Origin of the sequence: Thalassotalea euphylliae (assembly GCF_003390395.1) — a bacterium.
Taxonomy (GTDB): domain Bacteria; phylum Pseudomonadota; class Gammaproteobacteria; order Enterobacterales; family Alteromonadaceae; genus Thalassotalea_F; species Thalassotalea_F euphylliae_C.
The window spans coordinates 3,517,959-3,633,301 of sequence record NZ_QUOV01000001.1; the positions used below are offsets into that span (position 1 = coordinate 3,517,959).

Annotated in this window: 84 protein-coding genes and 1 tRNA gene (2 of these 85 cut by a window edge); 24 read left to right on the plus strand and 61 right to left on the minus strand. The window is 44.0% G+C overall.

The features are described from left to right. The 10 genes from DXX92_RS15490 to DXX92_RS15535 form a co-directional block, all read right to left on the minus strand. Nucleotides 1–954: the 5' portion of a Mur ligase family protein gene (locus DXX92_RS15490; RefSeq protein ID WP_116001302.1), read on the minus strand. The gene continues 687 nt to the left of window position 1, outside the view; the window shows 954 of its 1,641 coding nt (coding positions 1–954); it begins with the start codon at nt 952–954; the stop codon falls past the left edge of the window. Beyond that, nucleotides 947–2,695 carry a penicillin-binding transpeptidase domain-containing protein gene (locus tag DXX92_RS15495; protein ID WP_116001304.1) on the minus strand — a complete coding sequence of 583 codons (1,749 nt, stop codon included), beginning with the start codon at nt 2,693–2,695 and terminating at the stop codon, nt 947–949. The genes DXX92_RS15490 and DXX92_RS15495 overlap by 8 nt, the downstream gene beginning before the upstream one ends. Next, entirely contained in the window at nt 2,692–3,006 is a 315-nt protein-coding gene (gene ftsL / locus DXX92_RS15500; protein WP_116001306.1) for a cell division protein FtsL, read from the minus strand. Before ftsL ends, DXX92_RS15495 begins: the two co-directional genes overlap by 4 nt. Before the next feature lie 32 nt (nt 3,007–3,038). After that, nucleotides 3,039–3,983, minus strand: a complete 945-nt coding sequence (gene rsmH / locus DXX92_RS15505) for a 16S rRNA (cytosine(1402)-N(4))-methyltransferase RsmH (RefSeq protein WP_116001308.1) — start codon at nt 3,981–3,983, stop codon at nt 3,039–3,041. Between the two features lie 5 nt (nt 3,984–3,988). Continuing rightward, on the minus strand, nt 3,989–4,447 hold the full coding sequence (mraZ, locus tag DXX92_RS15510; RefSeq protein WP_116001310.1) for a division/cell wall cluster transcriptional repressor MraZ: 459 nt from the start codon (nt 4,445–4,447) through the stop codon (nt 3,989–3,991). A 380-nt stretch (nt 4,448–4,827) separates the two neighbouring features. Further along, on the minus strand, nt 4,828–5,916 hold the full coding sequence (locus DXX92_RS15515; RefSeq protein ID WP_116001312.1) for an ABC transporter ATP-binding protein: 1,089 nt from the start codon (nt 5,914–5,916) through the stop codon (nt 4,828–4,830). A gap of 87 nt (nt 5,917–6,003) precedes the next feature. Further along, the gene (locus DXX92_RS15520) at nt 6,004–7,626 is read right to left on the minus strand and encodes an ABC transporter permease (RefSeq protein ID WP_245961496.1); all 1,623 of its coding nucleotides are present in this window, start codon (nt 7,624–7,626) and stop codon (nt 6,004–6,006) included. Further along, nucleotides 7,623–8,633 (minus strand): Fe(3+) ABC transporter substrate-binding protein, encoded by a 1,011-nt coding sequence (locus tag DXX92_RS15525; protein ID WP_220347665.1) that lies wholly within the window; start codon nt 8,631–8,633, stop codon nt 7,623–7,625. The genes DXX92_RS15520 and DXX92_RS15525 overlap by 4 nt, the downstream gene beginning before the upstream one ends. Before the next feature lie 105 nt (nt 8,634–8,738). Next, nucleotides 8,739–9,617 carry a sulfite exporter TauE/SafE family protein gene (locus tag DXX92_RS15530; RefSeq protein ID WP_116001314.1) on the minus strand — a complete coding sequence of 293 codons (879 nt, stop codon included), beginning with the start codon at nt 9,615–9,617 and terminating at the stop codon, nt 8,739–8,741. A 57-nt stretch (nt 9,618–9,674) separates the two neighbouring features. Beyond that, nucleotides 9,675–10,178 carry a YcxB family protein gene (locus DXX92_RS15535; protein WP_116001316.1) on the minus strand — a complete coding sequence of 168 codons (504 nt, stop codon included), beginning with the start codon at nt 10,176–10,178 and terminating at the stop codon, nt 9,675–9,677. A 135-nt stretch (nt 10,179–10,313) separates the two neighbouring features. On the opposite strand from DXX92_RS15535, the gene DXX92_RS15540 reads away from it, so the two are divergent. After that, nucleotides 10,314–11,150, plus strand: a complete 837-nt coding sequence (locus DXX92_RS15540; RefSeq protein ID WP_116002465.1) for an HDOD domain-containing protein — start codon at nt 10,314–10,316, stop codon at nt 11,148–11,150. Here the strand turns inward: DXX92_RS15540 and DXX92_RS15545 are convergent. The 11 genes from DXX92_RS15545 to DXX92_RS15595 all read right to left on the minus strand — a co-directional run bounded on the left by DXX92_RS15545 (nt 11,124) and on the right by DXX92_RS15595 (nt 23,153). Continuing rightward, nucleotides 11,124–12,317, minus strand: a complete 1,194-nt coding sequence (locus tag DXX92_RS15545) for a CaiB/BaiF CoA transferase family protein (protein ID WP_245961497.1) — start codon at nt 12,315–12,317, stop codon at nt 11,124–11,126. The two genes, DXX92_RS15540 and DXX92_RS15545, sit on opposite strands and share 27 nt — an antisense overlap. Nucleotides 12,318–12,711: 394 nt before the next feature. After that, a complete protein-coding gene (locus tag DXX92_RS15550) occupies nt 12,712–13,215 on the minus strand; it encodes a ClpXP protease specificity-enhancing factor (RefSeq protein ID WP_116001319.1) in 504 nt (167 codons plus the stop codon). 11 nt (nt 13,216–13,226) lie between these two features. Next, on the minus strand, nt 13,227–13,868 hold the full coding sequence (gene sspA / locus DXX92_RS15555) for a stringent starvation protein SspA (protein ID WP_116001321.1): 642 nt from the start codon (nt 13,866–13,868) through the stop codon (nt 13,227–13,229). A 206-nt stretch (nt 13,869–14,074) separates the two neighbouring features. Further along, nucleotides 14,075–14,776, minus strand: coding sequence for a cytochrome c1 (locus DXX92_RS15560; RefSeq protein ID WP_116001323.1), 702 nt, complete (start codon nt 14,774–14,776; stop codon nt 14,075–14,077). Continuing rightward, nucleotides 14,773–16,035, minus strand: coding sequence for a cytochrome b (locus DXX92_RS15565; protein WP_116001325.1), 1,263 nt, complete (start codon nt 16,033–16,035; stop codon nt 14,773–14,775). Before DXX92_RS15565 ends, DXX92_RS15560 begins: the two co-directional genes overlap by 4 nt. After that, nucleotides 16,035–16,625: a ubiquinol-cytochrome c reductase iron-sulfur subunit gene (gene petA, locus DXX92_RS15570; protein ID WP_116001327.1), complete on the minus strand. Its 591-nt coding sequence runs from the start codon at nt 16,623–16,625 to the stop codon at nt 16,035–16,037. Before petA ends, DXX92_RS15565 begins: the two co-directional genes overlap by 1 nt. An 810-nt stretch (nt 16,626–17,435) precedes the next feature. Continuing rightward, entirely contained in the window at nt 17,436–17,828 is a 393-nt protein-coding gene (rpsI, locus tag DXX92_RS15575; RefSeq protein WP_116001329.1) for a 30S ribosomal protein S9, read from the minus strand. A gap of 3 nt (nt 17,829–17,831) precedes the next feature. Continuing rightward, a complete protein-coding gene (gene rplM, locus DXX92_RS15580) occupies nt 17,832–18,260 on the minus strand; it encodes a 50S ribosomal protein L13 (RefSeq protein WP_116001331.1) in 429 nt (142 codons plus the stop codon). A gap of 200 nt (nt 18,261–18,460) precedes the next feature. Continuing rightward, nucleotides 18,461–19,456 carry an aldose epimerase family protein gene (locus tag DXX92_RS15585; RefSeq protein ID WP_116001333.1) on the minus strand — a complete coding sequence of 332 codons (996 nt, stop codon included), beginning with the start codon at nt 19,454–19,456 and terminating at the stop codon, nt 18,461–18,463. 872 nt (nt 19,457–20,328) lie between these two features. Next, a complete protein-coding gene (locus tag DXX92_RS15590) occupies nt 20,329–22,077 on the minus strand; it encodes a hypothetical protein (protein ID WP_116001335.1) in 1,749 nt (582 codons plus the stop codon). Nucleotides 22,078–22,277: 200 nt separating this feature from the next. After that, nucleotides 22,278–23,153 carry an ATP-grasp domain-containing protein gene (locus DXX92_RS15595; RefSeq protein ID WP_116001337.1) on the minus strand — a complete coding sequence of 292 codons (876 nt, stop codon included), beginning with the start codon at nt 23,151–23,153 and terminating at the stop codon, nt 22,278–22,280. A gap of 138 nt (nt 23,154–23,291) precedes the next feature. On the opposite strand from DXX92_RS15595, the gene DXX92_RS15600 reads away from it, so the two are divergent. Continuing rightward, nucleotides 23,292–24,143, plus strand: a complete 852-nt coding sequence (locus tag DXX92_RS15600; protein ID WP_116001339.1) for an HDOD domain-containing protein — start codon at nt 23,292–23,294, stop codon at nt 24,141–24,143. Here the strand turns inward: DXX92_RS15600 and DXX92_RS15605 are convergent. The 6 genes from DXX92_RS15605 to DXX92_RS15630 all read right to left on the minus strand — a co-directional run bounded on the left by DXX92_RS15605 (nt 24,127) and on the right by DXX92_RS15630 (nt 32,903). Next, nucleotides 24,127–25,440, minus strand: coding sequence for a hypothetical protein (locus tag DXX92_RS15605; protein WP_116001341.1), 1,314 nt, complete (start codon nt 25,438–25,440; stop codon nt 24,127–24,129). The two genes, DXX92_RS15600 and DXX92_RS15605, sit on opposite strands and share 17 nt — an antisense overlap. 194 nt (nt 25,441–25,634) lie before the next feature. Beyond that, nucleotides 25,635–26,777, minus strand: coding sequence for a PQQ-dependent sugar dehydrogenase (locus tag DXX92_RS15610; RefSeq protein ID WP_220347666.1), 1,143 nt, complete (start codon nt 26,775–26,777; stop codon nt 25,635–25,637). 38 nt (nt 26,778–26,815) lie between these two features. Beyond that, nucleotides 26,816–29,962 carry an efflux RND transporter permease subunit gene (locus tag DXX92_RS15615; protein WP_116001343.1) on the minus strand — a complete coding sequence of 1,049 codons (3,147 nt, stop codon included), beginning with the start codon at nt 29,960–29,962 and terminating at the stop codon, nt 26,816–26,818. Next, entirely contained in the window at nt 29,959–31,275 is a 1,317-nt protein-coding gene (locus tag DXX92_RS15620; protein ID WP_116001345.1) for an efflux RND transporter periplasmic adaptor subunit, read from the minus strand. The genes DXX92_RS15615 and DXX92_RS15620 overlap by 4 nt, the downstream gene beginning before the upstream one ends. Nucleotides 31,276–31,347: 72 nt before the next feature. Further along, entirely contained in the window at nt 31,348–31,725 is a 378-nt protein-coding gene (locus DXX92_RS15625; RefSeq protein ID WP_116001347.1) for a YacL family protein, read from the minus strand. A gap of 260 nt (nt 31,726–31,985) precedes the next feature. Continuing rightward, nucleotides 31,986–32,903 (minus strand): LysR family transcriptional regulator, encoded by a 918-nt coding sequence (locus DXX92_RS15630; RefSeq protein WP_116001349.1) that lies wholly within the window; start codon nt 32,901–32,903, stop codon nt 31,986–31,988. A gap of 88 nt (nt 32,904–32,991) precedes the next feature. Here DXX92_RS15630 and DXX92_RS15635 point away from each other — a divergent pair, with 88 nt between their 5' ends. Both DXX92_RS15635 and DXX92_RS15640 read left to right on the plus strand, forming a co-directional pair. Beyond that, nucleotides 32,992–33,999, plus strand: a complete 1,008-nt coding sequence (locus tag DXX92_RS15635) for an aldo/keto reductase (RefSeq protein ID WP_245961498.1) — start codon at nt 32,992–32,994, stop codon at nt 33,997–33,999. Nucleotides 34,000–34,181: 182 nt separating this feature from the next. Then, on the plus strand, nt 34,182–34,538 hold the full coding sequence (locus DXX92_RS15640) for a hypothetical protein (RefSeq protein ID WP_116001351.1): 357 nt from the start codon (nt 34,182–34,184) through the stop codon (nt 34,536–34,538). Here DXX92_RS15640 and DXX92_RS15645 read toward each other — a convergent pair. From DXX92_RS15645 to DXX92_RS15655, 3 genes are all read right to left on the minus strand, one after another. Further along, nucleotides 34,535–34,966 carry a GFA family protein gene (locus DXX92_RS15645; protein WP_116001353.1) on the minus strand — a complete coding sequence of 144 codons (432 nt, stop codon included), beginning with the start codon at nt 34,964–34,966 and terminating at the stop codon, nt 34,535–34,537. The two genes, DXX92_RS15640 and DXX92_RS15645, sit on opposite strands and share 4 nt — an antisense overlap. Nucleotides 34,967–35,054: 88 nt before the next feature. Beyond that, nucleotides 35,055–36,239: an acyl-CoA dehydrogenase gene (locus DXX92_RS15650; protein ID WP_116002468.1), complete on the minus strand. Its 1,185-nt coding sequence runs from the start codon at nt 36,237–36,239 to the stop codon at nt 35,055–35,057. Between the two features lie 171 nt (nt 36,240–36,410). Next, nucleotides 36,411–38,615 (minus strand): DUF6351 family protein, encoded by a 2,205-nt coding sequence (locus tag DXX92_RS15655; RefSeq protein ID WP_116001355.1) that lies wholly within the window; start codon nt 38,613–38,615, stop codon nt 36,411–36,413. 127 nt (nt 38,616–38,742) lie between these two features. Here DXX92_RS15655 and DXX92_RS15660 point away from each other — a divergent pair, with 127 nt between their 5' ends. Next, nucleotides 38,743–39,243, plus strand: coding sequence for a GyrI-like domain-containing protein (locus DXX92_RS15660; protein ID WP_116001357.1), 501 nt, complete (start codon nt 38,743–38,745; stop codon nt 39,241–39,243). Nucleotides 39,244–39,370: 127 nt separating this feature from the next. On the opposite strand, the gene DXX92_RS15665 is transcribed toward DXX92_RS15660, so the two are convergent. Further along, a complete protein-coding gene (locus tag DXX92_RS15665; protein ID WP_116001359.1) occupies nt 39,371–40,540 on the minus strand; it encodes an iron-containing alcohol dehydrogenase in 1,170 nt (389 codons plus the stop codon). Between the two features lie 443 nt (nt 40,541–40,983). Here DXX92_RS15665 and DXX92_RS15670 point away from each other — a divergent pair, with 443 nt between their 5' ends. The 3 genes from DXX92_RS15670 to DXX92_RS15680 all read left to right on the plus strand — a co-directional run bounded on the left by DXX92_RS15670 (nt 40,984) and on the right by DXX92_RS15680 (nt 44,654). Then, nucleotides 40,984–41,868 (plus strand): AraC family transcriptional regulator, encoded by an 885-nt coding sequence (locus tag DXX92_RS15670; RefSeq protein ID WP_116001361.1) that lies wholly within the window; start codon nt 40,984–40,986, stop codon nt 41,866–41,868. Between the two features lie 106 nt (nt 41,869–41,974). After that, nucleotides 41,975–42,475: a hypothetical protein gene (locus DXX92_RS15675; RefSeq protein ID WP_245961499.1), complete on the plus strand. Its 501-nt coding sequence runs from the start codon at nt 41,975–41,977 to the stop codon at nt 42,473–42,475. 394 nt (nt 42,476–42,869) lie between these two features. After that, complete coding sequence (locus DXX92_RS15680; RefSeq protein WP_220347667.1) at nt 42,870–44,654, plus strand: Na/Pi cotransporter family protein; 1,785 nt, start codon at nt 42,870–42,872, stop codon at nt 44,652–44,654. A 121-nt stretch (nt 44,655–44,775) separates the two neighbouring features. Here DXX92_RS15680 and secF read toward each other — a convergent pair whose 3' ends face one another. The 5 genes from secF to queA all read right to left on the minus strand — a co-directional run bounded on the left by secF (nt 44,776) and on the right by queA (nt 50,442). Then, nucleotides 44,776–45,723: a protein translocase subunit SecF gene (gene secF / locus DXX92_RS15685; protein ID WP_116001363.1), complete on the minus strand. Its 948-nt coding sequence runs from the start codon at nt 45,721–45,723 to the stop codon at nt 44,776–44,778. Between the two features lie 9 nt (nt 45,724–45,732). Next, complete coding sequence (gene secD, locus DXX92_RS15690; RefSeq protein ID WP_116001365.1) at nt 45,733–47,580, minus strand: protein translocase subunit SecD; 1,848 nt, start codon at nt 47,578–47,580, stop codon at nt 45,733–45,735. A gap of 143 nt (nt 47,581–47,723) precedes the next feature. Next, nucleotides 47,724–48,053, minus strand: a complete 330-nt coding sequence (gene yajC / locus DXX92_RS15695; RefSeq protein WP_116001367.1) for a preprotein translocase subunit YajC — start codon at nt 48,051–48,053, stop codon at nt 47,724–47,726. A gap of 93 nt (nt 48,054–48,146) precedes the next feature. Next, a complete protein-coding gene (gene tgt, locus DXX92_RS15700) occupies nt 48,147–49,280 on the minus strand; it encodes a tRNA guanosine(34) transglycosylase Tgt (RefSeq protein ID WP_116001368.1) in 1,134 nt (377 codons plus the stop codon). Nucleotides 49,281–49,395: 115 nt separating this feature from the next. Then, a complete protein-coding gene (gene queA / locus DXX92_RS15705; RefSeq protein WP_116001370.1) occupies nt 49,396–50,442 on the minus strand; it encodes a tRNA preQ1(34) S-adenosylmethionine ribosyltransferase-isomerase QueA in 1,047 nt (348 codons plus the stop codon). Between the two features lie 186 nt (nt 50,443–50,628). On the opposite strand from queA, the gene aceK reads away from it, so the two are divergent. The 5 genes from aceK to rimI all read left to right on the plus strand — a co-directional run bounded on the left by aceK (nt 50,629) and on the right by rimI (nt 54,573). Beyond that, the gene (gene aceK, locus DXX92_RS15710) at nt 50,629–52,371 is read left to right on the plus strand and encodes a bifunctional isocitrate dehydrogenase kinase/phosphatase (RefSeq protein WP_116001372.1); all 1,743 of its coding nucleotides are present in this window, start codon (nt 50,629–50,631) and stop codon (nt 52,369–52,371) included. 279 nt (nt 52,372–52,650) lie between these two features. Continuing rightward, the gene (locus tag DXX92_RS15715; protein WP_116001374.1) at nt 52,651–53,328 is read left to right on the plus strand and encodes a tetratricopeptide repeat protein; all 678 of its coding nucleotides are present in this window, start codon (nt 52,651–52,653) and stop codon (nt 53,326–53,328) included. A 241-nt stretch (nt 53,329–53,569) separates the two neighbouring features. Continuing rightward, nucleotides 53,570–53,646: transfer RNA gene (locus DXX92_RS15720), tRNA-Trp, on the plus strand. 101 nt (nt 53,647–53,747) lie between these two features. Next, complete coding sequence (locus DXX92_RS15725) at nt 53,748–54,089, plus strand: DNA polymerase III subunit psi (RefSeq protein ID WP_116001375.1); 342 nt, start codon at nt 53,748–53,750, stop codon at nt 54,087–54,089. Between the two features lies 1 nt (nt 54,090). Next, the gene (gene rimI / locus DXX92_RS15730) at nt 54,091–54,573 is read left to right on the plus strand and encodes a ribosomal protein S18-alanine N-acetyltransferase (RefSeq protein WP_245961500.1); all 483 of its coding nucleotides are present in this window, start codon (nt 54,091–54,093) and stop codon (nt 54,571–54,573) included. A 36-nt stretch (nt 54,574–54,609) separates the two neighbouring features. Here rimI and DXX92_RS15735 read toward each other — a convergent pair whose 3' ends face one another. The 3 genes from DXX92_RS15735 to DXX92_RS15745 are packed head-to-tail and all read right to left on the minus strand — an operon-like array spanning nt 54,610 to nt 57,070. Next, nucleotides 54,610–55,887 (minus strand): M56 family metallopeptidase, encoded by a 1,278-nt coding sequence (locus DXX92_RS15735; RefSeq protein ID WP_116001377.1) that lies wholly within the window; start codon nt 55,885–55,887, stop codon nt 54,610–54,612. After that, a complete protein-coding gene (locus DXX92_RS15740; RefSeq protein ID WP_116001379.1) occupies nt 55,880–56,254 on the minus strand; it encodes a BlaI/MecI/CopY family transcriptional regulator in 375 nt (124 codons plus the stop codon). The genes DXX92_RS15735 and DXX92_RS15740 overlap by 8 nt, the downstream gene beginning before the upstream one ends. A 54-nt stretch (nt 56,255–56,308) precedes the next feature. Further along, nucleotides 56,309–57,070 carry a hypothetical protein gene (locus DXX92_RS15745; protein ID WP_116001381.1) on the minus strand — a complete coding sequence of 254 codons (762 nt, stop codon included), beginning with the start codon at nt 57,068–57,070 and terminating at the stop codon, nt 56,309–56,311. A 257-nt stretch (nt 57,071–57,327) separates the two neighbouring features. On the opposite strand from DXX92_RS15745, the gene DXX92_RS15750 reads away from it, so the two are divergent. The 6 genes from DXX92_RS15750 to DXX92_RS15775 all read left to right on the plus strand — a co-directional run bounded on the left by DXX92_RS15750 (nt 57,328) and on the right by DXX92_RS15775 (nt 64,451). Beyond that, entirely contained in the window at nt 57,328–57,885 is a 558-nt protein-coding gene (locus tag DXX92_RS15750) for a YaeQ family protein (protein ID WP_116001383.1), read from the plus strand. A 6-nt stretch (nt 57,886–57,891) separates the two neighbouring features. Continuing rightward, entirely contained in the window at nt 57,892–58,680 is a 789-nt protein-coding gene (locus DXX92_RS15755) for an acyl-CoA thioesterase (RefSeq protein ID WP_116001385.1), read from the plus strand. A gap of 187 nt (nt 58,681–58,867) precedes the next feature. After that, nucleotides 58,868–60,448: a peptide chain release factor 3 gene (gene prfC / locus DXX92_RS15760; protein ID WP_116001387.1), complete on the plus strand. Its 1,581-nt coding sequence runs from the start codon at nt 58,868–58,870 to the stop codon at nt 60,446–60,448. Nucleotides 60,449–60,581: 133 nt separating this feature from the next. Then, nucleotides 60,582–62,327 carry an arginine--tRNA ligase gene (gene argS, locus DXX92_RS15765; RefSeq protein ID WP_116001388.1) on the plus strand — a complete coding sequence of 582 codons (1,746 nt, stop codon included), beginning with the start codon at nt 60,582–60,584 and terminating at the stop codon, nt 62,325–62,327. Between the two features lie 74 nt (nt 62,328–62,401). Further along, nucleotides 62,402–63,523: an HDOD domain-containing protein gene (locus DXX92_RS15770; RefSeq protein WP_116001390.1), complete on the plus strand. Its 1,122-nt coding sequence runs from the start codon at nt 62,402–62,404 to the stop codon at nt 63,521–63,523. A gap of 127 nt (nt 63,524–63,650) precedes the next feature. Beyond that, a complete protein-coding gene (locus DXX92_RS15775) occupies nt 63,651–64,451 on the plus strand; it encodes a TatD family hydrolase (protein ID WP_116001392.1) in 801 nt (266 codons plus the stop codon). Nucleotides 64,452–64,468: 17 nt separating this feature from the next. On the opposite strand, the gene DXX92_RS15780 is transcribed toward DXX92_RS15775, so the two are convergent. Continuing rightward, a complete protein-coding gene (locus DXX92_RS15780) occupies nt 64,469–65,077 on the minus strand; it encodes an AhpA/YtjB family protein (protein WP_181901766.1) in 609 nt (202 codons plus the stop codon). Nucleotides 65,078–65,158: 81 nt separating this feature from the next. Here DXX92_RS15780 and serB point away from each other — a divergent pair, with 81 nt between their 5' ends. Then, nucleotides 65,159–66,166, plus strand: a complete 1,008-nt coding sequence (gene serB / locus DXX92_RS15785; protein WP_245961501.1) for a phosphoserine phosphatase SerB — start codon at nt 65,159–65,161, stop codon at nt 66,164–66,166. A 96-nt stretch (nt 66,167–66,262) separates the two neighbouring features. Here serB and DXX92_RS15790 read toward each other — a convergent pair whose 3' ends face one another. After that, a complete protein-coding gene (locus DXX92_RS15790) occupies nt 66,263–68,707 on the minus strand; it encodes a PilZ domain-containing protein (protein ID WP_116001396.1) in 2,445 nt (814 codons plus the stop codon). Nucleotides 68,708–68,888: 181 nt separating this feature from the next. On the opposite strand from DXX92_RS15790, the gene radA reads away from it, so the two are divergent. The 3 genes from radA (at nt 68,889) to DXX92_RS15805 (ending at nt 75,058) form a co-directional block, all read left to right on the plus strand. Then, complete coding sequence (gene radA / locus DXX92_RS15795) at nt 68,889–70,250, plus strand: DNA repair protein RadA (RefSeq protein WP_116001398.1); 1,362 nt, start codon at nt 68,889–68,891, stop codon at nt 70,248–70,250. Nucleotides 70,251–70,362: 112 nt separating this feature from the next. Further along, nucleotides 70,363–72,591, plus strand: coding sequence for a DPP IV N-terminal domain-containing protein (locus DXX92_RS15800; RefSeq protein WP_428977365.1), 2,229 nt, complete (start codon nt 70,363–70,365; stop codon nt 72,589–72,591). A 460-nt stretch (nt 72,592–73,051) separates the two neighbouring features. Next, complete coding sequence (locus DXX92_RS15805) at nt 73,052–75,058, plus strand: methyl-accepting chemotaxis protein (RefSeq protein WP_116001402.1); 2,007 nt, start codon at nt 73,052–73,054, stop codon at nt 75,056–75,058. A 77-nt stretch (nt 75,059–75,135) separates the two neighbouring features. On the opposite strand, the gene DXX92_RS15810 is transcribed toward DXX92_RS15805, so the two are convergent. Next, on the minus strand, nt 75,136–75,387 hold the full coding sequence (locus tag DXX92_RS15810) for a hypothetical protein (protein WP_116001404.1): 252 nt from the start codon (nt 75,385–75,387) through the stop codon (nt 75,136–75,138). A 233-nt stretch (nt 75,388–75,620) separates the two neighbouring features. On the opposite strand from DXX92_RS15810, the gene DXX92_RS15815 reads away from it, so the two are divergent. Next, nucleotides 75,621–76,628 (plus strand): NADP-dependent oxidoreductase, encoded by a 1,008-nt coding sequence (locus DXX92_RS15815; RefSeq protein WP_116001406.1) that lies wholly within the window; start codon nt 75,621–75,623, stop codon nt 76,626–76,628. Between the two features lie 164 nt (nt 76,629–76,792). On the opposite strand, the gene DXX92_RS15820 is transcribed toward DXX92_RS15815, so the two are convergent. The 19 genes from DXX92_RS15820 to DXX92_RS15910 form a co-directional block, all read right to left on the minus strand. Continuing rightward, complete coding sequence (locus tag DXX92_RS15820; protein WP_116001408.1) at nt 76,793–78,040, minus strand: OmpA family protein; 1,248 nt, start codon at nt 78,038–78,040, stop codon at nt 76,793–76,795. A gap of 3 nt (nt 78,041–78,043) precedes the next feature. Next, nucleotides 78,044–86,362: an Ig-like domain-containing protein gene (locus tag DXX92_RS15825; RefSeq protein WP_116001410.1), complete on the minus strand. Its 8,319-nt coding sequence runs from the start codon at nt 86,360–86,362 to the stop codon at nt 78,044–78,046. A gap of 431 nt (nt 86,363–86,793) precedes the next feature. Next, a complete protein-coding gene (gene metH, locus DXX92_RS15830; protein WP_220347668.1) occupies nt 86,794–90,510 on the minus strand; it encodes a methionine synthase in 3,717 nt (1,238 codons plus the stop codon). 1 nt (nt 90,511) lies between these two features. Continuing rightward, a complete protein-coding gene (locus tag DXX92_RS15835; RefSeq protein ID WP_116001414.1) occupies nt 90,512–91,477 on the minus strand; it encodes a homoserine O-succinyltransferase in 966 nt (321 codons plus the stop codon). Nucleotides 91,478–91,663: 186 nt separating this feature from the next. Then, nucleotides 91,664–92,734: a trypsin-like peptidase domain-containing protein gene (locus DXX92_RS15840; RefSeq protein ID WP_245961502.1), complete on the minus strand. Its 1,071-nt coding sequence runs from the start codon at nt 92,732–92,734 to the stop codon at nt 91,664–91,666. Between the two features lie 125 nt (nt 92,735–92,859). Beyond that, entirely contained in the window at nt 92,860–93,879 is a 1,020-nt protein-coding gene (locus DXX92_RS15845; RefSeq protein WP_181901767.1) for an efflux RND transporter periplasmic adaptor subunit, read from the minus strand. Between the two features lie 153 nt (nt 93,880–94,032). Further along, entirely contained in the window at nt 94,033–97,170 is a 3,138-nt protein-coding gene (locus DXX92_RS15850; RefSeq protein ID WP_116001418.1) for an efflux RND transporter permease subunit, read from the minus strand. 221 nt (nt 97,171–97,391) lie between these two features. After that, the gene (gene tldD / locus DXX92_RS15855; RefSeq protein WP_116002474.1) at nt 97,392–98,831 is read right to left on the minus strand and encodes a metalloprotease TldD; all 1,440 of its coding nucleotides are present in this window, start codon (nt 98,829–98,831) and stop codon (nt 97,392–97,394) included. Then, nucleotides 98,824–99,714, minus strand: coding sequence for a carbon-nitrogen hydrolase family protein (locus DXX92_RS15860; RefSeq protein WP_116001420.1), 891 nt, complete (start codon nt 99,712–99,714; stop codon nt 98,824–98,826). The genes tldD and DXX92_RS15860 overlap by 8 nt, the downstream gene beginning before the upstream one ends. After that, nucleotides 99,707–103,762 (minus strand): YhdP family protein, encoded by a 4,056-nt coding sequence (locus DXX92_RS15865; RefSeq protein WP_116001422.1) that lies wholly within the window; start codon nt 103,760–103,762, stop codon nt 99,707–99,709. The genes DXX92_RS15860 and DXX92_RS15865 overlap by 8 nt, the downstream gene beginning before the upstream one ends. A gap of 153 nt (nt 103,763–103,915) precedes the next feature. Beyond that, on the minus strand, nt 103,916–105,382 hold the full coding sequence (rng, locus tag DXX92_RS15870; RefSeq protein ID WP_116001424.1) for a ribonuclease G: 1,467 nt from the start codon (nt 105,380–105,382) through the stop codon (nt 103,916–103,918). A gap of 157 nt (nt 105,383–105,539) precedes the next feature. After that, nucleotides 105,540–106,145: a Maf family protein gene (locus DXX92_RS15875; RefSeq protein ID WP_116001426.1), complete on the minus strand. Its 606-nt coding sequence runs from the start codon at nt 106,143–106,145 to the stop codon at nt 105,540–105,542. 9 nt (nt 106,146–106,154) lie between these two features. Then, a complete protein-coding gene (gene mreD / locus DXX92_RS15880) occupies nt 106,155–106,634 on the minus strand; it encodes a rod shape-determining protein MreD (RefSeq protein WP_116001428.1) in 480 nt (159 codons plus the stop codon). Continuing rightward, nucleotides 106,621–107,556, minus strand: coding sequence for a rod shape-determining protein MreC (mreC, locus tag DXX92_RS15885; RefSeq protein WP_116001430.1), 936 nt, complete (start codon nt 107,554–107,556; stop codon nt 106,621–106,623). The genes mreD and mreC overlap by 14 nt, the downstream gene beginning before the upstream one ends. 102 nt (nt 107,557–107,658) lie before the next feature. Further along, nucleotides 107,659–108,702 (minus strand): rod shape-determining protein, encoded by a 1,044-nt coding sequence (locus DXX92_RS15890; RefSeq protein WP_116001432.1) that lies wholly within the window; start codon nt 108,700–108,702, stop codon nt 107,659–107,661. Between the two features lie 483 nt (nt 108,703–109,185). Beyond that, nucleotides 109,186–113,547 (minus strand): LamG domain-containing protein, encoded by a 4,362-nt coding sequence (locus DXX92_RS15895; protein ID WP_116001434.1) that lies wholly within the window; start codon nt 113,545–113,547, stop codon nt 109,186–109,188. Further along, nucleotides 113,547–114,047 carry a pilus assembly PilX N-terminal domain-containing protein gene (locus DXX92_RS15900; RefSeq protein ID WP_116001435.1) on the minus strand — a complete coding sequence of 167 codons (501 nt, stop codon included), beginning with the start codon at nt 114,045–114,047 and terminating at the stop codon, nt 113,547–113,549. Before DXX92_RS15900 ends, DXX92_RS15895 begins: the two co-directional genes overlap by 1 nt. Continuing rightward, a complete protein-coding gene (locus DXX92_RS15905; protein WP_116001436.1) occupies nt 114,037–114,843 on the minus strand; it encodes a type II secretion system protein in 807 nt (268 codons plus the stop codon). Before DXX92_RS15905 ends, DXX92_RS15900 begins: the two co-directional genes overlap by 11 nt. Next, nucleotides 114,843–115,343, minus strand: partial view of a type II secretion system protein gene (locus DXX92_RS15910; RefSeq protein WP_116001437.1) — the 3' portion only. 168 nt of this gene lie beyond the right edge of the window; the window shows 501 of its 669 coding nt (coding positions 169–669); its start codon lies beyond the right edge, outside the window; its stop codon occupies nt 114,843–114,845. The genes DXX92_RS15905 and DXX92_RS15910 overlap by 1 nt, the downstream gene beginning before the upstream one ends.

Genomic DNA, 115,343 nt, shown 5'->3' on the forward strand with positions numbered 1-115,343 from the left:
AGTAACAGCATCACTTTTACCAAAGGCGATACTTGGCTGTTTTAACTGCGCAAGCCAAGCTTGACCGTACTCATCATCACCATTAACAACCGCAATTTGCGCACTGGTTTCGCTAGTAGTGCCAGCAAAGATACTGAACTTAGCTTTGGCATAGTCCGCCATGGTTTGGTGATAATCCAAATGGTCTCGGCTTAAATTGGTAAACACCGCGACACTCAGTTGTTCAGCAGCAATACGGCCCTGATCTAATGCGTGCGAAGAAACTTCCATCGCCACATGCGTGACCGACTGTTCGGCAAAGCTCGCTAAAATCTGATTCAGCTCGGTCGCACCTGGCGTTGTATTAGCAATTGGTGTCAATGCCGGTAAGATACCAGCGCCTGTAGTACCTATCACAGCGGCTTGAGCTGCTATGCTATGGCCATCACTCTGGCCATAGCTTTCAGTACTCTTATCAGTTTGTTGATAAGCATCTTGCTGGCAAAGGTTAAGTAAGCTGGCGATCATTTGGCTGGTACTGGTTTTCCCGTTAGTGCCAGTAATACCAATGAGGCTCAACTTATCTTGTGGGTATTGATAATAGCTCGCCGCCAATTCAAATAAACGTTGATTTAGCTGATAAAACTGCACAATTGTGACGTTTTCACGGCGTAGCTGATTGCCATGTTGCTGTGCCTGTTGGCATTCAGCTATCACTAAACTCGCTCCTGCCGCAATTGCTTGGTCGATATAATTGCGACCATCACTCGCAGTACCTATCACAGCACAGAACACATCACCCTGATTAACCTGACGGCTGTTATTGACAAGCTGAGCCGTCGCTAAAGGTGTAATGTTAATATCAAACTGAGCCAAGGCTTCTGCAATAGAGCATCCAGCAAGCGCTGTTGGCATAAGTGGGGTTTGAGTAGCAGAGTTCTTGGTGACAAGATTCCTAGTGGCAAGGTTAGGCATTGTCCCCCCCCTTGCGCTCAGCGCTTTTCACCACGCGTTGACTGTTCGATGATGAGTCAGGCGCTATATTCAACACCTGCAAGGTGCCTTTCATTACCCGTGAAAACACAGGCGCTGCAACATCTCCACCGTGATATAAATCGCCACCCGGCTCATTAATAACGACAACCACGACCACTTCAGGATTATCAATTGGTGCCATGCCTGCGAACAAGCCAACATAGTCATTACCATAACCGCCTGCAATCGCTTTAATACTGGTACCGGTTTTACCGCCAACGCGATAACCTTCTACTTTTGCTTTCTTAGCACCGTTTTCCACCACACCTTCAAGCATAGAACGCAAATCTGCGGTTAATCGATTTGAGAAAATGCGCTCGCCTCTGGCTGGCGTATCTTGTTTTAATATCGTCAGCGGAATTTTAGTGCCGCCGTTGGCGATAGTGGCGTACAAACGAGTTAGTTGTAATGGGCTAATTGCCAAGGCATAACCGAACGATAAAGTCGCTAACTCAAATTGTGACCAGCGACTGCGATCGTGCATCATGCCACTGGTTTCACCGATTAGCCCAGTGCCTGTTTGCTCACCAAAACCGACTTCGAAGAACTTGTCGAGTAGAAATTCCTTCGGCATCGAAAGCACCAATTTAGCGGTGCCCATATTGGATGAGTGGATCAAAATTTCTTCCATGGTGAGATCACCACGATTAATCGGGTCACTAACGCGGCGGCCACCAAGACGCATCCAGCCTGGATGGGTATCAACAATCGTACTTGCTTCTGCGACACCAAATTCCATTGCAGTTAGCAAGGACAGTGGCTTCATGGTTGAACCAGGCTCAAACATGTCGGTGATCGCACGATTACGCATTTTGTGCACTGGTGTGTTTGCACGGTTGTTCGGGTTAAACGATGGAGAGTTGACCATGGCAAGAATCTCACCAGTATGCACATCCGCAACAATCACAGAACCCGAGGTCGCCTTAAACGCAGAAACCGCGCCTTTAAGTTCGCGGTATGCTAGGGTTTGAATGCGTTGGTCAATACTGAGCACAACATCTTTGGGGGGCTGCGCCTCTTCCACTGAGAGAATTTCAATTTTCCGGCCTTTGGCATCTTTGCGGAATTTCTTCTCGCCGCCAACACCGGTTAGCATAGTGTTGTAAACCCGCTCTATACCTTCGATACCTTTGTCATCGACATTGGTAAAGCCGACCACGTGAGCACTAATTTCACCCGATGGATAAAAACGTTTGGATTCTTTGCGTAGGTGAATACCGGGGATTTTTAACTCTTTAATATAGTTTGCCATCACTGGCGACACTTGGCGCTCAACATAAACAAAGCGTTTGTTTGGGTTGCGCACGATACGACTGGTGAGTTTGTTAACGTCTTGATCTAACACATCTGCCAATGCTTGCCAGTGTTCACTCATGGCTAACGCATTGTTATCCATCACAACTTTCGGATCTGCCCAAACAGTTTCAACCGGCACACTTACCGCTAGTTCACGGCCATTGCGATCGAGTACAGAGCCACGTTGAACTTCACTGGCCGCGGTTCTTAACGAGCGCATATCCCCTTGCTTTTTCAACATGTCAGGTTCGAACACTTGAATATAAGCTGCGCGAGCCATTAGCGCTAAATAGATAGCTACCACCACCGCCAGCACAACGTAAAAGCGCCAAGCAACTGTGCTCGGTTTTTGATTAGCTTTATTGCGTTTTACCTTAGCTGTCATGGTATGGTTAACACTACTTCCGAATTTGCGTCTGGTCGTTGCATATCCAGCATTTTTGCTGCTTTGCGCTCAATCACGCTATGCTCTGCCAAACTATTCTGTTCTATTAATAAATTGCGCCACTCGATGTCTAATTCATCGCGCTCGGTCAACAACACTTCCAATTCACTGGTGGTTTGTCGATTAACGTGGGTGAAGTAAATCACCGAAAAAGCAGACAAAACTACTGCAACCAGCAATACATAGGTAAACAGGTGTTGTTGAATATCGTGATAAATATCAACAACTAATGCAGATTTCTTAGTCGCCATTAGCTATTTGCTTACCTTAGTTCAATAGCTGCTTAGCTGTCTGCTAGGCGCTCTGCAACTCGCAACACTGAGCTACGCGCTCTAACATTACGTTCAATTTCTGCCTTACTTGGTTTGGTTTTACGGCCTACCAAGCTAAGTTTTTTCCCTTTTTGTAGTTCTGCCTCACTCACTGGCAACCCTCTTGGCACTTGCTTTCCTTGCGAGTGCTTGCGCATAAACTGTTTTACTAACCGGTCTTCCAATGAATGGAAGCTGATCACCACTAGTCGGCCACCGGGCTTTAACACGTTAAGCGACGCTGCAAGTGCTTGTTCTATTTGGTCAAGCTCTGAATTGATGTACATGCGGATCGCTTGAAAGCTGCGCGTTGCTGGATGCTTTTTAATTTCGCGCTGTGGTGCAACCGTTTGAATAAGCTTGGCCAACTGACCAGTGCGGGTTAGCGGATTTTCTTCACGACTGTCGACAATGGCATTGGCAATTCGCCATGCATGCTTTTCTTCGCCAAAGGTTTTTAATACCCAACTTAAGTCTTCAACATCAACACGTGTTAACCACTCGGCTGCAGTTTCGCCACGCGTGGTATCCATACGCATATCAAGCGGGCCGTCATTCATAAAGCTAAAGCCACGCTCAGCTTCGTCTAACTGCGGTGAAGAAACACCTAAATCAAATAAGATGCCATCAACTTGACCTATCACCTCTCGGCGCTCAGCAATACTCTGTAATTCTGCAAAGCCAAAATGTTCTATCGAAAAACGATTGTCGTCGCCATACTGCTTTGCCGCCTCAATTGCGGTGGGATCGCGATCAATAGCAATAAGCTCACCGTTATCGGCTAATTGGGAAAGAATTTGTCCCGAGTGACCGCCTCGACCAAAAGTACAGTCGATGTATCGGCCATTTGGATCTATGGCGAGGGCTTCGATTGCTTCATCAAGCAATACAGATATATGTGAACTTTGCTCAGGCATTTTCGTTATAGTGTCAAATCAAGTAATCTTTCAGTTAATTCGATTTCGCCTGCTTGGATTTGGCTAATGCCTTGCTGCATTCGCTGTTGCCAAGCCGATTCACTCCAAATCTCAAATTTCTTTAGCTGGCCAACCAACATCACGTTCTTTTCTAATGCAGCGTGTTGGCATAACGGGCCATTGATCAAAAGGCGACCACTTTTATCCATTTCACAATCGGCGGCATTGCCAAGTAATACTTGTTGAAATAGTCGCTCGCTTCGATCCATTGAGGACAAAGCGCAGAGTTTTAATTCAATTTCTTCCCATTCAGGAAGCGGGTAAAGCAACAAACAAGCTTGTTGAACATCAACGGTGCACACCATCTTGCCCTGACAATCAGCAATAAGCTCCTCGCGATACCGAGTTGGTATCGTGATGCGTTTTTTGCTGTCGAGCGTAATTGCGCTGGTGCCTCTAAACACGTTTGCCTCTAGCTACCTATGCCCATAACTATTCGTTATCACATAAGTCTGTTTATTTTCAGAGAATCTTATCCTTGGACTGAGCCACGTTTTTGCAGCTTAATTCCCTAAGGATCCACGATTCCCCACTTTTTCCCACATTTATACAGTTTAGAGACTTGAGTAAACCTATGTCAAGCAAAGAATAGGTTATTTGATCTTGCTATAAGCCAGAAAAATTAAGCGATAGAGCGAAGTTGATGATTCTGTGGAGTTTTGTGGATCGCCATCCCAAATAATTGCGTGTTTAATGAAAATCTGAGGATAAATTGCACTACTGAGGATATAAACAGGAGATAATAACCTCAGTAGTGGCGCGTATATTATTAACGTTAAAACTGCTAACAACTAAAAACTAAGTAGGGGTGAGGTTTTATACTCACGTTTAACTTTTCTTGCAGGGCAAATGCCTGCTCTGAATAGATCCCTAACTGGCGAATCGCCAAAGGGGTTGATTGGTCAATGCTTTGTAAGTGATAGTGAAAGCCATGCTCAGCAACGCTAATATGAACAACTTCCATATTCGCTTCTTCAGCACGAGTGAAAGCGATTTGATTCGGTTTAACTAACAGCTGGTGAATATCGCCGCTTGTATTATCTTCTCTACGCTGTACTTGTGCATGTTCATATTCGTGCTCGCCCAATGCACTCGTCAGACACTTTCCATTGACTTGACATGGCAACCAGCTACCTAATTGGAGAAAATCGGCAACGTGATAATTTGCGGGCGCTTGGCAGATTTCAGCTGGGCTGCCAAATTGTAATATTTCCCCCTGTGCCATCACCGCCATTTTATCGGCAAAGGTAAACACTTCATCCTTGTTGTGGGTGACAAAGATCGCAGTGATCTTTAATTGTTTGAACAATTGGCGCAGCTCTAACATCAATGATTGGCGAAGGCGTGCATCAATATTAGAAAACGGCTCATCTAGCAGCAACAACTTAGGTTGCGGGGCAATCGCTCTGGCAATGGAAACCCGTTGCTGTTGTCCGCCCGATAGTTCGTGTGGGTAACGCTGGTTAAAACCGGTTAGTGCTAACAGTTCGAGCATCTGGTTAACACGCTCACGTAGCTCAGATTTGGGCAGTTTACTTATCCCAAAGGCAATATTTTGTTCGACCGTTAAATGTGGGAATAAAGCATAGTCTTGAAAAATCATGCCGACTTGGCGCTTTTCCGGCGCCAACATGTTTTTCGAGTTAATAGCGGCTTTACCCGCGATGGTGATGTCGCCACCTTGTTGAGCAATAAAACCTGCAATCGTGTTGAGCAAGGTCGTTTTACCACAACCACTTGGGCCAACTAAACCAAGGATCTCACCGGCATGCAATTCAAACGCAATATTTTGCAATATGGCCTGTCCAGCAAGGGTTACATCTAGCTGGCTCACCGTTAAAAGTTTAGCGTTTACGTGATTAAGTTGTGACATCAAATTCTAATTTCTTTCTAAAGTAACAATATTAGTCATACATTAAAGTAATCGAATGACTAACTAATAGGCTAACTATTAAACTGACTAATGCTTATTTTTGTTAAGCCAAATGATCGGTATCAAGCCAAACAATACAATAAAAATTGCACCTATTGCCCCTTGCTCCAAACGTTCATCTGAGATGAGCTGATAAATAAAGGTACTCAAGGTCTCAAAATTAAAAGGTCTGAGCAAAAGCACCGCTGGCAGCTCTTTCATCGCCTCAACAAAAACCAATAGCCAAGCAACAAATACCGAACTTTTTAAAATTGGTAAGTGCACTGTTCGGATAGTAGCCATTAAACCAACGCCTAAACTCGCTGGTGCCTTATCAATTGAATGTGGAATTTTGCCAATACCCGCACTTATTGTGCCGTTGGCAATAGCAGCAAAACGGACAACAAAAGCAAAAATGATGGCAAAGGTTGTGCCGGATAAAATCAACCCGGGCTTCGACCAATCTAGCCATTCAGCGGTATCATTTAGCCAATGATCTATCGGCCCAAATGTCGCCATTAGCGCCATCGCAAGCACAGTACCTGGCACAGCATAGCCAAATCCAGAAATTTGTAGTGGCAAATGATTTAACGATTTTGGGTAAAAACGATGAAACAGTGCCAACAGCAAAGACAAAGCAACGGCAGCGGTTGCCGCATAAGCTGAGATTTTCAACGTTTCCCAGCCAATTTCTGCAAGCTGGCCTAGTTGGTCTAGCTGAGCATAATCAATTGCCATGGCGATCAGCAAACCAAAAGGCAATGCAAAACCCAATATGACTAACAACCAACAAAAGACAAGCCCCATCACCTGCTGCCCAAACGATAAAGCCAATTTATCGCCTGAGAAGTTAGGGCGATTCGATTGATGCCTTTGCCCTGCACGACTTTTTTGCTCGGCAACCACAGTAAATAGCACAAAGAGTAGCAACACACTCGCCAGTGCATTGGCCGCGGCCATATCACCGTAGCCGAGCCAAGTATCATAAATAGCGGTAGTTAACGTATTAACCGCAAAATACTGCACCGTGGCAAAATCAGCGATGGTTTCCATCATCACTAAAGTGACCGCGACCATGATTGCAGGTCGAGCCAAAGGTAAGGCAATTTTTAACATTGCGTGACGTGCTGATAACCCTAACGTACGCCCTGCTCTGAGTAAGCTAGTATCTTGCTGTTCCAGCGCAGTACGAGTCAGCATATAAACGTACGGATACAATACCAGCGCTAAGACAACCGCAGCACCTTCAAGCGTGCGTAAATCGAAAAACCAATAATCTGTTGGCGATTGCCAGCCAAAACTTGCTCTTAACAGGCGCTGCACTGGGCCCGCGTAGTCAAATAAGTCAGTATAAAGATAGGCAACCAAATAGGCAGGCATCGCAAGTGGCAATAATAGGGCCCAACGCAGCCATTTGGCGCTTATTAATTGTGTTTGACTAATGAGGAAGGCACTTGGCACGCCAAATAGCAATACCAATAGCGATACATAAAACGTCAGTAATAAGGTATTGCTGATGTAGGTGGGTAATACGGTTTGCCAAAGATGAGAAAAAAGCTCACCAAAATTCCCTATGCTGGTAAACAGCATAACGAGCACTGGCGCTAATAGCGCCAGTGCAATTAGCCAACTAAGCGTTAGCCAAGAAGTGTTACGTTGACCAAATATCACAAATCAAATTTTGCTTGATCAAGTAATTTTAATGCTGCTTTACGATGGCTAGCGATCGTTTCTAGCGGTAAATCATCAGCTTTAAAGTCGCCCCATGAAGCAACTAACGCAGATTTTTTCACACCCGCACGTACCGGATACTCCATATTCGTTTCCGCATACATTTGCTGTGCTTTGTCCGACGCTAGGAATTCAAGTAAGGCTTTTGCAGCCTCTTTGTGTGGCGCGTATTTCGCAACGCCAACACCTGAAATATTTACATGAGCACCACGATTTTCCTGGTTAGGGAAGTTAATGTTTACCGCATCGGCCCATACTTTTTGCTTGTCGTCATTAAGCATTTTGCCAAAGTAGTAGCTGTTACCTAGCGACACATCACATAGACCTTGGTGAATGGCTTGCACTTGACCGCGATCATTACCTTGTGGTTTACGCGCTAGGTTTTTCTTTACACCTTCTAACCATGCTAACGTTTTCGCTTCACCGTGTTCAGCAATCATTGAAGAAACAAGCGCGACATTGTATGGGTGCTTACCGCTGCGCGTACAAATTTTACCGCGGTATTTTTCATCTGCTAAATCTTCGTAACTAATCGCCATATCACCTAAACGCTTAGCGGTATAAATGTTACGAACGCGAGTGGTTAAGCCAAACCAAGAATTGTCTTGTGCTTGATATTGGCTTGGAATTGCTGCTTCTAATACGTCAGAGTTAACCGCTTGCAATAAACCTTTTTCTTGCAACTCAATTAAACGACTAATATCGGTAGTAAGTAGTACGTCTGCAGGGCTGTGCTCGCCTTCACGGGCTAAACGCTCTGCCATACCTTTTTTCGCGAATACGACATTCACTTTAATGCCCGACTGCTTGGTAAACTCGTTAAACAAAGGCTCAACTAAGAATGGCTGACGGTATGAATACACGTTAACTTCGTCTGCCGATGCGCTAAATACAGGAGCGACAAGTGTTGCGGCGAACGCCGTTAAACCGATAATTTTTTTGATCATATTAAGCCTATGCAAGGTTATTAGTATGCTTAAGGATGTGATGGTGGCAAGAGTAATTAACTGGTTACTAGCTGTCAAGGGATTTGAGAACTATTCTCATTTATTCTACAAGGTCTCTGTTAGCCCTATGGCAATTAACCAAAATGCGAAAAATAATTTGAGCTTACGCGCCGACAAGTAAGTCACCAGAGATTTTGCTAAGATACCGCCGATCACAGCGCCAGGCCCAGCGAAAATAACCACTTGCCAATAGACACTGAAGCTTATTAAGGTGTGTTGCCAAATTGCAGACCAAACAGTAAATGCCGAAACAATAACTGCAGCAGCAACCGACATAGTGACATCAAAACGTCTAAGAATCAGATAAATCGCTAACACCTCACCTACCCCAACAGATAGCCAAGCGGTAATTGCGCCACCAAAGTAACCAATAGCGATAATGGCTAGGTAATCAAAATATTGTAGTTTGCTCGATTCGCGTTTTGGCTTGAGCAGATAAACGGTTGTCATAATAAATAAGCCAAGCACTAACGAGAACCAGCCAAAGCTTTGATGCAGGCTTGCTGGAGAGCTGACATTTGCGCCATAAATTGACCAAATACCCGCAATTGCCGCAATACTGGTCACCGCAATAATGCGTTTAAAGCCCTGCCACAATACCAAATCACGCTTTTCTTTATGGTAGTGGTGATACCAAGTGAGCGCGCCAGCAGTCATACCAAAGCACTGAATCGCAAAACTGGTGGCGATTGATTGAATCTCAGAGAACGACAAGTGGTTAAACATCGGAATAAATATTACCCCGCCACCTGCTCCTGTCGAGCTCGCAAAAATTGCTCCTAACACGCCCAGTAAGCTATAGCTGATGTACTCACTTAGTTGGCTGACAGGAAATCCAGATAAGCCAACGAGTACCGCCCAAAGTAATGAGAAAGGTAGTAAAAATTTCGCAGAGAAAAGTGGTGAACGCGTTTGAGTTGTCATTACTTCGCTACATCAATCAATTGTTATTGTCTGTTGGCTGCTACCCGTTCGTTGTTATTAGCTTGCAGCTTTACTGTTTTCTTCCCTAAATGTTTGCTCTTCTATAAAAGCGATGGCCTCGGCCGACAGCACACTTTTGGATAAGTATTGACGCTGTTGCTCAAGGTGAATGATAAGGCCATGTTCGGTATGCTCTATCTGTTTAATACTCTGCCAATGATAAATTTGTTCAATAAATGGCGAAGTTAACGCAATACCTTCGGCATTGACCTCTAGATTAACCTGGTTATTGCCACTTTTACCTAATAGTTGACGAGTAACCCACCATGCCCTGCCAAATCGAACACTCAGTGCTTCAATCACCGCTAAGGCAATTAAAAAGCTAGGCCAATAAGCACTGACATCAGGCACTGAAAACAATACCAAACCAATAACACAAAAAGCGATAGCCTTTTGATAAGCCTGCCATAACGACTTTTTAACTAGGGTTTGCTCATAGCACTCAGTAAGGTAAGTTTTATCCAGCGTAAAGGTGGTTGTGTAATGAAAAGGTTCAGCCATAAAATCTCAGTATTTATAAGGCATGCGAGTTAATATTGATTGAATATTAACGAATATTCACTACCAAGCCTATTGTCTTGTGACAAAAATGCACTAAGGTGTAAATAACAGACGTCGCAATTAATGGAACTATTTATGTCTAAATCGCCCGCGCAATTTGCTCAAGCAGCACAAGAGCTCTGTGTGTTGCCAGATATTTACCTCAAACTAACGGAAATGCTGGCTAATGATGAATGTAAGCTCGATGATATCGCTGATGTTATAAGCCTTGAGCCAGCAATTGCGGCAAGCTTACTAAAAATAGCTAACAGTGCGATGTTCAACTTCCCTAAGCAAATTGATTCTATCAACAAGGCGTTAATTTTATTAGGGCTTAGCCAAGTGAAAAAGTTGGTCGATGCGTACGGTGTTACCGCTGCGTTTTCGAGTATTAACCCTGAAATAACAGATATGGAGAGATTTTGGGAAATTAGTGTTGAATGTGCGCTTATTTGCCAATTCCTTGCCCAGCGAAAAAAAATCTCCAACGCTGATAACATATTCTTATCTGGGTTATTTCACAATTTGGGGCTACTGGCGATTGTGCATAACGCGCCAGATGCCGTGCAATTCTGCGAACGATATACCTCAAACGAAACACCCTGGCATCGCCAGCAAGAAACATTCGGTTTTACCTTTGCTGACTGCAGCGCAGCTTTGTTAGAACAATGGCAACTGCCGTTAACTATTGTTACACCAATTAAAGAGTTTAACCACGCGTTTCAAGAGGAGCTCGATGCTCCAAGTAATTTACTTTATGTCGCCTCTCGCTTGGCAGTCTATAACTCTCATCCTGGTTTGTACTCAAAAAAAACTATCGTGGGCCAACACATACTCGACAGCCTTGGTTTAACAGAAGAAGACATTGACGCGGCAATAGAGCATTGTAATGAGCAAGCGCTAGAGCTATTGGCGGCATTTCCGATTTATTAAACTTTCAAGCTCATCATTGTGTTCACCCAACAGTGGCGGCGCCTGTTGGTAATCATTGGGTGTGGCCGAAAACTTGACTGGGTTTGCAACCATAGGCACCTTACCTGCACCAGCATGTGGTAGCTCAAATTGCATCTGACGATGTTGCACTTGAGGGTTAGTAAAAACCCTATCTAGTGTGTTAATTGGGCTACAAGGCACTTGCACCTGATTAAAGTCAGCTAGCCATTCATCTAAACAGCGAGTTTGTAGCCGTTCACCAATTAAAGTAATCAACTCGATTCTATTGTTCACGCGCTGAGCATTTTCGGCAAACCGTGTGTCTGTCGTAAGTTCAGGGCAGCCGAGTACGTCACAACACTTTATAAACTGCTGGTCATTACCTACCGCAAGAAAAATATGACCATCTTTCACCGCAAATGCTTGATAAGGAACAATGTTAGGGTGTGCAGTCCCCATCGGTTTAGGCGCTTGTCCAGACACTAAGTAATTACTTCCTTGATTGGCAAGCATAGCTACCATAGTATCGAGCAAAGCAATATCGAGTTGTTGTCCCTCACCAGTTTGCTCGCGATGATACAGCGCCGCCAAAATAGCACTAACGGCATACATTCCCGTCATTAAATCGGCGACAGCGACACCGACTCTTTGTGGACCACCACCGGGTAATTCCTCTTGTTCACCCGTAATACTCATTAAGCCACCCATAGCTTGGATCATGGCATCGTAGCCCGCTTGCTGAGCATATGGGCCATCTTGACCAAAGCCAGTGATCGAGCAATAAATTATCTTGGGGTTAATACTTTTTATCGACGCGTAATCCAGTTGGTACTTAGCAAGGCCACCTACTTTGTAGTTTTCGACAATAATATCCGCTTGCATCGCCAGCTCTCGCACTTGTCGCTGACCAGTTTCAGTCGTGAAATCAATCGTAAAAGACTTTTTTCCGCGATTGGCAGTAAGGTAATAGGCTGAATCTTCCGGGTTTTGGGTATTGTCGCCTGAAATAAATGGAGGTCCCCAACTTCGTGTATCATCACCCGTGATAGGGCGCTCAATTTTCCACACCTCAACACCGTAGTCAGCGAGCACCTGAGTAGACCACGGGCCAGCAAGAATACGACTTAAATCAAGCACTTTAATACCTGCTAGTGGACCAGCCATCATTTGCTTCCTATAACTTAATAAGTTAAGCAAGATACAAAGCCTGTTCAAAATATGCAATGTAGATCAACAAGGGTTTTATACCAATTTGATTAATTATTTAGTCTCTCAGAATGACATAAGCAGTATTAGAACAAACGAAATTTATGATGATATAGTTGCTCTACATCAAGTGAATTTTGTGCAGTTATTATGCTGCTTATGCATTCCCAAGGGCGAGTTTTAAAGGCTCATATACTGCGTTATGCCGTTTGACAAGGGAGTAACCATTCTCTGCACGCCAAGCCTTGTCTATGAGCCTTTAAATTCTCGCTGAGTGAGCAAATAATTATTCAAGTTGGTATTATTTATAAAAAAAGCCGCAAAGCGGCTTTTTAGAAATGAAGATAAGTCGGCATTACTTAACAACTTTTAAGCTAGGTCGGCCTTTTGCTGGTTTATCTTCAGTTGTTTTGTCTGCAGTAGCTTTCGCGCCTGTCGCTTCCTTGCCTTCGCCTGTGCCAGCAACTGGTGTTGATTCAACACCAGCCAAGGCAGGTTTTGCAGGAGCTTCATCTTCTTCAACAACCTCTGGGTGTTCAATTGGCAATGAGGTACCCGCACCATTTTCTTTGGCGTAAATAGCACCAATAGCGCCGTATGGCACAACCAAGTGTTCTAGCTTACCACCAAAACGAGCTGAAAACTCAATGGCCGCTTCACCCATTACAATGCTGCCAACGGCAGAAGAAGAGATATTTAAAACGATTTGACCATCATTAACGAACGACATTGGCACCATAACACCATAAACACTCACATCAACTACAATGTAAGGTGTTAGGTCGTTATCAGATATCCAGTCGTAAAAAGCCCCAACGATATAAGGCTTATTCGAGGTCATTTCTATCGGAGTAGACATAAACGTGCGAGTTACGCTGGGTTACCGAAACGTAATTCACGCTCTGCTTCAGTCAACGAGGCTTGGAATGATTCACGCTCGAATAACTTCAACATATAGTTTTTCAATTCTTGTGAGCCTTGGCCGGCAAGTTCAATGCCTAATACAGGTAAACGCCATAATAGCGGTGCTAAGTAACAATCTACTAAGCTGAACTCTTCGCTCATAAAGTAAGGTGCTTCGTTAAGGATAGGCGCTACGCTCAATAAGCTTTCCTTAAGCTCTTGGCGTGCTTTCTCTGCAGCGGTTGCATCACCTTTCATGATGGTTTCTGCTAGGCTATACCAGTCTTGCTCAATGCGGTGCATCATTAGGCGGCTACGGCCACGAGATACAGGGTAAACAGGCATTAGCGGTGGATGCGGGAAACGCTCATCTAAATACTCAATAATGATCTTCGCTTCGTATAACGCTAATTCGCGATCAACTAAAGTTGGTACTGTACCGTAAGGGTTCAAATCAATTAGGTCTTCCGGCAAGTTAGCTAGGTCAACTAAGTGAATATCAACACCGACACCTTTCTCAGCCAATACAATACGTGTTTGGTGACTATACATGTCATCCGCGTGTGAGTATAAGGTCATAACCGAGCGTTTGTTTGCAGCAACAGCCATAGTATCTCCAAAGATATGCGTGATAAGTGCATGACTTACATACACTAAATAAAATAGACGTTACGGAACTCGTAACAAAGTGTTCTATGATACTAAAAATTGATGAAAAATTAAAACTGGTTAGACCAGATAACACACATACGTTTAGATCAAAAAAGGCAGCTTACGCTGCCTTTTTAAACTTGTGGTGCTAGTTCACTAAGAGATTAGTGAACGTCACGCCAGTATTCTTTCTTCAAGAAGTAAGAAAGCACAAATAGAATGAATAGGAAGCCAATAACCCACTTACCTAACGTCTTACGCTCTAGTTTGTTCGGCTCACCAACGTACTCAAGGAAGTTAGTTAAGTCACGAGCAAACTCGTCGTATTCAGCTTCGGTCATGGTGCCGCCAACTGGTGCAGATAACACACCGTGCTCGTCCATCGTGCGAATACCTTGCAGGTTTTGCAATACGTGTGGCATACCAACGTCTTTAAATACTTTGTTGTTCACGCCAAATGGACGAGACTCATCAACGTAGAAAGAACGTAAGTAAGTGTAGATCCAGTCTGGGCTACGGAAACGAGCTTCAAGTGTTAAATCTGGTGGCGCAGCACCAAACCATGCAGCAGCTTCTTTCGCTGGCATTGTATTAGTGATGTGATCACCCACTTTTTCACCAGTGAACATCCACTCAGCTTTACCTTCTTCGTCACTAATACCTAAATCAGCAAACGTGCGGTTGTAACGTTGGTACTGAAGCTGGTGACAACCAAGACAGTAGTTGATGTATGACTTAAAACCACGCTTTAGCGATTCTTTATCTGATAAGTCGTTATTCGCCGCATCCAATGGAATGCTTGGACCAGCTGCGAATGCGAATACCGGCAATACAGCCAATAAAGTAATAAAAAGCTTTCTCATTATTTGGTCACCCTTTCTGGTACTGGCTTAGTGTTTTCATTCTTCGAGTACAACCAAATGGCTAAGAAGAAACCGAAGTAACCAATAGTTGCAATTGAACCTACTAAGTTAGCAGTGTCTGATGCTGGTAATGTACCTAGAATACCTAGGATAACGAAACAGATAGCAAACTGCGTTAAGTTCAATAAGTGCCACTTGCTACGGTAACGAATTGACTTCACCGTACCGCGGTCACACCAAGGTAAGGCAAATAGTACACCGATTGCTGCGAACATTAATAAGGTACCCATTAACTTGTCTGGAACAACACGTAAAATCGTGTAGAACGGACCGAAGTACCATACTGGCGCGATGTGCTCAGGTGTTTTAAGGCCATTTGCAGGCGTGAAGTTAGGCGCCTCTAAGAAGTAACCGCCGCCTTCTGGGAAGAAGAACATTACCCAACAGAAGAAAATAAGGAAACCAGCAACACCCATAATATCTTTTACTGTGTAGTATGGGTGGAACGGAATCGCATCAACAATGTCGTACTTATCAGCGTACTGTTTGTGGAACTTGAACTTAGAAAGCTCTTCAGGCTTCATGCTACCTTTAGGCTTCTTAATGTTCGTACCGTCTGGGTTGTTAGAACCTACTTCATGTAGTGCTAAAATGTGCAAGAACACAAGTACGACAAGTACTAATGGTAATGCAATTACGTGTAGCGCGAAGAAACGGTTAAGCGTTGCACCAGAGATAACGTAGTCACCTTTGATCCAAGTTGCTAAGTCTTCACCCACAACAGGTATTGCACCGAATAAGGAGATAATTACCTGTGCCCCCCAGTAACTCATGTTACCCCAAGGCAATAAGTAACCCATGAATGCTTCAGCCATTAATACTAAGAAGATTAGCATACCGAAGATCCACAGTAGCTCGCGCGGTTTTTGGTATGAACCGTACATTAAGCCACGGAACATATGTAAGTAAACCACAACGAAGAATGCTGACGCACCTGTTGAGTGCATATAGCGTAGCAACCAACCGTAATCAACATCACGCATGATGTATTCAATAGAAGCAAACGCACCGTCACCTGATGGCTCGTAGTTCATGGTTAACCAGATACCCGTTAGGATTTGGTTAACCAGTACTAACATGGCTAGTGAGCCAAAGAAGTACCAAAAGTTAAAGTTTTTCGGTGCAGGGTACTGCACAACGTGTTTATTCATCGCTTCCATTACTGGAAGACGCTGTTCTATCCAAGCCAGAAAATTATTCATTATGCATCTCCTGGGGCAACACCAATTAGTAAGGTGTCTTCGTTAGGGAAAGAATGGTCTGGAACTGATAAATTAAGTGGTGCAGGAACACCTTGGAAAACTCGACCGGCCATATCGAACTTAGAACCGTGACATGGACAGAAGAAACCGTCTTTAACACCAGCTACGTGTTGTTCGAAATCACCTTTGTGATGAGTAGGTGCACAACCTAAGTGAGTACAAACACCGAGTGCAACCATGATCTCAGGCTTAATTGAGCGATGTGCGTTTTTCACATACTCTGGCTGTTGTGGTTCTTCTGAGTTCGGATCACGAAGTTGACCATCATGCTTTGGTAATGCCGAAATAATTTCGTCAGTACGACGAATTACATATACAGGTTTACCACGCCATTCAGCACGAACTAGTTGACCAGGCTCGATTTTACTCACATTGACTTCAACCGGAGCACCAGCAGCTTTCGCTCTGGCACTAGGGTTCCAAGAACCAATGAAAGGCACAGCCACACCAACAACACCTACACCACCAACAACCGAAGTTGCAGCAGTTAAAAAGCGTCGTCGGCCGTTATTCACGGGCGCATTGCTCATTCAAATTCTCCAATTAATTTACAAACTCAATCACATAGATGATAATGGTTCTTATTCAAGCACTATCAGCCAGTTACTTGAGCTAACTAGCGACAAAAAAATTTTTTCGATCATAAAGAAAACCCCCTATTTTTACAAGGTAATTAACCCTTGTTTACGTGAGTTTATTTAAAATAGTGACAAAATATTTCAAGGCGAAAAACAGATTGGCGAAAGCTTAAACAATTTAAATTTTGGACATAAAAAATCGTTATATAGCCGCTTTTGATATCGAGAACTTGAATGATTATGTTGCGAGAATTGAACTAGTTAACTTGAGTTAGCTGCTTTGAGTAATCCAACCTTCTTACGTTCGACTTTGCGCTACTGCTAGAATGTACCGATCAGCACCTTATCGTTCGAACGACAGGCATAAAAAATCCGACATATAGCCGGTTTTTGACATCGAAAACGTAAATATTAACGTTTTGAGCATTGAGGACGTTAACTTGAATTAGCTACTTTGAGTAAGCCAACCTTCTTAAGCTCGACTTTGCGCTGCTGCTATAATTTTCCATTCTGCACCTTGTCACACGAACGACAGACATAAAAAACCGGCATATAGCCGGTTTTTTGATTTTGAAAACGTAATATTAACGTTTTGAGCATTGAGGGCGTTAACTTGGATTAGCTGCTTTGTGTAAACCAACCTTCTTACGGTCTGCTTTAGGCCATTGCTAAAGTGTAAACGCACAGCCGCTATATTCAGAGAACAACAGACATAAAAAAAACCGGCATATAGCCGGTTTTTTGATTTTGAAAACGTAAATATTAACGTTTTGAGAATTGAGGACGTTTACGTGCTTTATGTAAACCAACCTTCTTACGCTCAACTTTACGCGCGTCACGAGTAACGAAACCTGCTTTACGTAGGTCACCACGTAATGCTTCGTCGTACTGCATAAGTGCACGAGTGATACCGTGACGGATAGCACCAGCTTGGCCTGTGCTACCACCACCAGTAACAGTGATGTTTAAGTCGAACTTCTCTAATAACTCAACTAACTCAAGAGGTTGACGAACAACCATACGAGCAGTTTCACGAGCGAAGTATTCAGAAATATCGCGTTTGTTAATGGTAATGGTACCGTTACCTGCTTTCATGAACACACGAGCAGTAGAGCTCTTGCGACGACCAGTACCGTAATATTGATTATCAGCCATGGGTTACAGCTCCAAAACTTGTGGTTGTTGTGCAGCATGCTTGTGCTCAGGACCAGCATACACTTTTAACTTACGGTACATTTGACGACCTAAAGGACCTTTAGGAAGCATACCTTTAACTGCGAATTCGATAGCACGCTCAGGCGCTTTATCGATAAGCTTTTCGAAGCTAATTTGCTTCAAACCACCAGGGAACTCAGTGTGCGAGTAGTAGATTTTACCTTTCGCTTTGTTACCTGTTACACGTACTTTCTCAGCGTTAACAACAACGATGTAATCGCCTGTGTCTGCGTGAGGAGTGTACTCTGGCTTATGCTTACCGCGTAAACGACGCGCAATTTCAGTAGCGATACGACCAAGAGTTTTGTTCTCAGCGTCCACTACAAACCAGTCGCGCTCAATGCTTTCTGGTTTTGCTACAAAAGTTTTCATTTATAAAAACCCAAATAAAAATGTTACTAAACTTGATAACGCCCTAGCGTTATCGGTTCAAAAGGCTACGCGTTTACCCCTTCGAGTATCGAGCCCGTTGCTTACTCTCGGGAAAGAATAAGCTTTGTAACGTAGGGAGCGCAGGATTATACAGAACTCTTTTTAAAAGATCACGTACAATTTTTAATCTTTTGATAGTGTTAGTCGGCTTTTTCACTTTCCACCGAGGCTGGATTGTCGCCCTCTGTCTGGTTTTTCACTAACTTGTAGCTAATACGCATTCTAAAGGGCTCTTCTGGCGTGGTGAGATAAAAAGGAAAATTGTCGATATTCGGGCTGTTTGGGAAAAATTGTGGCTCTAAGCAAATACCGCCAAAACTTTCAAACTTACCGCCTAAATATTTGCCTGTATACACTTGTAAACCAGGATAACCACTTGATACATGAAGCTGCAATTGCTTATCGGGGCTGATCAACACGCCTTGAGATTCATCAGCGGGTCTACTGACGACAAAATTATGATCCAGATTATCTTTAGGCTGTTGAGGATCAAGCACACGTGGCTGGCGAAAATCCATACTCGTACCATCAACTGGGCAAATTTCACCGGTAGGTACGTTAGCGTCATCGACTTCGGTAAAGTTATCGGCAAATATTTGCAAAATATGCCCTGACGCACTTTCACCAACACCAGCCAAATTAAAGTAAGGATGTGTTGTTGGACCGACCACGGTTGCTTGCTCAGTTATTACTTTCATATCAATATCTAGCGAGCTGTCGTTGTTCAGGTGATAGGTTACCCAAAATACCATTGCGCCAGGATAACCATTATGACCATTTGCCAATTCACATTTTAGTGTCAGCACCTGCGTTTCTTGCGCCACTAACTCCCAACACATGTGACTGATACTCTTGTCACCGCCGTGCAAATGGTTCGAGCCTTCATTGGCTTGTAAAGCAAACTCCTGATCATCAATAGAAAACGCTGCGCCACCAATGCGATTAGCATAAGGACCAACTATCGCACCATGATAAAACGGGTCATCTAAATAATCACTAAGCGTTGAATAACCAAGAATAATATTGCGGTCTTTACCGAATACGTCGGTATGCCATTGCAATAAACGAGCGCCGTAATTAGAAATACAAACTTCATCACCTGCGTCGTTACAAAGTACGAAGGAACGTAACTCCATACATCTACCCTTTCATTTTCGGTGACTATTGCCACACTTTGTTTTCTTCTATATTAGCTGGCTTTTGAAATTAGGTTCAACGAATTAATAAAGATCACGAAGGCAGAATATTTTGAAGGTTATGACAGCAAGTTATGTCATTTGCTTATGACGTAGTGTTTAGTCAAAACAACGTAGAGTAATTCTAGCAAAGAACTTAGCGCAGGCAATAAGCGAGAGCATAAGGAAATATGCAAGTAGAATTGCGCTCGCTCACCTTTTAACGAGTTATCAAAATTAGCTTTTGAACAGAGTGTCAAAAGAAATAACACAAATCAAATAAAAATAATTCTCATTTGAGTTTACTTTTGTTTTTTAGCTGTTATGATAGACCACGATTAGAAAATACCAAGAGCAATCTTGGAGCTGAAGCCCAACTGATACCGACAGGCAGTTGTATGATTTGTGAAGCAATTAGCCCAGCTTCATCGGCTATCCCCCTAGCCGTTACAAATTAATTGCCTTTAGGTATCTTTTTCAGCACGTTCAGCTTATCGGAATATACAGATAAGCAACAGTTTCTATGATGGTAAATATGGATTAACGAATATGAATTGGCGAATACCGGCCGATTAGTGCGTTAGAGGTTGTGCCATATTTACAAAGAAAAGTTTCCAAGCAAGCTCAGCGGCTGACAGTGTCATGTGTGCCCTCAGATAGCACTGTTGGTTGGCTGAGCACCCTAACTTAATCAGTTAGGAATGAAACCAGTTCACTCCCAGTGAAATGTGTAAGTGATACATTTATCACATGTTACTTTGACAGCTTCCTTGACGGGAAAGCCCACTACCTTAAGCCCACATTATGTGGGCTTCTTTTTATCTATTTTTTATTTACTGCTTGATAAACACCTGCACTTCATCAACTTTTGGAGTGCTATCTTCAGAAAGGTTCACTAAGTAAGAAAAGCCATTGTTCTCAAGAGTTAACTGATTTTGCGTACGCTGAGTGACAAATCGGTTAGGGATTTCGGTGCGCGGTTGACCTACATACAAACATTGCACACATGGTCTGCGCTGCGACTGATATTTATTACTTTCGAGTGTGTACTTGATCATATTGCCACGGACAAAGTCGACAATCAGCGAATTGCCATACACCCATACGTCTTTATTTCTCGCTTTAGGAATAGTAATGGTCGGCAGCCCTAGGGTATCGACAACATCATCTTTAGAAATCTTCCGTTTGCTCTCCAATAAGCCTTCGGTTAAATCAATAAAGGTTGTACTGCTTGCCAAAGCAACAACACCTTGCCAATCAAATTCCTGATACCCTCTAAAGTAAATCGAAATACCGCTCAGCTGTTTATTATTTGCTTTATCCGCCGAGGTGTTACCGTTGAAATATAATCTCGTTAATGTTTTGCGTCCCTGAACACGCAGGGTATTAAAGCGCAATATTGGGGCTTTTAAATACAGCGCCTTACTCACCTGCAATAATGTACTGCCAATTTCTAACTCTTTATCAATGGTGATATCAGCACCGTACAGGTTATCGTGCAAAGGAATTCGATTGCTTAAATGGAGCGGTAATAGCCAGTCCGAATGTTCGTAACCAACAAAGGTGTCGCGATCAAACAAAAATAAATGTTTGCGCCCGTACAAGAATGCACTTTGCTTGCCAGATACCTTAATAATGGCTGAAGGCTCACCTAAAAGCGCTGTAACTTGTCGTTTATTCCAGCCCAACTGAGCACCTAAAATATCACCATTAACATCTATATTTTCATTAAATTGCGATGTGCTTGTTACCGCGTTAATACTCGCTGCTTGTGCATTACCCTGCGATTTTGTGCTAGCAGTACTTGCGACTCGCTCGACGTTAGCAATGTCAGCTAAGCTTTGCTCAGTTGTCGAGCTTCTGCGCGGAATAGCGCGTCGTGGCGTCAATCTTTGAGATGTCAGCTGTTTGGGCGTTTTTTGTCGCTTTGCTTGAGTCGCTACAACAGTATCTGCCGCTTGTTCTGCCACTACTTTTGTGGCTGAATTGAGTGTTGGCGCAATTGTCGATTTGGAATCGGTGAATGTAGAATCGTTTAGTGTCGAATCAGTTAGCGCTAATGCAGCTGTAGTGATAGCACCAGACTTAAGCAAAGCAATGTTTGACTCGCCTTTGGCATTAAAATTAGTAATCTTTCCACCAGTTGCCTTGGCTAGAGTCTCTTTGTCCTGACACAATACGATAGCTTCTGCCGTCATTCTGTGACGTTTTGCTTTGATTGTTCGATTTTCCTGGGTTCGGATTCTAATTTGCGTTGTTTGATAATCCGTAATTGCGATGGCATCAGCACCCAATTTTTCAGCGCGCTGTTTCAGCTGTAAAATAGCTTCATCTACCGAATTCTTTGCCAACTTGGATGAAATTTTGGCATTGCGAGGGTAACTTTTCAGCTGCTGGTGCTCGGAAGCTGAAATCCCGCTAAAGCCAGAAACCTCACCAAGCACATGATAGGGGCAATTAGGGTAATAGTTTAAAACAACAACATTAGCTGGCGCGGAGTAAGTACTTGATTGGTTGGTATCAGAAGTGCTACCACAGCCTAATAGGGCTATAGGGAGTAAGAATACTAAAGCTCGTAACATCACAATAATCCGTTATTTTTGTTATTTTAGTGATTAGCATGCATGTAAAAGTGAGGTGATTAACCTCGAGTTAACCCAGCGTAAGTAGGTAACAAGCACGATTTAGTCTAAAAAAGTGCTTAACATGCAACCTACTACGCTAGCGAATTTAACAAATTATTTCAATAGCATTAGCTCGTAATAAGAGTTATTGATTGAGGTTATATTGACAACTTTTGCATCTTAGCGGCGAATGCTTGGGCAAATCGCGCTGCTGAGCCTTTATCCATATTAAAATACAATGAAGGTTCGATTAGCTCAGCTTCCATGAGCGCAAATGAATCACCACTGCGCACAAAGTCGACTCGCGCGTATAATGGCATATCACTAATTGCAGCAAGTGAGAGGTTTGCTTGACGCACTAATTCTGGCTCAGGTTCAATCGTTGCCAAACGGCCACCGTGCTCTTCTTGAACGCGAAAATCATCCTTTTTAGGTGTTTTTAAAATCGCGTGACTATAGTTGCCATCAAAATAAAACAGTGAAAACTCACCTTCCTCAATAACGCTTGCCATAAACGGCTGAACCATAAAATTACGACTAGCAAAGGCTTCTGTTAATGCCGCTAAACTGTCTTGATAACTGGCTTTTTTTAGCCAGAAGGTATTATCAGCATTGGCTGAGATTCGCGGCTTTATAACGATTTGTTTAACACCAAAATGTTCAAAAAATGCAGGAATTTCACTATTATCAAAGTGCTCTCGCCATAAGGTTGGCACGATATTGACGTGTTTTGCTTCAAGCTCTTTTAGATAGCGTTTGTCGATATTCCACTTCATCACCGCTAGGCTATTTTCAAGGTGGGCTGTGGATTGCTCTATCTTCTCAAGCACAGCGATAAATTTGTCGGCATCGTCTTGATAATCCCAAGGGGAACGCACAATCACTGCATGAAAATCATCCCAATCAACTTGTTCATCGCGCCAAGAAACCATTTGCATTTGCCAGCCAAGCTCAGCCAATGGCTCTTCAAGCAGGTGATCATAAGCTTCAAAATCGGCCAAACTGTCCATCGATAAAATTGCACAACGTTTCATTCTTGCTCTCGTTCTTTTTGCGTTTCGGGCTTTATATTGCATTAAAAACTATTGAATACAAACATTGGGCATGATTTTTTTTATCGGTCGTTTTACTATAGGCGGATATCTGTATTTTCAAATGATTTTCAACCCAAGATGCTACAAGTTGACGAGTCGGTTTTAAAAGACATTGGCCGTGGTTTTTCTGTTCCAGCTCAGCCGAGCTTATTGCTCGAGCTGCAAGAAAAAGTCAAACAAGGTGAACCGAACTTAGACGAAATTGCTGAGCTTATTGCTCAAGACATTTCTGTAAGTGCAAAAGTACTTAAAACCATTAATAGCCCGCTGTACGGTCTATCCCGAAAAATAGCTGACATTCCAAAGTCTGTTAAATATATCGGCCTTAACGGTATTGTTTCGTTAGTCACCAGTGACCTGATTCGAAAAAGTTTTAACCAACAGGGCTGCAGCATATCGCTTGAGAGCTTTTGGGATAACGCCAGCAATATCGCTAACACTGCGGTATTTATTGGCCAAAAGCTCCGTCGAAGAATTGCCAAAGAAAAACTATTCACACTTGGGCTGTTTCACGACTGCGGAATTCCAGTGATGGCAATCAAGTATAACAATTATCAGCAGGTGCTCGATTTCGCAGAAAAGAACCCTAGTGAAGTGATCACGAAAATTGAAGAAAAGGCGTATCAAGTGAGTCATGCAACGATAGGTTACTATGTCGCAACGTCATGGCGTCTGCCACCAGATATTTGTCAGTTAATATTGCGTCACCATGAGAGAGACTTTCTTGCGAAACTCGACGGTAGCGAAACGCAACTTGCGTTTGCGATTTTAAAAATGGCGGAAAATATTGTTCACCAGCATAAATATTTCAGGCCGTCATCAGACTGGCAATACCTGCAAGACACCATATTCACCGTACTAGACTGCGATGAATATGACTATCAAGATTTATTGGAAGACCTCGATGAAGTACTCACTTCAACTCGTTAATTCTTAACACTTGTTGGCTTACTCTGCGACGTAAATGTAAGTAAGCCAGCGTAACTAACACCAATAAAGCGCCAATAACACCGATAAGTACGCGGTAGTTTTGCAATGTCTGGTTTTGCGCCACTAATTGCTTATGCACACCTTCCGAATTTAACCGGATCACTTCATTATTGAGCTTAGCAACCCCTAACACTTTGGCCGCTTGCTGCTGCCGAGTAAGTTTATCGTTAGCTAAATTAAAATAACCTTGCTGTGCCTTATTTAAAGAGCGGTGATCTTGCTGGTATGTGTGCCAATGAATCAGCAACTCATAAAGCCCTAAACGGCTAATTGCTTGTTCACCATCATTAGCAATATATTGCGAAAAGTGTTGTTTTATTGTCTGCTCCATGCATTCGTACTGGGCTAATTGCCAGCACGACAAGCCCTTAAGAATTGCTAATTTCTCATCAAACGAGGGAGAGCTAAAATCAGTTTTCTCAAAATACTGGCTCTGCACTGTTAATACTTTGCGATAATCAGCTTGCAGGTAAGCTAAATAGCTTTTTGCATAATGAAACAAATAGTGTTCGAATTCACTTTGTGAACTCGCTAAGCGCTCTTCATACAATGCCAAACGTTGCTCTGCCAAGCTGAGTTCTTTTGCATCCAAGTATGCATCGATGAGATTAAACAACGTGAGCAAGTAATCATCCGCAGCCAATTGTTCACTTAATGCCAATGCCTTTTCTGCTTCTTCAGCAGAAAGCTGATTTTGTTCTAACATGTAATACACAAATGATAACTGGTTGTGAATCACCAATTGTAAGTTCAGGCTATCCATATCAGCAGCGATCTGATTAAGCTCATATAAGCGCTTCAACGCATGTTGAGTATTGTCGTCATAAACATTGCAGAACGAAAAGTAATTCAACTCAGCACGAATAGAAAGCAGCTCACTATTGCTGTTCATGCCATGTGCCATCGAAAGCTTTGCAGCCGCACAGCTATTGTCATCGGCAATATTATTTAGATTAACACTTTGTAAAATATAGGCGTAGGTCAGTTGTTTGCTAGACAAGTCTGCGGGCTTTGATAGCACTGGACTCAATGCCTCAATGGAGGCTTGATGCTGATCTTGGCAATGTAACAACACCGCATTGATTAAGCCATCAAGCGCTGAATTTTGTTGCGCTATCGGCTGTTTGTATTTAGCCAAGGTGTGCTTACAAATGTGGGGGTCTTCTACATCAAACGAAGCACCAATTGCAGTATTGCACAGCAAGAAAAACGCGGTAAGAACGCGAAAAATATTCATTTAATTAATAACTTAAAATTATTATTGTATGGAAATAGTTAATTCTAGTTCCCAAGCTTCTGAAATAAGGAACTTTTTGTTAAAAATATGCAAGGTGCTTTAACAACATAAAGCAAGTGCTAGCTCCCGTATTGGTAGCGAGCTAGCATTCCAAAACGCAATCTTTAATTATATTCAGCTGGGTTAAATGCCCATTAATTTTTAGGCTCAATACGTTTAATACCGCCGCCATCTGTACCCACATACAAATAGCCATCGTTACCTTGCATAAGGCTGCGCACTCGGCCAATACCTTCAAATATTTTTGATTGACCTTTAAAACTATTTTCCGTCACGTCTACCAGCACTAGGTAATGAAATTTCAGCGAGCCTACTAATATTTTACCTTGCCAATGCGGATATTTATCACTGGTAACAAACACCATTCCTGACGGTGCAATGGAAGGTGTCCAATGGTGCAAAGGCTGCTCCATGCCACGCTTTTCAGTGAGTTCGGTAAACTTACTGCCACTGTAATTAACTCCATAACTGATCACTGGCCAGCCATAGTTTTTACCTGCCGCCACTAAGTTAATTTCATCACCACCTTTGGGGCCGTGTTCGTGCAACCAAATTTCACCTGTTTTAGGGTGCTTCGCCATGCCCTGCGGATTGCGATGACCATATGAATAAGTCGCAGTTTTTGCATTTGCTTGCCCGACAAATGGGTTATCTGTTGGAATGCGGCCATCATCGTGAAGACGATACACTTTACCGCCATCAAGTGATAAATCTTGCGGCTTGCGATCACGTTCACCGCGATCACCTATCGAGAAGTAAACATAGCCTTTATCATCAAAGGCAATTCGACTACCAAAGTGGTGGCGTTTAGTCGTATTATCACTGCCTTTGTAAAGCATATTTTGATGCGTAATAGTAATGTTTTTGGCGTCATATTTAGCGCGCATTAAGGCTGTATTTGTACCTTCACCTTCCCCTTGAGGGCTCGCAAACGTAATGTAGAGCCAGCCATTCTTTTCGTAATCTGGGTGCAAGGCAATGTCGAGCAAACCACCTTGCCCTTGGGCGACAATCTCAGGTAGCCCGCCCACTTTGTCGGCAAGTAACTTGCCATCACGTATCACTCGTAATTCGCCTTTACGATCAGTCACTAGTAAGTCGCCACTTGGCAATTGTGCCATTCCCCAAGGAATCTCAACACCTTGAGCGTACATTTTGGTTTGGTAGTACTTTTGATCACTATTGTCAGCAATTTGCGGGCTTTCAAAGGCACCACAAACTGCCGATATCGTCATCGCACCAAGGAACAGCGATTGTTTAAAAAGCTTATTCATCATAACTATCTCTTTTTTATTTTATGGGTGCCCCAAAAGCCTTACGACAATGGGGCTTGGTTAGCATCACCCAAGTTGGTATTCTTTTTTGTAAATAGTCCTTGAATATCTTCCTTAATTAAATACAAGGCGGGAATTAGGAACAAGGTAATAACAGTCGCGAACATAATGCCAAAACCCAGTGAAATAGCCATTGGGATAATAAATTGCGCCTGCAAGCTACCTTCAAAGTAAAGCGGGAATATACCAAAGAAAGTGGTTAGCGAGGTCAACAATATTGCCCTAAAGCGCTCCGTACCAGCGTTAATAACAACGTCGATCATGCGTTGGCCAGTACCTTTAGCACGATTAATAAAGTCGACTAATATCAAGCTGTCGTTAACCACAACCCCTGTCAATGCAATAAACCCGTATATCGACATCATATTAATAGTTTTACCCAATAAAAAGTGCCCAACAATAGCACCGATAATACCAAACGGGATCACCGACATAATCACCAAGGGTTGCACATAAGACTTAGTCGGAATGGCTATTAATCCATAAATTAAGAACAGCGCGCCTAAGCCTGCAATGCCAAGTTGGCGCAAGAAATCTGCTTGTTCCTTACTTGCTCCTTCAACACCGTAGCTAACCGATGGGTAATCCGCCAAAATATCTGGAATGATTTCTTCATTCATTTCCGACAGCACTTTGCGCGATTCAATTTTCTCACTGTCGATATCCGCAGACACTGTAATTGAGCGCTTTTGATTCACCCGCGTAATGGTTGAAAACCCTTGCCCCAAGCTAATATCAGCCACTTGATAAAAGGGCACCTGCTCGCCACTGCTGGTACGAATCCACATATCTTCTAGATCCGTTACCGATAATCGATCTTCTTTTGGATAGCGCACCATCACTTTAAGTTCGTCACGGCCACGTTGAATACGCTGTGCTTCTTCACCATAGAATGCCTGACGCACTTGTTTCGCTAAGTCTGACAGCGTTAAACCTAGCACTTCCGCTTCAGGTTTAATGCTCAATTTAATTTCTTGCGAGCCACGACTAAACGAGTTGCGAATATCATAAACGCCATCATAAGCGCCAAGTTTATCCATAATTCGCTCTGCTGCCGCCTCTAGTTCAACATCATTGCGACCCGTTAACTGAAACTCTAGCGCGGCTCCACCGCCAACGTTAGTACCGGCAAAAAAGCGAATTTCTTTTGCACCAGGGATTTCGCCAATTCTTTCACGCCACAGTTTTTCAATATCATAAGCGTTTAGCTCACGTTGCTCAGGCTTGACTAGCTCCAATAAAAAGCTCGCACTGGTATTGCCGTTAGTAAAAACCATGGAGTGCTTGATAAACGAAACGCCGTCAATTTTATTCTCTTCGGCAACATCAAACGCCGCTTGCTTGATACGCTCTATCGCTTTGTTGCGCTCACTCACTGCGCTGCCATCGACCAAGGTTAAATTACCTTGAATAAAATCACTCGGTACATTCGGGAAGACTTCAACTTTGACAAAAGCGCCAATAATTAACCCAAGCGCTAACAGTAGCGCTGCAATAAAGGTCGCAATTGTGTTGTAGCGAGCCACTAAAGCTTTTTCTAGTAAAGGCTTGTAGGTGTGATGAATAAAGTTGTCTAGACCTGCTTTGAAGCGCATTTGAAAACGCTCAAAGGCATTGGGGTTATCTTTTAACGGCACGTATTTCATATGTGCTAAATGCGCTGGCAATATCCATTTTGATTCAATTAGCGAGAATATCAGGCAAAAAGTGACGACAAGCGCAATGGCACGGAAAAACGCAGCAAATGTCGCATCAATAAATAACAGTGGCGCAAACGCAGCAATTGTTGTTAACACACCAAAGGTGGCAGGCATGGCAACGCGGAGCGTGCCTTTAATCACGTTGTCAGTGGAATGGCCCGAACGCTGAATTTCTGTGTAGGCACTTTCGCCAATCACTATCGCGTCATCAACCACAATCCCAAGCACCATAATAAAGGCGAATAAACTGAGCAGGTTAATTGAAACTGACCACTCGCCCATAATTGGCATTAAAATAAAAGCACCAAAAAAGCTGATGGGAATACCCAACATTACCCAGAAGGCAACGCGTAATCTTAAAAACAGTGTTAACACCAAGAACACTAATAACGCCCCCAACATCATATTGGAGATCATCATGTCTAAGCGATCTTTCAGATAAAAGGAGGAATCTCCCCAAGCGGTGAGCTTAGCCCCTTGCGGCAGTTGCTCGTTCTTCTTAGCAACATAGGCATGTACTTGTTCGGCGATTTCTAAATCATTCTGATCACCAGTTGACTGCACCATAATGCTCGAGGTGTTCTCGCCGTTAAATCGTGCGAAGTCTTCTCTTTCAACAAAGCCATCAACAATATTGGCAACGTCTGCAAGTACTAACCGAGTGCCATCTGCGGCAGTGCGAAGTACCAAGTCACCGTATTCCTGACCGGTATAGGCTTGCCCTTCTACACGCAAAGAAATATCACCGCCGACCGTTTTAATGGTACCGCCTGGTAAATCAATTGATGAGCGCCTAACCGCAGCGCTTACTTCGTCAAACGTCAGATCATATTGCTGAAGCTTTTCTTCAGATACTTCAATACTGATTTCATAATCACGACTGCCGACCACTTCTGCACTATTGATACTGGGCAATGCCATTAGTTCATCACGAACATCTTGCGCCATGTTTTGGCGGGCACGCCTGTCCATATTGCCGCTTACCGATAGCCAAATAACTTGGCCTTTAAACTCTTGTCGCGTCACTATCGGCTTTTCTGCTTGTTCAGGGAAGGTGGTAATGGCATCAACTTGCTGTTGTACTTCGTCTAACTTTTCAGCCATTGAGTAACCAGACTGCAACTCAATCACAACACGACCAACCCCTTCGCTAGCGGTCGAGACCATGCGCTTGATGCCTTCAATATTCTCAACCGCTTCTTCGACTTTGAGAATAACTGACTGTTCAACCTCTTCTGGCGCCGCTCCTAAATGCGGCACCACAATTTGAATACTATTGGGGTTAAATTCAGGGAACATTTTCTTGTTTAAACCCTGAAACGAGATAAACCCAGCAATCAGAATGAACACCATCAACAAGTTGGCAGCGACGCTGTTACGGGTAAACCAAGCAATGATCCCTGTAAATTCTTCTTTTACTTGTGTCATACACCTGTTCCCTCAGTACTTCCTTCCGCTTCTTCTTGAGCACTTTCTTCAACATTGCTATCGCCAGCAACTTGCTCTTCAGTTTTCGTATTTTGCTCCGGCTGCCACTCGCCATTCACACGTAGCGTCATTCCTTCAACAGGGGTTTCTAAGTTAGTCAGCACTAGGCGATTATCCGCTGCTAGCGCTTGCTGAGAATAAACGTAATCAAAGTCAGAGCGCAGTACTGGTATTTGTTTAATATGTAGCTTGTTGGCTTCGTCAATCAGGTAAATAGTATTCGCGCCATGCACCGCGCCTCGTGGAATTGCGATCACACCATCAACAGACTTACCAGTGATTTTGGCGTTAACAAAGGTGCCGATGCGAATTTCGTTTGTTTGGTTAAGGTCAAGCACACCATAAGGGTCAACAACTTGCGCAACCACGTAATGAACACGAGATGAAGTGTCGACAACCCCTTCATAACGAGTTAAAAATGACGCCCACGTTTGGCGAGAATTATCAACCTCTGAGAAAAGTTCCACGGCAGAGCCTTCACTATGTACTTGATTAATTTTCGGTAAATCAAGAAATGGCACATCGCGCAGTTTGACTGGCAAGCGTACTTCGGCATAATCAATGGCAAATGTATCGGCTAGTGCAGCGCCAATGGTAATGTACTGGCCAACGTCAACACGCTTAGCTTTTAACATCGCGTCGTATGGGGCAACAATGCTAGTACGCGCCAGTTTTCGCTGCGCTTCTCGTAAATCGGCTTGGGCGGCAATTAAATCGGCTTTAGCTTTTTGTAGCTGAGGAATACGAAGCGCAAGGATTGGCGCTTGTTCAAGTGTTTTACCGGTTAGTAGCCATTCGTCTTTTGCTTGGTCAGAGCGTGCTTGTTCTGAAACCAGCTCAGCTTCTGCCGATTCTAAACGCGATTGCGCTTGCAGTACTTCCACTTGATAGGTGTCGTCATCTATTTTTAGTAGCTGTTCACCTTTTCTAAAAAAGCCACCAACGACAAACTTATCTGATACTTGGCTGACCATACCCGACACTTCTGAAATCAATACCGTTTCAGTGCGTGGCATCACAGAGCCATGACTCGCAATGGTAAATTGAACATCGGTAGGACTAAGCGCTAGTACATCAACGAGTGGCGCACGGGTTTCAACTGGCTTTTTCGGCGGCTTTGGCGCCATCATACCGACAAGAATCAGGACGATGATGGCAGCAAATATAATCGCGATAGGCGTTAACACATAGCGTAAGGGCACCATACGCTTTTGGCGTTTAGGCGTAGATTGATTAACAGCAGAGTTAGACATTGAGCGACACCATAATTTATTAAAATATTAACTTTCAGTATGTTACAAGCTAGCCAAAGCCCTTACAACAAGTTAATTTTTTGTAAATTTTGCCCATGACAACAAAATTTGACGAAAATCGTCCAAGCCACAGGCACTAACGGTTTCGCTGTCGATATGAAGCTCTTGCACCGCTAACTCTTCTGGTAAATCTTCGGTGCCATTTAAATTAGTGTTGGGCTGAATAAACGCATCTTGATCAGTTAACGTAACTGAATATTCGCTGCCCGTTACGGTAATTTCATGCTGGTGTTTACGTTCAATTTTTTCAATGGCAATTAACAACGCCGACAACATTTCGGCATTACCACCGACTTCCGTTTCCAGCCAAGGGCCAATCATTTGTTGTTCAAGTGAAAATAATGCTTTCGCTTGCCCTGAAATAGGGTCATGTCTGAATTCGTATTCCATAAGTAACCTAACACGTATAAAAGTGGGTAGCTGATACTGCTATGTAACTCGATATGACGCTACCCATTATTGTGATTAACACAAGCGACTGGTCCGCCTGCAAACGATGTGAAAGCGTATGCTTTGAGTGTAGCAAACCCTGACTCAATAACTAACGCCGAACGCTAAAACTGAAACTTATCGCTTCGCTGATTAACTCAAGCTTATTTAACTTCTTGAAATAAAATGATTAAGCAATTTACTGCCTGCCCGATACATCATTAAGCAGATTCTGCGCTGCATTTACCGACTAAAAATTCACTAAAGGCAAGTACTTTTTTCGGCGGGCGAATAAGCTGTGGTCGCAGTAAGTAAATATCTAAACCAGGACTTGTCGATGTTTGCTCAACCTCGTTATCGCTATCGTTATCGTTATTGCTAAATAGGGCCATTAACTGCCCTTGGGCAAGTGCCTGCGCAACTAAATAGCTTGGCAGATAAGCTATGCCCAGCCCGCTAATGGCTTGCTCGCGTATGATTGCTTTGTCATTGATAACAAAAGTTTTATTCGGCTTTATCTTATCTTGGCCAAATTGCCAGCTTTCATCTTTAGCGCCGAGCAAGCATAAATGCCGTGCTAAATCTGCTGGCGTTAACGGCTTGCCGTGTTTGGCAACATAACTTGGCGAGACACAGCATATATATGAATAACTTAATAATTTTTTAGCGACTAAGTTCTCGGGGGGCATTTTAGTGGCCCTTAGCGCAATGTCAAAATCATTCGCCATTAAATCGAACTTAGTGTAACTGCAATCCAAAGAAAAGGTTATCTTGGGATTGCGCTGTTGAAACTCAGCACACCAAGTCGCCAACTTTCCCATCGTAAATTGCTGAGGTGCGGTGATTCTGAGTAAGCCAGCAACGTCTTCTTGTTCTGCACGTGTGAATCGATCGATCGCCAACATGTTTAGCCGCATCTCAGTCACTTGTTTGGCAACAGCGATGCCTGCCTCAGTCAAGCGCACGCTTCTTGTCGATCTCACCAATAATGGTGTTGCTAGCTCGCCCTCAAGTTGCTTAACTTGCGCCGATAAATAACCTTTAGATATCGCCAATTGCTGCGCAGCCTTGGTAAAACTCAACTGGCTAGCGACTTCACCAAATAATAGTAATCGCTCAATTTTTTTATGCTCTTTCATGTTAGTTTGTCAGCACACTCATTATTTTATATATCATACAGTGAGTTTTTATTGTTTTCCTATCTTGATAAATCATTGAACGTCTACAATGACTAAAGTTAAGATTGATAAAGAGAATAAAGACATGAACGCACTGGCTATTCATCAACACTTGCCAACCGCGAGTCAAATTATTTGTGGCTGCATGGGACTGGGCGGAGGCTGGGATCAGCAGCCGATTAACAAAACCCATTACCACCAAGCCCAACAGTTCATTGAAACCGCACTGGCAACGGGTATTAACTATTTTGACCATGCAGATATCTACACCTTTGGCAAAGCAGAGCAAGTGTTTGGGCAAGTATTAGCCGAGCAACCAAGCTTGCGCGAACAAATGATCGTGCAATCTAAATGTGCAATTCGCTTTGACGATGATAGTGGTCCTAAGCGCTACGATTTTTCTAACGAGTGGATAACGAAATCTGTTGATGGCATTTTGTCGCGCTTAGGCATTGAATACCTTGATGTTTTACAATTGCACCGCCCAGATCCATTAATGGAATTAGCAGAGCTCGCTGAATGTTTAACATCACTTCAAACAAGCGGCAGAGTGAAGCATTTTGGTGTTTCTAATATGAATCATCACCAAATTGCCTACCTACAATCGGCACTCGACATGCCCATAATTGCTAACCAAATTGAAATCAGCCTTCAGCAACTAGGATGGTTAGATCATGGCGTATTGGCTGGTAACCCAGCGGGTGAACACGGTAACTTTTGTGCAGGTACAATGGAGTACAGTCAGCTCAATGGCGTGCAAATTCAATCATGGGGAAGCCTGGCACAAGGTCTTTTCTCTGGCCGTGATGTGAGCAACCAAGCTGAGTATATCAAGCAGACAGCTAAGCTTGTTGCTAACCTTGCAGAGCAATACAACACAAATGCCGACGCCATTGCTCTGTCCTGGATAATGCGTCATCCGGCGAATATCCAACCAATAATTGGCACGACCAATCCGGAGCGTATTAAGCGCTGCGCTGAGGCAAGCAAAGTCAAGCTATCACGGGAAGATTGGTACCAACTATACGTTAGCGCACGTGGTGAAGAGTTACCTTAAGCAGTTAGTTTTTAAGTTGGTGGCATAAGCTGCTGACAAAAGCTATTCGTAAAAGCTGCTCGCAAAAGCTACTCATTAAAGTAATAGGCTAATTTAGGTATTAATATTCTGTCCGTGACTTTAAGCGTAATTAAGCGTTAGTATCAATAAAGATATTTTTCACGGACTAGAATTGACTATAGATGGAACGCTTACATCGTATTGCCAAACGCTTATATCCCTTTCGTACATCTGCAATTATCCTCGCGTTTTTCGCTATCGCGCTATTTGCCGCAGTTACCTTATCTGGTGCTCGCAATCAGTCTCAGGTTTGGCTATTTGCCAGTGCACTGTTGTTGATGTGGAGCCTATTGCTCACTTTGTTTATTTATAGTTTTAGCAGTGTGATTGGCAAGGCGCCGAAAGGTGCCAATATATTTACCAAAATTAGACTGTGGTTACTCTCTGGCGTTCAAAAAGCAATTATGTGGTTATTCTTATTGGTTTTTTTCGCCAGCGTGCTAATGACCTTCCGGTTAATTAACTTTGGATTTTTCTAGCACTTACCGTCACGATAGCCGAGGTATTTAGGCAAATCGTCTTCAAACGTTAGCCAAGCGGCTTTACTCTCGCAGTAGATATGTGCGTCAGGCTTTACACCAACCAAGTTATCAAAGGCGGCCAAGGCAATTTCTACGGTGCATTGCTCGCGATTAAAGCGTGATTCAAACAGCAAACTCGCACCACAACGCTGGCAGAAGCTACGCACACTATCATTCGAGGCGCGATAATGGCTCAGTAACTCAACACCAGAGTGCCAGTGCAAATACTCTCGCTTAACCTCTCCAAATGTAGAAAATGCCGCGCCATGAAATTTTTGGCACATTTTGCAATGGCAATGGCCCACTAAAGGCTCGAAGCGCTCGACTTCAAACTGAATAGCGCCGCACAAACAACTACCTTTATTGATATTCGACACTTCAACCATTGCTATTCCCTACCTCTTTCTAAACTTTTTCTAACCTTTGACGTTATACCACTGATTTACCGACCAGTTTTCACCACGTTAATACAGCTTAGAAAAATGCCTGCAAACCAGTTTGCGCACGACCTAAAATCAAACCGTGAACATCAAAAGTACCTTCGTAGGTATTCACTGTTTCAAGATTGATCATATGGCGAATCACATGAAATTCATCGGCAATACCATTACCGCCGTGCATGTCACGCGCCATACGGGCAATATCAAGAGACTTGCCGCAGTTGTTGCGCTTAACTAGTGAAATCATGGTTGGGTCCCAATCACCACCATCAATAATTTGGCCTACACGTAGGGAGCCTTGCAAGCCTAACGAAATTTCGGTTTGCATGTTTGCCAGCTTAGTTTGAAATAGCTGAGTCTGTGCTAGCGGTTTACCAAACTGCTGGCGATCTAAACCGTACTGACGAGCAGCATGCCAACAGAATTCCGCAGCACCTAACGCGCCCCAAGAAATACCGTAGCGCGCCATATTTAAGCAGCTAAACGGGCCTTTCAAGCCTCGTACTTCAGGGAACATATTTTCCTCTGGCACGAACACCTTATCCATGACAATTTCGCCAGTAATTGATGCCCGTAACGAAAGCTTACCTTCGATTTTCGGCGCCGACAGGCCTGCCATGCCTTTTTCTAGGATAAAGCCACAAATGGCGTCACCCTCTGCCTCATTTTTTGCCCAAACCACAAATACATCAGCAATTGGCGAGTTAGTGATCCACATTTTTGAGCCGGTCAGCTCGTAGCCGCCCGCAACCTTTTTAGCTCGGGTGATCATGCTAGCCGGATCAGAGCCCGAGCCTGGCTCAGTTAAGCCAAAGCAGCCGATGTATTCACCGCTAGCCAGCTTAGGCAAATATTTCTCTTTTTGTGTTTCGCTGCCAAAGGTATAAATGGGGTGCATAACCAATGACGACTGAACGCTCATGGCACTGCGATAACCTGAATCAACTCGCTCAACTTCACGCGCCACTAAGCCATAGCTAACATAATTCACACCAGAGCAGCCATAGCCTTTAATGGTTGCACCCAACAAGCCAACTTCACCAAACTGCCGCATAATATTGGCATCAAATGTTTCATTGCGATTTGCCATCAAAACGCCAGGCATTAATTGCTCTTGGCAAAAATTATGAGCCATATCTCGAATCATGCGCTCGTCTTCACTGAGCTGGTCATTGAGCAACAAAATGTCATCCCAATTGCTTAACACTGCATTTGCCACTTTGGTTTCCTTATTAGTCACAGTTGAACTCACCATAGTTTGACGCAACTATCTGCATTTACAAAACAAACGTATGGTTTTGTTATCAATAAATTACGCTAGTCAGTAGCAAAAAGTTGCCACCGAAAAGTTGGCACCGAGCCGATTTGCCAAAATCAAACATCAGCATAGCTACAAATCAATTGGTCTTGCTTGATCTGGATAACGATAATCGCATACACCGTCTGGAAAAATCGCCTGCAGTTTTGACAAGTAAGGTTGCATATCTATATCACCATACATTCCGTCATCAATGGCTTTTGAAACCGGTATTAGCTTGCAACTGAAAACACTGCCAGCCCAAGGGCCACCGGCTGCTATTCGGCTGTTACTAAAGCTTTTAAAATGTTTTGCGCAAGCACCTAACGCTTGATTATTCCACTGGCCATCCCAAACTCGATTACCACTCGCAATTATGTTTCCGTGGTTATCAAAGCAAATGTCGGTGATATCGGCAGGTTTATTTTGCCAAGCAGATAACGCCGGATTCGCCCTTATTTCCCGAAGCCAACGATCTATGGCAGCAAAGGCACGAGTAACCGGTTGATGGTTTTTATCTGCCACCCAAATAACCTGATTCTTAGCATGACCTTGTCCCGCTAGCATACGTTGACGCGCGGCAAAACTGGCTGACATATGATGCATATCTAACTCATCTTCCAAGTAGTGGCGAACATCAATAATAGGTAGGTTAATTTTGCCAATGAATACTTGCCCGCTGCGATAAGCGGATTGTGCTGCTTGCCTGCTACCGTCGGCACGTTTAGCAGGCGTTTTATCGGTTGCTTCAGTGATGTTGTTACGACTCCATAGGCTTAACCAGAGAATCCCTTTTTTGCCTCGCCAGCCGCCTAGTATTCGCTCTGGTGACATATCTGCTAGCGGCTTCCAACTACCGACATGCCAATTAAGATCAATAAAACGCTGCGCCGATATTTGCCCTTTAACCAATGCAGCCAATCCGTATTGCACCCCTTGATTACTCCAAGTTTGATTGGCAAACCCAAGCTCATCACGGCCAAAAAGCTCAACCATATCTTGCCAATAACTCCACTGTACTTGCTTAACCACAGCTTCTGAAAAGTATTCATTCAGAAACCCTTGCGCTGGATTATGAATAAAAGTGGAAAGACCAAACCAGCCATTAATACATTCACTGTTGCCTTGGGGCATACGTGGCCAGCGGCCAACCAATACTTGATTAATTGGCTCTAATACCGCGCTTACATGGGTTTCACCATTTTTCGCATTCATTCCTTCCACCAAAATGCGATTTGGCCAGTTTTGCCAAAACTCTGGTTCAGGTGACCTAAACGCATAATAGTTATGCAGTAAGTCGCAATCGAGTGCATACAAGGTTTGGCTAATCATGTCTGGATAGGAATAAAGCGGAATCGCAGCATCTAAAATACCAGTGCTATTTTGTCCGATCAGGTACTGTGCTAAACCGCCTCCCGAGCCACCAATGCCAACCGTATATTCAGGCTCACCATAAAGGCTAACAAACTGCTGTTTTACTCGCCGCGCGGTATCTTCCGCCAGCAACATGTTATAGGTATGGCTGGTTTTATTCGCGGTTGACGTGATTACGGCATAGCCTAAGCGCAGCTGCTCTATTCGCCGTTCAATCGTGCGTTTGATACGCAGCTTGCCTTGGCGAAAACCAATACCCGAGCCCCCTTCAAACTGATAAACAAGTTTATTGTTCCAGCTATGTTGCAGGTTAACTTGTGTACTCGAGTAGTGTTTAACCGGCATAATCAGCAAATACAGAAAACGGTTAATTGTGCCTATTTCTATGTGGAAAAGTTGCAAAGCTGATTGCAAAAGAGCTTCCGGTGGCCTGCTATCAAAAACCTTAATTTCGCCACTTTCGAGCTCTACCGCAAAGCGCAATTGAGTTTTAATTGCACAGTCTTTGCTATAACCAACGAGGTGTGAAAGCTTACCTAAATTTGCCTCATGATCATAAACCGATACCCCCCACCCCATTTGATTATCAACTTGTGGCTGACCTAAGCCACTATCAAGGGTCATGCAATAGAATGGGTATTGTGGAGGGCCTGCATACAAGGTTTTTAGCGGCCCAACTTGGCCCAGTCGTATGGGAAATTCAAAGCTTTCTGCTGGTCGAGGGGTATGGCGAATATGCCTGCTGAAATCCAGCAGTGAATCGACTTGCGCTTCTTCTTGCTCACTGGTCGAGTGAATTGGTACAGCTTTTACTTGCCGCGCAAAATATTTTGAAGGTGGCGTGAGCAACCAATAAACTAAAACTGTTGCTGCGACAATCAGCAGTATCAGTAAAACCAATTTCCGCTGTATCGATCTTAACATCACACAACCTCTCAGCTACTTCACAACCAGTCCTATATAAAGTTTAGGAATCACTTGGTGATCTTGCCTGACAATTTGTTAACCTTATGCCCATACTCACTCGATACATCTATCACAAAGGCATTTCATGGAAGTAAGAATCATTGAAGGTAAAACTATTTATGGCATTAGCACACGTACCAACAACGCCTCAGAAATGAGTCCTAACGGTAAAATTCCCGGTCTTTGGCAAAGATTCGATGCGCAGGTCGCTGTTGATTACCAAGGTGGTGAAAGGGTCTATGGAGTCTATACCGATTATGCCTCTGACCAAGATGGTGACTTCACTGTAACCGCTGGCTACGACGCGAAAAATTCGCAGGACAAAGCGAAGTTAGACGATGCACTACATGCGATTACGATACCAACGGGGCGCTATTTAGTATTTTCTAAGCAAGGTGAAATGCCGCAAATTGCCATTGATGCATGGACTGAAGTTTGGCACTTTTTTAAGGATGAAGCGTTTCAAGATGACAAAAATGTAGAAAATAACACTAACCAATATCAGCGTGTATTTAGCACTGATTTTGAATATTACCCTAATGCTAATGAAATTCAGGTCTGTATCGCGATTGCAGATGATGTATAGACTAAATTGACGAATACTCAGCTATTCTTTCTAGACTAAAACCTTCTTAATCTAAAGAACTTTAAAGACTAAAAAGGGAGCCTTAGCTCCCTTTTGGTTTACTCATTTCAATTATCGTCAAATGAGCTTAAAGCGCAGCTATTAAAATCTTACGCACGATATCCAATGTTAAATCACCTGTTTCAGAAAGGTGAGTTAAGCCCATCTTTTCCATGTTTGCCACTAAGGTGTCGATACCTGCTTCATCAATATCGTAGTGAGAAAGGTTAGTAACAATATCTAGTGAATTGAAGAAAGCTTCTGTTTTATCAATTGCTTGATTAATTTTCTCTTCGTCACTGCCATCGGTAATATGCCAAACGCGCTCAGCAAATTGCACAAGTTTGTCGTGTTTTTGCGCCTTACGCTCACGCAGTAGACTTGGCAAGATAATCGCTAAGGTGCGACCATGCGCAATACCGAACATTGCCGTCATTTCGTGACCAATCATGTGTGTTGCCCAATCTTGCGGTACACCAACACCAATTAATCCGTTAAGCGCCGAAGTTGCTGACCACATAAAGTTCTTGCGGGCTTCAACATCTTGCTCACCTTTCACTTGGCTTTGGTAAGTTACTGGGCCATCTTCAATTAAGGTTTGTAATACACCTTCAGAGAAGCGATCTTGGATTTTCGCATTTACTGGTTGCGTTAAGTACTGCTCAATGACGTGTACAAAGGCATCAGCAACACCGTTAGCAATTTGCTCTGTTGGTAACGTGAAAGTGAAATCTGGGTCTAAGAACGAGAACTTAGGGAATACTAGCGGTGAAGTTAACGGGAATTTCTGATCATTGTACGTAACAACAGAAAAGCTGTTCATCTCAGAGCCAGTTGCAGGCAAGGTAGCAATACAACCTAATGGTAATGCTTCGGTTGCTGGTACTGGGTTAAAACCGTGGAACAAAATGTTAGCGTGGTCCGCCTCTTGTTTTGATGCTAATGCAACAAACTTAGTGCCGTCCATTACAGAACCACCACCAACAGCTAATAAGAAATCAATACCTTGTGTTTTTACCACATCAACCGCTTTCATTAGCGTTTCAAATTGTGGGTTTGGCTCAATACCACCAAATTCAACAACTTCGCGGTTGCCTAAAGCTGCAGTTACTTTCTCTAATGTACCGAAGCGCTTAACGCTACCACCACCAAATAGCACCAGTACTTTCGCCTGTGCAGGAATAAGTTGGTCTAGTTCAGCTAAACGGTCTTGACCAAATACGATATGAGTTGGGTTGTAGTAATCAAAATTTTGCATTATCTATCCTAATGTGTGCCCTTATACCAATTGAAATAATTACTTAAGCATTCAGCGAGAATTAAAAGGCTCAGAGGCAAGGCATTGATTACAGAGAATGGTTATTCCCTTGTCCAAATCAATAACGCAGCATATGAGCCTTTTAAACTCGCCCTCTGGGAGCGTTTCAGCGTCGTGATAACCGCGCCAAATTGATGAGATGTAGAATAACTATATCAACAAAAATTTGGCTTGTTTTCACACCGCTGACAGCGCTCTGAATAGCTCAATTAGTTAATTTAATTGGTATCGAATTCATTAAGCACATTTTATTACCACAAAAAAGATTTAAAACAGCATTTCCAACCATAATCATGCCTAAAACTCTCATCACCAGTATTTTTAGCAGATTTAGGTTGTACTATTGGATATACTGCGAGCAGGCATAATTTTAGGGTTTGATCATGCAAGATTTAATTGAAAGTTTAACCGCGCTTGCGCCAAATGAAGGTGTCAACAAAACACCACTGCCTGGTGTGTATGTGTTTAAAGCCAGCCAATCGTCTGGCAAGATACCGTTATGCTACAGCCAAGGAGTTATCTGGGTGGCGCAGGGGCAAAAGCGCGTTTATTTCAATGAGAACGTCTATGAATACAATCCAGATAATTACCTTGCGCTCGCGGTCCCTGTACCTGCTAAATGCGACACCATAGTCGAGCCCGGTAAACCACTACTTTCATTGATGATTGATTTTGATATGAATCTTCTGAATGAATTGGTGCGCATTTTTACCGATCATGGTTGCTCACAAGCAACAGGAGTAGACAATACTAGCGAAAAAAATAAAGGACTGTTCGTTAGCCAATGCACTGATAACCTGCGCTGCACCATAGTAAGACTTGCCAAATGCTTGCAAGACGATATGCAGTCCTCAGTACTAGGCAAAAGCCTAATCCGTGAAGTTTTTTACCATATATTGAAAGGCCCGAATGCTGCGCCACTATTTTCTTTGGTGAGCCATAACACGCATTTATCGAAAATGGAAAAAGTGCTCAAGCACTTGCACACCCATTACAGTGGACGCTTAGATGTAGAGCAACTCGCCACTATGGCAAATATGAGCGCTTCAACGTTCCACCGTAACTTTAAGCAAATAACAGCTTCATCGCCCATTCAATATGTTAAAAAACTGCGCCTAAGCCGTGCACGTGAACTGTTAGTAGACCAAGGGCTAAAAGTAAAACAAGCTGCGGCACAAGTCGGCTACGACAGCCCAACGCAGTTTAGTCGAGAGTTTACTCGTTATTTCGGTCAAAGCCCTAGCGAATGCAATCGCCAGCTAGCGTAATGGCAGGAATTGTTAGCACCAGTGTTTCGACAAAAACACAAAACCCTTGAATTATGAATATTTATTGACCAGTATTAAATTAGGTTTATTAAAAAGGAAGTGTGTAATGAACATGGAAATACTGAAGAAAAACATCAAATTACTCGTCATGCCGCTAGCGAGTTTTGCTTTGCTTGGTTGTAGCGCGCTGCCAATAGAAACAGCGCTAGAAGATAACCACTTTCGCTTAGAAAACTTTAAGCGCGACAATACAGACAACTTTGAACACGTTTATTTAATGTGTGCCAATCAAAAGCCGGCTTCATTTATTCACCCGAAACAGCACCTCAGCGGCCAGCATAGCTTATGGGTAAAAGCTGAGCTAAAACGCCGTAATATAGACTTTAGCGAGCGCGTTGCGGTCGTAAATTTTAATGTTAACCTTGAAGCAGATAAAAGTTATATGCTGAATCGAGAGGTGATGAAAGACAGTGAGAAAATAGCACTGTGGATCCAAGAAACTGACACTGGCGTTGGCGTTTCTGAAGTCATCATTGCCGATTTAGCACACCCGAAAGCTAATGAGTATTTTCATGAACTAAAACAATGCCGCACTGGCAGCGTATAAACGCAATATCTGCTACTAAACGGCATTTGTCTTAACTAAATATTTTACTAGACATATTATTGGTTATAGTCTGCATCGATAAAAAACGAGCTTATTGCTCGTTTTTTTGATCTTAGCTGCCCATATCAATCAGCTGCAACCGATATGATTGACTATGCTTAACTCAACAACTCAAACAAGAAGCTCAACCAAGCAACTCAAGTAAGCGATTCAACCAAGCTGTGTAATTAACAAAATGCCAGAACCGTTAGCCCCTCCTCACAACAATATAAAGGTGGGAGCTAACTTAGGACTTGATTTCAAATGATTAATTGCCAACAGGCTTTGTGCTGCTAACTTCTCAATGATATTCAACGTTGATGCTCGCTGAAAAAACACCTGAAAGGGAGATTCTATGTACATAAGTTCAAGCAACACAAAGGGTCGCTATATGATCGGCACTGGGGCGTTATTTATGGCATTCACCCCACTAGTCGCTTGGGCAGCGAGTAGTACCTCTGACTCGCTAGATTGGTTTAAAATGGCCATGGAGCTGTTTGGTGGTTTAGCCTTATTTTTATTTGGCATGGAGCAAATGTCTGCAGCACTTAAAGCCGCTGCCGGCGATCAAATGAAGAACCTGCTGTCAAAACTAACCACTAATCGATTCTCCGCCGCTGTTAGCGGCGCCGCAGTGACTTCTATAATCCAGAGTTCATCAGTCACAACTGTGCTTGTCGTTGGCTTTGTCTCGGCAGGGTTAATGACCTTATCACAGTCAATTGGCGTCATTATGGGGTCTAATATCGGCACTACCATTACCGCGCAAATTGTCGCTTTTAAAGTAGAAAAAGCAGCGCTTTTAATGATTGCCTTGGGCTTTGCCATGTTATTTCTTTCAAAGAAAGAAAAGGTACAACACTACGGTAACGTGCTGATGGGGCTTGGTCTTATCTTCTTTGGCATGGGTATTATGAGTGAAGGAATGTCGCCACTGCGCAGCTATGAGCCTTTTATCAACCTAATGACCAGCATGGAAAGGCCGCTTTACGGTATCTTGGTGGCGGCCTTGTTTACCGCTCTGGTGCAGTCTTCATCGGCAACAACAGGCATTGTAATTGTCATGGCTAGCCAAGGCTTTATTAGCTTACCCGCAGGTATTGCGCTTGCCTTTGGCGCTAATATTGGTACTTGCGTAACTGCCCTACTCGCCTCTATTGGTAAACCAACTGAAGCCAAACGAGCGGCAGCCATTCATATTATTTTCAATATTGTTGGTGTGCTGCTGTGGCTCTTGTTTATTCCACAGCTTGCGGTCTTAGTAACTTATGTGTCACCGGTTGCGGCAAACCTCTCTGGTACAGAAAAACTGGCAGCAGAAGTACCAAGGCAAATAGCCAATGCTCATACCATTTTTAATGTTGCCAACACACTGATATTTATTGGTTTTACGGCACAGTTTGGCCGCTTGGTTGAGCGCCTTATTCCCGACAAAGCTACACCTAAGAAAGCGATTATCAAACCGCTTTATCTCGATAATGATTTATTGGAAACGCCTGCGCTGGCGCTTGATATGGTGCGCCGCGAGCTTGCTCACTTAGCGTCAATTGTTGATGCAATGCTGGCAAAAACAGGTGATGCGTTTCGCGAGCGTGACGCGAGAAAATTTGATGAAATTGCCAAAATGGACGATCAAGCCGATATTTTACACGCCGAAATCACTGACTATATCCGCAAACTAACATTGCAGAACCTAACCGAGCAAGAGAATGAAAACATGATGCGCTACCTTAGCATTAACGAAGATTTGGAGCGCATTGGTGATGTAATTGAAACCAACCTAGTCGAAGTAGGTAAAGAAGCGGTTCGCCTTAAGTTAAAAGCAACAGAAACCGAACGTACGATTTTAAGCCAACTTTACTATCAGCTAAGAGAAGTTCTTAGTGCAACACAAACCATCACACAAAATGACGATGAATTGGCGGCACAGAACATTCTGCATATGAAAGATAATATTAACCAACTGGTACGTGAAGCCATTCAAATGCAGGCCAAGCGCCTTAAGCAGGAAGGGTCAGAAAATATCGACGTAACGCATATGGAAAATGAGCTGATGGACAGCATGAAGAGAATTTACTCACTTAGCAAACGCATCGCGAAACTTTCCTTGCCGAAAAACCTGTTTCAAGAGCCTGACTAGCACTCAAACTGGCACTGACTGGTCATTGCTAACGAAAACGAAAACGAGCCAATAAAAAACGGGCTTGAGTGATTAACTCAAGCCCGTTTTTCTATCGTTACTAACCTTAAAGAATCTGTGCCTATGGCATCATTTCTTCGTGGTCAGCACCTTCTTTTTCTACCACTTCTGGAATTAGGTCTTCTTTTGAAATACCTAACGCCAAGGCAATTGAACTTGCTACGTAAATAGATGAGTAAGTACCGACAAACACACCAAATAATAATGCTGTCGCAAAACCGTGAATTAGCGCGCCACCTTTGAAGAATAGTGCGGCTAATACCAATAACGTGGTGATTGACGTAATAAAGGTACGGCTTAACGTTTGTGTTAATGAGATATTGATGATCTCTTCTGGGCCACCTTCGCGAATTTTACGGAAGTTCTCACGAATACGGTCAGAAACAACAATGGTATCGTTAAGCGAGTAACCAATTACCGCCAAAATCGCCGCTAATACCGTTAAATCGAACTCAATGCCTAATATTGAGAACAAACCTAGGGTTAGTAATACATCGTGGAATAACGCGAATACCGAACCTAATGCAAAGCGCCATTCGAAACGAAACGCAACGTACACCAAGATACAAATCAAGGCGGTTAACATCGCCAAGCCACCTTGTTCGGTAAGCTCGTCACCAACACTGGCACCAACAAACTCAATACGGCGCATTTCAACGTTCACGCCCATACCGTCTTTTAGTACAGAAAGTATTTGATCGCCTAAAGTTTCGGCTTTCACGCCTGGGCGCTCACCCATGCGGATCACCACGTCGCGACTGGTACCAAAAAGTTGAACCACGGCATCATCAAAGCCGTTGGCATCAAGCACCTGACGCATTTTCGTTAAATCAGCGGCTTGTTCAAAGCCCACTTCAACTTTAACACCGCCAGTAAAATCAAGGCCAAAGTTCAATTTGTTAATCGCTAGCGAAGCAATCGACGCTACCATCATCAGGATACTGAACACCATGGCTACCTTGCGGTAGCCCATAAAGGCAACAGTTTCTTTTAACTTTAAAATTTGCATCACTACCACCTAAATACTGATTTTATCAAGGCGTTTACCGCCCCAAACTGCATTAACGACCGTACGTGTACCAACAATTGCGGTAAACATCGAAGTGATAATACCGATTGATAAGGTCACCGCGAAGCCTTTGATTGGGCCTGTACCAACAGCAAATAGAATAAAGGCAGCAATTAAGGTGGTGATGTTAGCATCTAAAATAGTTGAGAATGCTGCGTCATAACCTTGGTGGATAGATTGCTGTACTGATTTACCACTGCGTAACTCTTCACGAATACGCTCGAAAATAAGTACGTTAGCATCAACCGCCATACCTACGGTTAATACGATACCTGCCATACCTGGTAGCGTTAGGGTTGCCCCTGGGATCATCGACATGACACCAACAATCATGATCAAGTTAGCACCTAGCGCAAGGTTTGCTACCACACCAAAAGCACGGTAGTAGATCATCATAAAGATAAACACTAACGCGAAGCCGCCAATAATCGCTTGGAAGCCTAGTTTGATGTTTTCAGCACCCAGTGATGGACCAACGGTACGCTCTTCTACAATTTGAATTGGCGCAATCAAAGCACCTGCACGTAACAACAACGCTAAGTTATGCGCTTCTTGCTGGCTACCAGCACCCGTAATACGGAAGTTTTTACCAAGACGCGCTTGAATAGTCGCGACTGAGATTACTTCTTCCACTTTTTCGAAGATGGTATTGCCGTCAGCATCTTTGCGATCGGTACCTTTGTACTCAATAAACACCGTTGCCATTGGCTTGCCGATATTATCTTTGGTCGCGTTCGAGAACTTGCTACCACCTGGTGAATCAAGGGTAATGTTTACTTGCGGACGGCTGTATTCATCAAAGCCAGAGCCTGCATCAACAATATGGTCACCCGTTAGCATGATGCGCTTTTTCAGCAGTACTGGCGTACCGTTGCGCTCATATAGCAATTGCGAGCTAGCTGGCACTCGGCCATCTAAGGCATTACCAATATCGTTATCGGTATCCACCATTCTGAACTCAATGGTTGCCGTCGCATTTAAGATTTCTTTTGCTTTTGCCGTGTCTTGAACACCCGGTAACTCAATCACGATGTGCTTTTGGCCTTGACGCTGTACTAGCGGCTCGGCAACACCTAATTCGTTAACACGGTTACGAATAATGGTAATGTTTTGCTGCAAGGCATATTCGCGAATTTCTTTTTGCTTCTGCTCTGTCATCACTGCTTTTAAAGTCAGTGAATCTTCGTCCATCGTAAATAACAAATCGCGATTTTGCTTGCTTAGGTAGTCTTCCGCTTTTTCCAAATCTTCAGGATTACGGAAAACAACCTTAATCGCATCGCCGTCAAGCTTGACACTGCGGTAGCGAATTTTTTCGCCGCGTAGCTCAGAGCGAAAATCACCCACTAAGCCCGTTTGTGCTTTATTAACGGCTTCTTTCATGTTTACTTCCATTAAGAAGCTAACACCACCACTTAAGTCCAAACCTAACTTCATTGGTGAACCACCAATTGCAGCTAACCAATCAGGTGTTGCAGGTGTTAGGTTTAACGCCACTGAGTAGTCACGGCCATAAGTGTCGTGTAACAAGTCACGCGCTTTAATTTGGTTTTCAGTATCGCGAAAACGCGCTAGCACTTGGCCTTTTTCAAGGGCAATGCTCATTGCTTCAATATTATTTTCGCTTAATTGAGATTTAATTTGGTCTAATGTTGAAGCATCCACTTCAACACCGCGTAGGCCTGAAACCTGAACCGCGGGATCTTCACCGTAGAGGTTGGGTGAAGCGTATAACATACCAATGGCGATAACGAACATCACCATCAGCGTTTTCCATAGAGGGGTTTTATTTAACACAATAATTCCACTAGTTTATTGTTTCGCTATTGTTAGCGTTACGCTTTTGCTTAGTTGAGCGCTCTTGCTAGGTTTACCTGACATAGCTGCTAAACTACTTGGGTAAAAAAAAACGTTGGGCTAAAGAACGCAAAAAGCCTCGATTAGAGGCTTTTCATTGTTCCTTTTGGCAGTACCGCACTAATTGATGCTTTTTGTACTGTCACATCAGTACCTTCAGCAATCGCGATTACCACAAAATCTTTCTCGTCAGACACTTTAGTGATTTTGCCCACTAAACCGCCTTGGGTCAGTACTTCGTCACCTTTAGATAGTGCCGACATTAAGGTTTTGTGCTCTTTTACGCGCTTCGCTTGTGGGCGATAAATCATAAAATAAAACACTAAACCGAAAACGGCCAGCATGATTAACATTTCCATACCACCACCTTGCGGTTGTGCTTGGGCGAAAATAGTACCTAAAGATAGACTCATAATTTCCTCTACTTCTTTTAATATTTATAAATTGAATTCTTAGCGCTTTATTAACGTTAATAAAGCGCTACATTTTGCTGCTGTGCAAAATGATTAAACTTGCTCACTACCTTCCGCTAATGGCGGAACAGGTAAGCCTCGGCGGGCATAGAAATCGGCAACAAAGTCATCCAATGTACCTGCCTCAATCGCATCGCGCAAACCTTTCATCACACGCTGATAAAAACGCAGGTTATGAATGGTATTTAACTGCGAGCCCAAAATTTCATTACACTTATCTAAATGATGCAAATAAGCTTTTGAGTAATTTTTACAGGTGTAGCAATCACACTCTGGATCTAGTGGACCAGTGTCGGTTTTATTTTTCGCGTTACGAATTTTAACCACACCATCACTCACAAATAAGTGGCCGTTACGGGCATTACGGGTTGGCATTACACAATCAAACATATCAATGCCGCGGCGCACACCTTCCACTAAATCTTCTGGCTTGCCTACTCCCATCAGATATCGGGGTTTATTTTCCGGGATCAAGGGGGTAGTGTGATCTAAAATGCGGATCATATCTTCTTTCGGCTCACCGACTGATAAACCGCCGATCGCATAGCCGTCGAAATCAATCGCCTTTAGGCCGTCAACAGAAACTTCACGTAAATCTTCATACATGCCACCTTGGACAATGCCGAATAACGCATTTGGGTTACCTTGGTGCGCATCTTTACTGCGCTGTGCCCAACGAAGTGATAGCTCCATTGAGTCTTTCGCTTCTTGGTGAGTAGCAGGGTATGGCGTACATTCATCGAAAATCATTACGATGTCTGAGCCTAGCGCACGTTGAACTTCCATTGAACGCTCTGGCGTTAGCATAATTTTCTCACCGTTTACTGGTGAAGAGAATTTTACCCCTTCTTCAGTGATCTTACGCATCTTGCCTAAGCTGAATACTTGGAAGCCGCCTGAATCGGTTAAAATAGGCTTGTCCCAGTTAATAAAGTCATGCAGATCACCGTGCTGTTCGATGATGTCTGTGCCTGGACGTAGCATTAAGTGGAAGGTATTACCGAGAATGATTTCTGCACCAATCTCTTTAATTTCTTCAGTTTTCATGCCTTTAACCGTACCGTAGGTGCCCACAGGCATAAACGCAGGGGTTTCCACCGTGCCACGTTCAAAGGTCAAACGGCCGCGACGTGCTTTGCCGTCTTTATTAATTAATTCGTATTTCATTGTATTCTCCGCCCACTAGTAAAACAGACCAGCGGCTTCAGTTTAGGGGTTAAGTTAAACGTGTTTAACTCAATGTTTCTGGTAAAACTTTTCTTATAAAACTTAAAAAAAAGAGTTAACGGCTTTGGCGTGTTAAAAACATCGCATCGCCGTATGAGAAAAAGCGATACTTTTCCTCTACTGCGTGTTGATAGGCACGCATCATATTGTCGTAACCTGCAAAGGCGCTGACTAACATTAACAAGGTTGATTCCGACAAGTGGAAGTTAGTAATTAGCGCATCAACCACTTTGAAGTTAAAACCTGGGGTAATAAAAATATCTGTGTCTTGATAAAACGGGGCAATTAATTCGCCTTGCTCATCTGCCGCTTTGGCTGCACTTTCGAGTGAGCGCATCGAGGTGGTGCCAACTGCGACGACACGGCCACCATTAGCTTTCGTTTGTTCGATTTTCGCCACAACGTCTTCCGAGACTTCCACATATTCTGCGTGCATGACGTGATCAGCAATTTCTTCAACTTTTACCGGTTGGAAAGTCCCCGCGCCAACGTGCAAGGTAACAAAAGCAAGCTCTACACCTTTGGCTTGAATTTTTGCCAGTAAGTCATCGTCAAAATGCAAACCTGCGGTTGGCGCAGCAACAGCGCCAGGCTTTTCATTGTAAACGGTTTGATAACGTTCGCGATCTGAGTCTTCATCTGGGCGGTCGATATAAGGTGGCAATGGCATATGACCAATGCGTTCAAGAATATCTAAGACCTTTTCTTCACCTTCAAATGACAATTCAAAGAGTGCGTCATGGCGAGCAACCATCTTTGCCGACACAGACTCTTCCAAAATAATTTCGGTGCCAGGTTTTGGCGATTTGCTACAGCGGATATGCGCTAACACTCGATGTTCATCTAAAACCCGTTCAACCAACACTTCGAGCTTGCCACCCGAGGCTTTCTTACCAAACATGCGGGCAGGTATTACACGGGTGTTGTTGAAAATAAGTAAGTCACCGTCGTTTAGCTGCGCTAACACATCAACAAAGGTGCCATCGGTGATGTCGCCGCTATTGCCTTCAACCGTCATTAAACGACTGGCAGTACGATCTTGTTTTGGGTAACGAGCAATTAACTCTTCAGGTAAATCAAAAGCAAAATCAGAAACACGCATATACACCGCCAGCCAGCAACAAAAAAACCGCGTAAGTCTAGTGCCGAGGCGGCGTAAATTCAAGCAATATTGATAGATTCAATAGCGACTATTGGCAAAAAAAACGCAAGCACTAAATAGATTCATCGGTTATGCTCAGATGAGCAGTTTTTTCGGCTAAGCCGTTAAGTAAATCAGGATGTTTATATGAATAACTTAGCTATCGCCGTGGCCAAAACTATTATTAATGGTTTTGAGCGCCATATGTACCTATTTGGTGAAATCACTCGTTCAGCGAAAGAGCGTTTTGAGCAAGCACAATGGCATGAAGTGCAAGAAGCTTCACGCCAACGAACCGATTTTTATGATCTACGTATCAAAGAGACCTTAGCCACCATACGCCAAGACTTTGCCATTTCAGAATTAGACGAAGCGCTATGGCAAGCAATTAAACAAGAATACGTTGAGCAGCTGCTCTATCATGACAAGTCCGATTTAGCAGAAAGCTTTTACAATTCCATTTTTTGCCATCTGTTTGAGCGCAAGTACTACCACAATGGCTTTATTTTTGTTGAATCTTCTCAAGAATGTTTAGACAACCTGCGTCAAAAGCAAATCTACACACGCTATGAACCCAATGAGCAAGGCTTAGAAAAAACCATTGAGACAATCATGGAAAAAGCGGGCTTTACCCTGCCGTTTCGTGATTTAGCTGGCGATATTGATATCGTAATTAGTCGCTTTTCACGCGAAGCAGACAAAACTCGTTATCCTATCGACCAGATGAAGTTTGATATTCTTGATCAAGTTTTCTATCGCAATAAAGGCGCTTACATTATTGGTCGCGTGGTTTCACCGGGCGGTGAAACGCCTTTTATTGTGGCGCTGCTTAACGATGAACAAGGCCATATTTACGTTGATACCTTGTTAACCAATAAAGAAGATATGGCAGTCGTATTCGGTTTCGCTCGTGCCTACTTCTTTGTTGATTGTCCTTATTTGCTGCCCATGATCAACTTTTTACAAGAGTTGATGCCAAGTAAAACCAAGGCTGAGCTTTATTCTGCGGTTGGTTATCACAAACAAGGTAAAACGCAATTTTATCGCGACTTCCTGCACCACTTAGCGCAAAGCGACGACAAGCTTGAACTAGCGCCGGGGATCAAAGGTATGGTGATGTCAGTATTCACCCTCCCGTCATACCCTTATGTGTTTAAGATCATTAAAGACAAGTTTGCGCCAAGCAAACAAATGACGAAAAAAGATGTGAAGTCTAAATATCGTCTGGTGAAGCTGCACGACAGAGTGGGTCGAATGGCCGATACCATGGAATATTCCGAAGTTGCCTTTCCCAAAGACAGGTTCTCTGATGAGTTATTAGCAGAGCTAGAACAAGTGGCGCCATCGATTATTCGCTACGAAGACGATCTGGTGGTTATCGAGCACATGTATATTGAACGCAGAATGACGCCGCTTAATCTCTACCTTGCTAAAGCAAGTGATGAGGAAATTAGTGATGCTATGTTGGGCTATGGTACAGCCATCAAGCAACTGATTGCTGCCGATATTTTCCCTGGCGACATGCTGTTGAAAAACTTTGGTGTAACTCGCCATGGCCGCGTTATTTTCTATGATTACGATGAAATCACTTACATGGACGAAGTGAATTTTAGAGTGAAGCCTGAACCTAAAACCGAAGAGCAAATTTATGCTTCAGAGCCTTGGTATACAGTAGACCCTGGCGATATGTTCCCAGAAGAGTTAGCGACGTTTGCACTAGCTAACCCGAAATATCGCAAAGCGTTTTTACAACATCACCCAGAGCTATTAGACGCCAGCTATTGGCAGCAAGCACAACAAAATGTTGCTGCGGGTATTGTCGAAGATGTATTTCCATACCCAGATGAAGTCAGGTTTTATCACTCAAAACCGACCTCCCATCACAATTAGCTTTTAGCTTTTTATGTGAATTAATAGGCTTTGAATATGTGCAAATATCTCAAAGCCTATTCACTTTTGAATATAGGGTTTAAAACTAGAGCTTAAAAGGCAGGTAAATTTAATACAAAGCGGTGAAGGATTGCCGTTGACGGGCGAGTTGATGGGTGAGTTGATCGGCAAATAGAAAAGGTTAATTTATACTTCAATGCAAACGTTAACAGTCAAAATAGCATTTGCCACTTAGTCAACATACTCGGATAACATACTCGAAATAAGAAGGAATTTAGCATGAGAAAATCACTTTTGGTTATTGCGCTGTTGTCTTTCTACCCAGCGTCTAGTTTCGCTTCAAATGAAATAACATCTTGCTTGAGTAACAAGTGTCGCAGTTACTTTAATGACTTCGATGTATATGCTAGTAGCGGCCACAAAGAAGCTATCGCCACCTTAGCTGACATGTATTACAACGGTTATGGCACGAAAAAGAATTTGCGCCGCGCAGTTAAATACTACAAAAAAGCTGCATTTAAAGGTGTACCAAGTGCTCAATACAAAATGGGGCTGATTTATTTATCCAACGATCACTACCAAGACCCTGAAAAAGGGCTTACCTACATAGAGCAAGCCGCACAAAGCAAGCACCCTGGTGCGATGCATACTTTAGGGGTGATTTATTTACACAATCAAAACTTACCGCAAGCAGATTACTGGTTGGCACAAGCCTATCGGCACGGTGATAGCAGTATGCAAAGCCTAGTTGAACAACTAAAAAGTGCTCAACCAGCAATACTGGCGCAACTACCTCAACTAAATGAAGAAGTAGCTGAAAATTGGCTTGTGTGGCACCAAACAGACAAAAACAAGCAAGCATCTGTACAAGACTATTTAGACACACAGCTAAACATCTTCAAAGAGCGCAGCCGAAGAACGGTTGATTGGCCGAGTAATTGGGCTTCAACGCCCTAGGAAACTAAGCGGCAAAGATAGCTTGTTGAATGAACTAGATTCTACTCATCTAGATCAAAATACTTAAAACCTCTATCTCGAAACTTTAGTTGCCCCCTGTCAGCAGAAAGGGTTTGTTTACTTATCAAGCCCTTTCTGCTGAAAATACCAGCAAACAATCAAAAACCGCTATTTTTTTGCAATTTTCGCTTTTTAAGGGGTTTACCTTTAACTTTGGTTGGGTATAATGCAACGCCTCTGCAGGGGTATAGTTCCAATTGGTAGAACAGCGGTCTCCAAAACCGACGGTTGGGAGTTCGAATCTCTCTACCCCTGCCACTTTTTCTCTCTCTTTACTTTCAGTTAGTTCCTAACATATAGTCTGCTCAACAAACTCGTTAATCATTGTTTATCACAAGTGATAATTGTATTTGCCTATTATGATCCAGCAAGCAGCATTCGATAAATTGACCGCCATGGGCATTGACTTGTATCAACTACGAGATCAACAAAACTCTGCTCCTTCGGCAGACTATTTAGCCATTGATGTCAAAGCAACAGCAAACCATCGCTTATATTTAGATATTTTGACTGCGCTGTCACTTAATCAAACTGAAGTCGGTATTAAAGAAGACAAAATAGATTTGGGCTTGCTTCAGTGGCAATTCCATCAAGCGGAAACAATTGAACTGACCAAGCAGCATTTAGTGACACCAAGTTTAGATGTGCTTGCTCAGCAACCTCAACTGAAACAGCAACTTTGGCTGCTACTTGCCAATTAAAATGACAAATTCAAGTACTAACAATCTCACCTACACTGCAATTACATTAGATGATGTAACTGCCCTAATGCCTATTGAAAATGCTTGCCACACTCATCCGTGGACAGAAAAACTATTTCAGTCTTGTGTAGGTGGCCGCTATTTTGGTGAATATGCACAGGCAATTGACGCCAGCGGCAACAGCAAAATTATCGGCTTTTATATTGGTGAATACATTTTAGGTGAAGCCACGTTAATGAATATTTGCGTAAACCCCATTGAGCAAGGTCAAGGCTTCGGTAATGCGCTACTAACACAGTTTATTACGCAAGCGAAAAACCTTGGTGGCGAGCAGCTTTGGCTTGATGTTAGAACCAGCAATACGCCAGCAATCATGCTTTACATCAATCATGGCTTTACTGAAATTAGCCGCCGCACTGGTTACTACCCAACGGCAACAGGCTATGAAGACTCCATTGTGATGGGGAGAAAACTGGTAAGCTAACTTACACAGTTTACGAACCAGCTTTTCATGTCTTCGCTAATTACTCACCGTTATTTGCTCGGTCAAGTTGGCGAAATTATAAGTAGAGTTATCATCCAGCATAAAATCCAACTGCACTAAATTATTGTTTGAAGCACTAGCCGATGTTTCATATTGCCATTGTGCTAGCGCTGTCGTTGCCACTTTATTAAATACATTTTCAGGGATGGCTTTAACAATAGTGATATTACTGACACTACCACTGGGCGTAATATCAAACTTAAGTACCACCGAACCTTCAACTCTATCACGTGCGGCTTGAATCGGATATTTAGGCTCAATGCGTACAGTCGGCTTGATGTGCTCAGCCAAGTTACTCATTTTCTTACTCGACTTATGCGTATCATTTTTTGAGTAGCCTGAGTAGCCATCACCAGCATAGCTAATTGCCGACATTATACTTAATGCCCCTACCAACACCGCTACACTTGCCAGCTTGGATTGTTGGTAACCTTGCTTAATCATATTAATGCGTTCAAACATCACGTTTTTATCTCCATATTCTTTAAAGGATAATTGAGCAAAGCCAAGCGGTGGCGACGCTTGCGCCGCCACTAACAAAGCTTTGCTGTAGTTAATCCTGCAAGTCGTGTGTTTGCGCGCCAACACGGTTTGATCACAGGAAATTTCCTGATCACGGCGAAAGCGCGAATACGCTAGCCATGCCAGAGGGTGGAACCACATTAAAGCCACTATCAACAGCCCAATGGTGTTCCATACCATGTCATTTCGATTGAAATGGCAAAGTTCATGCTCAAGAATCAGCTGTTGCTGCTCTTTCGAATACAACTGCTCAAAATGCTTGGGGATCAAAAGTTTCGGTTTAACTATCCCGACTAGCGCGGGGCTATAGTTCTGCTGTGTTCGGTAAACTTTTAATGCGCTATTTGCTAGCACTTCGTGCTGTAATAAATCATTGGTGACAGGCTGCCAGTTAGCGTACGATTTGATCAGTTTGAGATGCTGAAAACTCCAAAAGCCCAGTAAGCTGAGTACACCAGCAAGCCAAATAGTAAGCAAAGGCAGCTCAACACCGGTACTTGAAGGCTGAGTGGTGTAAACCGCCAAGTAACGCTGAACACTTTGCCCTTCGCTAACGACAGCAAACCAGTTTGGCATCTCAATAAAAGGAAGAATCAAGCTTGCAGGTAACAGCAGCCAAGTAGCGTACCCTATTTGAGGGCTGTAAAAACTGGATAAATAGCGCCTTGTCAGTAGTAGCACTGCCGCAACTAAGCTAAATGGGATGATTACCTCGCCAAGCCAACTAATCATTTTCTTGCTCCCAATCACTGATCAGTTGCTTCAACGACTCTATGTCTTCTTTTTCCAAATTGTTGTGCTTGGCAAAACCAGCAACCAAAGGTGAAACTCGGCCACTAAACAAACGTTTTATTAACGACTGACTGGCATGCTGTTGATAACTAGCTTGCTCTAAAATCGGATAGTACAAGTAGCGGCGTTTATCTTTCTCGAAACCAACGGCACCTTTTTTTACCAGCCGATTAAGCAAGGTTTTCACGGTTTTTTCATGCCAAGGGCGCTCTTGGTTAAGCTGCTCGATTATATCGCCAGCAGACAGTGGATGTTGCCCCCAAAGCACCGTTAATACTTCGGCTTCAGCATTGCTAATATCAATCATAATAATTTCCTAACTTGTGGTCTCGGTTGCCAAACCTCATTGCAACTGACCTGTCTAACTGCGCTGACCATAAACAAACTGACAGCCCGCTAAATTTGCGTAATCTTCTACTGGTGTTAATGTCGTCACGTTCAATTGGCTTATCTGATCATTTCGTGATTCTCGCTGGGCTTCAAAATACAGCCAACGACCACCTGTGTCGGGACGCATTTCAATAAATGGGTATGCTCGCATTCGCCATTGGCCGTTAGTGCCATAGCTATAATTTTCATTCTTAACTTCTTCGCTAAATGCATACCGCCCATTTATATTTAAATTGAGCGTAAGAGAAGAGTGGCATTGATCGCTTCCATCATGTTGTAAATCTTGGCTCTTGTCGAATTCAATACGGTACAGATTCGCCATATCTCTCATTGAGGTTCCTGCGTGCGGGTTAACTCCTTTCGGCACTAGAAATACGCCGATGGAATTTTTTTGAAACCAATGATTACCTTCTTTTAAGGCCGAAGTCCGAGTTACTTGCCAATCAAGGTTGGATAACTCGCTCGCTAACAAATGAACAACCTCTGGGTCTGAGACAAACGGAGAATAAATAATGGTGGTATCGTTAATCGACTCAGGAAACTGATGTTGGTTAACAGAGATGTTGAACGATTTGCCCTCTAGGTTACCTTGTAACTGCTCAATAACATTGGTTTGTTGTTCCTCGGTTAAGTAGCGACCGTATAAATGCACAGTAGGTGCGCTACAACCGGCTGTCACCATAGCAAGTACACCCAGTACCATCTGTTTTGCACTTATTTTTCGTGTTTTCATGCTACTTCCCATTTGGAATCAAATTAAGCTTGCTCGTTAAACCTGTGGAACGAAATTGATTAATTTTTATTAAGTTTTAGCCCCATTGATTACACATGTAATCAAAAGCAACGATTACACATGTAATCTGAACATGCAAGTTTATTTATTAGCCATCACACATAAAAACCAAGACAACCAATTTGCTAATTAGCAGGTGACAATATCTGCCATTGTGTGAATATAATTAGAGCAACTACTCATATTCATCATTTCTTATGGCGCTTAAAGCAACAATATTTAAAGTTCAGTTATCCATCTCCGATATGGATAGAAACTACTACGCAGAGCACGACCTCACCATTGCTCGTCACCCTTCTGAAAACAACGAAAGAATGATGCTGCGCATCTTGGCGTTTATTTTCAATGCCAACGAGTCATTAGCCTTTACCAAAGGATTAAGCGATGTTGATGTGCCTGATTTATGGCAAAAAAACTTACACGATGAAATTGAGCATTGGATAGAGCTCGGCCAACCATCGGCAATCCGTATTAAAAAAGGCTGTAATCAAGCCAAGCAAATGACCATCTACAGTTATGCCGATGGCCCGTTTAACCAGTGGTGGCAAAAAGAAGCGAACCAACTTCGCTTAAAAAGCAATTTAACCGTAACCACCATAGCGCCTGAGTTAGCCGAAGAATTAGCTAATTTAGTTGATCGCCAAATGCATCTGCAATGTACTCTTTCTGAAGGCCAACTTTGGTTGACCATTACTAGCCAAGCAGATGGTGAGGACCCCATCGAAGTGACACCGCAAACCCTATCAAGGAATTAGCATTTTATGCATATAGATACCCTACTCGCGCAAGCAACAAACTCATCGACACTCACTATTCCCGCTAGTTGGGGACAAGGGCGTACCGTATTTGGTGGTATTTCAGCAGCGGTTCTCTATCAGGCAATCAAATCGAAAGTCGCTAACGATAGACCAATGCGCTCATTTAACTGTAACTTTGTCGGGCCATTGGCGGTAGGTGAACCGTTTGAGCTGCAAGTTGAGATCTTGCGCGAAGGAAAAAGTGCCACACAAGCCTTCGGTAAAATCATCCAGCAAGATAAAGTCGCGGTGATTTGCCAAGTGTGTTTTGCGGTTGATCGCCAATCAAAAATCGCGGTTGAAAATACCGAGCGACACGATTTACCGCCAGCGAAAAAAGCACAGTTTATTCCACCGATCCCGAAAGTTGTGCCTAAGTTTTTAAAACACTTAGACCTCAACCTAGTGGAAGGTAAGTTCCCATTTATGGGCAGTAAAAAGAACCATATCAAAGGCTGGATTCGTTTTAGCAAAGCACCAGAAGCTATTACCGATGCCCATTTAATCGCGTTGATCGATGGCTACCCTTGCCCAGTGTTGCAAACCTTAAAATGGCCAGCACCGGCGAGCAGCATGAACTGGAATATTGAGTTTTTGCACCCGCATGACGAAATCAAGCCAACTGACTGGCTAGCCTATTCATCCTTCCCACGCCAAGCTGCCGATGGCTACTGTCATATGGAATCAGATATTTGGGATGCCAATGGCAAGCTGATTGCTATCAGTCGCCAAGTGGTGGGGGTTTTCGACTAACGTAGTTTTATAGATGAATGCTTGATTCGTTGATTCGTTGATTCGTTGATTCGATTAGGGTGATTTATAGTCAATAAGTGCGAGCAGTAACAATAAATGACAAATAATTTTTGCTGCTCTTATCGACACTTCTCGCTATAATATCGCGCTTTTTTAATTTTCACCCTTATCGTTACAGGAATCAGGCATGTCTGTACAACAGCAAGAAGTCGGCAAGCGCCGCACGTTTGCTATCATCTCTCACCCGGATGCGGGTAAAACCACGATCACCGAAAAAGTATTATTATTCGGTCAAGCTTTGCAAACAGCCGGTACGGTAAAGGGTAAGAAATCAGGTCAGCACGCTAAGTCTGACTGGATGGAAATGGAAAAAGACCGTGGTATCTCGATCACCACCTCGGTAATGCAATTCCCTTACGCTGACTGCCTCGTTAACCTGCTCGACACCCCAGGTCACGAAGACTTCTCGGAAGATACCTATCGTACACTAACGGCGGTAGATTCTTGTTTAATGGTTATCGACACCGCCAAAGGTGTTGAGGACAGAACCATTAAATTAATGGAAGTTACCCGTTTGCGTGACACGCCAATCATTACGTTTATGAACAAAATGGACCGCGATACCCGTGATCCAATGGAAGTCATGGACGAAGTGGAAGACGTACTGAAAATTAAATGTGCGCCAATCACTTGGCCTATTGGCATGGGTAAAGACTTTAAAGGTGTATACAACATCTTAACCGATGAAACCATCCTTTACGCCACAGGCCAAGGCCACACGATTCAAGAAAAACGCGTGATTAAAGGCTTGGACAACCCAGAGCTAGACGCTGAAATTGGTGCCTTCGCCGAAGACTTACGTGAAGAGCTGGAATTAGTCGTTGGTGCATCGCACGAATTCAACCTAGACGAATTCCTAAAAGGTGAACTAACACCGGTATACTTTGGTACCGCACTCGGTAACTTTGGTGTCGATCATATGCTTGATGGCTTAACGACATGGGCACCAACACCACAGCCGCGCGCAACAGACAAACGTGATGTCGCTGCCGAAGAGGAAAAATTCTCAGGTTTCGTCTTTAAAATTCAAGCGAATATGGATCCGAAACACCGTGACCGTATCGCCTTTATGCGTATCGTTTCCGGTAAATACAGCAAAGGCATGAAGATGCGCCAAGTTCGTATTGGCAAAGACGTGAAAATTGCCGATGCGGTAACCTTTATGGCGGGCGATCGCGCTAACGTTGAAGAAGCCTTTGCAGGCGACATTATTGGTTTACATAACCACGGCAGCATTCAAATTGGTGACACGTTTACCAATGGCGAAGAAATGAAGTTCAGCGGTATTCCAAACTTCGCGCCTGAAATGTTCCGTCGTATTCGCCTGCGCGATCCACTTAAAGCCAAGCAACTGCAAAAAGGTCTGATCCAGTTATCAGAAGAAGGTGCTGTGCAGGTATTTAGACCACTAGATAACAACGATATGATTGTTGGCGCGGTCGGTGTACTGCAATTTGAAGTAGTTGTTCAGCGCTTAAAAACCGAATACAACGTGGATGCGATTTACGAGCCGATCAGTGTTGCCACCGCACGTTGGTGTACTTGTGATGATGAGCGCACGCTTGATCAGTTCCGCAAGAAAGCATCAGATAACTTGGCGCTTGATGGCGGCGACAACCTAACGTATATCGCACCAACCATGGTTAACCTGAACTTGGCACAAGAGCGTCATCCGGATATTGTGTTCCATAAAACCAGAGAGCATTAGCAACTAGGCTAGCTCCTCAAATATTCTGCGCTATGGTGATGAATTGCTTGTAGCGTCATAAAAATTTTAACTAGGTAGTGCTATAACCCACTACCTAGCTTGCTTAACCGCATACAGATAGAGATCTTTTAACATGAATATTAAGTCTTTGCTTTCGGAAAAAGTGTTGGCTGCTATGGTAGCAGCAGGCTTACCAGCAGATACCAATCCAGCCGTTAGTCAATCAACCAAACCGCAATTTGGTGATTACCAAGCCAATGGTGTGATGGGCGCGGCGAAAAAGCTTAAAACCAACCCACGTGAATTAGCGACGAAAGTGGTTGAACACTTAACGCCTGCGCTTGCAGATATTGCCGACAATATCGAACTTGCAGGCCCAGGTTTTATTAATATTCATTTAAACAATACTTGGTTAGCTAGCCAGTTAGCGGCAAGTGCCGCCGATGCTAATTTAGGTGTTAGCCAACGCGCAGAGCCACAAACCGTTGTTGTTGACTACTCAGCGCCTAACCTAGCGAAAGAAATGCACGTTGGTCACTTACGCTCAACCATTATTGGTGATGCCGTAGTACGCGCCTTAGAGTTCCGTGGTGACAAAGTGATTCGCCAAAACCATATGGGTGACTGGGGTACGCAGTTTGGTATGTTACTGGCGCACCTAAGCGATAAGCTAGCGGCTGACGAAGTCGCTGAAACCGCCCTATCTGACTTAGAAGCGTTCTACCGCGAAGCTAAAGTGCGCTTTGACGACGAAGCAGGCTTTGCCGATCGCGCTCGCGAATACGTTGTAAAACTCCAAGGTGGCGACGCGGAATGCGACAAGCTATGGCAACAGTTTATTGATATTTCTATCGCCCACAGTGAAGAAATTTACGAAAAACTCAACGTTACCTTGAAGCGCAGCGACATCATGGGTGAAAGCGCCTACAACCCAGACTTGCCGAAAGTTATCGATGAATTAATGGCACAAGAAATTGCCGTTGAAGACCAAGGTGCGAAAGTGGTCTTTATCGACGAAATGGCGAACAAAGACGGTGAGCCTTCGGTATTTATCGTACAAAAATCTGGTGGTGGTTACTTATACGCAACGACAGACTTATCTGCTTGTCGTTACCGCAGTGGCGAGTTAAACGCTGATCGCATTATTATCTTTACCGATGCGCGCCAAGCCCTGCACTTTAAGCAAGTGGAAATTGTTGCCCGTAAAGCAGGTTTCTTGCCTGAGCAAGTGGCTTACGACCATTGCCCATTTGGCATGATGATGGGTGACGATGGCAAGCCATTTAAAACCCGTACTGGCGGCACGATTAAGCTAGCTGAGCTACTTGACGAAGCGGTTACGCGTGCAACTGACCTTATCAAAGAGAAAAACCCTGAAATCAGCGCTGAGCAACTTGAAGAAGTGGCGCGTAAAGTGGGTATTGGCGCGGTGAAATTCGCCGATTTATCGAAAAACCGCACTAGCGACTACATCTTTAACTGGAAAACCATGCTGAGCTTTGAAGGAGCGACGGCGCCATACTTACAGTACGCTTACTCGCGTATTCAAAGTATTTTCAGCAAAGCAGGGGTTGATGTAGCAAGCTTGACAGAGCCAGCAACAATTGAAGCACCACAAGAAAAAGCACTAGCCCTTAAGCTACTTCAGTTGGAAGAAGTACTAGATTCAGTGATTGCTGACTGTACCCCTAACCTACTTTGTAACTACTTATACGAGTTAGCCAGCTTGTACATGAGCTTCTACGAAGCTTGCCCAATCCTAAAAGAAGGTATTAGCGAAGAAACTAAGACATCACGCTTAGCAATTTGTGCAAGTGTCGCAACCACACTTGCCAAGGGCTTAGATATTTTAGGTATCGATGTGATGGAGCGTATGTAATACGCTCCACTGTGACAGGGATGCAGCTTGAATAGGATGTTATTTTTAGGGAGTAAGGAAGAGGTGAAGTCGTAATGAAGCTTTTACTTATCGGGGCTAATAGCGCCGATCAAGCAACGCTAAATAAAATTTTTAGTCGCGGTAATCATACCTTAAGTCAGGTTGCCAATGCCGAACAGGCATTAGAGCTACTTGCCGCTAGCCGCTACGACGTCGTTGTAGTTAACGAGCAATTGGCGGATATGGCGGTAGAAGCATGCCTAAAAGCACTTATTCAAGCGGCTCCTCATGCCCTTAAAATTGTCGTTACCCACGATGACAACAGTGACTTCGATTTAGCGCACGAGCAGATTCGTTCACCGATTCACGCGGCAGAACTTGTCGCCTTGCTTGAAGCTATGGTGCCGCAGCACAGAGCTATCACCAAAAAACATATTGTTGATGCCGTTGCTAAGATCAAAACTCTACCAAGCCCACCTAAGGTTTATATGCAGCTTAATCAGCTGCTAAAGCAAAGTACTACTGACTCAGCAAAGATTGCCGAAATTATTAGTCGCGATCCAGCACTTGTCGCTAAAGTGTTGCAATTCGTCAATAGCTCGGCGATGGCTAAGGGCAAGCAAATTACGAACATCGGTGATGCCATCACGAAAATGGGGGTTGATACCCTGTGCTGTATTGTGATGACGGCAGAGATGTTTTCCTACCAGCCCAATATTCCTGACTTCTCAATTGAGCAAGAACAACAGCACTGTTTAGCCACTGCGCGAATGGCGGCATCTATTGTTAAAGCACAGCTAAAGCAACAAGCATTGCTGACTGGTTTACTGCATGGCATTGGCAAATTGGTGCTCTATGAAGTTGACGAAAAGCAAACCAAAAAGTTTATGGCAGAGCGCTTAAATGGCAGCGATAACATTGGCTTAGAGCAAAAGTTATTTAATACCGATCACGCGCAAGTAGGTGGTTATCTGTTGCATTTGTGGGGCTTTCCTTATGCTATTGTCGAAGCTTTGGTATTGCAATATCAACCGGAAAAGCTGCTCAATAAACCATTTGGCACAGCGCATGCAGTTTACCTAGCCAATACCTTGCTGAAAGAGCGCGAGTTGTCACCGCTTTTTATTGAGAAATTTAAACTTGAGCCCATGTTGGAAAAACTAGTGGCACGTGCGGAAAAAATTCGTAATTTCTAGCCCGCTCACAAACATCTGATGAACAAAAACATCCGTTTAACAGAAAAGACTGAATGAACAAAAAAGGTTAGCTTCATGCTAACCTTTTTTATATGTAAACCTTATACCAACAACAACTGAGAATCACTTGCTAAGCTTTACTGACAGCCATTGCCATCTAGATTTTGACGAACTCAGCCAGTCTTTGAATGATGTACTAACAACTTGTGAAGCACAGCAAGTTAAGCGCATTGTTGTCCCTAGTGTTGGCCCGCAAAACTGGCAACAAGTGCTATCACTGCCAACACAAGCAGCAAGCTCAGTTAAGCTTTATCCTTGCTTGGGCATTCACCCTTGGTTTCTCGATGGTTTAGCCGATGATGCCATTGAGCAACTCGACAAACTAATAGCGGAGCACAAAGCTTCGCTGATTGCACTCGGAGAAATGGGCATTGATGGGACAATAGCTAAAGACAGCAAAGCACCAACGCAGCATCTTAACCAGCAAATCACTATCTTTGAGCAACAACTTGAGCTAGCCAAGCAGCATCAACTGCCCGTAATCGTTCACCACCGGCGGTCCCACCCCGAAGTTGTACGTAGTCTCAAAGCGGCTAAGCTAAGTCATGGCGGTATAATTCACGCGTTCTCAGGCAGCTACCAGCAAGCAAAACAATATCTAGACTTAGGTTTTTTATTGGGTATTGGCGGCACGATTACTTACCCCAGAGCAGCCAAAACCATAAACACCGTTAAAAAGTTACCGATTGAATCGCTGGTATTGGAAACAGATGCACCGGCAATGCCACTGGCGGGTTTTCAAGGGCAAGCAAACCACCCCAAACATGTTGTCGATGTTTTTGAGGCGCTAGCTAGTTTACGTAGTGAAGACAAAGAAATATTAAGCGAGCAGATTGAAGCGAATATAAACCGCTTATTTAACTTGTGACTTTAATACCTTCGCTATTAGTGACGCTTGCTTTTAAGCAGTGAAGTAGGCGACCTAAAACGACTTAATCCGCGTGCCAACAAAAACCCAATCAAACCTGCAACGAGTAGCATGTAGCGCATAACTTCTTGATGTTCAGTATTAGCCTGTTGCAAGCTTTGTTGCCACGCTTGCTTGCTGATAGTAAAGCGTAAATACCCTTGCAGTTTTTCATCCCTAAGTTCGACCACAAGCGGAGCCACGTCGGAATATTGCGCTACTTCTGGCGTATTGATGCCAAATAATTCATGAATGCTCTGCTCTTTACCACCAACGCCGACAGTTTGCCCAGTTTGATCATACAAGGTCACCCCTGAAATAAATTCTGGCAACGCCAGCTTTGCTAAATAGTCATTCGTCGCGGCTTTTTTACCTTGCTTTAATAACACCAACATCGCTTGTGCTGCTTGGTTAATATAATCATCAGCGAACGCTTGCTGTTGGCTAGAAATCAACTGAGCTTGGTGGTTATAACGGGTTATCAGCATATTGAGCAGCACAACAATCAAGACTATCGCAATCGCTAATTGCAGAATTTTGTTATAAATCGATGATATTTTGGGGTATAAAGGCAATTCTGTTTGCATCGTAGCCATTAACCAAGTGAACAATATTTATACCATATAGCATGTATGCATCTGTTTAAATACTGAATTTAGGACTCTTTCGTGATTACCAGCAATTTTCAATCTGATGTCAGTGTCAGCGATCAGCCGCTTGCACAAGCCTTTCAAACTGTATTAGCTCAAGCGCCTGTGTGCCTTTCAACAACCCCGAGCGGTTTTCAATTTAGCGAGTATCAGGCGCAAAATTCAAACATTGAACTTGTGGTTTTTAGCTCGCTTAGTGTCAGCTTACTTGCTCGTATCGAACAGCAATGCCAACTATCGTTGACCGCATTAACCGCGGTCAATCAACGAAATCAACTGGAAAGCATTCGCTTTGCAATCGAATGTGAAAACATTACATTTGCGCGCGAGCAGTTAGTAGCACTGACCCAAAGCGAGAATTTTGAAGCTGCCATTGTCACTGACGCACCACGCTTAGACGAACCAGGTTTACTAGTGATGGACATGGATTCCACTACCATTGAAATTGAATGTATTGACGAAATTGCTAAGTTGGCAGGCGTTGGTGAAAAAGTTGCTGAGGTAACAGAATTAGCAATGCAAGGTAAGCTAGATTTCTCACAAAGCTTACATCAACGCGTTGCCACTCTTGAGGGTGCGCCAGAATCAATTCTAGCAGCAGTCGCGAATAATTTGCCGTTAATGGCTGGGCTTGTCTCATTAGTTGAGGCATTAAAAACACACAATTGGCGTGTTGCGATTGCCTCTGGCGGCTTTACCTATTTTGCCGACCATTTAAAAGAAACATTAGGCTTAGATGCCGCCTATGCCAACACCCTAGAGATTGTTGATGAGAAACTAACAGGCAAGGTGCTTGGCAATGTGGTTGACGCTCAAAAGAAAGCAGACGTGCTTGTTGAACTCGCCGAGCAATATGGCATTAAGACAACACAAACAATTGCCATGGGCGATGGTGCTAATGATCTTGTGATGATGGAAGCCGCTCACTTAGGTGTCGCCTATAAAGCAAAACCGCTAGTACTGGCGAAAGCCGACTCAAGCATTAGCCATAGTGGGCTTGATTGTATGCTTCATTGGTTAAAATAATCAGCTCTTTCCTGCCGAAGAAAAAGGCAACACAAGAAAAAGCCAGCATATTGCGAAATAGGCTGGCTTTTTTGTTTTGATCACTGGTGAATATTTTTAATTTAGCAGTTTATGGCGATTAATCACTTCTTGAGTGATATCGAAACACTGCATTACGCCAGCAACACTCCAAATTTCTTGCTCCAATTGCTTGCCGCGATGAATTGCATATGAACCAATATAGCTTAATTCTGGATTCAAGTGCTCCATATCCGGCTCTGCGGTGCGAGACAATTTAATTTGCACACAATAAAACTCACCACTTTTTTGCGCCTTGTCGATAAACATCTTTTTCAATTTAGTGGAACTTAGTTCACTGGCTAACTTGGTTGTCACGGCCTGATCAATCGCGTCAGCATTTCGCTTAATTGAAATAAACAAGGTTTCCTCTGCTGGCGCATCAGCTTGTTGCAGTTTTTTCAACGTGAGGTTAACCAAATTGGCCGCTTCTGGGTGATGTAATAATGGGTAAAGGTTGAGGTGCTTGGGTCGATCACTTAAGCCTTTCATGCTCATTAAAAACGGTTTTTCATTATTACCGCTTGCCAAAGTTTCAACCTTGTAGCGACTGCCACTTGTTTGCACAAAGAAACTTGGCACGCTCGTACTTTTCGCATAGATAGAACGCAATGCTTTGGCAAGACCCGGCGTCATATCTGCGTATTCTTCTTTGGTCAGCTTGGCTTTGTTTTTTTCAATCAATACTTTAAAGAAAGCTCTGCCAATATGCTGGTGACGCTCAACATGGACACGCAAATTCAGCACATTTTTCTTTTTATTGATGCGCATGACTTCATAAGGCAGCGACTTTAACTCAAAGGTTGAAGTAATTTTTTGTAAATTCGGGAAGGCGATTTTAACAATTTCGCCTTTGGTTAATACCGCCGACTTATCTAAGTGCACTTTAAGGCCTGATACCGAAAAGTCCTGTGATGTGCCTGTCCACATAACACCTTCCGCCTCAACCTCAACAGGGGTTTTATAAACAAATCTAGGCTCTTGTCGTTGATTTCGATAGTTAACACCAATTTCATCCATAGCAGGCACGTTAACCAAACGCTTGTGGCCAAATGCTTTTAATTTACTGGTGACGATGTCGTCGTAATTAAACTGCTGATAATCACTGCGTATTTGCTTTGTGGTCACGTCAGTCGCGACGACAATATATGACAAGCCCGAAAGAATACTTTGCACCTCTTCCGAAATTGGCATGTCTAGGTAGGCATCTTTTTTGGTCAAGGTGTTTGCAAGCGTTAATGGTGCATTCGCCTTTACTTTATCAACCGCAGCAATTGAGAGCATAGTAATGGCAAATGTCGATTTCGACGCGGCAAAGCCTAAAAAATGCCTAGCAAATGATTCATCTTGAGCAAGTTGCTTTTCATCTGCGGTGTAAAAATAAGAGCGTCCCTGACTTTGATGAACAAAGCTATAAACCAATAATGAGTGCCCAGTTTTTTCAGCACGTAGCATACGCTCAACGCGATCCGAATCGATCAGGTTGTACAACGTGCTTTGTTTCGCTTCATTTTGCCAGTACTGGTATACCGCTTGATTGTTATTACAGGTTAATGCATAACGCGGTACAAACTTACCTTCTTTGGCTGCCACAAATACTGGTAACTCATTGATTTTAGGCAAGGAAAATTGTTCTAAGCTGCGAGATTTTAACGCAGCAATGGTATTGTCTAAATTAATTTTATAGCGGCGTTTATTGCCTTGAATAAAACCTTTGAGAAACTGCTTAAAGCCATCTTTTTCTTTGTCGAGAATGCGTGACGCACCAATCAGTTGAACCTGATTTTCAACACTGATGTTTTCTATTTGATACTCAAAGTTGGACTGATTACCAAATTGGAACTCCTGCGTTAGGCCAGTAAATTCAAGCTTAATAACATCGCCAACCGATATTTTTTGCATGCTTGCAAAGCGCAGCTTAACACCCGAAATACTCAAGTCTGAGCTAGTCGCTTCTATTTGTTCGCCATTCGCAAGCGTAACTCCAACGGCGATCGCGAAATTCATGCGTTCTTCTTGGCGATTATAAAAATCACCAAAAGGTACAAATTTAGCTGGGTAATAGAGTTTTTCTTGAACTTTTGGCGTGCCGCTTGGCGCTGCTGCTGGTAGGCTGCCGGCTTTCTCGCGTTGATAAATAACGCGAAAATTGTTTTCAGTATTATTTACTGCCTCGTAAACACCGAAGGTGTAACCGCCATAAGCGCTGACATTATCTTTGTATACTCGAATCGCTAAGTCATCGAGATAATGCGTGCGCTCTTCATCTTCAAAGGCTTTACATTCACCATCAACATGACCACGCAAATCAATCAAACGAGTACAAGGTTGTGCCAAACGCTTAATTTCCATTTTTAGTAGGAAGCGTTCGGTTTTCGCAATATTTTTTGTCGCGTCTAAAAAAGTGGCCTCAAAGTCTGATTGCTTTACTTGGCCTCTAAAACGCTCAATGATTTTTGCATATTGAGAAAAATTCTTGGTCATCTAATCTCTATTTTCTTTACAATGGCGCTAATTGCGAATTACGACACAAGCCAGTATATATAAGACTTAGCCGATAATAACCAGTTAAGACAGTATTAAGCGCCAATTTTTAAACACAATTTAATTAAAATCAATATCTAACGCATCGAGCTAGCAATATCTGTGCCCCAAAAGGATAATCATGGCAAAAAATAAAACTTCATATGTCTGCACTGAATGCGGTGCTGACTTTTCTCGTTGGCTTGGCCAATGCCCAGAATGTAAGGCTTGGAACACTATTTCAGAGTTTCGCCAACCCAAGGCAAGTGGCCGAGGCGGAAGTTTTTCGGGCTTCGCTGGCAGCGTCGCCTCACAAGTACAAACGTTAGATAGTATCGACTTAACAGATCTACCACGTTTTTCATCGGGATTCCTTGAGTTCGATCGTGTTTTAGGTGGTGGTATCGTGCCAGGTAGTGCGATTTTAATTGGTGGTGAGCCCGGTGCCGGCAAAAGTACGCTATTGCTACAGACCATGTGTCACTTAGCGAGTCAAATGCCAACCTTGTACATCACAGGTGAGGAGTCCTTGCAGCAAGTGGCCATGCGTGCCAAACGCTTGGGGCTAGCAACAGATAAGTTGAAGTTATTATCAGAGACTAGCGTTGAGAATATTTGCCATATTGCCGAGCGTGAGCAGCCCAAAATCATGGTTATTGACTCAATTCAAGTAATGCATATGGCCGATATTCAATCGGCACCGGGAAGTGTTTCGCAAGTGCGCGAAAGCGCCGCATTCTTAACCCGCTTTGCCAAACAGCACCACGTTGCCATGATTTTAGTTGGCCATGTCACCAAAGACGGTTCATTGGCAGGCCCTAAAGTACTTGAGCATTGTATCGACTGTTCCATTATGCTCGAAGGCTCAACCGATTCACGATATCGCACCTTGCGTGGCCATAAAAACCGTTTTGGCGCGGTTAACGAGCTCGGTGTCTTTGGCATGACAGGTACTGGGCTTAAAGAAGTCAAAAATCCGTCTGCGATTTTTCTTAACCGCGGTGAAGAGCAAACACCAGGCAGTATTGTGATGGTTTTGTGGGAAGGCACTCGACCGCTACTGGTTGAAATTCAAGCCTTAGTGGATCACTCCGCGCTCGGTAATCCAAGGCGCGTTGCGGTTGGCGCTGAGCAAAACCGACTTGCCATGCTACTGGCGATTTTACATCGCCACGGCGGCTTGCAAATGAATGACCAAGACGTATTCGTTAACGTCGTTGGTGGCGTTAAAGTGTCTGAAACCAGTATCGATTTGGCCTTACTTTTAGCGTTAGTTTCTAGCTTTCGCGATCGCGCCCTGCCGCAAGATTTAGTGGTATTTGGTGAAGTAGGTTTGTCAGGTGAAATTCGCCCTGTGCCCAGTGGTCAAGAGCGTATCAATGAAGCCGCTAAGCACGGTTTTAAACGGGCGATTGTGCCGTATAACAATATGCCAAAAACTAAGATTGATGGCATGAAAGTTATCGGCGTTAAAAAGCTGAGCGAAGCATTAGAGGCGATTTAGCCTTAGCCGATGAATTTTGCTAGTATGCGACAACACAAAACCCTTGGTTAATGCTTACATTGCTTTAACGCATTGGCATTAACCACTTTTATCAATAATAAAATCCAGGTTTATTATGACGTTATTCACTCGAGTCGCACTCACTCTGGGATGTGCGCTGGCATTGCAACCTGTGTATGCCGAACAGCTTTCATTAGAGCGTATTTACAGCTCGCCGTCGTTAAGCGGCCAAACGCCAAAATCTCTCAAGTTTTCCCCAGACGGCCAACGTGTTACCTACTTACAAGGTAAAAAAGAAGACTTATACCGTTATGACTTGTGGGAATACAACCTTGCCGATAAACAGCATCGCTTACTGGTTGACTCCAACGATATTTTCTCAGGCCCTGAAACCTTGTCTGACGAAGAAAAAGCACGCCGCGAACGCCAACGTGTTTATGGCTCAGGCATTATGGAGTATACCTTCTCTAGCGATGGCACCGCGTTATTGTTTCCACTTAATGGTGACGTTTACTACTACAGTCTAACTGAACAGACTGCACGTCGTATTACCGATACGCCGGAATTTGAAACCGACGTTAAGTTTTCGCCAAAGGGTAATTACATTTCCTTTATTCGTGAGCAAAACATTTATGCTTACGAGCTAAGCTCGGGCAAAGAACGCCGTTTAACCAAAGACGGTGGCGGGCTAATTAAAAACGGCATGTCAGAGTTTGTCGCCCAAGAAGAAATGGGTCGAATGACAGGTTACTGGTGGGCGCCAAACGAGCAAAACTTAGCCTTTTTACGAGTTGATGAATCGCCAGTACAAGTAGAAATCCGCAATGAAATTTACGCGGAAGAAATTAAACTGATTGAGCAGCGCTACCCTGCAACTGGCACCAACAACGTTAACATTCAATTGGCAACTGTAGACGTTAAAGGTAAGCGTATTCGATTTGTCGACACAGGTGATGAAACCGACATTTATCTACCACGTGTTAATTGGATCCCTGATAGCCAACAGCTAACCTACCAATGGCAGAGTCGCAACCAGCAAACTCTAGAGCTACGTAGCTACAATATTAAATCGCGCCGCCAAAACACCTTGCTAACGGAAACTTCAGATCACTGGCTAAACCTGCACGATGATCTGCGCTTCTTAAGTGATGGCAGTTTTATTTGGGCGTCTGAGCGAGACGGATTTAAACACCTTTACCACTATAGTAAAAAAGGTAAATTAAAAGCGCAGTTAACCAAAGGCGATTGGGTGGTTGATAGCCTAAAAGCCGTTGATGAGAAAAATGGCTGGGTCTATTTCACTGGTCGTGCCGATACCCCACTTGAGCGTCACTTATACAAAGCGCCTTTATCCGGTAAATCACCGGAGCACGTAGCTCGTGTTACTAAACGCAACGGCTATCACGATGTGACGATTGCGGGTGATTACCAAACCTATTTAGATGATTATTCAAGCATTGCCCAGCCTAAACAAGTAAGTTTGCACCAAATTGGCGGCGAGCACTTAACTTGGTTATCAGAAAACAAACTGGACGAAGCCCACCCACTAACCCCTTACTTAAGTGATTGGGTGCAACCAGAGTTTGGTTCGCTCAAGTCTGATGATGGTCAAGCCAACCTTTACTACAAGTTATACAAACCAAGCAACATGGCGCCGGGTAAGCAGTACCCTGTAATTGTCCGTGTTTATGGTGGCCCACACGCGCAGCGCGTGACCAATCAATGGGGCTCAAAGGAGTACTTAACTCAGTATTTAGTGCAACAAGGCTATGTCGTATTCCAACTGGACAACCGTGGCTCAAACTATCGTGGCACGGCATTTGAATTCCCAATTTATGAAAAATTGGGTGACGTTGAAGTTACCGATCAAATCACTGGCGTAAAATACCTTCATACCTTACCGTTCGTTGATAAAGAGCGCATTGGCATATACGGCCATTCTTACGGCGGTTATATGGCACTGATGACCATGTTCAAGGCGGGCGATTACTTTAAAGCCGGTGTTTCTGGCGCCCCAGTAACCGATTGGATGTTGTATGACACGCACTACACCGAGCGTTATCTAAACCACCCACAAGCTAACCAAGCAGGTTACAATGCGAGTAGTGTTTTCCCTTATATTGATGGACTATCAGGCGCATTACTGGTTTACCATGGCATGGCAGACGACAACGTACTGTTCACTAACACCACTAAGCTAATCAAAGCGATGCAGGATAAGAACAAGACGTTCGAGCTAATGACATACCCTGGCAGTAAACACAGTATGCGTGGTAAAGCCGTTAAAGTGCATTTGAATAGCACCATAGTGAATTTCTTTAATCGTCACTTCCAACCATAAACTGGCGATTTAGACTCTCTCTTTAAGGCGGCTTATAAGCCGCCTTTGTTTTTCACTTCCTAGTGTTTTCTAACCTTTTATCCGTTTTATTCTGAAAACTTGTCCAACAATGGCACGAATCTAACGGCAAATCACCTAGCTGCAAATCATCTAGCTAGCTGGATGAATTTTACTGCTTAGCTTTTGTTTACTGCTTAGCTTTGTGTCGCCACCTCTGCAATCACTACTGCGTAATTATTCACAACGGATGAATAATTTTGACGTGACAAATCCGACCAGATTGGTCAAGATTAGGGTTCGTGATATCGCCCATTAACAATAATTATATCGATAGTAAGTCAGGCGAAATAACGACCTTCTGAAGCAAGTTCGTCAAAATAGTGGTTCACATAACAATAAAATCGACAAGCTGTACTTGGTTGAGAAGATATATTTTGAAGTAAAATGATTAAGGTGAAGTATGTCCAATCGTCCCTCTGTAATGCGCAAGGTACTGCTGTCTGTATCTAGCATTATTTCTGTTATTGCCATTATTGTGGCATTTACCGTTACCAGTGAACGGGCTACAAGTGTTGAAGCCTCTGTTTTACAAAACATTCGCATTTCAACAACACAAGCATCTGATGGTATCCATGAATTTTTCCGCGAACGTTCGCGTGTGGTTACCTCACTGCAAAGTAACCCCTTCGTCAATGAATGGTTTGCAAATTACACCGAGCGAGGTAGCGATATCTCAGACGATAAAGCCTACCAGCAAATTGTTCGACTCTTTAAAAACGAATCTCAAAGCGACCCGATGATCAAGTCAGTGTTTTACGCGCCCAAAGCAACACACGAGTACTTTGATTTAAACGGTCGCTACAACGATCCAAACTATTCAACCAGTGTGCGCCCATGGTGGCACGAAGCGCTATCAAAAGATCGCTTGTTTATTACCAAGCCTGAAATTGATGCCAACGACAAGTCGATTGTCACGTCCATTAAAACCACAGTTTACGACGATAACCGAGCGCTGCTCGGTGTAATGGGGATCGACATTCTCGCCTCTGAAATTCGCCACAGCTTAATTGACACAATGAAATTCCAAGGTCTCGGCTACGGCTTTTTATTTACTGCTGACGGTCAACTAATTTCATTCCCTGACAGCCAAAATCGCATCGATATGAGCAGTCTGCCAAAACTGAATGTGGTCGACAGTCAAATTGAAGGCGCCGCAGGCTTTGCCGATTTAATGAGGCTGGCAGAGCAAAAAGACGAAGCGTTAACGCATGTCACTTGGCAAGGTGAAGACTACTTAGTCTACGTTGCCAGCATAAAAGATGACACCTTAGCGCTTGATTGGCGTGTTGGCTTTATGGTGCCCCAATACGTGATTGATGAACCAGTTAACCACTCGATTTGGACGTCTTCATTAGCGGTTATTGTCATTATCTTGGTTACTGCGGGTGTGATGATGCTAACTATTCAAAGGCTATTAACGACGCCAATTCAACAAATTGCCAAAGCCATGGACGATATCGCCACGGGTGAAGGCGACTTAACACAGCGCATTGAAATGAATAGAAACGACGAGTTGGGCCAATTAAGCGATTCGTTTAATCTATTTGTCGAGAATATTCAGCACATTGTTAAACAAAGCAAAACGACGACTGAGAAGGTACTGGTTGAATCAGGCGATGTTAGCGACCTCGTAGATAATTTCTCTAGTACTATGTCTGAGCAAAAAGGCTATATTGAGCAAATCGCAACGGCCACATCGCAGATGACCCAAACCATCCACGGTATTTCTGACAATGCGCAAACGGCACTTGATCATGCTACTCAAGCCAATTCTGAATCAGCAGAAGGCCAACAACTTGCAGCTAAAGCAAGCCAGTTGATGGATGAGCTAACCCATGATGTTTCAAATGCCGCCAATGTGGTTGAAGAATTACACCATAATTCGCAATCAATCACCGCTATGCTTGAAGTTATTAAAGGTATTGCGGAACAAACTAATCTGCTTGCCTTAAACGCAGCAATTGAGGCAGCGCGTGCTGGCGAGCAAGGCAGAGGCTTTGCCGTGGTTGCCGACGAAGTGAGAACCTTGGCGAGCCGAACCCAAGAATCAACAGGCGAGATTGAAGAAATCATTGCCAAACTGCACGCATCGGCAGCAAGTGCCGTAGATGCCATGCACGTTGGTCGCGATAAAACCAGCCAAAGCGCTGATATCATTACGCAAGTAAATGACAAATTGCTGCAAATTAACCAGGCAATTGCACTTATTGAGCAGCAATCAAATGAAACGGCGTCGGCAACCCGTGAGCAGGTACTTGCGTCTGACGAAATTACACGACAAACCTCAGCGGTTAACGACTTGGCCGAAACCACTGTGTCGCAAACGGGTAATATGGCAAGCAAGAGTGCGGAGCAGCGCGATATTACTCAGCAGTTAAACCAAATGATTGCACAATTTACGGTTTAATTGACTTTAGCTTTAGCCGTATCAATCAACAACAACTAGGGAGCTTCAGGCTCCCTTTTTATTTACCACATCAAATATTATTTAAACCACACCTTACCACCAATCATTTTATACGCAGGTGTGCCACGAATTAGCGTTTCTCGGGCAAACACTTGCTGACAATTAGGGCACTGACAAGGCTCACTGGTGAAGTCTTTGGTAATACGCTCTTTAAAGCATTTGACTAACGCCCCTTTACCGCCCTTTTTGTATTGGAATAAGGCGCTATTGCATTTGCTGCAATAAATATCGACAGATTTTTCCGGCAGTTTTTTACGAGGTTTAGCCATTTAACAACAAAGATAACGAATAAAAAACAGGGATTTTACGCGAGCTAATTTAACAGAGCTATCATTCTTCGCAAAACCTAGCTCAGCCGTAGTCTTCAACTTGTGAAAATAGCCTGTCGTTATTCAAAAATTGCATTACTGTTAATAGATTACCTGATAACCAGTTACCGACGCGATGGTTATAATGGAGTAACAGATTATTATTAGCAGCTAAGAATAAAAGGTAGAGTGTGATGCAAAATCGCCAAATCGTATTATCAAATCGCCCCGACGGCATCCCAGGACCAGAGCACTTTTCAGCAAAAACCACCGAGCTAGATTTAACCCTAGCTGAAGGTCAAATTGCCGTTAAAAATATTTATCTATCGATTGACCCTGCAATGCGTGGTTGGGTATCACTAGAGCCAAACTATCTACCACCTGTGCAAATTGATGAAGTCATGCGTTCAATTTGTGTTGGTGAAATTATTGACTCTAAACACCCAGATTACGCGAAAGGAGACACGGTTTACGGCATTTTCGGCTGGCAAGAATACTGTGTGTGTGAGCCCAACCCTATGGTCCGTAAAATCAACCCTGAGTTAGCCCCAATTTCAAGCTCTCTAGGGGCATTAGGGCCAAATGGTTTAACTGCCTACTTGGTACTTAATGAGCTCGGTAAAATTGAAGCAGGTGAAACTGTGTTAATTTCAACAGCAGCTGGTGGTGTGGGCAGTATTGCTGGTCAAATTGCCAAAATTAAAGGCTGTAAAGTGATCGGCTTAACCGGTAGCGACGATAAAGTCGAGATGTGCGTTAATGAATTTGGCTACGATCACGCACTTAACTACAAAACCACTGAAAACTTGGAAAAAGCCATTGCTGAGCTTGCGCCCGAAGGTATCAACGTATTTTTTGACAACACCTCTGGCGCTATCGCCGATGCGGTTTACCCTAACCTAGCGATGAATGCTCGTGCGCTACAAGTCGGTACTGCTGCTGTGGAAAGCTGGGAGCCAGAAACACCATTAGGCCCACGACGCGATCGCCATATCTTAACCAAGCGCTTAACCGTAATGGGCTTTGTGTTAATTGATCACACAGCTAAAGCGCCAGCCGCATTGCAACAACTTGCCCAGTGGTATACGCAAGGCGAATTAAAATATCGCGAAAATATTACGGAAGGCTTGGAAAATGCACCACAAGCACTCGCTGATTTATATAAAGGCGCAAATACAGGTAAACAGCTCATTAAAATCTAGGAATTTGATCAAATTAAGCCTACTAAGCTGCTCAAGACTATTGGGTAGCCTAATAGGCTTTTTATCGCGAATTAACGTGAGCTGATATTTCTCTAACACAAAAAGGGCGCTTAAAGTAAACTTTAAGCGCCCTTTTATTAATCTATAGCCTATCTAATTATTCGCTATTTTTTTACAGGTAATAGCAATTCTTCTTTTAAGCTCAATTCAATACGACGATTGAGCTGATGAGCTTGTTCGTTATTCGACGTATCAAGTAAATCACTCTCACCTTTGCCCTGCGTGTTAATAATTTCAGGTTTGATCTGATACTGCTCGACCAGCATTTTTGCAAGTGATTGTGCTCGTTGCTCTGATAAGGTTTGATTATAAGCCTTACTGCCAGGTGCTGACGTATGGCCAGTGACCGTCAGGCTATTGACCTGATACTTATTAACAAATTCTGCTAATTCAGCAATTTTTTCAAAGTAGTTAGGAGCAATTTCAGCACTATCGTTAGCATAGCGTACCACTAAGTTAAAGCTGGCTTGTTGCGGTTGCATTAAGGTGCAACCATCACTATCAACCTGATAGCGGCTATCGCTTTGCTCGCACTTATCTAAATGATCGAACACGCCATCATTGTCAGAATCTTGCTCAACCATTTTTACTGGCGCTGACTGTTTTACTGGCATCGATTGTTTTACTGGCTCTAATTTAGGCTTCACTTTGTGACTCTTGCCACCACCAAAGTAGTAACGTACACCCAAGTTGAATACGTCATTGTCGTCACGACTTAAGTTGACCTGAGAAAAGCCCAAATATGCTTGCCAATTGTTTGCAACGCGATAGTTAAGCTCTACGCCATACCAGATATCATGATCTGATACACTGTCTTGCCCTACGCCCTGTCCTGATTCGCGTGTTTGATAGTCACCACGCCAATCAAAATAGCCCAACTTGCCTGATACTTTAAAGCGCTCTGACAATGGATATGAGGCCACGACGTTGATGGTGGCACCTTCCGCAGATTGTGGGTAGATATGCTCGACATTATCGTAAAACGCATCAAGGTCAGCTGTTTGACCGGTAAAATCAACGCTGCGCTCACCTAAGTCTAGATAACCGAGCTCAAGAGCAAAGTAAGTGTTAAATTGATAGCCGACAAATGCTGACCATGCATTACCTTGATCATCAACATCGACAACATCGGCATCAAGCTGAGATTGTTCAAAAAATCGCTCAACTTCGCGGCGACCCACATCCGTTTTGGCTATGCCAACATCTGCACCAAGGTACCAACCAAGTTGATTGTCGCATTGTTGATAATGAGCGTCTTGCGAATCACATTGGCTGCTGTTAGCCATCGCGTTACCAGTGGCTAGTATGCCTGCAGATAAAATGCTAGCTGTTATCAGGTTATACTTCTTCATTACTTATCCTTTTACTTGCCATTTTAAGCGCGTGGTCAATAGTACAAGCAGCAATAACATCCATAGGTTTACACTACCGCCACCTTTGGTTTGTGCCTGAATTTGTGTTAATGGCACAACCTTGATTTGCCATTGCCCTTGGCTTTGATTACCCACTGTATCCTCAACGATATAGTTGATAAGCGCTGTCCCAGAGAAATCTGTCGAAGGAATAAAACTTGCCTGACCATTGGTATTGAAGCTCACTTGGCCTTGCTCAGCATTTACTTCAACGCGCACTAGCGTTAGCGAATCGCCTTCTGGGTCGGTGTCATTTTCAAGCAAGTTAATGGTGAGTTCTTCACCTTGGTTCATCTCACTTTGCTCACCACTCACTTGTGGCGCATTGTTTGGAATGATGCTGAGTGTCACCTCGGCTTGTGCTGTGCCGCCTTGACCATCAGTAATGCCGTAAATAATGACCACATCACCGTTGTAATTTAGTGGTGGAGTATAGTGCAGCTGATCATCAACAATGGACACATCGCCTATGTTTGCTGTTGCCGAGCTGATCGTTAGCACATCACCATCGGCATCGCTATCATTAGCCAGAACATCAAGCGTGATTTCTGAATTAACCAATAAAGTTTCGCTATCGTCTTCAGCAATAGGTAGCTGGTTAGCTGTTTTCAACACGCCAACATAGCCTGGGTCAACAACAGTGCCATTAGCTTCACCGTCATCATCGTTAACTCCGCCGTCTTCAATCACCATTTGCACACACCAGTGACCGGGCGTTAAACCTGGCGTCCAAACACTGTTGTTGTCAACCGCAGGAGGTGGACAGTAGCCTGGCTCGCCGGCAGTAGACCACAAGCTGTTGTTGGCATCTTCAATAAAGTTATGCCAACCTTGCGCCAAATTAAATTTACGATAGACAGGGTTTTCTGGCACCGGATTACGCTGCGGCATCACGATTGCGTAGCTGCTGCCCTGAACAGGTAAGCCATAGGCAATGTAATCAAAAATACCGCCAATATTAGTGGCTTCCGTATCTTGGATCAGTTGGTCACCTTCGTTAGCCACATCGTTATCTGTGATTTGAGCACCACCGGTTTCACCCGTTAAGGTGAATTCACCGCGGCGTAAACAAACACCTGCTTGGCCTTCTACTAAATAAGCATTGTTAACAATTGCTTGCTCAGGCAAGACATTACACTCAGGTGTTGCATCCAGATAATCAGCAATACCGTCGGCATCACTATCACCAAAGCCTTCTTGATTATCTGGGATCAAGTCACCATCAGTATCTGCGTCAGTTAACTCAGGTAGTTGAGCGACTAGCTCAATATAAACAAAAGAGGTAGCAGACTTAGCTGGTACGCCATTATCGGTAACTTCGACATCAATACGATACAGTCCAGCTGTAAGCTGTGTGGGATCAAAGCTAAAAATGTCAGGGTTAGTACTAGTGTTGGTAACACTTGCATCGTTTACCTGCCATTGGTAGCTGTGTTCATCAGCGACATTTGCGTCGGTAACACTGGGGCGAATAACGACTTCACCACCATCGGCAGTAATCAACAAACGCTCTTGTGCTTGCTGACTAACATTAAGTGTAACTTGCGGAGCGATGTTACCGTCACTAATAGTGATGGTATGGCTAGATTTATCACCTAAATTGACACTTGGGTCTAAGCTCACCACCAGTGTTTCATCACCTTCGCTATTGCCGTCTTCGGTAATATTTACCGTGATAAAGGCATCTGTACCTTGCTCAATAACTAGCTCACCTGATACCAAGTCGTGATCATCACTGTCAGCACTACCTGCAACTGCATATGGCACAACCATAGGGTACACTGGCGCGCTGCCATTTAAGTGAACACCAATAGTTAAACTCTGCCCTTCACTGGTAATTTGGTCTTTAGAAAGTGAAACCAGAGGCAGAACACAGACTTTTTGTACGGCAATACTGGTATTGCCCTCGCTATCAGTTGCCTGCCAAGCAGCTTCATTTAAACCTGGTGGGAATAGTGAAATACCATCGACAAGTGAGACAGGAACCGTATTGCCAAAGCGGTCAACCGCTGATGCTTGTCCTAAATCGACACGCGTATACAGAGCGTTAGCATTGACCGTAAACTCGCCACATAAGTCTTGCGGCAAGGTGATTTCAGGTGCAAGGGAGTTGTCAAAATTCACTAATATTTGAGCTGAAGCGCTATTGCCTGCACTGTCTTCAATGCTGTAGTTAACTACCAGCAAACCGCTTACCCCTTGGTGCGGTGTAAACTGCACTTGCTGATTTACCACTTGAGTGTTACCAAAATCAGATGAAGCACTGACAACTGACAGCTCATCATTCTCAGGATCTGAGTCATTTGCTAAGACATCAATCGTAGTAGTGGCAATACTGCTGATCGTAACACTATCATCAACGGCAATCGGTGCTTTGTTAACAGGCTTTTCACTCACAGTGACTTTTACACTGGCCGAGGCTGAGCCTCCTTTGCCATCACTAATGTTATAAGTGATAGTGTCTTCACCATGGAATGATTGCTCAGGTGTGTAGTTCAATTCGCCATTGTCCAGAATAACCACATGACCTTGGTTTGCAGCTGCGCTACTGACCACTAATTCATCACCATCAATATCGCTATCATTGGCCAGTACATTGACTGAATTATCGATACTGTTTTGCTCAACCGTCACACTGTCATCTAGTGCCTGCGGTGCATTATTTGCGGCATTCACTGTAATTGAAACCGTCGCTTGATCAGAAGCGAGTTGGCCATCATTCACGGTAAAGGTAAAGCTATCTTCGCCAATGTAATCTTGGTTTGGTTGATAAGTTAACGTGGCACCACTGCCCGTTAGAGTACCATTGGTTGGTGGGGTTGCCACTAGGTACGTTAGACTGTCGCCGTCAACATCACTGCCTGTAAGCGTAATCGACTCACGAGTATTTTCAGTAAGCTCAACGCTTTGTCCTTCAGCAGTTGGGGCATCATTAACATTGGTAACTTCAATAGTAACGGTTGCTGGCGCAGAGTCACTGTTACCGTCATTGGCGACAAAGATGAAATTATCTGTACCGAAAAAGTCTTTCACTGGCGTATAGGTAATATTCGCGCCACTGCCAGAGATAGTGCCATTGGCTGGCCCAGTTTGTACACTAAAGGTTAAGCTATCGCCGTCAACATCATTACCAGTTAAGGTAATAGGTAGCGCCGTTTCTTCAGCCGTACTTAACTGCTGACGATTAGCCGTTGGCGTATCACTAGAGGCAACAACCGTTACAGTAATGGTGCCAGAGTTTGTTGCACCGCGACCATCACTAATGGTGTAGCTAATACTCGCCCGACCAAAAAAGTCGCTATTAGGTGTATAGCTAATTTTGTTATTAGCAATTACCGCTTGGCCATTATTAGCAGATGCTAAGGTAATAGTTAGGCTATCACCATTGGCATCAGTGTCGTTGTCTAGCGCATCAATTTCATTATTTGCACTATCTTCAGCGACTGTCGCCACATCATTATTGGCAACCGGTGCAATATTTTCTTGTAACGCGAAGTTGTAAACTGCCTTGTCAGTAAGCGTCAGCTTATGAGGGTTATCGTTAATACTAAAGTAGTCGCTGCTATAGTTAGCGGATAAGGTTTCACTGCCCCCGGTTAAATTGGTGAAAGTGTAGTTACCTGCGCCGTCGGTTTTAGTAGAGCCAGTATCTGCACCCGAGATAGAGACTGTCGCGCCAGACAAACCTGCCTCGCCGCTATCTTGAACACCATTACCATTCGTATCGCTAAACACAACACCAGAGATAGAGCCTAGCTGAACAAAGCCAAAACTGGCGCTAGCACTTGGCGTTTTAGACTGAGACAGTTCCGTCGTCGCGGCAAAACCCGTTGGGGCTGTCACTGAAACCATTTTTTCAGTTGCTGTTAAGAACGCATACTTAAAACTACCATCAATTGCAGTATTTACAGCATTGCTACCGTCGAGTTTAACCTCAACTCCACCAAGACCAAGTTCTTTGCCATTATGGCTACCATCACCATTCAGGTCATTAAACGTAACTCCCGAAATAACGCCTTCAGGGCGTAAACCAAATGCCTCTGTTGCTGCGTTGGTACCTGTCAGGGTGATTTCTTTTTTAACCCCTGTGGTTGCACTAAAACCGTCAGGCGCAGTAATTGAAAGGTCGTATCCGCCAACCACAACATTGGCAAATTCATAACGACCATCATCGCCAGTACGTGTGAATAGTCCGTTTGATAACTCTACCAAAACACCCGATACACCTGCCTCATTGCTGCCTTGTTCTCCATTGGCATCGTAATCTATGAAGACTGTTCCTGAAACTGAGTTTGTTGCCACAAAAGCAAAATTAGCGGTGCTAGACTGACCTTGTAAGATAGTGACTTTCTGGCTGTTATCGCCAGCATGAACAAAGTTATTTGGCTTGGCACTAGCAACGTCATAACTGCCCGCTGCTACGTTGTTAAATTGATATCGACCACCTGCACCCGTTTTAATTGGTGTACCATTGTTAAGCGTGATCTCAATACCAGACAGGCCAAGCTCTTCAATATCTTGAACTTTATTACCATTCAAATCTTCGAATGCAACACCTGAAATAACCGATTGCTTGATATCGGCAAAGTTTGCAACAGCAGCGCCGCCAACACCAACGCTTGTGGTGCGTTCGTTACTGGTAATGCTATTAAAGCCAGTAGGGTCAGACTCTTTAACAATATATGACTTGTTCGCCGCAACACTAAAGCTGTAAGCACCTAAGTCATCGGTAGTTTTGCTTTCAAGTGGATTTTGAGCGCCTTGCTCAGTGATACTAATAGATACGCCAACCAGCGGGTCTTCGCCAGTATCTTGAATACCATTGCCATTTGCATCGTCAAAGACACGGCCGGAGATTGTCCCCTTAAGCATGTCGGCAAAGTCTTTTTCTACTTGGCGACCACTTAACAAGTTAACTTCTACTAAGTTTTCAGAGACACTGCTGTAGGCACTATCATCAACTTCTTCTACAAAATAAAAACCGCCATTTAACTGTCTAAAGCTATAGAATCCGCCATCAATAGTTGTTGTCGTGGCGATTGTCACTCTGTTGCGATTCAGTAGTTTAACCGTAACGCCTTTAATCCCCGGCTCATCATCGGCATCACGGCGTTTGTTACCGTCGATGTCGTTATAAACCGTGCCGATAATCGACGCTTTCGAAAATATCGCAAAGTCGTTATTCGCTGCAGTGTTACCGCCCGCTAGCGCCACCGAGTTTAATGGATTCGGGCCAACCAGAGTAAAGCCGCTTGGCAATTCGATACTGGCAATATAGTTATTATCTGTCAGCGCACTAAACTGGTAATTACCATCACCATTGGTATTGATTTCATTGCCGCTATCAAGCTTAACTTTAACACCAGCAACACCTGGCTCACCGCGGTCACGGCTACCATTTCGATTGAGATCGTTATACACAGCGCCGGTAAAGGTATTGTTAGCGCTGCCGCTGACCACAACTAATGGCGTTGCGTCTGGACGTGTTCCACCAGGGTTGTCTGATAAAATTTCTGGCCCACCTAAGTAACGTGCAACGCCAGTTAATTTGGCTTGGTTATAATAAGTGCCGCCTAAATTAGCAGGGATTTTGACTTTCACCGTAACCACAAGCTGGCTGACCGGAGCCAACTCAATATTGTCGATAGTCAGTGATGCGCCATCAGCGTAACTATTAATCGTTGGGCTATTCGCCGCACCAGTAATCGTTAAAGAGTCAGCAACAAAAGTACGACCATCAGATAAACTATCAGCGAAATTAAACGATAAGTTATTTCCTAGCGGCTCGGTAGAAGGTAAGCCATTGTCTATGGTGTAAGTGTGTGTAACTTCTTGCAATGGCGAAGTACTAGCAGGCGAAATAGTGTGTTCAAGAATAGGCGAGCCTGCACAAGATGCACCGTCGTTAATCGACGTTGGCATACCTTTAGATATATGATTGGCAACTGGGTCGTTAAAATCGTCTACACGGTAAATATTACCCGTCTGATTCGAAGAGAAGAAAAAGCGGCCAGCTGCGTCAAACCATGCAGAACCGTAGCCAGATGATGGCAAGTTTTTAATCACTTGCGAAGTCACTTCGTAAGTTGTTGTGTCCAACTTATATAAACGATTGTTCTGTGCGCCATATAAATGACCATCGCGTACGTTAAAGGCAAAATCAGGCGGCGCAAAGTAGCCATGTAACCAGTGTGTGGTTGCCGTCATGGTTTCTAGGTTAATGCGATGTAACCGTCGATTAGTCGCAATGTAGTAAGTGCCTTTTAGGTCAAAATCACCGCGAATATAGTGGCTAATAGGTAAGCCAGTCACTGCCCCCATATTACGGACATTACCAGACGCCTCAATTCGTAGAATTTCATTACTACGAGTATTTCGCGTCGCGTAGTAGTAACCATCTTGATAGTTAAAGCCAATCGAGTTAATCAGTTGCTTGTCGCGAAAGCTTGCGGGGGCAACATCGTTAAACGCAAACGGCGTTTTAGTGGTATCTAAGTGGAATAAAGTGTCACGCTGAGAAATAAAGTAATCGCCGTCACACTGGAATGATTGCGGGTATTCAATAAAGTAGTTCGCTAGGCCATTACCTGAGTCATCGTCAATACTGCCGTTATCATCAAGCGCGTCTGGCACACCGTCGTTATCAGTGTCCAGATAATCTTGCTGATCAAACGGATCTGTGCCTTGGCTCGTTTCCACACTGTTGGCAACACCATCTTTGTCACTGTCTTGCTGTACAGTAACCGTTACCGCAATAGCATCGCTTGCCGCTGGGCTGCCGCCGTCGGTAACCACGACATTAACCTGGTATTGATTGTTACTGTCGCTATCACTAGGTGACGAAAACGAGGGTACTGATTTAAAGGTTAACAAGCCAGCATTGCTGATAGTGAAAGCGCTAGCGTCGGTACCTGTTACAGAAAAAGTTAGGCTGTCATTCTCAACATCTGTGGCGCTGTAATCTGCCACTTGTGTTTGGCTTTCCAACAAGCTCTTTGCATTAACACCAGAAATCACAGGGTCATCATTAACAGCGCTAATCGCAATATTTGCAGGGCTTGAGATCTGTGCAGCGTTTGTATCAGTTGCGGTAATAGCTAGCGTTCGCGTGGTGGTATCAATATTGTCATTGTTATTTTCATAACGCAGCTTTTGCGCAAGCGTTTGAATGTTAGCAGCGGTTAATACTGGTGCTGGATTTTGGCGGGTAATACGGTACGAGTCCATAAACAACTGCGCACCAGCTGCGTTACCACCACTAAAATCATAGGTACCCGCAACAAAAACAAAGCGATAAGTACCTGCTTGCGCAATGGTAGCAGATGCGGTTTGCCATGCGGTTTCGGCGTTACCACTGCTACCTGTCTCGTTTAAAAGAATCTGTGTATTGCCATTATTAACATCAATAATATAGCCGTAGACATCATAAGCATCACTACCACCTTTCGCTCGCCAATCAAATGCTATGGTATCGCCCGCCTCAACGGTGACTAAGCTATTACTGTAAATTGCTGGGCCACGCACAATATCACAGCCCACTAATGTGGAGACACTTGTGCTACTTAATTGTGCAGCGGCGCCTTCTGAGCCACTACGAATTTCTGAAGTCGTCAACTGGACACTTAAGTTACCTAAACGATTAGGGATATTTTTATCCCGATTACTTGGCCCTACTCCCGAACACTGACTGGCACCAACTGTTGAATACACAGTATCGAGTGGTACCACTTGCCCAGCAATCACCGTTTGACCAGTAATCACTTGCGTTAACACATTCGTCCAACCTTGGATGTTGGTGTCACCATTGCTGCCAACCTCGTAATTGGCATTTTCAAAGCCAGCAGAAAAATTCACTTGCAGCGATTTGCCACTGTCACCATTATTTGTGCTATCAACACTACCCACTGGAATCGCGGTGCTGCCATCACCAAGAAAAAGTTGATTGCCAACCACTGACAGCTCGCCATTAGTGGTCGATGTACTGGCATCAGCAGCCAAGGTTAATTTGTCATGTGTGGTGCTATTGGAAATTGTTGTTGCCAATGAGCCACCTGAATAATCACTGCCCGTAAAGGCGGCAAAATTATGGTCGATCGCGATTTTACCTTGATTTTCGGTGTAGCTATTGTCACCGGTTGCGGCAAACGCTGTGCTGCTCGACATAGCAGAAATCAATATTCCTAGACCTAGCTTGCGAGCTCGATCTGGCAAGGCAGAGCGTAAGCGAGAAGTATGCAAAAACGGGGGGCTGCTTTTTGGCATGTTACTACTTATCCAATTGAAAACATTAAAGAAGCAAAGTCTAAATGTAATACTTTGTAAAAAATGTGTGAAAAAACGCCCGCATTCTACAGGGTTTGGGCATTAAATAAACGGGTTTATGCGGCTGAAACTAATAAAAAACAACTGTTTGCTAGTTTTTTGAACAAGGTCAATAAACCGTTTTAGAGTTTTAGCTCAACAATAGTATCTGATGATTGTGACGGTTTAGTAAAACAGTCATTTGGTAAAGAAAAATAATGTGGCAAAGCTAAAAGCCTGTGCTTCTAGCCTTTTAGCATTGGATTGAGAATATCGTTAGTGAGAGGAATTGCTATAAATCTGGCAATCGAACTAGAACCATTTATTTCAACATATTCAATAAATGGTTCTAATTATAACCTAAATACTAGTCATAAAGGTTACTTGAAATACTAATCAGGATCATAATCCAAATTAGCCGCCAACCAGCGCTCTGCTTGCTCTATTGTGAAACCTTTACGTGCAGCATAATCAAGTACTTGGTCTTTGTTGACTTTGGCGACCGCAAAGTATTTTGAGTCAGGGTGAGCAAAGTACCAACCACTAACCGCTGCCCCCGGCCACATGGCATAGCTAGAGGTTAGCTCCATGCCGATGTTGTTTTCCACATCCAGTAGCTCCCAAAGCAAGCCTTTTTCGGTGTGCTCAGGGCATGCTGGATAGCCTGGTGCGGGTCGAATACCTTGGTACTGCTCGCGAATTAATGCTTCGTTATCAAAGGCTTCATCAGGCGCATAACCCCAGTATTCTTTACGTACTTTTTCATGTAAGTACTCGGCTGACGCTTCCGCTAGGCGATCTGCGACGGCTTTTAACAAAATACTGTTGTAAGTATCGTGCTCAGCATCATAGGCTTTAACCAGTTCATCTGCGCCAAAGCCAGCAGATACCGCAAAAGCGCCTACGTAATCTTCTACAACTTTTCCGTTAGCCGTTGCGCCTTTTGGTGCGACAAAATCAGATAAACAGCGATTGTACTGACCTTCTGGTTTTTTACCTTGTTGGCGCAGCTGGTGAATTCGCATCAAGCGCTCACCCGATTGCTGACTTTGCTTATCGGCAAATAGCTCAATATCATCACCCACACTATGTGCTGGAAATAGACCAATCACAGCACTAGCTTTGAGCTTATTGTTGTTAATCACATCATCAATCATGGCATTGGCGTCGTTAAATAGCTTAGTTGCCTCTTCACCAATTAGCTCATGTTCAAGGATTTTTGGGTACTTGCCGGATAACTGCCACGTCATAAAAAATGGCGTCCAATCGACATAATTACGCACCTCGTTAAGGTCTAACTCGTCAATTACCGTAACACCAAGTTTTTTGGGTTTGATTGGCGTGTAGTTATCAAAGCTAATTGGTGTTGGATTAGCACGCGCGTCTTCGAGTGAAATAAGTGACGAGCGTGGGCCTTTTTTGTTGTGACGCTCACGCACTTTCACGTATTCGGCTTTTTGCTTAGCGACAAAATCATCTCGTTGCTCGTCTGACAACAAAGTGCTCACTACAGACACCGAGCGCGAGGCATTAGGCACATAGACCACAGGGTGCTCGTATTGTGGCTCAATTTTTACCGCCGTATGGGCTTTCGAAGTGGTTGCACCACCAATGAGTAGCGGTAACTCAAAACCTTGGCGCTGCATTTCTTTGGCAACGTGCACCATTTCATCAAGCGATGGTGTGATAAGGCCTGATAGGCCAATCACATCGACGTTTTCTTCACGGGCAACTCGTAAAATTTCTTCGCATGGCACCATCACGCCAAGGTCAATAATTTCGTAGTTGTTACATTGCAGCACCACGCCAACAATGTTTTTACCGATATCGTGAACATCACCTTTTACCGTTGCCAATAGCACTTTACCGTTAGAGCTAGCTTCAGTTTTTTCCGCTTCGATAAATGGCTGCAAGTGGGCCACCGCTTGCTTCATTACCCGCGCGGATTTGACCACTTGCGGTAAGAACATTTCGCCAGCACCAAATAAGTCACCGACCACGTTCATGCCATCCATCAGTGGCCCTTCAATCACTTCTAACGGGCGACTGGCAGCAAGGCGCGCTTCTTCGGTGTCTTCAACAATAAACTCGTTGATACCTTTGACTAGTGCATGTTCAAGGCGTTTGTTAACAGGCAATTCGCGCCACGCTAAATCAACTTTACTGGCCGTGCCACCCGCTTGGCCGCGATATTCTTCAGCGATTTCCAATAAGCGCTCAGTTGCACCATCGTCGCTGTTAAGTACAACATCTTCTACCGCCGTTTTAAGTTTTTCTGGTAAGTCAGAATAAATGGCGAGTTGGCCAGCATTAACAATGCCCATATCCATGCCATTTTTAATGGCGTAGTACAGGAATACTGCGTGAATAGCTTCGCGCACTGGGTTGTTACCGCGGAATGAGAAAGACACATTCGATACACCACCAGAAACCATGGCATACGGCAGGTTTTCTTTGATGTCTTTCACCGCTTCGATAAAGTCAACACCGTAGTTATTGTGCTCATCAATACCTGTGGCAACGGCGAAAATGTTCGGGTCAAAAATAATGTCTTCCGCAGGGAAGCCAATTTCGTCTACCAGAATATGGTAAGCGCGCTGACAAATTTCAAACTTGCGCTCACGCGTATCTGCCTGCCCCACTTCGTCAAATGCCATAACAATCACTGCTGCACCATAACGTCTAAGCAGCTCAGCTTGCTTACGGAAAATCTCTTCGCCTTCTTTTAAGCTGATGGAGTTAACAATTCCCTTACCTTGAATACACTGCAAGCCGGCTTCAAGAATGTCCCACTTACTGGAGTCGAGCATAATCGGCACTTTGGCGATATCTGGCTCACCAGCAATTAGGTTCAAAAAGCGCACCATCGCCGCTTTTGAATCCAACATGCCTTCGTCCATATTGATATCGATAATTTGTGCGCCATTTTCCACTTGTTGTAGCGCAACGGCGATGGCTTGGTCGTAATTTTCCTCGGTGATCAAGCGGCGGAAAATAGCCGAGCCGGTCACGTTAGTGCGCTCCCCCACGTTAACAAACAGTGTTTCTTTTTCAATAGTCAGTGGCTCTAAGCCCGATAAGCGACACGCTTTTGCACGCACTTCAATTTTGCGCGGTGCGATATTGGCAACGGTTTCTGCCATACCGCGAATATGCTCAGGTGTGGTGCCACAACAGCCACCAATAATATTTAAAAAGCCAGATTGTGCCCACTCCTGCACATGCTCATTCATGTCCTCGACCGAGAAGTCATACTCACCAAAGGCATTTGGCAAGCCTGCATTCGGGTGAGCAGAAACCGCGACATCAGAAATACGGCTCATTTCTTCCACGTATTGACGCAGCTCAACAGGCCCAAGCGCACAGTTCAGACCAAAAGAGATTGGTTTAGCGTGACGCAGTGAGTTGTAAAATGCTTCGGTTGTTTGACCTGAAAGCGTACGACCTGAAGCGTCAGTAATGGTGCCGGAAATCATGATCGGCAGCTTCACACCACGCTCAGCAAACACAGTTTCAACGGCAAAAATGGCGGCTTTGGCGTTTAGCGTATCGAAAATGGTTTCGATAAGAATAATGTCTGAGCCACCGTCAATTAAGGCCTCGGTCGACTCTTTATATGCCGTGACTAATTCGTTGAAGGTGATATTGCGAAACGCTGGGTCATTAACATCAGGGGAAATCGAACAGGTGCGGTTTGTTGGCCCTAACACACCGGCAACAAAACGTGGCTTATGCGGCGTTTTCTTAGTGTATTCATCTGCCGCAGCACGCGCCAGCTTAGCCGCCGCTAGGTTAATTTCAGCACTTAACGCTTCCATGTCGTAATCCGCCATGGCAATCGTCGTCGCGTTAAAGGTATTGGTTTCGAGAATATCGGCGCCAGCTTCAAGGTATTCAGAGTGGATTGCCTTAATCGTCTCTGGTTGGGTCAGCACTAATAAATCATTATTCCCTTGAATATCACAGTGCCAGTTTTGAAAGCGCTCACCGCGAAAATCACTTTCGCTGAATTTGCGGTTTTGGATCATAGTCCCCATACCGCCGTCGAGAATTAAAATGCGCTCGTTAAGGGCTTGCTGAAGTTGTTGAAACGATGCTAACTGCTGCACGTTACTCTCCTGTGATTGATGTCTGAATATGCTCAGCATCTAATTGGTAAGGGGTGATTTGATACACATAGTAGTTGATCCAGTTGTTAAACAACAGGCTACCATGACTGCGCCATTTACTCGCTGGTGGTTTCTCTAACGCGCTATCTGGGTTGTTATCGCGATAGTAATTTACGGGAATCGCTGGCGCTAAACCGTCAGACAAACCAGCGGCTAAATCTCGGCGATATTCATCGTCTAACGTAGTTGGATCATATTCAGGATGGCCGGTAACAAACACTTGGCGTTTGTCTTCACTGGCACTTAAATATACCCCAGCTTCTGGCGACTGCGCCAAAACATTTAGGCTCTCAACCGATTGGTAATCTTTCGGTAACACTTCACCATAGCGAGAATGCGGCACCCAAAATTCATCATCAAAGCCGCGCGTTAGTTTTTCATGGGGGCGCAACTTATCATGGCGGTAAACGCCGGAAAGTTTAGCCTCACGAAGCTGACGCTCTAAGCCATAATGATGATACAAGGCTGCATGTGCCGCCCAACACAGGTACATGGTAGAAACTACGTTATTCTGCGCCCAATCGAAGACTTCTTGAATTTTATGCCAATAGCTGACTTCTTTGTAATTCATTAAGCCAAGCGGCGCACCCGTAACGATCATGCCATCGTATTGCTTGTGTTTTACATCATCAAACAAGCGATAAAACGACTCTAAATGCGACGTTGGTGTATTCTTTGACGGGTTGGCGTGAATACGCACTAAATCGACATTAATTTGCAACGGCGTATTCGACAGCATTCGCAGAATCTGCACTTCGGTTTCAATTTTATTCGGCATTAAATTGAGGATCGCCATTTCCATTGGGCGAATATCTTGATTGGCGGCGCGGTGCTCCGACATCACAAAGATATCTTCGTTACCAAGAATTTTTAAGGCAGGTAACTGATCAGGAATTTTAATTGGCATAACAAATCCACAAGACACTAGCGAATAATTGAGCTAGTAAATGTGCCTTGGATCTTTAGCTATGTCAACATCTAAACGTTTAGACGTCTAAACATATTCTAAGAAAGGATTCGGAGATATGAAGTAAAGCTCTGCTTTAGTTAGCGATTGCCTTAATCACCAGTGACCCCTAATTGAAAATGCTCTTTAATTACCTATATTCCTAAGCTCACCAATTTGCACAGGTAACTGTAGCGCTTGCTTATTGCGGTAAAGGCTTACCATAATGCTCTCACCCGGCCTGGTTTCTGCAACAATATCTAGCGCTTGCTCAACACCCGTAATTTCAACATCATCAAATTGATAAACCAAGTCACCGACTTGCAAGCCAGCTCGCTGCGCTGGGCTGTTAGGACTAACGGCTGTAATGGTAAAACCTTTGGTATGTGATGGCAGCTGCTCGGTATTAACACCCAGCCAGCCACGTGTTACCCGGCCATTTTCGATAATTTTTTGCATAACTCGATTGGCGAGCTTATACGGCACCGCAAAAAAGATACCTTGCACATTGAGCTGTGAATTACGTTGCGTAAATTTGCGGGAATTTATGCCAACTAACTCGCCGTTTGTGTTAACTAACGCACCACCTGAGTTGCCTTCATTGATGGCCGCATCCATTTGCAGGAACTGTAAATAGCTAGTACTGCTTAGGCCATTGCGACCCGTTGCACTGATAATGCCTTGAGTGACCGTTTGCCCCAAATTCAGCGGGTTACCAATCGCAAGCACGACATCGCCAGAAAGCGATTCCAAGTCATTGCGCTGCGGAATAACCGGCAGATTAACAGCGTCAACTTTAAGCACGGCTAAGTCAGTGTAAATATCAAAACCAATTAATACCGCATCATAACGCTGACCTGTTTGTAGCCATACCGACACTAAATCGGCATTTTGCACTACATGGTAGTTAGTCAAAATGTAGCCGTTAGGATCCATGATCACCCCTGAACCTAAACGGGTAGTATTGGCGACATTGCGTGAATAACGTCTTGGCTGAGCATGATCCGTTGAGTAGATATTGACAACAGCGGGCGCTGCTCTGCTGACCGCTTTAGCATAAGACAAAGGTGCGGTTTCTTCTTTTTCGCCATTTAAAAAGGTCGAGTTAGCCAATTGCATGCGCAAATCAGGCACTAACAAAATCAAGATAACGGCAGCAAGCACACCATAGCTTGCTGACTGAACTATATATTTAATAAAGGCGATGAATTTTGACAAAATTTGAGATCTGAAAGAGCTAAACCAATTATTATTATGGCTTAACTCTATCACATTAATATCAGGAGTTTATAGACTGTTGATCACTTGATTGTGAAAGCTAACAACTATCTACAGTTAAAGTTTTACTGAATAACCACGGTTTGCCCGTCTTGCAGTCGCTCTGCGCCACGAATAGCAACTTTGTCACCATCGTACAATTCGCCACTAACAGAGACCCGTTCAAACGTCCCTTTGCCTACCTTTACCGGTAAACGCGATACCTTGTTATCTGCACCAACTTTCACCACATAGGTGCCATCTTTTCGTAAGATTAAAGCATCACGGTGCACCGTTAATGTCGGCTGTGCTTGCTGGGTTGGCACCGTGACTTTAACCAATTGACCAGCAGCCCATTGGCTGTTCAAGTGGCTTGGAATTTCAACGCGCACTTCAAAGGTTTGCGAGCGAGGGTCGGCACTTGGGATCACTGCGGTGATCGCTGCATCTAACTCTTGTTGCTCATTGGCAAGTGTTAGCTCATTGCCCAAGCGCAAGAACGCTAAATATTTTACTGGCACAAAAACTCTTGCTTCTAAGTGCTCGGTATCTAAAAATCGGCTGAGCACATCGCTGCGATTAACATCTGTTCCGGCTAACACTAAGCGTTCAGTGACTACGCCATCATATGGAGCTGTCACCGTTGCACGTGAAATTTGATCGTCAATTTGCTCAAGCTGTAATTGCGCAATTTCGATATCAGCTTCAGCCAGTTCAAATTGAGAGCGCGTTTGATCTAATTGAAATTGCGACGTGGCATTGGTTTTACGTAACGTTTCTAAGCGATTCACTTCATTAGCATAGTAATCGCGATTAACCTTAGCGCGTTTGAGTTGAGCAACATGCTCCGCTCGGCTTAACTTTAGTGGCAACATATCCATTTTCACTAATTCGCCACCAGCCGTTACAAAGCTACCTGGTGCTGCCACCCAATCCACTCGACCACTAACCCCAGCGGTAATAGGAACGTGCATTTTACTGTGAACTGTGCCCATTAACTCTGCCGTTGCTGCTAGCGACATGCTGGTAACAACATCTACTTTCACCGCACTGGCTGGTGCTTCATTAGCATTGCTTACCAGCGATAATAGCAAACCAGTAGCCAAGATGAATGGCTTACAAGCTTTGTTGATTAAGCGAAAATTCTTACGATAAGCGCTGCGTGAAGAACGAAAGGAGCTTTGGCTGCTTTTATTAACGCTGCTTTTAATTGGGCTGCTTTTACTTGGGCTATATAGTTTAACAAACATCATAAATTCCTAGCGGTTGCTAATTTTAAGTTGTGGCGTTGGGTGCAACGGCTCAATATTGTCACTGGTATTGTTTTCATCGTCGTTGCCATCAACCTTGCTGTCTGATTCATTGAAACGCAGCAATGCCGGAAACAACACTAAGGTGAATAGCGCACTCACCATCATGCCACCAACAATAACGGTTGCCAGACCACGATAAATTTCACTGCCCACACCTGGCATTAGCATTAACGGCAACATGCCGAATAAACTGGTTAAGGTACTCATGTACACAGGTCTTGCTCTTACGCGCACAGCTTGTGCGACTGCACGGCGGCGAGTTAGCCCTTCGCGTTCAGCTTGGCGAGTTTGATCAACTAATAAGATTGCATTGTTAACCACTAGGCCAAGTAAAATAATAAAGCCAATCATGGTCAGCAAGTCTAACGACTGATAGGTAAACAAGTTCAAGCCATTTAACGCTAGTACACCGCCAGCAACGGCTAGTGGCATTACCAGTAACACTAATAAGCTGTCTTTTGCTGACTTAAACAAAGCCGTCATCAACAAAAACAGAATCACCAGTGCTAACACAAAGTTTTGGATCATATCTTGGATCGCGGCGGCCATTTTATTGGCATTACCACTGAGCAAAATTGATGAGTCATCTGGTAAATCCACCTGCATCGCGGGTACAACTTTTTCGCTCAGTATCGCAAGCGCTTCTTCCAGCGACATATCTGCTGGCGGCGTCACTTGAATACTAATCGTGCGCTTACCATCTACACGGCGCAGTTGCGTGGGCCCAGCAGTGCGCTCAATCTGGGTTAGCTCACCTATGGTTTGAATACCTGCGAATGGCGAAAACACAGGTAAAGCAGCGAGTTCATCTGGCGTTTGCCATTGATCTGCGCGCAAAATCACATTGACTCGATCGTTGCCGTCAAAGTACTCATTGATAAATAAACCACTGGTAAACGCGCGTACCGCATTGGCAACATCATGACGAGTTAACCCTGCTTGGGTAATGCGTTGATCGTCAGGCGTTAACTTAAGCTCAGGCTCTGCCAAGCTTAAGCTCGGCATCGGAAATGCTGTGGTATTTGCCATGTTCTGGTTTATCGCATCAATGCCAACTTGTGCAACTGACATCAAGGTTTCAATATCAGGGCCTGAAATATCAATATCGACCGTGCGCCCATTACCGCCACCAGACACATTGATCATTGAGCCACGAAACAGGAAGGCTTGGGTGTCTGGCAGGCCTTTGAATATTTCGTTACGCACTATGTTCATCAGCTCTTCCACCCGCGTTGGGTCGTCGGCATAAATAAAGCCACCAGTGTTGGCTGAGCCGTTTGAATAGAAGTTATAACTTTTAATCTTAGGTTGCTGCTCACCAGCTAAATATGGCGCTAGACGCGCTTTGATTAACGCAGCCATCTCATTTTCGACAAAATCAACATTGCCACCTGGCGGCATGTTCAGCGAGTAAAAGAAGCCATCAATCGGCGCGCGAGGCATAAAATCAGTTTTCGGTAGCATAGTAACGCTTATCACTAAAGAGCCACCGAGTAACACGCCAACCCAGCTGTAGCGTTTAATTCGCGAGTTGGTTAAGCGCATCACTAAGTTTGTTAGCTTTTGCCAATAATGGTCATACGGATCAGACTCTTTAACATTTTTCAGCCAAAACTTGCTGGCAATTGGTAATACTGTTATCGCCGTCACTAGCGAAGCAATAACGGCTATCGATAAGGTTAACGCCAAATCAGAGAACAGCTGACCTTCAATGCCTTCCATAAATAATATTGGTAGAAAAATAGCGACACTTGTCGCTGTTGAGGCAAACAGCGCGCCTGTTACTTGCATGGCACCGCGAAGCACGGCCTTGTGATTATCTAAGCCATTGGTACGCATACGTACAATGTTTTCTTGCACAATAATGGCAGCATCAAGTACCAAACCAACCGAAAATGCTAAACCTGCCAACGAAATGACATTTAAGCTACGTTCAAAAAGGCTAAGTGCGACAAATGACACAAATAAAGAGATTGGAATCGTGGTCGCAATAATTAACGTGTTGCGCATACCGCGCAAGAATAACCACAGGATCATCAGCGCTAATAACACCCCAAGCCCTAAGTTACTTTTCACCAGGGTTAAGGCGTTGCGAATGTGTACAGAAGAGTCAAAGCTTAAATCAATGGTTAGGCCAGCGGCATGCATTGGCCCTTCATTGAGCTCTTTAATCGCAACGTTAATTTCATCAAGTAACGCCACGGTATTGGCATCATTTTGCCTCGTTAAGGTGAAGTAATAAGCCGGTTGACCGCTGCGCAGACTAAAGCCGTTGCGATCTACTAAGGTATTTTCAACCGTTGCGATGTCTTTTAAATAAATCGGGCGATTACCGCTATAACCGACAATCATCTCGGTGAGGTTATCGACATCATACTTGCCAGCAAAGCGCACGGTATATTGGCGTCGCCCAACATCAGCCGTACCTGCCGAAACGTCGTTTGCCCGTGCGATAGTGGCACTAATATCACCGATAGGTAAACCAAGAGAAGCGGCACGCAGCGGGTCAAAGGTTACCCTTAATTCTCGTGGACGATGACTGGCTAAATTCACTTGGGCTAAACCTGGAATACGCGCAAAACGCGGCTTCACCACATCTTCAATCAATTTTTGGTATTGGCCGAGGTCGCGATTGGGATTATCTGGTAAGGTTTTGATCAGCAATGACGCGGTTTGTGGGCCACCGCGCCCGCCGCCAGCAGATACCACCGGCTCAATCGCATCAAGCGGCAGCGGTGGCGCTTGGTTAAGGTTGTTAATCACCTCAAGCATCGCCTTTTGCATATCCGCACCTACGTCAAAGGTAAGGGTGATATTGCCTGAGCCACGCTGGATAAAGGTAGTTACTTTGGTCACTCCTTGCGTGTTTTTAACAGCATTTTCCAGCGGCTCAATAATGACGGATTCCATCTCTTCCGGCGCAGCGCTGCGCCAGCCAGTAAAAATCGAGATTTGTGGCTGCTCGATATCCGGTGTCAGCTGAATAGGCAGTTTAGTCACACTTAACAGACCAAACACCATAATTAAGGCAGCAACAACAATAATTGCAGCGGGATTTTTTAATGCGGCTCGGGTTAAATTCATGGCAGGCTCTAGTTTTCGTTTTCGCCGCACAGGGTAACCAATCTCTGCTCGCGACGGGAGCCCGATAAGTTTAACGCGATAATTTATGCGATAAAATGACAAAGCGTAACAAGTCGTTACACCTTTATATCATTATAAACTATTGAATTGATTTACAAGAAAGTCTCGAAAATAAAAAAGGCAGCCTAGGCTGCCTCAATACTTTACCGATATAAAGACGATTATTGGGTACCACCAACTGTCATTTCATCGACTTTTAATGTTGGTTGGCCAACACCAACGGGGACGCTTTGACCATCTTTACCACATACGCCAACGCCAGCATCTAAGGCTAAGTCATTACCCACCATGCTCACTTTTTGCATTGATTCAGGGCCACTGCCAATTAAGGTTGCCCCTTTGACTGGCGAGGTAATTTCACCGTCTTCAATGAGATAAGCTTCAGCGCTAGTAAATACGAACTTACCTGAGGTAATGTCTACCTGACCACCCGCAAAATTAGGCGCATAAATCCCCTTTTTCACTGACTTAATAATATCTTCTGGTGAAGACTCACCAGCAAGCATGTAGGTATTAGTCATACGTGGCATAGGCAGGTGCGCGTAAGACTCACGACGACCATTACCGGTTGGTGCAACCCCCATTAAGCCAGCATTGTGCTTGTCTTGCATATAGCCTTTCAAAATACCGTCTTCAATCAGTACGTTGTATTGGCCTGGCGTCCCTTCATCATCAATATTTAATGAACCTCGACGATCCGCCAAAGTGCCATCATCAACGATGGTACAAAGACTAGATGCCACTTGCTGGCCTACTTTGCCAGAGAATGCCGACGAACCTTTGCGGTTAAAGTCACCTTCAAGACCATGACCAACCGCCTCGTGCAATAGCACGCCCGGCCAACCAGCACCTAAAACGACAGGGAAGCTACCAGCAGGGGCATCAATGGCGTCTAAATTAACAACCGCTTGGCGCACCGCTTCTTCTGCGTAAAACTTATATCTTGGCTTGTCGCCTTGGGCTTCAAAGAAATAGCTATAATCGGTGCGGGCACCACCGCCTGAACTACCGCGCTCACGCTTACCGTTAGACTCAACAAGTACCGAACAATTTAAACGAACAAGGGGGCGAATATCGGTTGCAAAGGTGCCATCAGTAGCCGCGACTAGCACATGTTCATAAACGCCAGATAAACTGACAATCACTTGGCTAACTCGACTATCGACACTGCGTGCATGTGCTTCAACTTCATGCATCAGCGCGATTTTCTTTTCTTGGCTTAAGCTCGCTAGTGGGTCAATCGCATGATAAATCGTTTCACTGCTCACATCGCTAAAAACTTGTACCTTGCCATGCTGACCACTTGCCGCAATGCCACGCGCAGCGTTGGCTGCTTTGTCTAATGCTTGTAGTGAAATATCATCCGAGTATGCAAAACCCGTTTTTTCGCCAGAAATCGCACGTATACCGACGCCGCGCTCAATATTGTATGAGCCTTCTTTAACAATGCCGTCTTCAAGCATCCACGATTCATGACGTGATGATTGAAAATATAAATCCGCAAAGTCCACTTGATGTTGGTGGATTTGACTTAGGGTGTCGGTTAACGCACTGCGATCTAACTGACTATCTGCAAGTAACACTTGCTCAACTTTATTCATCATGGATTAACTCTGTTTTAAATCGGTTGTGTTGGCGAACCGGAATACTGTTTCTTACTTGCGCCAACAAATCAGGATCAAAGTCGGCGCTAATCACGCCAATACCCGCTTCCTGTTCGGCTAATATTTCACCCCAAGGGCTGATGATCATCGAATGGCCCCAGGTTTCTCTGCCATTAGCATGCACGCCTTCTTGGCCGGCAGCAATAATATAAACTTGGTTTTCAATCGCCCTTGCTTGTAGTAACGTTTGCCAATGCGCTTTACCGGTCACTCGAGTAAACGCAGCTGGAACAGTAATGATATCGGCGCCTTGGCCCGCTAATTGACGATATAACTCAGGAAAGCGAACATCATAGCAGATTGATAAACCTAATTGGGCAAAAGGTAGCGCTATACAGCTCGTTTGCTCTCCTGCTGCTGTGTAGCGTGACTCTTGGTAATTTTTTTCATTGTCAGCAACGCTGACATCGAACAAATGCAACTTTTGGTAGTGACCGAGCAATTCTCCCTGTGGTGAGAATAAACACGACGTATTGTAAAACTTGTCTGGTGTCTTGGCTGGCGTTGGCAAACTGCCAGCAAGTAAATACACTTGATAACGCTCAGCTAATGCAGCAAGCCCTTGAAATATTTTTGCCTGCTGCTCAGCATTATGGGCAAGCTGCAATTGATCTTGCTCTTTGCCACCAAAGTAAAGGCAACATTCTGGCAGCAGCACGATGTGATCAGCTTCTGCGTTACTCGTCACACTAGCAGCCGCATGACTATCGTCCTTGCTTGTCAGCACTGTTAGTTGCTCAGCAATTTGCGCTAGATTGGCATCAATATCCGGCATGGCGCACATTTGCACTGCCGAGAGGCGAACTGTTTGCTTAGCCATTATTGTACATATTTAGGTTAGGGCCTAAGTTAGGAACCAGGTTAAGGTTTAAATCTAGTGGTGTCGGTGGGATAAATTCATCAAGCTGGCCTTCTGGCATAATATCTTCCGGCTCTACTGGCTTAGCTGGCATTTTCGGCTTATTTTCGACAAACGTTGGCGGCGTAGAGCGACCAACACTCACGTCACGGCTTTTGCGATTAACTTCTTTAAAGCTAGGCTCGTTAACACTGCCCGTCAGCTCAAAATTAAACTCTGACACCACCTGTGAAGTAAACACCTCATCAATAGCGACTCCAGCGAGGAAAACTGCTGGGTTTAGAGTGGCGATCCACGCCAATACGGGCAAGCTTGAAGTTAAATTCGGCTTGTAGCTCATGCGATAGTCGAGAATACCTGCCGCCAGTTCAGTATTGCCTTTCACCGATAGGTCACCCGCTGCGCCTTTCATGCGCATATTGTCGGTATACAAGACCCCATCTTTAACTTGTGCATCGGCGCGAATATAGGTGTAGAACATGCCATCAGAGAAGATATCGCGAAAATCTAAGGTGAGTTTACGCACCAGTGATTGTAAGCTCAGCACAGAGAAAATACGCGCGCCTTTGTCGCTCACTTCACTTAAGTAACCATCGTCAATATCAATCGATGCTTGGCCATTGAGTTTGGCTAAACTAAATTCAGTTGGGCCGCCTTGCCAATAAACATCATAGTCGGCTGTCATGCCGCTATCTTTAATCACACTGGCGTAATCAAATTTATCAAACTCACGCTCAAGCTCATTAATAGTAATTTTGCCGGTTAGCTCAGTCATTGACTGCTCAGGGCTTAACTGCCAAAAACCGGCAAGCTCAAGCTTAGATTTATCGCGACTGGCTTTAAAGTTTTCCAAGTTTAACTTGTCACCATTGTGTTTAAGCTGAAAACTCACTTGACCAAAATCTAATTTGCCCAGTTTACAGCTATCACACACCACATCTAACTTCGGAATACTGTTAAATAACGCCAAACGCTCTTGATAGGTTAACTCAACTGGCGGCTGTGTAGTTTGGTTCTTATCTGAGGCTTTGTCTTTTTCTATGCCTTGTTCTACGCTTGTTTCAGGGTCTTCATCTGCGCTGCCTTCGTCACCCATATCAGCCGCTAAATGAATAAAATCAGCATCAACTTCAAGCCCTTGTTGGTGCCAATTCGGGAAGAATTTTATCTCGCTACGCGCCTCTTTGGCATTGAGCCTGAGTAACCACCAATTTTTTTCATCAAGCAGGTTAAAAGATACATTGGTGAGCGATTGCCCTAAGACATCAAGTTGGTCAATATTACCGCGAATTCGCTCTGGCGCAGGGAATAAGCTGGCGGCTTTATTATCCTTACTACTTTTCGGTAAACTTTTTAGAATGTCGTCAATAAAAGGCTGCCATGCCTGTATGTCAGCATAAGCAAGCTTAGTTGTGATGTGAAAACCATTCATCGGCAACAACATGGTGTCATTACCCAATACTAAGTGAGAACGCTGAAACTGTGTTTCACTATGATCAAGCACGCCATAGAAACTGAGCTCTTCGCCAGCACTGACAGAAACCGTCGATTTATCCAACTGCCCTGTGACTTTCGCCGTTAACGGCAATGACGATTGCTTAGCTTTACCATATGGCGCTGGCAAATTAAGCTCTGTCGCCAATAAGTCACTGGTAATATCGGCTTCGTAGCTAAAGCCACCACCGCGATGCGAATTCAACGCCACTTGGCCTAGCCAATTCAATTGCCCATCTGCATAGGGTTTTAGCGGCTCTGGCACTTGTGTCAGCCACTCCTTGGCAGCCCAGTCGCCTTTAATTGCCAACAAGGTTTGATAATAGTCTTGCTGATCGCGGCCAGTCACTTCAATGCTCAGCGGCATATTACGCCACTTCAGCGATAAGTCCTGAGTATTAATCACGTCATTTTGGTAGGTCAGCCGACCATTAACGTTAGCGAATGACATTGCCGGTTTAGTTAACTCTAGCTGGTTATCAACAAAGTCAACGTAGCCTTTCGCCATCACTCCTTTAATATTCTTAAGTGGCAGCGATAGATCGAATTTACCGGATATTGACTTGCTAATCTGCAGTGTCGTCAGCACTTCACCCACACTCTTTTTCAGTGGGCTTTGCTGCATTAATTGCGTGACATTGGCAGGTGATTCTTGGTTAATGTCTGCTGATACCAGTAATAATTGCTCTTTGCTGAGATCAGCAATTTCAGCAGTAACACCTGCGACATTTAAACCCGTCAGGCTACCTTCGCGCGCCGTTATCAACATACCGTTATTGGTAAAGTTCAAATTGGCATCCATCCGTTCAATGGCCGGCCACTTGGTGTCGAAGGCAAACGTGGCATCGCTTAGCTCAGCATCAACGACGAAAATACCTTGCTGCTCGTTAAACGGAAAATCGCGAAAGGCTCCATTAAACAACACCTGACCCGAGCTAATTTGTCCATCAATTAAACTGCGATCTAAATAGTTAACGAGATCGTCACCCATTAAACGGTGTGGGTAATACAAATTAACTTGTTGCACATTCGCACGCTCAATATTGGCCAGTAGCGCCATACTCGCACTTCCGCCTTTAGGCACCGCAATATTCACTTCACCTGCTAATGCAATGTTAGGTGCAACAAAATCAAAGTTGTCGACATTTAAGTTCAGGCCAGTATCATCAAATTGAGCAGATAAATTGGCCGCCAGCTCAGTAAAAGCAATTGGCTGTTTAAAGTGCTCGGCAAAGTCCAATTGGCTATCGCTTGCCTTTAGCTGAACTACGACTTGGTTACCCTGTGCGATAACACTGGCATTAAGTCGGCCAACGCCCGGAATTGAGTTTGCATAATTCTGTTGATAATCAATTAGCTCAGCCGTTGCAGCAAATTCACCTGACAAGCGACGAATGTGAATATCGTTTAGTTGCCCACTTGGGCTAAGCTGAGCGAGCGTTTTTGAAAGTGTTGGTGAATCAACAAATAACGGCAGCAGTTCGCTTACGCCAGCGATATCTAGACCAGAGAGATAAGAGTCAACTTCGTCACCAATCACATCAGCATTTAGGTAGATTGGTTGCCACGCTTGGCCGCTCACTTCCACATTAATTGGCGCAGAATTTAAGACAATGCGATCACCTAAAATGTCAGCATTGAGCAACGCTTCTTTAAGTTGTACTTCATGCTCTTGCTCGTCGACTATCCAGCGTAGTTTAGAGTCTTCGATTGAAACGAGTAAGTTACTGGCTAGGCCATTGTCTATGGTCAGCCAAGATTGCCAATTAAGCTCAGAGTAGGTTTTATCATTTTCTAGGGTTAACGCACGATCTAGCCATGGTGTGACGTTAACACGCTGCCCTCTCACGTAGATTTGGCCTGACATATCGGCCACTTCACTACCGGTAAAATCAACCAACACTTTGGCGGTATTGGTTGCTAAGCCTTGAGCTAACACCTCACCACTAGCGCGGTGACGATTGCCTTGGTTAAGCCAGTTAAGGTGCTTGAGGGCGAGTTTTTTGTCACCACCAGCCGTGCGTACCACCACTTGGCTATTGGTTAATGAAAAGTTGCTGACGTGCAGCAGGAAAATGTCAGATAAACGGTCATAAATTGAGCTATCTTCGGTGCTGACGCCGTTGTTGGCAAGTTTAGTCGTATCTATCACGACTTTAGCACCGTCTAATGTCAGTCCCCTTGTCACTAAGGTACGGTGCTGAATACTGCGCCAAAAGTTAACTTTAATGTCTAAATGTTCGATAAAGACGACGGCTGATTCGGTATCAACCAAGCGAACGTTATTAGCCACCAGAACAGGCCCAACTTTTTGCCAATCCATGGTCAGCGCACCAATGTGAATATTGGTGTTGTAGGTCGTATTAATATGGTTTTGAAGTTCTGCCCGATAATTTTGCATATAAGGCAGCAACAAGCGCATGGCACTGATCAATACGGCAACGACAACCAAGAGTATGGCGATACACTTGTAGAGTCGATTTAACCATCTGTTAGAAAATGCCGTTATATTCAAATTTGTTACTACCTAGTTTTTAACGCCAATTGTTTTTGCCAGTTTTTAAACCTGCAAGTTATGCCTGTTCTTGTCATTGAGGCTTTCATACCATTTGGCATTTGCCAAGCGTTACTTTGTAAGCGAGTTTTAGCCGTACGCCAGTTTTAGGCTTTAGACCATGACTACGTCAAACTGTTCTTGATTGTACATAGGTTCTGTTTGAACCTTTATCAGCTTGCCTATAAAGACTTCAAGCTCTGCTAGGTTGTGGTATTCGTCATTAAGTAAAGACTCACTTACCGCAGTGGATGCATAAACAATAAACTGATCTGCATCATAAGCACGATTAACACGAACAATTTCACGTAGTATTTCAAAACAGACCGTCTCAACCGTCTTTAACGTTCCTTTTCCTTGGCACGAGGGACATTCACCACACAAAATATGCTCTAAACTTTCTCGTGTGCGCTTGCGCGTCATTTCTACTAAACCGAGTGACGAAAAGCCGTGAATGCTAAATTTCACTTTGTCTTTTGCCATCGCCATTTCAAGACTATGTAAAACACGGCGTCGATGATCTTCACTGACCATATCGATAAAGTCGATAATGATAATGCCGCCTAAATTGCGCAGCCTTAGCTGGCGAGCAATCGCTTGCGTGGCTTCCACATTGGTACTGAATATTGTTTCTTCAAGATTGCGATGCCCAACATAAGCCCCAGTGTTGATATCTATCGTGGTCATTGCCTCGGTTTGATCAATAATCAAATAGCCACCAGATTTGAGCATGATTTTGCGCTCTAGTGCCCTTTGAATTTCCGCTTCAACGTCAAATAAGTCGAATATCGGTCGCTCACCTGGATAGTACTCAAGTACGTGCGCTAAGTTAGGCACAAATTCTTGGGTGAACTCCATTAACTGATCATAAGTGAGCTTTGAGTCAATGCGAATGCGTTCAAGCTCAGTGCCAAAAAAGTCGCGCAACACTCGAAATGCCAACGACAAGTCTTGATAAATAGGCGCATTTATTTGCTTACGTTGTTTTCGTTCACTGACTTTCGCCCAAACGCGACGTAAAAATTCTGCGTCATGTTTAAGCTCTAATTCACCAGCACCTTCTGCGGCGGTGCGAACGATAAAACCGTGCTTATCATCGCAATAAGGTACCACAATATCTTTTAGGCGATTACGTTCGCTAACGTCTTCAATGCGTTGTGATATTCCAGCATGACTGGCATTGGGCATTAACACTAAGTAACGAGAAGCAATGGTAATATCTGTTGTTAGGCGAGCACCCTTGGTGCCCAGTGGGTCTTTGACAACCTGTACCATCAGGTACTGGCCTTCGTGAACAAGTGTGCGGATATCAGGCACTTGTTCAGGCTCTTTGCCATCGTCATTAAGCATGAGCTTAGAGTGGATATCAGAAGCATGTAAGAAGGCTGCTTTGTCTAAATTAATATCAACAAATGCCGCTTGCATGCCGGGTAAAACACGAATAATTTTACCTAGATAAATATTCCCCACTAAGCCACGCTTGGCCTCACGCTCAACGTGTAGCTCTTGAAGCACACCGTTTTCAATTAATGCAACGCGTGTTTCGCTTGGGGTAATATTAACCAGTAATTCACCACTCATGTACCACTCCTCTCTTCTATACCAATCCTTTAGCTAACCCTGGTTGTAAAAAGACAACATCCAACGGTTACTAACAATAATCTATTGGTTAATACTTCTAATCCACTTGCCTGCTTAAAGCCGCCTCACCCACTCACCATGGTGACACACTAATTCACTATGGCGACACATACCCTTTAATGCCAAACTTATTGAGCAATAATGACGTTTCATAAAGCGGTAAACCAACCACAGCAAAAAAGCTGCCATCAAGCTTACTGACAAACTGCCCGCCAATACCTTGGATGCCATAGCCACCCGCTTTATCTTGTGGTTCACCCGTTTGCCAATAATCGCCGATCTCTTTTGAGGATAGCTGTTTAAACCACACATCGGTAACAATAACTTGTGCTTGAACCTCGGTTTCACTCACCGCAGCAATTGACGTTAGCACTTGATGTCGCTCTCCAGAGAGCATGGTCATCATGCTGACAAAATCCTCAAAGCTCTGTGGCTTTCCTAAAATATGATTGTCGAATACCACAGTAGTATCACTGCCCAAGACAACTAACTCGCGTTGGCTAAGTTGTTTTTCTTGGGCGGCAGCAAGTGCGGTTTGCGCTTTCGCAATAGCTAAACGGTGTACATAATCACTAGCACTTTCATCGGCTAATACAGACTCGTCGATATCAGCAGGTAGGCAGGTAAATTGGTAACCCAACTGACTTAACAGCGCCTTACGGCGTGGTGATTGTGAGGCAAGAATAAGTTCCGGTTGGGTCATAATCACTCACTAAGAAATTTTAAAATGGCGACGTACTTTACGCAGTAGTAAGAAAGCCCAAGGCCATAGAATAACCGAGCTCATCACCGGATATAAATAGCTTGGTAAGAACACCACATCGGTTAACACTCGCTGCATCCAGAACACGAGCAAGTGATAAAGCGCAGCTAACACACCAACAATTAGTGCTTGCTGCCATAATGAAAAGTTACGTATCTTTTGAAAGTTAACCGCAGCAATGTATACAGATAAGGCCATTGCGCCTGCATGCACGCCAAGTGTAGAACCAAGCAATACATCTAATAAAAAGCCCATCACCCAAGCGGTAAAAACGCTCACGCGATTTGGCAGCGCTAAACTCCAGTAAATCAGAACAACCAGCACCCAGTCAGGGCGAAACGCATCGACACTATGAGGCATCGGCACTATGCTAGCAATTAATGCTAGTAGCAAACTCAGTACAATAATAATGCCGTTATTGGCTAGCATTGGCTGCCTCCTGTGCACGATTATTCGTTGAGCCTGTTGATTGCGTGCTCGGCTGATTGCTTGACTGCTTGTTTAACTGCTTAGGCGCAAAAATACTGGCTGGTTGCTCAGGCCACAACAGCAGTAAATATCGCAATTTATCAATTTGTGCGACAGGCTTACTGTAAACTTGAGCGAATGGGCGAGACTCGTCTTTGCGCACCATGATCACATTCGATACTGGGTAACCTTCAGGGTATTTTCCCCCCAAGCCAGACGTTACTAACAAATCACCAGTTTGAACGTCGGCACTATGGGGCACATGAGCATGCGACAAACGATCTATTTGCCCTGAGCCGTTAGCGATAATACGCGTACCGTTACGGCTAACGCGCACAGGTACAGCATGCGTTAAGTCGGTAATTAAAATCACTCGGCTGGTGGTCGTACCCACGTGCAGTATCTGACCAACAATACCTTGTTCGTCGAGCACAGGTTGGCCTTCATAAACACCATCGTTAGCACCACGGTTAATCACAATTTGATGCGAGTAAGGGTCGCTATCGACTGACAGTATTTCGGCAACCATTTTTTTAGTTTCAGTGCGCAAAGGCGACGCAAGCAGTGAGCGTAACCGTTCGTTTTCTTGCTTAACGATGGCCAACTCCATCAGTTGTTGCTGAAAGTTTAACTCGTTAACTTTTAGCGCTTCATTTTCTTCAATCAGTTGCTGACGGGTTACTAAGTTTTCGGCTGTCCATGTCATTAACTCTTTTGGCGTATTCGCCATATACTGCAATGGGCTCACCACCGACTGTAAATAGCCACGTGCGCTATCAAAGCTTTGCATTTTGTGGTCAAAGAAAATTAACAAGGCAGACACGATCATGACCAGTGCAAGACGGTGCTGAAGAGAAGGGCCATGTTTAAAGATTGGATTCATGACTAACCCAAGTGCAGGTTAAAGAAAAAAATGCCAGCGGCGCTGGCACTCTGTTAGTTTTTGCTAAGAAAACTATTGGTATAAGCGTGACTCATACGAAAGCTATTCATACGAAAAAAGGTCGCCGCCGTGCATATCGATCATTTCAATCGCTTTACCGCCACCGCGTGCAACACAAGTTAATGGATCTTCAGCAACTACTACCGGAATGCCCGTTTCTTCCATTAACAAACGATCTAAGTCTTTCAATAATGCGCCACCGCCGGTAAGCACCATACCGCGTTCAGAAATATCTGACGCCAACTCTGGTGGAGATTGCTCTAGCGCGACCATAATTGCACTGACAATGCCCGTTAATGGCTCTTGCAGTGCTTCAAGAATTTCATTGCTATTAAGTGTAAAGCTGCGTGGTACACCTTCTGCCAAATTACGACCACGTACTTCAATTTCAATCAGTTCTTCACCTGGGTATGCTGAACCAATTTCGTGCTTGATACGCTCTGCTGTTGCTTCACCAATTAAGCTGCCGAAGTTGCGACGTACATAGTTGATAATCGCTTCATCAAACTTGTCACCACCAATGCGAACAGAAGATGAGTAAACCACACCGTTTAACGAGATAATACCAACTTCAGTGGTACCACCACCGATATCAACAACCATAGAGCCGGTTGCTTCTGATACTGGTAAGCCAGCGCCAATTGCTGCTGCCATCGGCTCATCAATTAAGTAAACTTCACGTGAACCAGCACCCAGTGCAGATTCGCGAATAGCACGGCGTTCTACTTGGGTAGAACCACATGGTACACAAATCAAAACACGCGGGCTTGGGCGTAAAAAGTTATTGCTGTGCACTTGTTTAATAAAGTGCTGTAGCATTTTTTCAGTGACGAAGAAGTTGGCGATAACGCCATCTTTCATTGGGCGAATTGCTTCAATATTACCAGGTGTACGGCCTAGCATTTGCTTGGCTGCTAAACCTACGGCAGCAACACTTTTTGAGCCACCTGCACGGTCTTGTCGAATCGCCACTACTGACGGTTCATTAAGTACAATCCCTTGATCTTTTACATAAATTAATGTGTTCGCTGTTCCTAAATCGATTGATAAATCGTTAGAAAACATTCCGCGCAATTTCTTAAACATATGAACGCAATACCCTATAACTGTTACTGATTGGCCGCAGCAACGTGAATGTGCTTATCATTTCTGATTTTTTGATCGAGCTATCATAACCCAGTATTTATCTGATGTGTGCACTGATTCGCAAAAAATCACGCTGAATGGCAAGTTTTTTTTCATATTGGAGATCAAGTGGTTAAAAAAACAGCGCAGAAAATACGATTGACAAAAATCTACCGGTTCAATCAGCTGCCAAAAACGAAAAGAGGCAGCTAATTATTCTTATCAACGCATAGTTAGTACTTGCTAATTAACCTCAGGCTTGGATAAGAAATAGTGAATAACAAATCATTTCAAATACTTATGTTAATCGTTGTCTTCTAGCGAGATATTTTTGCTGATATCAAGGCAAATTTGCGCGTCAATAGCTAGTCTATTGCAAGTAAATTTAACGCTGGTAGCAGTAAAAATAACCGCTAGAAGCACATTAGTTATCCAGAGCTGAGGTTAATTAACTTCTCGCCAGTAGATTATGCGATCATTACCACGGTAGCGGCCAAAGGTAGCAATCGCTGAGGCGTTGTCATCGTGTATGAGCGTTTCGTCCCAATCATATTTCAACCATGTAGGGCTTTCATAAATCACATTAGTTTGCCCCTGATTATTTGCGCCAGGGGCAAGAAGTGAAAAATCTGTAAATTCACCGCCACTCAATGTGAGCGTTGATAATGACTCAACACTAGTCGCAGGGCTGGGCAAGCTTGGCATATCAATATTAGAAAGCGACAAGTCAGTAAGTTCTAGCACTGTGAAACTATCATCAGTATTCAATTGGTAGACATTACTATCGTTAAGAAATTCAACGTAAATATTCTGTCTTAGATTGCTTGTTTCAGGCCCAAAGCTATTATCAATAACCAAACGGCCAAACCTAACGCTGAATGTTTCGTTTGAGCTATTCACAAACGGTTTTGGTGTGATGCTTTGCCTACTATTCGCCGTAACTCCATCATCATCTTCAATTCGGGTTACAGTCATAGTAAATTCTGGCTCAAATGGCGGGATTTCAGCATTCTCTTCGTGAGCATACGCAAAGTTATCCATTGTACTGAGTTCATAATCGACTTCACCCTTTTCAATTCGAGCAAATAGCTGATTATTCGTAATAATCTCTGCCTTTGATATCGCCAATTTAGTATTACTTAGTTTACCATTTTTACTATCTTCAGTTGGTAACTCAATGGTAATTTTTGACTGCGATAAGCGCATAAAGTCGCCGATATAATTTTGCGTCACTTCGTCATCACTGTTGTAAGCGGTAATAGTAATTGTAGGCTGCTGCTGGTATCTAATACTGCCGTCTCCACTGGCATCTTCTTGACCTGAATACACCCAGTTCACTTGTGGCTCTACTGACGTCAAGGTTCCATGATTGTCAATTGCAGGTATAGCATTAGCATCTACTTTCACGGTTTGAATAAAATAGGCAGGAATAAAACGACCAATATCTATGGCAGTTGTTTCGCTGAGGCTGTTCGCATTCCACAACCCACCATCAACAATAAGTGCGGGGGTTTGATCGCCAAAGTTGGTATCAGAAACATCAAGTGTTACTAAACCAACTTCGCTGTATTTTGCTAATGATGTTTCGTATTTTCCTGCGGAAAACAGCGGTTGAGCAACAGAATTAGTGACATTAGCTGGCGTCCCAGAAGTTATGTCAGCCAAAGCAGGAAGGTTCAAAATACCTTCTACTGCGGCAGCATCAGTTGGGCCTGTTCTCTGTAAGTTTATTTGTAAATTACTCGGTTGATAATTAATGGTCGTCGAACCGCCGTAATTGACAGCCTCAAACGTAACTTTAAATGGCGTGCTCGCAACATGCCTGATTAGTGAATCGGCAGTAGTACCATCTAAGGCACTACCATCATTTTTTTCTACCAAGATATTAATGTAATGCGGTTTAACCCAAAAAGCTCCAGAGTTGCCCAATAAGGTAAAGCCCGGTTGCGTTGGCAAATTGGCTGGCTGTATATACCTTGCTGCTAGTTGCACTTGGCCAGCATCGTTATGAATATTACTAGGTAAGGTTGCTTTGCCATTTGCGTCAAAGCTAAGGTTTACATCTTCATAGCCACTGCTGATATCAGGTATAACCTTGCCGCCAATAGTGTACGGGTTGCTACCCTGATTGTTCGGGGTAAGATAACTCAACGCTAAGTCTACTGTTCTATTTTGATTAGCGAATAAGGTTTGACACTGGCCACTACCATTGTCTTGCTTTGCTTCTAACGTAACATTTTGAATCGGTAACCCTGCGGTGCCATTTTTAATCCCATCAAAAACAAACCCAGCCGTTGCAAAAGCGATATCACAGCTTTGGGTATTACCACCTAAGTCACCGCACTCAAAGGTATTGTCTGCACCTAAATTTAAACTAAGCGTTGCATTGCCTGCTTGGTTGTAATTTATCTCGGCGCGATTAGCATTATTTAAGGCAGGGCTTTGACCATTAGTAAGTGATATCGTACGGGTTAGGCCACCGTTAATTGCTAAAGTGACATCTGTGGTGATAGCGCTATCAATGTTGGTGCAATCGCCATTCGTGCAGGCAACAATTTGAATCGCCTCTGGTTCACAGGTTAGCCCCAATCCGTCATGACGAATTTGGAAAACACGCTTGTCATCCACGCAATCGGTACCCACCAACATATCCGCTTGAATTTCTGCTTGAGTAAGCACTTTGTTGTATATTTTGACTTCGTCAAAACGGCCTTGCGAAGATCGCGTTGATGGGAAATTACTTGCATCGCCACGCGCATAATTCGACGCATTGTCACCGAAGACAATTTGATTAAGGTCACTCATTTGACCATTGGTATTAAAGTTTAAACCCGCACGCAAGTTACCATCAACGTAGAGCTCAAATCTGTCATCAGGGTAGTTCCAGGTCGCTGTCACATAATACCAAGTATCTGCTGTCCGAGAGCTTGAGCTTGATTCCTGAAATGAAAAGTCTCTATCTCTGGAGTCTTCAAAACTGAATTTTAGGCGACCATTAGCGGCAATTTCTAAAACAAAATACTTGTCTCGCGCTGAGCCGCAATTAGGGTTGCCATTACATGAGGCATCAAATAGTACGCGCTCTCTACCTGCATTCCAGTTGATATCACTATTGAACCAAAAACTGATGGTACCGCGCGCGCCAACGTCTTCGTCGATATCTAGCGATGAACGAAAGGCATTGCTAATCGCCGTACTTGCGTTTTCGCCCGCTGAATCAAAGCCGCGACAAAATTTACTGTCGGTATCTAATAGGCCACCAATGTTGGTTGCGTGATTATCGCCGCCACTCATATCATCAATTTGGCCCGATATGTCACTTTGTTCAAAGGTGTAATGAGCGAGTAAGCTACTAGTTGGACATGGGTGCCTTTCTTGAAAAATATTGTTGATTTGCGCACCTGATAACGCGCCGCGATACACTCTGACTTCATCCATATCACCGGTAAAGCGATTGGCCGTTTCGCCGCCATCTGTTTCACCACCAATTGAAGCTGGGCCGGATGCTGTCCCCCAATTACCGGTGTAGGTATTAATGGTGCTGCCACCTGTTATTTGTTGAGCGACCCCATTCACATAAATCTGACGAGTTTTATTCGCACTATCGTGCACCGCTGCAACGAATGTCCAAGTATTAGCAGGAATTGAGCTCGCGGTATCAACGCTAATGGGATTTACGCCACGAGAGTAGAATCTTAACCGGCCATTGCCAGGGTCGCCAAGGCTAAAACCGTAGCCTCTATCTGAGTTGTTTTCATCATCAATAAAGATACGAGAGCCGCGGTCTAAGTTACTAGGGTTTATCCATGCGGTAATCGTAAAACTGCCTTGCAAATTGTCAAAATTACTGGGCAACTCTACGTAATCATTTACCCCGTCAAAACTGCCATAGCGACATGTTCCAGGATCCCCAGTTAACGCTGGTAGAAGTTCACTGGTAACCGCGCCATTAATAGCGGTTGCACTAAAGTTACCCGTTTGATCGGCTACTTCTCCCGCAAAGCCATTCCAACTTTGCTCATCCATACGATAGTTTGCTAACAGTCGCACACAGTCATCACAGCGCACTTCAAAATTGTCATAACGAACGTCATTATCGTTGTCGTAGGAGTATAGACCCGTTGTTTGTAGCGATGGAATCTCATTTGAAGACAATACGAGCGACATATTGTTGCCCCCTGCATTGCCTAAACATACGCCTGTGCCATCACTGGTCACCACCACTTTCATGGTGAAATTGTTGCCTGCACTTGTTCCTGTGCTCGGCGCACTATCGAGCAGGATTGGAACGCCGCCGGCTACTTTCACTAAATCAAGTTGTCGGTACGTACCTGGAAATGACGTGTTATTTCGGTAGCTAGTGCCAATTTTTGTCCAACGCGCTAAGTAATAGTTACGTTCGTCTTGATAACCAAAAACAATACCTAAGTCGTTGTTTGTTGGGCGGGAGGCATTAGACGTGATATTGGTAGTGATACTAAATTGGCGTGCAAAATCGGTACCTAATGAACCAAAGTCATAAGCAACCATACCAAATTCGTTGTCGTTGCCCTGAATATTTAAACGGTTGCTGCGAATATTAAACGTTAGCGACTCTCGCCCATTGCCGGTGTTGAGAATTGAATCATTCGGCCAGTTACTTACCGTGCGATTAAAGTCGACTCGACTCCATAGCCCTTGATCACTACTAAAATTATCAAATGTGACTTGTTCAAAGCTATCTGCTGCATCGCAAGTAATGGCAGCTTTGGCGGAAATAGGCACTAAGCTTAGTAGCAAGGTGAATAACCAGAAACAATAACGCATTACAAACTTCTCGCTTCTACTTCAATGGTTCTTAGGGTTTGAACTTCACCAGCAGTACATTGCCCACTTGCCGTGATTCGATAATAAGTGACCCCATCAACAACAAAATCATTACAGCTAAGTGCACTAACACGGCAGCCATTTAAACCACCTACACTACTCAAGCTATTAAGCACGCTTGGAATAGTATTGTCGCTGCTTCTGTTGGTTACAGGATCTGGCACACCACAACGTTGGGTGCTGGCAGATACAGGGAAGATCATTGATAAACGCTGTTGTGCGCCCACATTGGCAGCTTGGTATGCGCGAGTTCCTAACACTTCATACGCAACTGATTGAGAAGATGTTGCTATCATACGCGTCATTGCTGTACCCAGTAACAACATCACCACTAACACAAAAATCGCTAAAATAAGTGAACTACCATGCTGTTTAGCTTTAGTTTTATTAAGGGAATATTTTGAATTTCTTTGACGGATTAAGCGATAGTTAAGGTACATTCAACACCTGCACTTCATTGTTAAAGATCACTTGTTCGCCACCACGGTTAAATCTGAGGTCCGCACGTGTAATTGCATTTCGAAATTGAGATGGCGTTGCTAATTCAAATGGTGCGTAATCTGGAATGGCATCACTAGGGTTGTTATTCGGTATTTGTAAGTTTTGCGCCATTAATACGCGATTTAGCACATTGTTGACCTGTTCATAGCGATAAAGCTCTGTGTTTTCAACACAATACCTTATGGATTGACTAATAAAATATAAGCGCTGTGTTGGTGAATCTTCAGCAAAGTGAACATTTGTCGGGACATCAAGCTCAACTGTACCTGTATCAGCATTTGCTGCAATATTCACACTATCGACAGGATAAATATAACGAGTATTACTGGCATACAAGTCGGTTTCATTTATCGGATAGACAGCAACACTATGATTGTTATTTACATTGTTAGCCCCGCTAAAATTGATAATGCTTAGGGTATCACTAGCGGGCTCTGGCGCTACCGGAATGTCTTGGTAAATAGTACTTGCCACAATCGGCATAAACTCAACACACTGCACATTCACGCTGGAAAAGTTAGCTCGAATACTGTTTGGCAATGCCTGTCGCAATTCTCGATTTAAACGCTCAACTGCAAAGCGTGCGCTAGCTATCAATTCATCACGCGCAGAAACTTCAGCATAGGCTTGGCTACCAAGGCGAATAAAACTGCCAATACCAACAGAAGTAATACCTAATAATACGATTACCATGACCATTTCAATCAAGGTAAAACCACGGCCACGACTTAGCATTAGAAGTTTACCTTGTAGGTTGAGAACGCAATAATTTCTCCGTCTGGTGCTCTAACTTCGACACCAATACGCTTTGCGACAGCATAGCCATTATCATTTATACCGTCGTAGTTGCCATCATAAAAAACATTGATTGCCACTCGAAAATTACGATAGATATCCGAGGTATAAGGCGCTTTACCCCAGTTAACCAAATTTGCACATGTTAGGTCAAAAGACTGCTCAGGATTAGACGTGTCGTAGCATTGAAAATCATCAACATCATTGTAGTTTTCACGCGTTTCTTGGTTAGGTATTACACCATCAGGCCCTAATGCGCCTGCGCTTGAGCATGTGCTGCTACTGCATCGCACAATGCCCCCAACATGATCAGAGTTTTCATCAAACGAGCGCGCCAGTATTTCATTCATCACAGTTTGCCCAAGCTCAGCGGCGCGTATTTGGTGTAACTGATTAGCACTTTGTACTGTCGTTGGAATAACAAGGCTGGTAATCACAGA

Bases quoted from the DNA above. Each gene is read 5' to 3' on its own strand.
- DXX92_RS15495 (WP_116001304.1), bottom strand. From the start codon at position 2,695: ATGACAGCTAAGGTAAAACGCAATAAAGCTAATCAAAAACCGAGCACA.
- ftsL (WP_116001306.1), bottom strand. From the start codon at position 3,006: ATGGCGACTAAGAAATCTGCATTAGTTGTTGATATTTATCACGATATT.
- rsmH (WP_116001308.1), bottom strand. From the start codon at position 3,983: ATGCCTGAGCAAAGTTCACATATATCTGTATTGCTTGATGAAGCAATC.
- DXX92_RS15515 (WP_116001312.1), bottom strand. From the start codon at position 5,916: ATGTCACAACTTAATCACGTAAACGCTAAACTTTTAACGGTGAGCCAG.
- DXX92_RS15525 (WP_220347665.1), bottom strand. From the start codon at position 8,633: ATGATCAAAAAAATTATCGGTTTAACGGCGTTCGCCGCAACACTTGTC.
- DXX92_RS15530 (WP_116001314.1), bottom strand. From the start codon at position 9,617: ATGACAACTCAAACGCGTTCACCACTTTTCTCTGCGAAATTTTTACTA.
- DXX92_RS15535 (WP_116001316.1), bottom strand. From the start codon at position 10,178: ATGGCTGAACCTTTTCATTACACAACCACCTTTACGCTGGATAAAACT.
- DXX92_RS15540 (WP_116002465.1), top strand. From the start codon at position 10,314: ATGTCTAAATCGCCCGCGCAATTTGCTCAAGCAGCACAAGAGCTCTGT.
- DXX92_RS15545 (WP_245961497.1), bottom strand. From the start codon at position 12,317: ATGATGGCTGGTCCACTAGCAGGTATTAAAGTGCTTGATTTAAGTCGT.
- DXX92_RS15550 (WP_116001319.1), bottom strand. From the start codon at position 13,215: ATGTCTACTCCGATAGAAATGACCTCGAATAAGCCTTATATCGTTGGG.
- sspA (WP_116001321.1), bottom strand. From the start codon at position 13,868: ATGGCTGTTGCTGCAAACAAACGCTCGGTTATGACCTTATACTCACAC.
- DXX92_RS15565 (WP_116001325.1), bottom strand. From the start codon at position 16,035: ATGAATAATTTTCTGGCTTGGATAGAACAGCGTCTTCCAGTAATGGAA.
- petA (WP_116001327.1), bottom strand. From the start codon at position 16,625: ATGAGCAATGCGCCCGTGAATAACGGCCGACGACGCTTTTTAACTGCT.
- rpsI (WP_116001329.1), bottom strand. From the start codon at position 17,828: ATGGCTGATAATCAATATTACGGTACTGGTCGTCGCAAGAGCTCTACT.
- rplM (WP_116001331.1), bottom strand. From the start codon at position 18,260: ATGAAAACTTTTGTAGCAAAACCAGAAAGCATTGAGCGCGACTGGTTT.
- DXX92_RS15585 (WP_116001333.1), bottom strand. From the start codon at position 19,456: ATGGAGTTACGTTCCTTCGTACTTTGTAACGACGCAGGTGATGAAGTT.
- DXX92_RS15590 (WP_116001335.1), bottom strand. From the start codon at position 22,077: ATGTTACGAGCTTTAGTATTCTTACTCCCTATAGCCCTATTAGGCTGT.
- DXX92_RS15595 (WP_116001337.1), bottom strand. From the start codon at position 23,153: ATGAAACGTTGTGCAATTTTATCGATGGACAGTTTGGCCGATTTTGAA.
- DXX92_RS15600 (WP_116001339.1), top strand. From the start codon at position 23,292: ATGCTACAAGTTGACGAGTCGGTTTTAAAAGACATTGGCCGTGGTTTT.
- DXX92_RS15605 (WP_116001341.1), bottom strand. From the start codon at position 25,440: ATGAATATTTTTCGCGTTCTTACCGCGTTTTTCTTGCTGTGCAATACT.
- DXX92_RS15610 (WP_220347666.1), bottom strand. From the start codon at position 26,777: ATGATGAATAAGCTTTTTAAACAATCGCTGTTCCTTGGTGCGATGACG.
- DXX92_RS15615 (WP_116001343.1), bottom strand. From the start codon at position 29,962: ATGACACAAGTAAAAGAAGAATTTACAGGGATCATTGCTTGGTTTACC.
- DXX92_RS15620 (WP_116001345.1), bottom strand. From the start codon at position 31,275: ATGTCTAACTCTGCTGTTAATCAATCTACGCCTAAACGCCAAAAGCGT.
- DXX92_RS15625 (WP_116001347.1), bottom strand. From the start codon at position 31,725: ATGGAATACGAATTCAGACATGACCCTATTTCAGGGCAAGCGAAAGCA.
- DXX92_RS15630 (WP_116001349.1), bottom strand. From the start codon at position 32,903: ATGAAAGAGCATAAAAAAATTGAGCGATTACTATTATTTGGTGAAGTC.
- DXX92_RS15635 (WP_245961498.1), top strand. From the start codon at position 32,992: ATGACTAAAGTTAAGATTGATAAAGAGAATAAAGACATGAACGCACTG.
- DXX92_RS15640 (WP_116001351.1), top strand. From the start codon at position 34,182: ATGGAACGCTTACATCGTATTGCCAAACGCTTATATCCCTTTCGTACA.
- DXX92_RS15645 (WP_116001353.1), bottom strand. From the start codon at position 34,966: ATGGTTGAAGTGTCGAATATCAATAAAGGTAGTTGTTTGTGCGGCGCT.
- DXX92_RS15655 (WP_116001355.1), bottom strand. From the start codon at position 38,615: ATGTTAAGATCGATACAGCGGAAATTGGTTTTACTGATACTGCTGATT.
- DXX92_RS15660 (WP_116001357.1), top strand. From the start codon at position 38,743: ATGGAAGTAAGAATCATTGAAGGTAAAACTATTTATGGCATTAGCACA.
- DXX92_RS15665 (WP_116001359.1), bottom strand. From the start codon at position 40,540: ATGCAAAATTTTGATTACTACAACCCAACTCATATCGTATTTGGTCAA.
- DXX92_RS15670 (WP_116001361.1), top strand. From the start codon at position 40,984: ATGCAAGATTTAATTGAAAGTTTAACCGCGCTTGCGCCAAATGAAGGT.
- DXX92_RS15675 (WP_245961499.1), top strand. From the start codon at position 41,975: ATGAACATGGAAATACTGAAGAAAAACATCAAATTACTCGTCATGCCG.
- DXX92_RS15680 (WP_220347667.1), top strand. From the start codon at position 42,870: ATGTACATAAGTTCAAGCAACACAAAGGGTCGCTATATGATCGGCACT.
- secF (WP_116001363.1), bottom strand. From the start codon at position 45,723: ATGCAAATTTTAAAGTTAAAAGAAACTGTTGCCTTTATGGGCTACCGC.
- yajC (WP_116001367.1), bottom strand. From the start codon at position 48,053: ATGAGTCTATCTTTAGGTACTATTTTCGCCCAAGCACAACCGCAAGGT.
- tgt (WP_116001368.1), bottom strand. From the start codon at position 49,280: ATGAAATACGAATTAATTAATAAAGACGGCAAAGCACGTCGCGGCCGT.
- queA (WP_116001370.1), bottom strand. From the start codon at position 50,442: ATGCGTGTTTCTGATTTTGCTTTTGATTTACCTGAAGAGTTAATTGCT.
- aceK (WP_116001372.1), top strand. From the start codon at position 50,629: ATGAATAACTTAGCTATCGCCGTGGCCAAAACTATTATTAATGGTTTT.
- DXX92_RS15715 (WP_116001374.1), top strand. From the start codon at position 52,651: ATGAGAAAATCACTTTTGGTTATTGCGCTGTTGTCTTTCTACCCAGCG.
- DXX92_RS15725 (WP_116001375.1), top strand. From the start codon at position 53,748: ATGATCCAGCAAGCAGCATTCGATAAATTGACCGCCATGGGCATTGAC.
- rimI (WP_245961500.1), top strand. From the start codon at position 54,091: ATGACAAATTCAAGTACTAACAATCTCACCTACACTGCAATTACATTA.
- DXX92_RS15735 (WP_116001377.1), bottom strand. From the start codon at position 55,887: ATGATTAGTTGGCTTGGCGAGGTAATCATCCCATTTAGCTTAGTTGCG.
- DXX92_RS15740 (WP_116001379.1), bottom strand. From the start codon at position 56,254: ATGATTGATATTAGCAATGCTGAAGCCGAAGTATTAACGGTGCTTTGG.
- DXX92_RS15745 (WP_116001381.1), bottom strand. From the start codon at position 57,070: ATGAAAACACGAAAAATAAGTGCAAAACAGATGGTACTGGGTGTACTT.
- DXX92_RS15750 (WP_116001383.1), top strand. From the start codon at position 57,328: ATGGCGCTTAAAGCAACAATATTTAAAGTTCAGTTATCCATCTCCGAT.
- DXX92_RS15755 (WP_116001385.1), top strand. From the start codon at position 57,892: ATGCATATAGATACCCTACTCGCGCAAGCAACAAACTCATCGACACTC.
- prfC (WP_116001387.1), top strand. From the start codon at position 58,868: ATGTCTGTACAACAGCAAGAAGTCGGCAAGCGCCGCACGTTTGCTATC.
- argS (WP_116001388.1), top strand. From the start codon at position 60,582: ATGAATATTAAGTCTTTGCTTTCGGAAAAAGTGTTGGCTGCTATGGTA.
- DXX92_RS15770 (WP_116001390.1), top strand. From the start codon at position 62,402: ATGAAGCTTTTACTTATCGGGGCTAATAGCGCCGATCAAGCAACGCTA.
- DXX92_RS15780 (WP_181901766.1), bottom strand. From the start codon at position 65,077: ATGCAAACAGAATTGCCTTTATACCCCAAAATATCATCGATTTATAAC.
- DXX92_RS15790 (WP_116001396.1), bottom strand. From the start codon at position 68,707: ATGACCAAGAATTTTTCTCAATATGCAAAAATCATTGAGCGTTTTAGA.
- radA (WP_116001398.1), top strand. From the start codon at position 68,889: ATGGCAAAAAATAAAACTTCATATGTCTGCACTGAATGCGGTGCTGAC.
- DXX92_RS15805 (WP_116001402.1), top strand. From the start codon at position 73,052: ATGTCCAATCGTCCCTCTGTAATGCGCAAGGTACTGCTGTCTGTATCT.
- DXX92_RS15810 (WP_116001404.1), bottom strand. From the start codon at position 75,387: ATGGCTAAACCTCGTAAAAAACTGCCGGAAAAATCTGTCGATATTTAT.
- DXX92_RS15815 (WP_116001406.1), top strand. From the start codon at position 75,621: ATGCAAAATCGCCAAATCGTATTATCAAATCGCCCCGACGGCATCCCA.
- DXX92_RS15820 (WP_116001408.1), bottom strand. From the start codon at position 78,040: ATGAAGAAGTATAACCTGATAACAGCTAGCATTTTATCTGCAGGCATA.
- DXX92_RS15825 (WP_116001410.1), bottom strand. From the start codon at position 86,362: ATGCCAAAAAGCAGCCCCCCGTTTTTGCATACTTCTCGCTTACGCTCT.
- DXX92_RS15835 (WP_116001414.1), bottom strand. From the start codon at position 91,477: ATGCCAATTAAAATTCCTGATCAGTTACCTGCCTTAAAAATTCTTGGT.
- DXX92_RS15850 (WP_116001418.1), bottom strand. From the start codon at position 97,170: ATGAATTTAACCCGAGCCGCATTAAAAAATCCCGCTGCAATTATTGTT.
- tldD (WP_116002474.1), bottom strand. From the start codon at position 98,831: ATGAATAAAGTTGAGCAAGTGTTACTTGCAGATAGTCAGTTAGATCGC.
- DXX92_RS15860 (WP_116001420.1), bottom strand. From the start codon at position 99,714: ATGGCTAAGCAAACAGTTCGCCTCTCGGCAGTGCAAATGTGCGCCATG.
- rng (WP_116001424.1), bottom strand. From the start codon at position 105,382: ATGAGTGGTGAATTACTGGTTAATATTACCCCAAGCGAAACACGCGTT.
- DXX92_RS15875 (WP_116001426.1), bottom strand. From the start codon at position 106,145: ATGACCCAACCGGAACTTATTCTTGCCTCACAATCACCACGCCGTAAG.
- mreD (WP_116001428.1), bottom strand. From the start codon at position 106,634: ATGCTAGCCAATAACGGCATTATTATTGTACTGAGTTTGCTACTAGCA.
- mreC (WP_116001430.1), bottom strand. From the start codon at position 107,556: ATGAATCCAATCTTTAAACATGGCCCTTCTCTTCAGCACCGTCTTGCA.
- DXX92_RS15890 (WP_116001432.1), bottom strand. From the start codon at position 108,702: ATGTTTAAGAAATTGCGCGGAATGTTTTCTAACGATTTATCAATCGAT.
- DXX92_RS15895 (WP_116001434.1), bottom strand. From the start codon at position 113,547: ATGCGTTATTGTTTCTGGTTATTCACCTTGCTACTAAGCTTAGTGCCT.
- DXX92_RS15900 (WP_116001435.1), bottom strand. From the start codon at position 114,047: ATGTACCTTAACTATCGCTTAATCCGTCAAAGAAATTCAAAATATTCC.
- DXX92_RS15905 (WP_116001436.1), bottom strand. From the start codon at position 114,843: ATGCTAAGTCGTGGCCGTGGTTTTACCTTGATTGAAATGGTCATGGTA.